This window comes from Dictyoglomus sp. GBS, from assembly GCF_055179815.1.
In genome coordinates, this window is record NZ_CM143687.1 from 1,554,666 (window position 1) to 1,670,008 (window position 115,343).

Genomic DNA, 115,343 nt, shown 5'->3' on the forward strand with positions numbered 1-115,343 from the left:
TATAGGAATTGCTTTGCCTCCAAATCTTTCTTGAATAGCTTTTACATTTTCATAGAAATCAGCACTCTCTCTATCAAGTTTATTCACTACAAAAGCTACTGGTAACTTCTCTTCCTCACCTATCCCCCACACCTTTTCAGTCTGAACCTGAATTCCAGAAATAGCATCAATTACAATAAGCATACTATCTACTGCTCTTAAAGCACTCTTGATTTCTCCTATAAAGTCTGCATATCCTGGTGTATCAATTACATTAATTTTCTTTACCTTCCATTCCAAGGGTAGAACTGAAAGACTTAAAGATATTCCTCTTTTTATTTCTTCAGGTTCAAAATCAGAAACCGTATTACCATTTTCAACTTTACCTATTCTATCTATTACTTTTGCAGTATATAAAATTGCCTCAGCTAAACTTGTTTTTCCGGCACCTCCATGCCCAAAGAGTCCTACATTCCTTAAGTTTTCAGTTTCATATTTCATTTTTCTTTCATAACCCCCTTACTTCTTTTTGTTTTAAAAACTTCCATTTAAATTATATATCACATAAAAGAAAATTACATTTTATAAAATCCCAGTACTTCCCAGCCCCCCTTCTCCTCTTTCCGTTAAAGGAAGGCTTTCCACTTCTTCCCATTCTACCCTCGGATAATGAAGAACAAGAAGTTGAGCTATTCTCATACCTTTTTTACCGTAAAATGGCCTTTGTGAAAAATTGATAAGATTAACTAAAATTTCTCCTCTATAGTCACTATCAATAAGTCCTGGAGTGTTTAAAACTGTTATACTTTCCTTTGCCGAAAGTCCACTCCTAGGCAAGACCAATGCCAAATATCCTTCAGGAAGGGCAATTTTTATTCCTGTAGGAATTATAATTCCTCCACCTATCTCATTAAAGGGGGGAAGTACAAAATCAACGCGAGAATACAGATCTAAAGCAGCAGATCCAGATGTAGCATAAAAAGGAAGTGATAGTTCTTTATCTATTCTTTCTATAAGTACTTTAACCTTCATATCTCTAATATGCCTTTGCAAATAAGGCTTTAATTTTTGTTTCCTTTCCACAAAGAACACATTTTCCTTCTTCCTCTTTCCAATCAAGGGGTAAATTTCTTATTGTTGCTCCAGTTAATTCTTTTATCTTTAACTCACATTCTCCGTCTCCACACCAACTTGCTTTAACAAACCCCCTTTTTGTATCCATAATTTCTTTAAATGTATTAAAGTCTCTTACATTATGGAAATTTTCTTCTCTAAATTTTAAAGCCTTTTGGAAAAGAGTTTTTTGAATATCATCTAAAAGATTACTTAGCTCTTCCACCATATTTTCTTTTTTATACGACATTTTCAATCTTAAATCTCTTCTTGCCACAAATATTTCTTGCTTATCTACTTCCTTTGGACCTATTTCTAATCTTACTGGAACACCTTTAAGTTCATACTCATTAAACTTCCAACCAGGAGTATGTTCCTCATCCTTATCTACCTTTACTCTAAAGTATCTCTTCAAGATATTATATATTTCATCTACATAATTGTAGACTTTTTCCCTTTCAGCATCATTTTTCCATATCGGTATAATCACTATTTGATAAGGAGCAACCCTAGGAGGTAATACAAGGCCATAATCATCACCATGAGTCATTATCAAAGCTCCAATAAGCCTTGTAGACACTCCCCAGCTGGTTTGCCAAACATATTTTCTCTCTCCATCCAAATCTTGGAACATAATATCAAATGCCTTAGCAAAATGCTGACCTAAATTATGAGATGTACCAGCTTGAAGGGCCCTTCCATCTGCTAAAAGAACCTCTATAGAATATGTGTGTAAAGCACCAGCAAATTTTTCATTCTCCGTTTTTTTACCAGCAATTACTGGAATAGCTAAATCATTCTCAACAAAATCTTTATACACAAAAAGCATTTTTAATGCTTCTTCTTCTGCTTCTTCAAGGGTTCTATGAGCGGTATGACCTTCCTGCCATAAAAATTCAGTGGTTCTTAAAAAGGGTCTTGTTTCTTTTTCCCATCTAACAACATTAGCCCATTGATTTATTAGTACTGGTAAATCTCTCCATGATTGAATCCATTTAGCATACATGCTGCAGATTATTGATTCTGAGGTAGGTCTCACAGCAAGAGGTTCAAAAAGATCCTCATCTCCCCCCTTTGTAACCCAAGCAACTTGAGGTGAAAAACCCTCCACATGTTCTGCCTCTTTTTCCAAGAAGCTCTTTGGTATAAAAAGAGGGAAATATGCATTTTCATGACCTGTTGCTTTAATCTTTTCATCTAAAATCTTCTGTATATTTTCCCATATAGCATATCCGTAAGGTTTTATTACCATACAACCTTTAACAGGAGAGTAATCCACAAGTCCTGCCTTTAATACCACTTCGGTATACCATTTTGAAAAATCATCTTTTTGAGATGTTAATGCTTCTACAAATTTTTTTTCCATAAAAATCACTACCTCCTATATCTCAAATCTTATTTTTAAAGGACCACTGTTATAAGTATCCTCTTCAACTATCACTTTTAGGATAACCTTTTTACCCCTCTCTTTAATTTTATAAGCAGTATCATAAAATTCATCAAAAGATATTTCACCAACAGTATTTGATAATGGATCAGGAAGTATTCCTTTTTGTTGAGCTATTTTATTAACCTCTGATAGAACCTCTAATAGTCTTGATTCAATCTTATCTAAACTTTCACTACCATCAATAACTTTTAGTAATATTACCTCTCCTGTCTTATATACTAATTTATAAGGAAAAATTTGGAAATATACAATAACTGGTTCACCCTCAAATATGTTTGCTAGAGAATGTACCCTTACCAATTTTTCCTCTGTAGTTTTCATTTCCTCTAAAAGTTTTTTCCATTCCGCTTCTGGCACCCATACGTATCCTTTTTCTTCATTTCCTGCTCCTCTTTCTCTTGCTATACTTTCAATTAAAGAAAGAAGTGCTTTTGCCTCTTTTTGTATATCATCACCTGTTTTACCTCTAATAATATAATTAAGTATCAATTCTCCTCTTTTAAATATAATTCCTTCTGTACGTAGACTGGCTATAGTAGAATTCAAAAACTGTAATTCATCAAGTAAATATTTTTTATCTTTCTCCAAAGATTCTTTTTCCTTAGATAATGTGGCTATTTTTTTAGAGACTTCGTATATAGACCTTTGAAGCTTCTCATTTTCTTTCTTTAATCTCTCTTTTTCCATAGATAATTTATTAAGTTCTTTAAGTAATTTTTCTCTTTCCATTTCCAAAATATGAATTTTATTTTTATATTCCTCTAAATCTTTTAGAGCCTTATCTCTACCTTTCTTAACTTCTTCATACCTCTTTAAAATCTCTGTATATTCTTTTTCCTTTGACTTAATCGAATTTTCTAAAGAATATATTTGTTTCTTTAATTTTTCCATTCCAAATAAAGCTACTCGAACATTTTCCGAAATAACAGAAAGCACAACAAGAGAGAAAATCATAATTAAAATGCCAGTCAAAATACTGATTATACGAGAAGTATATTTAGGCCTAAGGCCAAAGAGAGAAAGTTTCTTTTTCCCTGCTTTTCTACCTACATAATCTCCTGCATATGCAATCAAACCACTTGCAAGAATCAATATAATTATTAAAAAAAATCCAGACATTAAAGATTAAACCTCTCTCCTAAGAAAAATCTTTTTGCCATATCACTATTAACTATTTCTTCTGGAGTACCGGAGATAAGAACCTCTCCAGAAAATATTATATATGCATAATCTGTTATAGCTAATGTATCTCTAACATTATGATCAGTAATTAATATACCCAACCCCTTTTCTCTTAAATAGGAAATAGTTTCTTGTAAATTTTGAACAGTAATAGGATCAACCCCTGCAAAAGGTTCATCTAAAAGTATATACTTAGGAGAAAGGGCTAAAACCCTAGCTATTTCAACCCTTCTTCTCTCTCCTCCAGAGAGTGTATACCCTAAATTTTTCCTAACTTTCTGTAATCGAAATTCTTCTATTAATTCTTCTAATCTCTCTTTTTGCTCTTTTGGGGTTAACTTTGTTAATTCTAATACCAATTTTATATTGTCTTCTACTGTAAGCTTTCTAAATATTGTAGGATCTTGGGCAAGATAACCAATACCTTTTCTTGCTCTTTGGGGCATAGATAAATGTGTAATATCCTCGCCATCAAGTAAAATCTTACCCTGATTAGCAGTTACTTCCCCCATAATAGTATAAAATGTAGTAGTTTTTCCTGCCCCATTTGGTCCTAAAAGCCCAACTACATTCCCAGGGGTTACACGTATAGAGACATTTTTAACTACACATCTTTTTCCGTAGTATTTATATATACCTATGGTCTCAAGTGCCATAATTTAATGTTAAGAAAATTTTAACAATATGTCAATTTATCTCAAATTTTTTAAAATTCCAAATATGTTTTTATATCCTTTTCTTTGAACAATACTCAAAGTCATAAAGTATTCCTTAAGGGCAGAGAAATATCTATTTTCTCTTAAATATAAGGCACATAAAAGAGCGTGAAAAACCTCATTATCTTTATTTAATTTTAATCCTTTATCTATTAATTCTTTTGTCTTATTTAAATTATCTTTTAAATAGTACAAATATGCAAGAAAAGCTATTACCCAATCATCGTTAGGTTTTAAATCATATAACCTTTCAAAATAAAAGATAGATTTATCATAATCTTCTAAGAAATAATACAAAAATGCTAATTTATATAGATTGAATATACTACTATCTTCTTCCTTTATATCTTTTTTTAGGTTTTTAAGAAAGTTGGGATCAGTAGCAATAAGCAAATTATATGTATTATAAAGATTCTCTAAATCTCCTAAAGCCCCATATACTACCATAAGATTAAAAAGAACTTTAGAATTTTGAGGCTCTTTTTTTAATTGCTGTTCAAATTGAGTTTTTAAATATTTTAGATCATCAGAAGATAATGATAGAATAATAAAAAAGACAAGAAAGATTATAGATAAGTAAAAATTTTTAAGTATCTTTCTTAATATCAAAAATTCTCAGCTCCTTTAAAATTTCAGTAGCAAGGGCTAAAGCTAATTTTCCATCCTCAAGGGTAACTTCAGGATCCGACCCCTCAAGAATACAATTCACAAAATGTTCAAGCTCTAATCTCAAAGGTTCCTCTTTCTCTAAAACTGGAGTCTCTATAGATGTTTCAACTTGTTTTCTATTCCCATGAATTATAGATATGCTTTGTTCCATATAATCTATGCTTATTAAATCCCCATTCTTCTCATAAATATCTAATCTTCTAATCTTTTTAGGAGTTACCCTACTGGCAATCAGATTTACAAGAAGATTTCCCTCAAAAACAAGTTCTACATTTGCAAAATCTTCATAAGAAGTATAAAAAGAATAACCATATCCTTTTATGTCTAATATTTTTCTACCCTTACCTAATACATAAAAAAGTATATCCAAATCATGAATCATAAGATCCATTACAACCCCCACATCAGTTATCCTACCGTCAAAAGGACCAGATCTTTTTATCTCCATGTAAAAAGGATCATTTATATATCTTTTTAATTCTTGAACAGCAGGATTAAATCTTTCTATATGACCTACCTGTAAAATAAGATTTTTCCCACTGGCAATCTCTAAAAGAGTTTCCGCTTCTTTTAAAGTTTGAGTTACAGGTTTCTCTATAAAAGTATGAATACCTCTAAGCAAAAAGTCTTTTGCTATCTGAAAATGAGTATTAGTAGGAGTAACAATACTAACAGCATCAACCCTATCAAGTAAATCTCTATAATCAGAAGTTACAAAAGGTATATTATAAATAGAAGCAATCTCTTTTGCTCTTTGTAAATTTAAATCTGCAATTCCTACAATTTCTACTTTAGGAATCTCGCTGAAAATTCTTACATGATGTTGCCCTAAATATCCTACTCCAACAACTCCTATCTTTACCTTATTCATCTCCTATATTACTCTCCTCAAGTTGCCATTTTATTATTCTTGCATAAATTCCACCCTTCTTCAAGAGATCTTCATGAGTACCCTCTTCTACTATTTCTCCATTTTCTAATACAATTATTCTATCAGCTTTTCTTATAGTAGATAAGCGATGAGCCACAATAAAAGCAGTTTTTCCCTCCATAAGATCTTTTAAAGCTTCCTGTACATAGGCTTCTGATTCTGAATCTAATGCTGAGGTAGCTTCATCAAGAATTATTAATCTTGGCTTTAAAAGAACAACTCTTGCAATAGCAATTCTTTGTGCCTGTCCTCCCGAAATACCTACCCCACCTTCTCCAATTACAGTATCGTATCCATTTGGTAGATTCATAATAAAATCATGAGCCCTTGCAATTTTAGCAGCCTCTATAATTTCATCTAAAGTTACATTTGGGTTTCCATAACTTATATTATCCTTTACTGTACCATAAAAAATAATAGTCTCTTGTGGAACGAAACCTATTTGAGATCTTAAAGATTTTAAACTCACTTCTTTTATATTGTACCCATCAATTCTTACTTCTCCTTGAGTGGGATCTATAAACCTTGGAATAATATTTACCAGAGAACTTTTTCCTGCACCACTACTTCCAACAATAGCAATTTTTTCTCCAGGATTAACTTTAAGATTTATATTCTTTAAAACCCAACTCTTTCCGTCATATGTAAAATATACATTTTTAAATTCTACAAAACCTTTTATTGGAGGTAGAACTATTGGATTTTTAACCTCTTCTACTTCTTTACCTTTATCCAAAATCTCAAAAATTCTTTCTAAAGCTGCATAGGTTTGCCTAAGTCCTGAAAACACTCTAAGAATAGTTTGAGTAGGATCCAAAGCCATACCCACATAAGTAAGAAAGGCTACAAATGATCCCATTGTTATCTCTCCTCTTGCTATCTTTCTTGTACCTAACCAAAGGATAAAAACAAGTGCTAAAGCACTTAAAAAGCTAGCAAGAGGAATTTGAAATGCTGTAAGTCTTGCAATTTTCAAATTTCTAAAAAAGTTTTTCTCGTTTTCTTTCTTAAATCTTTCAATTTCTTTTTCTTCTTGAGAAAAGCCTCTTACTATTCTTGCTCCTTTTATACTCTCCTGTATAAGTTTTGTTAAATCTGCTACCTTTTTTTGTACAGACATGGACCATTTTTGTATTTCCCTACCTATACCAGATATAGAAAAAACAAAAAGAGGAATAACAATAAGAGTTGCAAGAGCAAGTTGCCAATCTGTGATGAATATTATAACAAGTACTCCTGATAAAAGGACTATAGCATAAAAAAGATCTGCTATGCCTGATAAAAAAGAAGTTTGTATCAATTGAGTATCTTGAAGAGTACGAGCTATAAGATCACTACTTCCCCATCTATTTAAATAATCTAAAGAGAGATATTGAATCTTCTCGAATAATTTTTCTCTTAAATCTGCTACTAATCTATGACCAATAAAAGAAAAAATATAAATCTGACCATACAAAAAAATACTTCTTGTAAAAAGAAGAAGAATAATTATAAAGGCTAATCTATTTAAAACATTTAAATCTCTAATATGAGAAAGCTGATCCAAAAGTTCTCCTAAGAATTTTGGTGCATATAATTGAGCACCATTACCAACTATAATACAGAAAAAACCTATTATAAAATAAATTGCATATGGTTTTAAAAATTCAAATAGCCTTTTCAAGTACTTCATGATAAAAATCCTTCCAGATCAACTCGGACGATAGATAATTCTTATTAAACTTTTCTTTTAACTCATTATGTATATTTAAGATTATCTCCCTTTCAACAATTAATCCTCTTAAAAATTCTAACACATCCTTAAACAAAAATTTACCTACTACTTCAGGTAGTATTCCAGGATATAGCTTATTGGGCAAGGCTAAATATGGATTTCTATTTAAGTAGGCTTTTATAATAAAATCTCGTATTCTTCCCTTAAACAAATTACCAATCCCTTCAAGAGGAAGATATTCTGGTCTATGAAGAGGCAATATTACTAACATAGGAATCTTCATATATGCAAGTTGCAAAGTATTGGTACCAGGAAGTGTAATAGCAAGAAAATAACCATTCACATCTCTCATATCCTTTAGATCTCTAAACTCCATAGGTAAATCTTTCCAAATAGGTTGCAGTTTCTCTAATATTTTTCCCCTTTCTGATGGATTTAAAAAGGGAGAGAAAAATAAGGTGAAGTTAAGATCTGGAAAATCTTTTAAAATTTCTCTTGCTAACATGAAATAAAATGGCAAATAAAATCTCAACCCATAGGTCCTACTCCCCGGAAATAAAGCAATTTTATTATTGTTAGAAAACCCATTATTGGGAAGAAAATCAAATCTTAAATCTCCAACTACTACTGCCTTTTTATATTTCAATACTTCAGATGCATAGATCCTATTATAAAATCTTTCCCAATAAAAATCTTTCTCCAAGTATGCTAAAGATTTACTTTTCCACCTTTTGGCAAGAGCCAAATTAAAAAATAAATCTCCTCCTATATGGAAGATTATTGTGTTACTTTCTTTAACTTTAAAAAGCTTCCAATATTCATTTGGTAAGATTATATCTTCAAAAAATTCCCATGTTCTTACAACTCTTTCTTCTTCTCCTGATGCAAATTGACAAGGATTTAATATTAAATAATATGACAAATTTTTACTCCAAAAAGGCTCATACTCCCTTATCCACTGTACCAATGGATAGAGCCAGCCTGCTATCTCTCCAGGCCCATTAGCTATGAAATAAATTTTCATAAAAGATTTAATATAAAATCAGAAATTTTATCTAAAACCCCAGGTTTTCCAATTATTTCAGAGATTCTATCAAGATCTTTTAACATTTTTTCTCTTCTATCGCTATCTTTCAAAAAATCATCTATATCCTTAACAACCTTGTTTATATCTATATACTGCACATACTCAGGAAATATACGTTTTTCTAAAATAATATTGGGCAAAGCAATATAAGGATAATGAACAAGTCTTTTAGCAATAAAATAAGTCAATGGAGAGATCTTATAAAATACAAAAACAGGTGTCTTGAGAATGGCAGCCTCTAAAGTTACTGTACCAGAGGCTACAAGGCTTATGACAGATGCCCTTAAGATCTTTTGGCTTTCATTTCCTGACACAACTTTCACCAAATTCTCCTCCCCTTTAATGATAGAATATAATAAATTAGAAAAATTTTGACTTGCTAAAGGAATAACAAATTTATATCCTGGCAATTTCTCAGCTATCTCTAAAAAAATAGGAGTAAGTTTTTTAATTTCCTGTACTCTACTTCCTGGGAAAAGTCCTATAAGATCATTTTTTTTGTCTATATTTGAATAAACTGAAAGATAATCTATAAGAGGATGTCCAAAAAAAACCACATTATCTCCAAATGATTTATATAAAGAATACTCTTGAGGAAAAGTAGCAATTATCCAATCCAAATTTGAAAGAACTTCTTTAGCTTCTTCTTTCTTTCCCCATAGCCAATATTGTGGAGCAAAATAATATACAGTTATTATACCTAAACTTTTCGCATATTTTGCTAATGGGAGGTTAAAACCTTGAGCATCAATAAATATAGCAAGATCAGGTCTTGCCTCTCTTAATAAATTTTTGGCTTCTTGCTGTATTTTTAATAACTTTGGAATATAAGGTAAAGGCTCAACAAAACCAACAGTACTATATCTTGTTAGATCCCATCTTACATCTAAGCCTTCTTCCTTCATTCTTTCTCCGCCAAGACCAAAAAAATATATATTTTTTTGTTTTTGTTTTAGCGCATTTATAAGCTTTGATCCATGTAAATCAGCAGAAACTTCTAATGCTGAAAAGAATATTTTCATTCTTCATTCCTCCAAGATGCATCAGCAATTCCTCTTTTCGAGCCTTTAACAAAATCAACCAACATTTTAGCCTCTTCATATTCTATCTTAGATATTGCCTCTAATCTTTTCTCAAAAGATAAACCTTTATCATATAATATATGAAAGAGTTTTCTAATTATTCTAATCCTATCACTCGAAAAACCATTTCTTCTTAGACCTACCACATTAATACCATATATTAGAGCCGGATTACCATCACATAAAGAAAAGGGAGGAATATCTTTAACCAACTTAGATAATGCTCCAACCATTGCATAACTACCTATCCTTACGAACTGATGAATCCCTACAAGACCACTTATAAATGCCTTGTCTCCAATTTCCACATATCCAGCAAGTTGTGTGGCATTGGCTATTATAACATCTCTTCCAATTTTAACATTGTGAGCCACATGAACATATGCCATTAAATAACAATTATCACCTATGATTGTAGCATTACCATTACCAGATGCCCTATGAAATACACAATATTCTCTTATTGTTACATTATTTCCTATTATAAGAAAACTTTCTTCTCCTCTGAAACTCAAATCTTGAGGAATATCACCTAAAACACTTCCTGTATGTATATGACAACCACTACCTATAATGGTTCCTCTTTTAATATGAACATTGTTTTCAATTTTTGTATAATCTCCAATTCTTACCCCATCCTCAATTACAGTAAAAGGACCAATCTCTACATTTATACCTATTTCAGCCTTACCACTGATTATAGCAGTAGGATGTATTGATACATCCTTCATTCTTTTCCTCCTAATGCAATAGTAATTTCTCCGTCTGCCACAATATTATCATCTACTTTACAAATTGCATCAAACTTATATATATTCCTTACTGTTTGCTTTAGTTTTACTTCTAAAACTATTTGATCACCCGGAATTACTGGTTTTCTAAATTTAACGTTATTCACCCCTGCTAAATACGCTATATATTCTTTATCACTTTTATCTTTTCCATAGCTTAGAAATAAAAATATACCTGCACACTGTGCCATAGCTTCAATTATTAATACTCCCGGCATAATAGGTCTTTCAGGAAAATGTCCTACAAAAAAATAGTCATTATACGTAACATTTTTTATTGCTTTTAACCATTCCCCTTCTTTAAAATCTAATACTTTATCAACAAGAAGAAAAGGGAAACGATGAGGAAGAATTTTAGTAATATCAATATTATTCACATCATCACCCCCTAAGTAGATATGACATAGCTTTCATATGTAGCGAGTGTCCTGATCCAATAGATATAATTTTTAATTTTAATCTTTTACCTGAAAGGGATATATCACCTATTAAATCAAGAATTTTATGCCTTACTGGCTCATCTTTGAAGCGAGGTTCATTAACATATCTACCTTCTCCCACAAGAAGTGCATTGTTAAGATCAGCACCACTTATGAGTCCTTTTTTAACAAGCTCCTCTACCTCATAATAAAACCCGAAAGTTCTTGCTGGAGCAATTTCAGTTTTATAATCTTTAAGATCTTTTAAATAAAATGTTTGCCATCTTAAAAAGGAATTAGGAAAAGAGATAGCACAAAGTACTTGAAATCTGCTTGAGGGAAAAAAGAGAATTTCAGCATTTTTAACCCTAAAAGAATATGGTTTCTCAATCGTCAATTCATCTATTAAATCATCCTGATCTTTTACTAAATCCTCAAGAATTTCTACCCAATAAAAAGCACTGCCATCTAAAATTGGCACTTCGTCTCCATCAACTTCCACATATAAGTTAGAAATTCCAAGGTAATATAATGAAGACAAAAAATGTTCAACAGTAGAAATCTTTTCGCCATCTTTTTCTAAAACAACTCTACGTGAAGTTTCTACTACAAACTTATAATTGGCTGGAATTTTTACTTTATTCTTAATAAACAAAACACCTGTATTTTCTGGGGCAGAATGTAAATACATTTTAGTATAACAACCAGTATGTAGGCCTTTACCTTCTACCTTGACAGATTCTTTTATTGTTCTTTGTCTAACCAAGTTTATCCCTCAACTTCTTTATTTCTTCCCAAATCTCAGGAAGTCTTCTCATAATAGCTTGTACTCTCATCTCTTCCCTATGAGGTCTGGCGGGAAATCCAGAAACTATCATGTTATCAGGTATGTCTTTAATCACACCACTCTTAGCAAGGATGGTTACGTTATTGCCTACTTTAACATGATCAGAAACACCGCTTTGACCTGCCATGATTACATTATTTCCTAATTTACTACTTCCAGCTATACCACTCTGACTTACTATAACGCAATTCTCTCCTATTCTTACATTATGTCCTATGATTATCAATGATCCTATTTTAGTACCTTTACCTATGCGTGTTTCTCCCAAAGTGGCTCTTTCAATAACCGTGTTTCCTCCTATTTCTACTTCATCCTCTATAACCACCTTACCAATATGAGGGATTTTGTAATGCTCTTCTCCATTCCATACATATCCAAAACCATCTATTCCAATACTACATCCTGAATGAATTATAACTCTATCTCCAATATAGCAATGGTCATAAATAGTTACTCTTGGATATATGATACAATTCTCACCTATTTCCACATTATTTCCTATTACTACTCCTGAAAATATCTTTGATCCTTTGCCAATCTTTACATTATCTCCTATAACAGTATATGGTGCTATTCCCACATCCTCTCCTAATTGAATCCCTTTGCCCATAATAACTGTAGGATGAATATCTTTAGGATATACCCGCCAATCAAAATACTTTAATAATTCTGCCATTGCAAGTTTAGGATTCTCAACCCTTATATGTGGCTTAGAAGAAGACCCACCATATGGAATCACCATTGCTTTTGCCCCTGTTTTTTCAGCTACTTTTATATCATCCAAATCAAATACAAATATAAGATCATTATCTCCTGCTTTGTCCCATTCAGAAATCTTTTCTATATATACATCTTCCCCAACTAACTCTCCATTAATTATCTTTGCTATTTCACTAAGATGCATCTTTATTCACCCTTTATTTATTCAAATTTTTTAAAACCTCATCAGTAATATCAATCCCACCCCATATTCTTATCTTCTTTTCGATAACCACAGAAAGCTTCTTGATCTTTGCTATATTTTCAACTTCTTTTAAAATTTTATTTTTTATATCTTGTCTTGCTTTCTCTACATATTCTCCTAATTTTTTCTCTTCTTTAGCCCTTAATTCATTAATCTCCTTATCAGTTTTTCCACTTTTCTTGGCATCAACTACCAATTTCTCAATTTCAGACTGTCTTTTCTGTATTACAGTTTGAACACTCTTAGTATATCTGAAATCAAGAAATACCTTTGAATAATCTATATATCCTATATTAATACTCTGTTGAGAAGAAATAATAGAGAAAGATGAAACAAATATAATGTATACAGATAAAATTATCTTCAATAGCCTTTTTTTCATGTCTATTTACCAGAAGATAGAATATTTATAACTTTATCTGTAATATCTACTCCGCCCCAAATTACAATCTCCTGACCTTGTACATTCTTTGTAAGTACTGCTATGTATCCCTCTTTTTTAGCAAGATCAGAGAATATTTTATCAAGAGTCTTTTTTAAGCTATCTAACACTTTTTCCACTGCTTGCTTATAAGGTTGAAGTTCCGCATCATATTGGGCCGATAGTTTCTTTATTTCATCCTGAGATTTTCCAGCCTTCTGAGCTTCATTAAGCTTATTAAGCCTATTTTGATATTCTTGTTGATATTTATTATAGGCATTCATAAAAGGAGGATAACTTCTTAAAAGTTTATCTTCATCAATATATGCTATTTTCAGAGAAGTCTGAGTCTGTGCTCCAACAATTTTAATACCAACAAAGATGAATGAGATTGCAATTAGTAAAAATACTATGAACAGACCATATTTTTTCATTTTCCTTACCTCCTAAAATTCTAATTTTGATTTGATATAAAAATTTCTTAAAGATACAAGATCACTCTCTAATCCAAAGGCAGAGAATAAGGATTTTTGAGTAACTGAAAACTCCACACCAAAAAATGGATTAATTCTAATATCACTTGCAGACACTAAATCTCTTGGATTAAAACAGCTATCACCTCCCACAGATAGAGTTAAATATATCCATTTGTTTAAGGGAAATGCATAAGTAATCTTTAAATACAAAGATCCATCCTCTGGTGAATCTCCAAAAGGATATCTTATATCCCCCATTAAACCTAATATACGTTCATTAAGACCCTCTCCGTATCTTATAAAATACTTACCTGATAATGAGGCTAAAGAATAATTATAATTAGAGCCTCCACCATGAAAATCTATGCCAAAATTAAAATAGCTTCCAGATTTATAAACACCATTCTCTTCTAAAGTTGCATCTTGAGTTATATCAAAACTCAACACTTTATCATCAAGATTCGGATTATTTTTAAAACCAATTTCACCTACTATATTATTACTACTGGAAAGAGTTTTATTAATACTCAATCCCCAATAATTATCTCCAAAATAAACTTTTAAAAACTCCCGTTGCCAAGAAATAAGGTAGTCAAAAGATCCTCGCATATTGTTAGAAATGTTTAACTCTAAATTGCCATAATTACTCAAATAGTAGCTAAAACGTAAATTTACTCTCTCATTTTTTTCATAAATCAAAGAAACTATTCTTGGTGATAGATATTCAACATTAAGATATAAAATTGTATAAGCTCCTTCAAAAGCCCATTCTGGTATTATTTTTATCCTTATATTCTTTTTCAAAAGTTTCTGATTAAGTTCATCTATTTTCTTTAGATCAAGAGGATCTCCTATTGAAAGATTCAAATTCTCTTCAATAACCTTCTTTTCCCATTGATTACCGCTTATTATTTCAATACTACCTATAATAGGAGCCTCTTTCCAAATAAATGAAAGAATTCCATCTTTAAAAATATATTGAGGAGAAATTTCTAAAACAAAACCCTTCTTTCTATAAAGATCCTCAATCTTTTTGCAATCCTCTTTAACTTTATCCTCAATAAAAAATTTGCCTTTGCCACTATAAATAACTTTCTGAATAGCATTAATTGTTATAAGCTTTATATCTGGAAATATTATGTCAGCAACAACAGGAAATTCTTCCACCTTTATGATCAGTTCATAACCACCATCTAATTTTTTAAGATCATAAGAGACAGATTTAAAATAACCACTTTCCTTTAACTTATTTAGTTGACCTTCTATATACTTTCCATTATAAGTATTTAAAACTTTAATGTTTAATATATTCTGAACCGTATCGTAAGAAACATTTTTCAAACCTATTATAGATATTCCCTGAATAAAATAATTTTCATCAGCAAAGGTAAGGTTTAAAGTAATTAAAAGAAATAAAGAAAATATTATTATCCTTTTCAAAGAGATCCCTCCATTCATTAAAATATGTCTCCAAAACTAAAATGAATTCTCCACTTAGTATTAGGATCCATTGGATCATTACCAAAATTATATCCAAAATCAAATCTTATTGGAATAATTATAGTTTCATACCTTAAACCAAGTCCTACGCCAGTATAAAGTTTAATATCAGATAAGGAGGAAATATCTTTTGAATACCATGTACTTCCTGTATCTAAAAAGAAAACCCCATAAATTCCATTCCCAAGAGGAATTCTATATTGGACATTAAAAAGAGCAAATGTATCTCCTTTAAATTCATTATCATAAAATCCTCTGATAGAACTTGAGCCACCTAAGGTAAAGAGTTCAGTAGTTGGTATATTACCCTCCCCATATCCTAATCCTAATCTAAATGATAAAACTTGTCTATTTTTCTGCTCTATAATAGTTAAGGTGGACTCTCTATTAGTGAGAGGTATATGCCACTGAAAATCTCCTACATATTTGATAAAGTTAGCATCACTTCCACCACCAGCAAATTCTAAGTTTACATATTGTCTATTTCCTTGTGTAGGATTTAAATAAAAATCTCTAGAATCTCTTATTAATCCTATCTTAAAACTCCCTACACTACTCTTAGGATTAGAGTTATCCAAATAAGTAATCTCTTCATATTTAAAACCAAAAGAAAGGCTCCAAAGTCTACCCAAAGGATAGGAGAATGAAAAAGCACCCCCAGTCTTTTCAACGGTAGATGTTGTTAAATCTGTAATAGTTGTTTTTTTGTCATAAATATCCAATTGAAAAGAATTTCTCCCTCCTAAAAACCAAGGATCACTGAAACTTAACTGATAATTGATCTTTCCTAAACCTGTTAATGATAATTGTAAACTTAAACTTTTAGCTTTCCCAAATAAATTGCCTTCTTTATACTCCACAAAACCATATATACCTACATCCGTCGCATACCCACCACCAAAATTAAAAGATCCGGAAAGTTTTTCTTTTGCAACATAAATAACCTTTACCATTTCCTCTGAACTTCCCTGTTCGAACCTAACAGATACGTCTTCAAATATTCCCACATTATATATATTTTGAAGATCCCTTTTTATCTTTTCCCAATTAACAGGTTCTCCAACCTTTAATGAAATTTCCCTCTTAATCACATTCTTATCTGTCGGTCTTCTTAGTACAGCTAAAAATCCTAATACCGAAGTTTCTGTAGCAGGAACAATTTCTACTCCAATGTCTTCTACTTTATACTCCTTAAAGGTAAATATCAATTCACCATCTTCAGTAAAAGAGAAGGATTGAAGAACTGTGAAAACATACCCTTTTTGTTGGAGGAAATTTTGAATATTAATTATATCCTTTTTTATAAAATTAGTATTAAAAGGGCTATCCTCTTTTGTTAACAATATAGTCTTTAAGTAATCAATTGCTACTCCCGTTAATCCTACAAAACTTATCTTTCTAACTATAGGATTTTCCTTAAAAATAAAAGTAAGAGATATCTTATCTTCATTGGTTATGGATTCTACATCTACATCTTCAAAATAACCTAATTCTTTAAATTTAGAAACTTGTTCATCAATCTTATCTTGCGTAATAAAATCCCCCCTATCTATTATTCTATACTTGTCAACCTCGGATTCTGCAACTTTAGAAAGTCCTTTATAACTAATATTCTCTAAGATAGGATTTTCCCTTACTATAAAAGTCACATAAGCCATATTATTAGGTGACACCACATATTTTATATCTACATATGAAAAATAACCAGAATTTATTAAGAGATTTTTTCTTTCTTCAATATATTTCTCAGATAAGAAATCCTTTGAAGTTTTTTTAATTATATTAAAAAACTTATCCTTGGACACATTTTTTAAACCCTTTACATCGATCAAAACTATCCATGGATTTTCCTTTAAGTTAATATCTAATCCAGCAGCATTGTTTCCAAGATTAATTGTTTTAAAAGCTATTTCTTTAAAATATCCTGTATCCTCTAATCTAGATCTTAGATTGTCTAAAAGCCCTTGAGACAGATAAACCTCTGTATTTAAAAATATAGAATTTCCTTTTATATCTCCCTTAAATCCTATTACTTGCATTAAATCTTTCATCTCTAATTTATTTAGACCAGAAATCGAGATTTTAGATAATAACGGATTCTCTTTTAGATTTATATTAAGTGATAACTTATTATCCTTTTTTTCAATTTTAAAATCTACTTCAGAAAATAAACCACTATACATTAACATTTCTTTCTTCTCTAAAATTGCATCTTCCGATATAAGCATGCCTTCTTTTAACCCTAATAATTCTAACACTCTCTCCTTAGATATTCTATTTAGTCCGTTTATTTGAATGCTATCTAAAACTGGATTTTCTTTAAAATAAAATGTCAAAATTACACCAGAATCTATTTTTTCTTGTGTAATATCAATATCAGAAAAATAACCTTTAGACATGAATTTTCTTCTCTGCTCCCAGATAAGCTGATCAGTAGTCCATCCTATATAAGGAAGAATAACTGAATCTTGAATATCTTTTAAAGCTAGTTTCTGTAAGCCTTGAAATCTTACTCCATTCACAAATATAAGAAAGGGTGATTCTACCACATTTATTTCAAGAATAATTCCATCCTTCTGGGAGATCTTATTCAACACAACAGAAATGAAATAAGAAGAATCCTCCAATTTTTCTTTTATCGCATTCAGTTTATCGTCAGAGATATATATATTCTTTCCTATTCCTGCTATCTTTAATATCTCTTGAGTGCTTATTTTTGTATTGCCCTTTACTATAACATCTATTACTTTATATTCTGTCTGAGCGAATACTAATACAGAGGAAAATATTAAAAAGAAGAATAAGGATAAAAATACTATCTTTTTCAAAGCTAATTCACCTTCCTTTTTAAAACTTTGTAGAATATTCCATATTAAAATTGAATTGTTTTCCCTGAGAGGTATAAAGCTTAAATTTCAAATCATTACTTAATTTATAGCTAAATTCACTACTCCACATCCTATCTCCCCCTAAAGAATAATTTAATGTGAAATATAATCTATCCCAAATTCTCTTTTCAAGAGTTAAGCTTTTCCAAATCGGTAATAAACCTTGTATTTCATAATCTACTTTTAAACTATCAAGACTAAAGATATTAGATATCTCTGAAACAATAGGATTTAAAATAAAATTTCCAAAAGCAGAGCTTATAACTCCTTCTACTCCTATAGGAATGCTTTCTATAATACTCGAAAGAGTCCAGGTTTCTGATTGCGCTATAGGAAGATTTTTTTGTCCCACAAGAAGAAATAAAATTTCTCTAAAGGTAAGAGGGGGATCTGAAGAAAACACAAAAGAATTATTTCCCATAAAACTATAACCTTTCAAATATATGATATATCCCTGTATGATAGTACTAGCAGAAATTTCCCAAATATTCTCTTCAAAACTTAAGCCAGGAAACTTAATATATCCATTATTCACAATAAAAGAATTACCTAAAACATTAATATTTCCACTATTAAAGGATAACTTTCCATCCAAAATTGGCTTTGCACTATTACCTTTTACTGCAAGATCCCCCTTAATTGACAGATATAAAAACTCATTTTCATAAAACATAACATTATCTTTAAAGGATATTTTAAGATCAAAATCTAATGGAAGAGAAATATTAGGAATCTGTGTATTTAACTGCGGATATTTAACATGGGTATTAAAAACTATGCAATTTCCACTAAGAATATATCTATCTTTTTTCTGATAAAACATTAAATCCCCAGATAAATAGCCCTTTGCCATATCAGGTATGCAAAAACAAATTTCTGAAAAATCAGATTTTATCATTATATTTGGATAAACTTTACCTTTTAAAATAAGATTATTATTGTCTCCACCTAAATTTAAATTATTTAATAAAATCTCACCATTTTTTGCAATCATATCAAAACTTACATACTTAAATTTTTTTTCTATATAATTAACCACAATCGGATCTTTCCATTTAATATCACCTTCAATACTTTGAAGATCCTTATTACCCTTTATACTGACCCTTAATTCTCCCTTAGTTATATCTCCGCTTTTTAAAATTCCTTTCGGTAATAATGAATTAATAAAGAAAATATCAGGTAATGATATGTTAAATGTAAAGTCATTCAAAGAAAATTCTCCTTTAATTTCACCATTATCTTTTGACAATCTTGAGATCGTTCCTCTCAATAAATATCTATTCTGGATGTTATAAATATTCATGGATATATCAAATGGCATAAATCCAGAGATAACCACATCCTTGGTATTTAATTTTACATTATTCACTTGAAAACTCTTCATCTCCATATTACCAGATAACATTCCACTTACAAAATCTATATTCATATTTTTCAAAAAACTAAGATTAATATTTTCAAAAGCCCAAAATCCATTTCCAGAAAAATCTATGTTCCCTTCAATTTTTCCAGCCTCTTCTAAATAAACCCTTAAAAATACTTCTCCTTCTTTTAAAGAAATATTAGCGATGAGATCTTTTAGTTGAAAAACGTTATGCTTATCTATTTTGAGATTAATATAATCAAGATCCTTGTTGACTTTTCCAATAAAAGATGAATTTAAGAGAGAAATCTTAGAATTAATATAAAGATTAAAATCATTATTTCCTTTTAAATCAAATACCCCATCAATTTTTAAATTAACTAATGAATAATCAAAAACAATCTGGAACTTCAAAAGATCTTTGTAAGTTCCTTTAAATACAACATTATTTAAGTTTATATTTCGAATGCTAAAAGTCTTAGAAACCCCAGAGAAATTAATCCCCTCATTAGCAAAATCTATTTCTAATTGATCAATTTTTCCTAAATAATCATTAAGAGAAGAAAGATCTAAATTCTCACAGATAATTTTAACCTCTTTTTCTTTCAAGTTCACATTACCAGCTAACTTTCCTCCAAGAATATCCCCATTTAATTTCATATTATCCTTTTCAATCTCTACACTAAGCTTAACAAATTCATTTCTCTCTCTATATATAAAAATCTCTCCTTTTAGATTTACACTATCAAAAGAAAACTTTCCAACTCCTTCTAAAGAATATGGTCCAATAAAGCTGATATCTTTTATCTCTTTAGAATTTGAAAGATCTAATGTTGCTTTTATATCTTCTATATTCATGCCGTAAAAATCTAATTTAGGAATTTTAAAGAGTACCTTATTTCCTTTTATTAATACATTTCCTGAAAGCTCAAAATCCAGCAACTTAATATCATTAAAATCTATGTTCCCATCACCCGAAATATCATAATAACCTTTTATTGATCCCTCAAGAATTTGCCCATCTATATTAAATTTGTTATCCCTAAAGCTCCCATGTATATATCCAAGTTTATTTTTATTAATTAAAAGATTTTCAAGTAGTATATTTCCTTTTTCTAAAGAAAAAACAAAATTACCTTCCAAACTACCTATATTATCAAGTTCTGAATAAAATTCTCCTGAAAACTTATTATCCATGGTTAATTTCAATTTTTTAACCTTACCACCCAAAAAATCAATATTTTCGCCCCAAAATGAAATCTTCCAATTGTTAAAATCTCCTTCTATTTTTGCATTCAAAAAGCAATCTTTATCCACACTCAAAAAATAACCATCAACACTTCCACTACTATCTAAATTCAAATCAAAATTAGAAACCTTAATTTCAAAATCTTTATATTTTAGACTTCCTATTTTTGTATAAAATTTCAACTTCCAAGAAGAAAAATCTCCTTTAAAATAAAATAAACTATTAAAACTAAACTCCTCTCTAAAAGATAATCTTCCTTCCACTTCCCCATTCATATTTAAAATATTTAACTTTCCCTTTCCTAAAAATAAACTATTATTATATTTTCCACTTAAGGACAGGCTTAGATTCTTTAAATCATGACCCTTTAGATTTATGCTGACTATTCTCAATGGAAAGTTTTTGATAATAAGATCTTTTCCATAGAGAGATATATCAAAATAGGGATTCTTTAAAATATTACCTGAGATCTTAATCCTTATCAACAGATCTCCATCAATATCTAAGTTGGATAATTGATGAATTGAGGATTTAATTTTCAATATTTCAATATTTGATGAAAGGAGAGAAATGTATCCCAATAGATTTTTAGGATCATATTTACCGCTTACCCAAACATATCCAAAATCATCAGTAAGTAATTTACCATTAATATTAAAATCTTCCGTAGTAGTTTTGTTTATACCTAATACTCCTTTTTTAACATATATCCCTGCGGATATACTAAAAAACTCTAACCTTAGCTTTTTTAAAAAAAAACTGAATTTCTCAATAAATCAAAATTTAAGCTTCTTTCCTCATTTTCCAAAGAAAAGATAATTTTTTCAGCAGAATAATCTCCCATTTTTCCATTCTCTATTACTCCATCAACAAAAACCTTCCATCCTTTACTAGCCTCTTTATTCCCTTTCACAACTAAAGAACCTTTTCCTTCTATATCTGGTAGGTTAAATAGCTTGGATATCTTTTCTAATCTTATGTTTTCAGCACTTAAGTAAAACTTGCCAGAATTCTTTTCAAGATCATAATTCATATTTCCTGATGCCTTACCAATTTCCAAATCACCAGTAAAAGAGACTAAAAGCCCAGGTATCTTAGCATCCAGATTTAAGGCTATATTATCAAATTTGATATCATAAATAGTTCCATCTTTAATATACACCTCTCCTGAAATCCAGGGTTTATCCCATGAATTTTTAATAATTAAATTTCCTTCTCCCTTTCCCTTAAGTTTGAGGGAACTATTAAGAAACTCTTTATCTATTTTCTCTCCATTAAGGTTCTTAAAAGATACTTGGATATCAGGATCTGGTGCTACTTTCCCACTGAAATTTACAGAAGCTTCAAACCAAACCCCATCTCCTTGTACAACTGATATATTTTCATTATTTATTTTTACCTTCATACATACATTCTCTATTGTTCCTGGAACACCAGATATGCTTCCTTTTACCTCTTTTGTATCCATCTCTCCACTATAACTCCATTTATCTTTGTCCCCTTTTGTATTAAACCATCCAGAAAAAGTTCCCTTTTCAACCTTAAATATATCAGGTAGAAATATAGGAGCCCATATTGTAGCATTAGTATTTTTAAACTCAAAAGTTAAATCTCCCGATAATTTGGAAAAATTATAATATCCATAGGCTTTTATGTTTTGTCCATCAGCCAAGATTGTAGCTACATCATAATTTATGACTTGATTTTTATAAGATAAATCTCCATTTACCTTATTTATCTCTATATCTTTCTTAAGCTTCAAATCCCTGATTACAAAAATTCCATCTTTTATTTTTCCCTTAATTTCAATATTGATATTTTGAGAAGATGTCCCAGATTTTCCAATACCAGGAATTTCAGGAAACTTCCATTCCCCTTTTTCATCATGTATTATTATTATTTTGGGTTTTATAAATTCTAAAGTAATAGGAGAAAGCTTTATAGCATCTCCCACTGAAAGGCTTACATTGGTAAATAACGCAAAATTTCCAAGCTCTAACTTTGCAATCTGTATCTTATTCGGAAAAATATACCTTACATCTTCTACCTTAAAAGATTCTCCAAAACTTCTATTCAATACATAAACTACAACATACTTTACCCATAATGGTGATGTTATGTATATAATTCCTATTAATATAAAAACTATACTAAAGACTAAGATCAGAAACTTTTTTACCTTCTTCATAACTCACTCTCTTAACATTTGCTCCTAATGTAGAAAGTTTTTCTTCTAAAGCCACATATCCTCTATCTATATGTTCATCCACATCTAATACCTCCGTAACTCCTTCTGCCACTAAACCTGCAAGCACTAAGGCAGCACCCGCTCTTAGATCTGTAGCCTCCACAGGTGCTCCTTTCAATTTTTCAACTCCCTGTATCAAAGCTGTTCTTCCATCTATACTTATTTTAGCACCTAATCTCAACAATTCTCCTACATGTAAAAATCTATTTTCAAAAACAGTCTCAACTATCAAACTTGTACCCTGAGCAAGGCTTAAAAATACCATCATTTGAGGTTGAAGATCTGTAGGAAAACCAGGATAAGGCATAGTAGTTACCTCTATCCCTTTCCAAACCTTTTCACCTTTAACCCTTACCTCTCTATCCCTTATTTGCAAAGAATTTACACCAGCCTCTTTAAGCTTAATAAATAAACTTTGGAGATGTTCAGGTTCTATATTCTTTATTACTAAATCTTTTCCTATCATTATTCCTGCTATTATAAAGGTCCCTGCTGCTATCCTATCAGGAATAATTTTATAATAATCAATGGGTTGTAATTCTTTCTTACCTTTTATATATATGGTGGAAGTGCCTAAGCCTTCAATTTCCGCTCCCATGCTTTTTAAAAAATTTCCAAGGTCCACAACTTCAGGTTCACAAGCTGCATTCTCTATTATAGTTTCTCCTTGAGCTAAAACAGCAGCCATCATAATATTTCTTGTAGCTCCTACACTTGGTTTATCAAGATGAATTTTGGCTCCCTTCAACCCCTTTTTTGCTCTTGCACAAACAAAACCTTTATCTACAGTTATCTCTGCTCCTAAACTTTCAAAGCCTTTTATATGAAGATCCACCGGTCTTAAACCAATTCTACATCCACCTGGATAAGGAATCTCTGCTTCTCCAAAGTAAGCAAGTAGAGGTCCCATCAATTCAAAAGAAGCTCTCATTCGAGAAACTAATTCATAAGGAGCTCTATATCCCTTTGGTTCTCCTTTAATAAGTACCTTATCTCCTTCTAAAAACTCTACGCTTAATCCTAAATATCTCAGTATTTCAGCCATTGTTAAGTTATCTTTTACAGGTGGAACATTATCCAAAATAAGATCTCCAGAGTTTAAAAGAGAGGCAGCCATAATAGGCAGAGAAGCATTTTTACTTCCCCATATATCTATTTCACCTTTAAGCTTATGTCTGCCTTCAATAATAAACTTATCTCTCATTCCAACTTTATTTAAAGTAATATTATTTGGTTCCAAAAAGTCTGTCTCCTGCATCTCCAAGCCCCGGCACTATATATCCGTGATCATTTAGATACTCATCTACAGCAGCAGTATAAATTTCCACATCTGGGTGAACCTCTTTAAAAGCCTTAATACCTTCAGGAGCAGCTATTATACAAACAAATTTAATGTTTTTAACTTGCTTTGATTTCAAAATGGATATGGCTGCAATTGCTGATCCACCAGTAGCAAGCATTGGATCAACTACAATTACTTCTCTTTCGCTTATGTCTTCTGGTAGCTTAGTATAATATTGGACTGGTTGAAGTGTATTTGGATCTCTATAAAGTCCTATATGACCAACCTTAGCTGAAGGAAGAATTTGTAACATACCCTCAGCCATTACAAGACCAGCTCTCAATATAGGCACTATCGCTAAGTCTTTATTGTTTAAAACTTTTCCCTTTGCTTTACCAAGAGGAGTTTCCACTTCCACTTCTTTTAATGGTAAATCTCTTGTAACTTCATATAGCATAAGGCTTGATATCTCTGAAAGTAATTCTCTAAATTCTTTGGGCTGTGTATTCTTATCTCTTAATTTTGTAAGTTTATGTTGAACTAAAGGATGATCAACCAATTTAACCATTTAATTAATTCTCCTTTCTATAAATTGGAAATTGCTTGCAAAGCTCTTCTACTTCACTTTTTACCTTTTCCTTTACTTTATCGTCCTTTATGTTTGATAAAACCTCATGAATAAGTCTCGCAATATATCTCATTTCACCTTCTTTCATACCTCTTGTAGTTAAAGCTGGTGTACCAATTCTTATACCACTTGTAACAGTAGGCGGTTGAGGATCAAAGGGTATTGAATTTTTATTCACAGTAATACCAGCTTCTTCTAATGCTTTTTCAGCTTCTTTTCCAGTAATACCCTTATCTCTCAAATCTACTAACATGAGATGATTATCAGTACCACCACTTACCAATCTATATCCAAGTCTCATAAGTTCATCAGCAAGAGCTTTAGCATTAAATATAATTTGCCTTTGATACTCTTTAAACTCAGGAGACATAGCCTCTTTAAATGCTACAGCTTTGGCTGCAATTACATGCATAAGAGGACCACCTTGAATACCTGGAAATATAGCCTTATCAATCTCCTTTGCAAACTCTTTTTTACAAAGGATAAAACCTCCTCTTGGCCCTCTTAAAGTTTTATGAGTAGTACTTGTAACAAATTGAGCATAAGGGACAGGAGATGGATGCAACCCTGCAGCAATCAGCCCTGCAATATGTGCCATATCAACCATAAGATAAGCACCTACATCCTCTGCTATACTTGCAAATTTTTCAAAATCAATAATACGAGGATACGCACTTGCCCCAGCAACAATAAGTTTTGGCTTTACTTCCTTTGCCAAATTCCAAACAGCATCATAATTTATTCTCTCAGTGTCTTTATCTACTCCATAAAAATAAAAATTAAAAAATTTACCAGAAAAATTTACAGGACTTCCATGAGTTAAGTGTCCCCCATGTGCCAAATTCATACCTAAAACCTTGTCTCCAGGATTTAACACTACAAAATAAACAGCCATATTTGCTTGACTTCCAGAATGAGGTTGAACATTTGCATGCTCAGCACCATAAATAGCCTTTACTCTTTCTCTTGCTATATCCTCTACCCTATCCATATAAAGACAACCACCATAATATCTTTTTCCAGGATAACCTTCAGCATACTTGTTAGTAAGAACAGAACCTTGAGCCTCAAGAACAGCTCTACTTACAAAATTTTCAGAGGCTATAAGTTCTAAATGATACTCCTCCCTATATTCTTCACCCCTTATTGCTTCATAAATTTCAGGATCTACATTAGGTAAGTACTTCACAGCTCCTCCTCCTCAATCATAGATATTTTTTGAATTCTTAATTTATGTCTTCCACCAGTAAACTCAGAATTTAGCCATACTTTTACTATCTCCTTTGCCAAATCATAACCAAGGATTCTCCCTCCTAATGCCAAAATGTTTGCATCATTATGTTCTCTACTTAATTTTGCCTCATAAGGATCTCTACATAAAGCAGCTCTTATACCTTTTACTTTGTTAGCTACAATACTCATACCTATACCTGTACCACAAATTAATATACCTTTTTCAAAACCCCCTCTTGCCACAGCCCTTGCTACTAATATCCCATAATCAGGATAATCTGTTCTTTCTGCCGAATAAGTTCCAAAATCATGATAACTAATATTCCATTCTTCTAACCATTTTTTTAATTCTTCTTTTAATAAATATCCTGCATGATCAGCCCCAATTGCAATCTTCATAGATCTACCCTCACCATCATATTTTTGATTAAGTTTTTTAATTCTTTTTCTATCTTATTACGAACTTCTCTATACGTCTCTATATCTTTACCATATGGATCCAAAATATCTTCATCACTTAGAGTAGATATTTTGTAGCTATATTTAGGATAAACACTTTTTAAAATCTCAGCTTGTTCTTTTGTCATAGTAAAAACACAATTAGCTCTTTCCATGAGTTCATTATCTATTTTTTTAGAAGAATGATTTGTAATATCAACACCTATCTCTTTCATTACTTCTTGAGAATATATAGATGCCTTATTTCCTTCCAAAGCAAATATACCTGCCGAGGAAACTTCAATTTCTATATCATACTCTTTAATAAGCTTACGAAAAAGATATTCTGCCATTGGACTTCTACAAGTATTTCCTGTACAAACGAATAATATCATCACTATTTATCACCTGCTGCTCTCTTTAGTCTATCCATAATTGCAAGACCTATTCCCTCTTCTGGATAAGATTCCGCAAGAATAATATCAACTTCCTTCTCCAATCTTCGTAAGGAGGGAAATAAATTTAAAGCAATATTATATAGATCAGATCTACTTCCTATAACATAAATTTTAAGATCTTTTGGATAAACATCTTTGGTTTCTTCTGAAGCAAGAACTCCCACTTTTTTACCTTCCTTTATCCAAGATTTTATTTTATTTTGCCATATTTCATTAAACTCTTCAATAATGTATAAAGGTACCTTAGGAGCATAATGTCTATATTTTAAGCCAGGAGAGGGAATATCTTCTTTTTTTACTTCTTTCCAAAAAACTATTTTTTTCTTTAATACTTTCTCAATTTCTTCTTTTGGACATGCTCCAGGCCTATATAAAACAGGTGGATCAGTAGTTATATCCAAAACTGTAGATTCTACTCCAAAACTTACATCTCCCCCATCAATTATTAAATCAACCTTATCTCCTAAATCCTCAAGAACGTGTTCAGCCTTAGTAGGACTTGGTCTTCCGGAAGCATTTGCAGAAGGAGCAGCTATTGGCCGTCCAAAAAGATTTAGAAGGGTTAAAGCAACCTTATTTTGAGGTTCTCTTATACCCACTTTGGGACTTCCACCTGTAACTATATCACTAACTATAGGTGATTTATAGAAAATTAAAGTTAATGGCCCTGGCCAAAAAGCTTCCATTAATCTCTCAGCATCAGGTGGAACATCATCCACAAGACTATAGACTTGCTCCATATTTCCTACATGAACAATAATGGGATTATCAGGTGGCCTACCTTTAGCTTCAAAAATTCTTCTAACAGCCTCTTCATTCAAAGCATCAGCCCCAAGACCATAGACAGTCTCTGTAGGAAAAGCCACAAGACCACCTCTTCTTAATACTTCAATCGCTATATTTAAAATCTTTTCATCTGGATTGTTTCTATCTACCTTAATTATTTCCACCATATTAATTTGATCACTCTATTCTTTTGGGAAAGATCTTTGTATACATGAAATTCAAACTTAAGAAAGGTTCTTTTAATCAATTTTACTAAATTGTCATAAATAAACGGTGAAATTTCAAAAATAAATACACCTTTATCCATCTTTTTCAAGTCCTTAATAATATTCTCATAAAAAACACAACCATTCCAACCACCATAAAGAGACTCCCAAGGCTCTCTTTTAACTTCCTTTTGAAGAAAAGGCATTTCCCAAGAAGCAATATATGGTGGATTACTTAATATTAAATCAAATTGTAAATTTCTCATGATAATAGGGTGTAGATAAGGTCCTAAGAAGAATTTAATCTTATCTATAACCCCATATTTTTGAGCATTAATTTTTGCAAATTTTAGAGCAAAAGGTGATATATCACACGCATAAACAGTGAGATTGTCAATTTTCTTAGCTAACGTTACTGCTAAATTACCACTACCTACCCCGATGTCAACAATTTTTTTTGAAGAATAACTTTTGATAGTATCAATAGTCACATCTACTAATAATTCCGTTTCATTTCTCGGTATCAAAACCCCTTTATCTGTAAAGAACTCATAATCATAAAAAAATTTTTTCTTAAGGATATAACTTATAGGTATTCCTTTTTTTCTTAAACCTAATAGTTTTTTAATCTCCTTTACCTTTTCTTCTTCAATAAAATCTACCGTATAAATAAAGCTTCTATCTTTATTTAGAACGTAGGATATAAGTAATTCAGCCTCCAAATATGCAGAATCTGGATCTATGTCTTCTAATTCTCTTTTTAACCAAAATAATACTTCTCTAAGAGCCTGCACTTACTTCTTCAAAAAGTTTTTTAATTTGCTCTTCTTTTTCAGCAAGGATGAGCCTATCTATAAACTCATCCAGCTCTCCTGATAACACTTCTTCTAATTGGAAAGATGAATAATTTATTCTGTGATCTGTAACTCTTCTTTGTGGAAAATTATATGTTCTTATCTTTTCACTTCTTTCCCCACTTCCTACTTGAGCTCTTCTTTGAGAAGCGATCTCATTTTCTTTTTCCTTTTGATAGTATTCATACAATCTTGCTCTAAGAACTTTCATGGCCTTTTCTCTATTTTGATGCTGAGATCTCTCGTCTTGACATTGAACCACAATTCCAGATGGTATATGGGTTATTCTTACTCCTGATTCTGTCTTATTTACATGTTGTCCTCCTGCCCCACCAGATCTAAAAGTCTCAATCCTAAGATCCTTAGGATCAATTTCTATTTCCACTTCCTCCATTTCAGGAAGAACCGCAACAGTAGCGGTAGATGTATGAATTCTTCCACTTGACTCAGTCACAGGTACTCTCTGAACTCTATGCACTCCACTCTCAAATTTGAGCCTACTATAAGCACCTTTACCTTCAACAATAAATATAATCTCTTTATAACCCCCAAGTCCTGTTGGGTTAGAACTCACAATATCTACCTTCCATCCCTTCTTCTGGGCATATCCAATATACATTCTAAAAAGATCTGCAGCGAAAAGGGCAGCCTCCTCTCCTCCAGCTCCTGCTCTTATCTCCATAATAATGTTTTTCTCATCATTAGGATCCTTAGGCAAAAGAGCAGATTTTAATTCAAACTCCTTTTGTTCAATCTTTCTTTCTATTTCTTCCAATTCCATCTCAGCTAAATTTCTAATCTCTTCATCATTTTCTTCTCTTAATACTTCTTCTAAATCTTCTTTTTCCTTCAATAATTTTTTATAATCTCTAAAATTCTCTACTATTTCCGTAATTTTTGCTCTTTCTTTAAGAAGATTCTGGTATTTGTTAAAATCATTAATTACCTCCTGTTGAGCTAAGAGATCCTCAATCTCATTAAATCTTTTTTCTATTTCTTCTAATTTTTCAATCACTATATCTTGAAGCATTTTCCTCCAGTGTCACCTCCTTTAAAGCTACAATTGCTGTTTCTAATTGCATATCATCTGGTTCTTTTGTTGTAAAATACTGCATCCATAACCCTGGTTTAAGCAAGATTTTCCAAAAAATAGAATCAATATGCTCAGATCCTAATTTTATTATCTCGTAAGATATACTAAAAATCAATGGGATAAGCAAAACTCTAGTAATAATTCTTAAAAGAAAAGGCTGTTTACCTAAAAAGGCAAAAATAACTATACTTACTATCATTACTACCAATAGAAAAGAGGTTCCACAGCGGGGATGAAAACGAGGATATTTCCTGCAATTCTCAACCGTTAATTCTTCTCCTGCCTCATAACAGAATACCGTCTTATGTTCTGCACCATGATATTGGAAAACTCTATAGATTTCTTTTATCTTACTTATTAAATAAAGATAAATTACAAAAATAGCTAATCTTATAATTCCCTCTAAAAGTCTCAAAATTATTAAAGAATTTATATATACCTCTATAGGTTTTAATATAAGAAGGGGTAAGACAATAAATAATGCAACAAAAAGAAGAAATCCTAAAACTAATGCAATACCTATCTCGGCATTACTGGTTGGTTTTTCATCTTCCTCAAAAGCAATCGATGTGGAATAATTCAATGCTTTTATTCCCCAAAAGAGAGAATCCATTAAAACCATAAGACCTCTTAGTAAAGGTATTCTTGTCCAGTTTTTAAAAAAGGGCTGTAATCTCTCTTTCTTTACAATAATTTCTCCCTTTGGGTCTCTTACAGCAACAGCAATATCTATTCCCTTTCTCATCATTACTCCCTCGTAAACTGCTTGTCCACCAACTAACTCTTTTTTATTCTTCATCTTTATCTCTCCTTAAAACTGTATGGCAATTTCTACATCTTGCTTCATAGCTTTCAAAAGCTCCTACTAAAATAATTGGATCGTCATAGTATGCAGGTTTTCCATTAATTATTCTTTGAGTTCTACTGGCTAAATTTCCACATTTCATACAAATAGCATGAAGTTTATCAACGTATTCTGCTACTGCCATTAAATATGGCATAGGGCCAAAAGGTTCTCCTCTAAAATCCTGATCTAAACCTGCCACGATAACCCTTTTCCCTTTATCTGCTAATCTCTGGCAAACTTTTACAATTCCCATATCAAAGAATTGTCCTTCTTCTATAGCTACAACCTGAGTATCCTCGTCTACATACTTTTCTATGTCTGCACTATTACTCACAGCTATCGCCTCTATCTTCAAACCTGTATGAGATGTTATATAATCTTTATCATATCTTGTATCTAAACTGTGCTTAAAAACTTGCACTTTTTGTTTTGCAATTTGTGCTCTTCTAACTCTTCTAATTAACTCTTCACTTTTTCCACTATACATTCCTCCACAAATAACCTCTATCCACCCTGAAGGCATATTCATAAATTCCATAAATTATCACCTTCTCTCAGGAATACAGCTCTTTCCCTCAGGACATGTACCTCTAAAACAAGACGGTCCTGCATCTTCAAACATATTAGGTGCTACTTTTTTAACCAAATCTAACATTTCCCAAGCCATCTCCCTTATTTCCCATTGGGCAGAATTACATGTTCTTAACGTAAAAAAATGAAGTAGTTCTCTGGCATTCATAGTAACAATTATTTTAGATTCCACAGCTTGGGGTAATAGATATCTTGCATCCTCCTTAGGAACTCCCATTTTTACAAGTTCCTCATAAGCATTAAAGGCTTTATCTAAAGTTTCTTTATATACTTTTTCCCTCTCCTTATCTATCAATATAGACTCAGGAATTACATATTCTTGCCTTATTTTTACATACCTCTGACTTTGTTGTGAATAAGATGCAATCCTATGTCTCACTAACTGATGAGTAGTAACTCTTGATATACCTTCTATATAAAAAGTAAAATTAGCATGCTCAAATATGGAAAAATGTTGTAAGGTTTTTGCCTTTTTTAAAAGACGAGAAATCTCCTCAAGAGTTAGTTTTTCTTCCAACTCTTCAATATTTCCTTGATAATGACATAATCTCATAGCCAGAGCACATACTTTTTCGGGCTCTGGCGTATAAGCTATTAGTTTTACCCTCAATTTTATTTAATTTCCCAATTATATTTTTTAGTAAATCTTTCTACTCTTCCCTCCGTATCCACAAATTTTCTTTGACCTGTAAAGAATGGATGGCATTTAGAGCATATTTCTACTGTCATATATTCCTTTGTTGATAAAGTCTCATAAACAGCCCCACATGCACATACTATCTTTGCTTTTTTCAATTCAGGATGAATACCTTTTTTCATGTTTCCTCTCCTTTCTTTACTATAAAATTTCCAAATTTACATTCTGAAAAATTATACCATAAAAATTATAAGGAGGCAGAAAGAAAATCTTCCTGCCTCCTTTTTACTTACCTTTACTTCAATTTAAATTAACGAGGCTCAACTATAAAACGGATGGCTGTTCTTTCTTCTCCATCAATTTGTACATCAGTAAATGCAGGAATACAAATTAAGTCAATGCCACTTGGAGCTACATAACCCCTGGTAATAGCAATTGCTTTAACTGCTTGGTTGACAGCTCCAGCACCAATTACTTGGATCTCAGCACGTCCCTTTTCACGAATTACACCTGCTAATGCACCAGCTACTGCATTAGGATTAGATTTAGCGGAAACTTTTAATACTTCTACCATAAACCTACCTCCTTTATATGTTCTTCCCATGGCAGACTTTTAAATTTTAAATTTCTCCCCTCCTTTGTAACCTGATAATGTTTTTTGTCTTTCCATTTACTTCTTCTACCTCTATAATCACCCCTTCCACTTTAAAAAGTCCTTTTTCTGGTACATCAAATTTTTGAGGTATTTGGAGAAGAAATTTCTTAAGAACAGCCTCCTTATCTACACCTAATATAGAATCGTAAGCCCCACACATACCTAAATCAGATATATAACCAGTTCCCCCTGGGAGAATTTTCTCATCAGCTGTCTGAACATGTGTATGTGTACCTACTACTGCTGTTACTCTTCCATCTAAAAAATATCCCATAGCTATCTTCTCAGACGTTGCTTCAGCATGCATATCCACTACTATTATTTTAGTATCTTTTTCCATTTCTTCAACTATATTATGCACTACTGTAAACGGATTTTCAATAGGTTCCATAAAAATACGTCCTTGTATATTAATTATACCAATTTTTTTGCCATAATATGAGACTGTAATATAGCCTCTACCAGGAACTCCCGAAGGATAATTAGCAGGTCTTAATACTCTCTCGTAATTCTCTAAAACAGAGATCCCTTCTTTTTTATCCCAAATATGATTACCACTTGTAAAAGCATCTATACCATAATCCATTAATTCTTTCAAAACACTTTCAGTAATACCAAATCCGGTAGCAGCATTTTCAATATTTGCAATTGTAAAATCAATTCCATATTCTTTTTTAATTTGAGGGAGAAGAAGCCCTACACCTCTTCTCCCTATTTTTCCTACTATATCACCAAGTATAAGAATATTCATAACTTATTTTGCGTACTCTACAGCCCTTGTTTCTCTTATTACAGTAACTTTTATTTGACCAGGATATTCCATTTCTTTCTCAATTTTTTTAGCAATCTGATAAGCTAATCTAGTAGCTGTCAAATCATCAACTTCTTCAGGGCTTACTAACACTCTAACTTCTCTTCCTGCCTGAATGGCATAAGCCTTTTCTACACCAGGAAATGACATAGCTATCTCCTCAAGCTTTTCCAGTCTCTTTATGTAAATTTCTATGCTTTCTCTTCTTGATCCAGGCCTTACTGCAGAGATACTATCCGCTACTTGAATTATAACATCTAAAGTCTTAATAAGAGGAATCTCTTCATGATGAGCTGCTACTGCATGGATCACATCTGGATGCTCTCCATATCTCTTTAAAAGATCAGCTCCTAAGGTTGCATGCGATCCCTCAACCTCATAATCTATAGCTTTTCCTATATCATGTAAAAGCCCAGCCCTCTTTGCTAAATTTACATCCGCATGTAATTCTGCAGCAATAATTGCTGCAATTTTTGCAACCTCAATTGAGTGCTGAAGAACATTTTGTCCATAACTGGATCTATAATAAAGTCTTCCTAAAACCCTTACTAAATCAGGATGTAAATTTTGAAGACCTACTTCTATTGAAGCTCTTTCTCCTTCCTCTCTTATCTTACTCTCTACTTCTTTTCTTGCTTTATTTACCATTTCTTCTATTCTTGCAGGATGAATTCTCCCATCTTTTACTAATCTTTCTAAGGCAATTCGAGCAATTTCTCTTCTTACTGGATCAAAGGAAGAAAGAACCACAGCCTCTGGAGTATCATCAATTATAAGATCTACACCTGTCAAAGTCTCAAAAGTTCTTATATTTCTTCCTTCTCTACCTATTATTCTTCCCTTCATTTCTTCACTGGGCAAACTAACAACAGATACTGTAGATTCCACAGTATGATCCACTGCACATCTCTGAATTGCTTCCGTTAAAATCTCTCGAGCCTTTTCATCTGCTATCTCCTTATATTTTGCCTCTGCTTCTTTTATCCTCATAGCTATATCTCTTTGTAATTCTTCTTCCACCTTCTTGAGAATAATATCACGAGCTTCTTCTCTACTCATCTGAGCAACCTTTTGAAGCTCCATAAATGCTTCTTCTTCCAATTTCTTTAGATTTTCGAGTTTTTTATCTATTTCTCTTTCTTTATTGGAGAGAATTTCCTCTTTTCTCTCTAAATTTTCTTCTCTTTGAAGAATTCTCTTCTCCAAATTGAAAAGCTCTTGTCTTCTTTCCTTAATTTCCCTTTCAGTCTCAGACCTTAATTTAAAAATTTCTTCTTTAGCTTCTAATAAAGCAGTTCTTTTCCTTTCTTCTGCTTCCTCTTCAGCCTTTTTAACTATCTCCTCTGCTCTCTTTTCTGCGACTTGTATTGTTTTTTGCTCAATATTTTTCCTTATAAGATACCCGAGACCAACTCCTATAATAAGTGTGATTAAAGCTATTAATATGCTAATTTGAATTCACCTCCTTCCATTTTTCAAGCTCTTTTTCTAATTCCAAAATTGCTTTTTCCCATGTTGTCTCCTTTACTATCTTACCATACTTAAAAATTATAACTCTTTTATTTGAGCCTGCAATTCCTATATCTGCCCATTTCGCTTCACCAGGACCATTTACTTCACATCCCATTACAGCTATCGTTATATCTAATGGAAAATCCTTAAATCTTTTTTCTATTTCTTTAGCTACTTTTTCTACTGGAAAATGAGCTCTTGCACACATGGGACACGAAATAACTTTTATACCTCTTTGCCTTAATTCTAAGCTTTCCAATATATGGTATGCTACTTCTACTTCTTTTTCTGGAGAAGCAGAAAGAGAAACCCTAATTGTATCACCAATACCCTCATAAAGTAAGATACCAATTCCTACTGCGGACCTAACACTTCCTGGAACAAGTGTACCAGCTTCTGTTATTCCTATATGGAGAGGATATTTTACTTGGGAAGAAAGTAGCTTATAAGCCTGTATAGTCAAAGGAACAGATGAAGATTTAACAGACACAACTATATCAGTGAAATCATTCTCCTCTAATAATCTAATCTCATTTAAAACGCTCTCTACCAATGCCTCAGGAGTAACTCCACCATATTTTTCAAGAATCTCCCTGCTCAAAGAACCAGCATTACTACCTACTCTTATTGGTACGCCTCTTGCTTTTGCTTCCTTTGCTATTAAAGATATATATTTAGGATTCTTAATATTACCTGGATTTATTCTCAATTTGTCTGCCCCTTGCTCCAAAGCTATTAAAGCAAGTCTATAATCAAAGTGTATATCAGCAATAATAGGAATAGGGCTCTTTTTCTTTATCTTTCCCAGAGCTAAAGCTGAGTCTTTATCAGGTATTCCTAACCTTACTAACTCACAACCCTTCTTAGCCAATCTTCTAATTTGTCTAAGAGTAGACTTAACATCTACTGTAGGAGTCTTAGTCATAGACTGTACTCTTACAGGATTATCTCCACCAATCTCTACATTTCCTACTTTTACTACCCTTGTTCCTCTTCCCATCACTTTCTAAGTCTTAACACATCAAAGAAAGTAATAATGATCATGAGAAATAAGAGAATTAGTAGACCTATCCAATGTACTATTTCTTCTTTTTTAGTTTCAATAGGCTTTCCCCTTATTTTCTCAAGAATAATAAACAATATCCTACCTCCATCTAAAGCAGGAAATGGAATTAAGTTAAATATCCCCAGTTGTACACTTAACAGTGCTGTAAAATTAAGATAATATACAAGCCCTAAAGAAGCTACTTCTCCCGTCATCTTGGCAATACCAATCGGACCTGAAACTGATATCCCTTGAGCTCCTGTAAAAAGTGCTTTTAATACAAAGAAAATAAGCAAAAAAGCATTGATTAGCATAGCAAATCCATTTTTCAGTGCTAATGTTATAGGATATCTCTTAGGGATTGATCTAAAGACAATACCTATAATACCTCCCTTTCTCTCCTCATCCCATTGAGGTATAACCCTTAAAGTAATTAGTTTACCATCTCTTTCCACATCCACTGTTATTTCTTTTCTATCATTAGGGCTTTTTATAGATTTTGTAATAAGATTTACTGCATCCTCTATTTTTTCTATTTTTATACCTTCTATCGAGATAATTTTATCACCTGGTAGAAAACCTGCCATTTGAGCTGGTTTACCTTCTACTACTCTATCAATTATAGGTATAGGTTGAGGAATTCCAATTAAAAAAATACTTACAAATAAAAGAAAAGCAACCAAAAAATTAAAAAAGGCTCCTGCAAAAAGTATTAAGAAGCGTTGCCATGGAGCCTTTTTATAGAATTTTCTTTCTTCTGGAACCTCCTCTTCTATTGGTAACTCTAAATCATCAACACCAGCCATTTTCACAAAACCACCAATAGGAATCAACCTCAATACAAATTTAGTCTCTTTACCTTTGTATTCATAAAGCTTAGGGCCAAAACCAATAGCATATTCAAAAACCTTAACCCCAAAAAGTTTAGCTAATATAAAATGTCCAAGTTCATGCGGTACAGTAAGTATAGCAAAAAGGACCAAAAACAAAATAATATCCATCTATTTTTTCACTCCTTTTTTATCTCTTCTCCTAAAAATCTAAAATTCTATTCAATAATACAGGTTACTCATAAATTTTTCAACCTCGTCTAAATTAGGGGGGTTAGCACCACGCCTTGTACAAGTTAAAGCAGCTACACTGTTAGCAAAAATAAGAATATTTTTTAACTCTTCTAAAGAAAGATTGGATATTTCTTTTTTAACTGTTTTGCCAAGCTTATATAAATAATATAAAAAGCCCCCCATAAAAGAGTCTCCAGCTCCCACAGTATCTATAACCTTTACCTTCATACCTGGCACTTTAACATAATTAGATTTTTGATAAGCAACAGATCCATCCTTTCCTAAAGTAACCACAAAAATTTTAACTCCCAAATTAATAAATTTCTCAGCAATTTTGTCTAAATCCTCTTCTCCATATAACCACTTCAAATCTGCCAAACTTACTTTTAATATATCCACCCTACTTACCCAATTTTCAAATCTTGATAAATACTGTTCCTTATTCACAATTAGATTTGGTCTTACGTTTGGATCAAAGGAAATTATACAATTTTTGTAATTTTCAAAAATCATTTTTTCAAAGACATAACAACCAGGTTCTCTAATCATTGATATAGATCCAAAATGAAGGATTTTCACTTTTTGTGAATCAATAAAAGGAATCTCTTCTTCTTTAAGCATAGTATCAGCAGTATTATCCCCATAAAATATAAAATAAGGTTCACTGTCCTTTAATATTACAAAAGCTAAAGTAGTAAGGTATTTATCTCTTAACACAAAAGATGTATCCACATTATTTTTTATAAGATTAGAATAAAGAATCTCCCCAAAAGGATCATAAGAAATTTTACCAAAGAAATATACACGTGCTCTAAGCTTTCCAAGGGTAATAGCAACATTATATGGAGATCCTCCAGGATTAGGTACATACGCATATCCATCTCCTAAAGATATAGGCGTAAAATCTATTAAGGATTCTCCAGATACTAATATCATATTTTCTTTAACCTCCACATAAAAAATATTGTATTTAATTATAACCTATGATAGAATAAAACTAACACGAGTTAATATAAAGAGGTAAGGAGAAATGTATATAGATGATAAAATTTTTGGAGATTTAGAAAAAAAAGAATTTTTATCAAATAGAAAAATAGAAGAGCTTGAAAAGTTTCCTTACATAGAAATAATTCCTGAAGATCCAACTCCTAAGGATGAAATTAAAGTTATATTTACTTGTACTCCATCTCAGAATTATAAGACTATTTATTATAAAATAAAATCCCAAACATCAGAAATACAAGAAGTTTCAATTGAAATTAAAGATGTGATTTGGGATAATGATTTTTTTAGTTTTTTACAAATCTTAGAAGCCCAAATTCCTCCTTTGAACAAAGAAGGTATAATTGAAATAACATTAAATCCGGAAGATGATTATGAAAAAGATTATTTTTCCTTTTCCATTGATGAATTTGAACCACCAAAGTGGTCCCAAGAAAGCATAATATATCACATCTTTGTTGATCGATTTGCAAAAGATAATTTTGAAGTGAGTTTATCTAATAATCTAAAAGAGAAACTTGGAGGTAATATCAAAGGAGTTATCAATCACCTTGATTATATAGAATCCTTAGGTATAAACACAATTTGGCTTTCTCCTATATTTAAATCAACTTCTTATCATGGATATGATATAGAGGATTATTTTGAAATTGATCCCGCATGGGGTAATAAAGATGATCTCAAAAAATTAGTTAATGATGCATTTGAAAGAGGAATTAGAATAATTCTGGACTTTGTACCAAATCATTTATCCTATTTAAATCCTATATTTCAAGATGCATTGAATAATAAAGATAGTAAATACAGAAATTGGTTCATTTTTAAGGACGATAATTCTTATGAATCATTCTTTGGAGTAAAATCCATGCCACAGATAAATCTAAAAAATAGAGAGGCAAGAAAATATATTATAGATGCAGCTAAATATTGGATTAAAAATTTCGGAATATCTGGATATCGATTGGATTATGCAATTGGACCAGATATCAATTTTTGGACTGAATACTATTATTCCATAAAAAGAGATTTTCCTGAAACTTTTCATTTTGGGGAGATAGTAGATACTCCCGAATATGTAAGAAGGTTTATAGGGAAAATGGATGGAGTACTTGATTTTTACCTTTTTAAATTAATAAGAGAGTCTTTTATAGGTAAAAAATGGAAATTAAAAGAATTTTTGAAAATTATAGATTTAAGATATAAATTTTACAAGAATCATATAAGGCTAATTTCGTTTTTAGAAAATCACGATTCTAATAGATTCCTTTTTGTAGCTAATGACAAAAGATTATTAAAAATAGCTTCCATATTTCAATTTTCACTTAATGATATACCCATAATATATAATGGACAAGAGATGGGTGCTAATCAATATAGAAACATGTTAGAAGGAAACAGGGCTCTTCATGAGTATGTACGACTACCTATACCCTGGGATGAAACCAAACAAGATTTAGAACTTATTGAGTTTTATAAAAAACTATCAAGAATCAGAAAAAATTATCCAGCCCTATATAAAGGAGATTTTACCTTAGGCCCTATAAAGGATATTATTAGCTTTTACAAGATTTATGATGATCAAAAAATACTGGTAATAATAAATAATACAAAAGATGAAAAAAATATATATCTTAATGGTGTTTTCAAAAATTTATTTAATAACAAGATTTATAAGAATGATTTGATAATTCATCCTTTTGAGGGTTATATACTTCTTGAGCTAAATCACTAATTTTCTCTAATTTTACATTGTTAAAAAATCCTTCCTGATAAAGCTCTTTTAACACCTTTATGGTCTTTGGTCTTAAATGAAATATGAATATACCCCAACCTTTCCTCTCAGCTATCTTAATAGCTTGAGAAAACCTGTATTTTATTCTATCTTCTTGATTCTCATGATCTATAAATAACATATTTTCTAAAACAGGAACTCCCACTTTATTACCGATTTTTTTCCCTACTGAATTTAAAATAGTTTTACTATCCAAAAAGCTTAGGCCATATTTTTTGAAAACCTTTAACACTTTCTCCATAGTTTCATCGTCTTTTGTAACTTTCGATCCCATATGATTATTAACCCAACATATTTTAGCATCTCCAAATCTCTTTAGATGAAGGTTCACAATTTTATCTATTTCCCCTTCACTCATACCACTCATTATTGCTTCTGAAGTTAAATATTTTGCATCTTTCGGATAAGTAATTGATTCCATAGGAATATGCATCATTACTTCCCAACCCTTTTTGACAAACTTATATGCTAAGTCCTTTGTATGTGATGTAGGAATTATAGAAACATTCAATGTATAAGGAAAAGATAATAATTCTTCAACCCAATAATTATCTTCCACTAAATCATCTACCACGAAGGCTATTTTGGGCTGAGATGACTTATGAGATATGTAAATTGGAAAATATAAAAATATATTATCAAGCTCAATTGAATCACCATTAGGAAGATCTATATCTGAACTTAAAATATACTTTTCATATTTAGAAGATATGGTTCTCCTAATGTCATAATTTTTAATTATTTCTTTTCTAATCTGAGTATTATAGACAGTTGATCTAAAATAAACAGAATATAACTTCCAATTTATAATATAATCTCCAGTTTCTCTTCTTTTTCCCTCTATTATGTATCTTTCTATAAAAGGCTTATATTCAGATAAAATTTTATTTATTTCATCTGATTCAACATTTATTTCAATCCTATTTTTCACAAATTTTTTATCATCTTTTAAAACTTCCTCTTTTCTGTTTTCCTTACATCCATAAAAAACCAATAGAAAAAATAAAAATAAAATTCCTATCTTCCATATCTTTCTTTCCATAATTTTTTAATCCTTTCTTTTATTATTTTCTCCTTTCCTTGCTCAGTTGGATTATAAAAAACCTCATTCACATCATATGGTAAATATCTTTGAATTACAAAATGTTCCGGAAAATCATGAGGGTACAAATAATCAGGAGAACTTCCCCATAAATGCTTTGGAATCTCTGACACTCCTTTCTCCTGTATGTAATTCATGGCTTTTTCTATGGAAGATATCACACTATTACTCTTTGGAGCGGTCGCAAGGTATATGGTAGCTTCAGCTAAAGGAATTCTTGCCTCTGGCATACCTACCACATCCACAGCATAATATGCAGACTGAGCAATCAATAAGGCTAAAGGATCTGCCATTCCTATATCTTCAGCAGCATGGATTATAAGTCTTCGAGCAATAAATCGCGGATCTTCTCCTGCAAGAAGCATCTTAGCCAGATAATATAAAGCAGCATCGGGATCAGAACCTCTTATGCTTTTAATAAATGCTGATATAGTGTGATAATGCTCGTCCCCTTTTTGATCATATCTTATCACCCTTTTCCCTATTACCTCTCTTACCACAGATGCATCAATAAGGACTTTTCCATCTTCATCAGCTTTTGCAACAAAGGAAGCAATTTCTAAGGTATTAAGAGCAATCCTTGCATCACCATTGGCAAACCTAACTATTTCATCAACAGCATCTTGAGAGATTACAATGTTTTTTCCTCCTAAACCTCTTTCTCTATCTTTTATTGCTCTGTCAATTAATATCCTTAGTTTATCATCCGTTAAGGGCTTCAGTTCTATAATCCTACAACGAGAAAGAAGGGTTGTATTTAAAGCAAAAAGAGGGTTTTCAGTAGTAGCACCTATAAGAATTATTATACCTTTTTCTACAAAGGGTAGTAGCACATCTTGTTGTAATTTATTGAAATGATGTATTTCATCAAGAAATAAAACAGTTTTCTTTTTATAAAGTTCAATATTTCTTTGAGCTTTTTGAAGGGCTTCTTTAAGATCTTGTACTCCAATTATAGCAGCATTTAATTCTATAAAATCAGCATTTATCTCCTTAGCTAACAGAATAGAAAGGGTAGTCTTTCCAGATCCTGGGGGGCCAAAGATAATAAGGGAAGGTAAATAACCTTTTTGAACTGTCCTTCTTAAAAAAGATCCTTCACCTATAATCTCCTCTGCACCAAGAAATTCATCAAAACTTCTTGGCCTCATTCTGTATGAAAGAGGTTGAAAACTATTATCCTCTTTAAATAGCTTTTCTTGCCTATCCATCTAAGAAGTGCCTAAAAACCACCTGAAAATTTTTTATTATATCTCCCTTACTTTGCATTATATAAATCCCATTATCAAAAGCGTATACACCATCTTTTAAAGAGAAGACATTTATTTTTTTACTTTTCATAAATCTTCTTTCTAATAGAGAATATATATTTTCAATTATATTTCTTTCTATTTTTAATGTTGTATCAATAAAAAATATTGTAATCTTTGGTTTTAATACTTCTCTTCTTCTTAAAAATTCCCAAATTTCTCTTAGTCTTATATTATTAGGAGGACTTGTTTTACACTCCACATACAATAAGTTATTCTCTAATATGGAGAGGATATCAAAGTCTCCTCCACCTTTAATCTCCTTTATTTTTATTCCCCAAATCGTGGGCATATAAAATTCCCTTTTAAATATCTCTGATATGAACCACTCTAAAGTTTCTCCAAAATTATCCAAATAAAAGTAAGAAAACAAATACTGATCTTCTTTTAAACTTTCTATAATATGAGCTTTCAATAAAAAATTCCATTGTTCTTCTACTTCATCCTTTTTCCAGCGAGAAAAAAGAGTTTCACAATCAATATAATCATCTTTTCTAAATAGTAAAAGATCACCTAAAAAGCGTCTAAATCTATAATTAAAAAGTCTTTGATAATATTCGTCTAAAAACTCCCCTCCTTTAGGTACTATCACCCTCTCAATAGGACATTCTTCTATTATCTCATATCCTCTACGCCAAAGTGCTCTTCTTACCTCTTCAGAATTCATTAAATCAATCTTTATCTTCCTCTAACATCTTTAGAATTTTTTCCAGTACTTTATCTTTGTCATTATCCCTTTCCTCTTTTGTATAAACCCTAATCACTTCATCTAAAGATACTAATTCTCTTCTTTCTTCGTCATATTCTACAATAAGCTTACTTAATGGTACATGATGATCTACTACTACTCCCTTCCCCTGCTTAGTTTCTACAATACTACCTTTGGGAGGCATCTCTTCCTTAATTTTTTGATATGTTTCATATTCATAAGCTAAACAGCACATGAGTCTTCCGCATATTCCAGATATTTTTAATGGATTTAAAGCCAAAGATTGCTCCTTTGCCATCTTAACAGAAATAGATTCAAATTCTTGCAAAAAAAGATGACAACACACTTCTCTACCACATATTCCTAAGCCTCCCATATATTTTACTTCATCTCTTACTCCTACCTGATGTAATTCAATTCTTGTTTTATATTGTGAAGCAAGATCTTTTACTAATTCTCTAAAATCTACTCTATCTTCAGAAGCAAAATGTATCGTTATCTTGCTATAATCAAAAGTTATTTCACAAGCAAGCATTTTCATAGGAAGAGACATTTCATTTGCCTTTTTTTGAGCATACTCTAAAATTTGTTTCTCCTTTTCCCTATATCCTCTTATCTTCTCTAAATCTTCTTCTGTTGCTCTTCTTAGTATAGGTTTTAAGGGAGATGGAGGTTGAAAACCATCTGGAGGCTCAAAGGGTGGAATTGCTACTCTACCTGCCTCTGTTCCTTGTACAGTTTTAACAATTACCCAATCTCCTACTTTTAAATTCAAATCATTAGTAGAAAAATAATAAACCTTCAAACTTCTTAATCTAATACCTACCACATATTCTTTAGCCTTAATTTCTTCCATCATCCTTTTATCCCTACTCTCAAAAATAAGGTTTCTATTGTAAGAGTCAAATTTGCATTATTTCTAATATTCCTAATAGCATCCTGCGTCATTCTAAAGAAAATTTTCAAATCCTCTAAGGAATATTCTTGAGATTTTCTCGCAATCTCTATAGAAAAATCTTTCTGAGTTATAAAATCCTCTTTCTGTAATAGTTTCCAGAAAAACATATCTCTCCACCAAAAAAGAACTAATTCTAAATAATTAATTATCTTTTCATTATCCTTTTCTTCTACAAGAAAATCAACTACCTCAAATGGAGAATATAATTTTTCTTTCTTTAGTAAAGTTAAGTATTTAAAAAGTTCAATTCTTTTATTCCAATTTTCTTCTTCATTCCAATACAAAGCCTTTCCAACACTTCCTTGGGATAAAGATATTAATATATCAATTCTATCTTCTGGAACTCTATCTTCTATAATTTTTCGGACTTCTTCCTCGTTAAGATATGAAAAATTAATAATCTGACTCCTTGATATTATAGTAGGAAGAAGAAGCTCAGGACGATAAGCTATCAATATAAATATGGTATATTCCGGAGGCTCCTCAAGTATCTTCAAAAGGGCATTTGCCCCTTCATTTCTCAATTGATGAGCATCGTCTAAAATAAAAAACTTATAATTACTTACATAAGGCTTTAAATAAGCTTCCCTTCTCAAATCTTTAATCTGCTGTATCTTATACCACATTCCATCAGGTTGAAGATAAAATAGATCAGGATGACTCAATTTCTTTATACTTAGACAAGTCTCACACTCCCCACATCCCTCAAAAGGTTCTACTTTACAATTTAAAGCCTGAACCAAAGAAATAGCTGTTAACTTTTTACCTACCCCTTCAGGACCCACAAAAAGATAGGTTTGGGATACTTTGTTCTCCTTAAGGGATTTCCTGAGTATTTTTATAGCTAAATCCTGACCTATAATCTCTTTAAATGCCATCTCTAAATCTTCTCAAAATAAGCCACATCTACAGCAAACACAATGGCTCCGCCAACTTTTACCTTAACAGGCATTGGTACCATCCTTAAAAGTTCTACAGAAGGAAGAGGAGGAATAATTATTTTTTCTCTTTCCTTACAATTTTCTTTTAAAACTGTAATAAAATCCTCAAATTCATCATCTTCTACAACAGTCATTATAGTAACACTACTTTCTTCTAAAAATCCTCCTTTACTTCTGAAGAAGGTCAAGGAAAAGTTCTTCTCTAAGAGAATCTCTCTAACTTTTTTCCAGTCCTCTTCCTGAATAATAGCAAAAACTAATTTCATTTATCCACCTCTAAAGATATTTTCTTTCCAAATAAGCAATGATGTCTTTACTTACTTCTTCCTTTGGTCTATCTCCAGAAATTACTACAAATCTATCTTTTTCAATTTCAGCTATTTCTAAATATCCTTTTCTTACTTTATTATAGAACTCTAAATTTTCCCTTTCTATTCTATCAAAATTCTTTTTTCTACTCAAAGACTTATAAGGATCTATATCAATAAGAAAGGTTATATGGGGTATCAAATTGGAAGTCGCAATCTTATTAAGATCAGATAATATATTTATTGGTAAACCTCTACCATATCCTTGGTAAGCTATAGTAGAATCCATATAACGTTCACATAGAACCCAAAACCCTTCTTGAAGCTTTTCCTTAATCTTTTCTGTATTTTCTACTCTTGATCCTATATAGAGAAAAGCTTCGGTCCATGGTCTTAATGCTAAATCTGGATCTAAAAGGATAGACCTTATTTTTTCTCCTACCTCTGTTCCTCCAGGTTCTCGAGTTACATAGACCTTTACACCTTTATCTTCCAAATAATTTTTAAGTATTGAAATCTGAGTACTTTTTCCAGATCCATCTAAACCTTCAAAAGTTATAAATACAGATCTTTCCATTTTTATAAATCTATGCTGGGAATATTTTTACTTTTCTAAAGGGCTCCACCCCAACACTCTCAGAATGTAAACCATATTGTTGAATAAGTTGATGCTGTAATCTCCTTATATAGGCAGGTTGAGGAGACAATTCATAGGGTTCTTCATGGGTAAGAACATATTCAATTCCTTCTTGAGCTTCTCTTAAGGCCTCTTCTTCTTCGCTACTCTTTCCTCCTACAGTTTTAATACCAAATCTTTCTCCTAAAAACCTTTCAATTTGTGTCACAGTATTACTTCTTAATACTGCTATATCTATCTTTCTTTTTTCTGCCTCTTTAAGTAAATCCTTAGCCCTCTTTTGATGAGCTTTCAATATAAGTAAACAATTTGCTTCTGATAAATTTTTTACTATGAAAGCTGGTACACCAAGATTTCGAATGGCTTTTTCCAATCTATTTCTACTTATACCATAAGGATAAATTTTAAGGACATCTGTCTTTTTATCTATCTTAACGACTGACTCCTCAGTCTCTTGAGAAGAAATTTCCAGTACAGAAGCCTCAACCTTTTTTACTTCACCTTCTGCAGTCCTTACTCTTATCTCTGGTCTTATAATATAACCTCTTAATAATGCATCTACTGTTTTTGCTACATCATGATGAATAGCCAGCTTATCCCTTTCTTGTATCTCTACTACAACTTGAAAGGTTGGAGGAGCTTTTCTCTCTAATACCGTTTTTTGGGTACCTCTTCTTTTTGCCTCTTCATCACTTAAAGTTACAACTTGTATACCACCCACAAGATCCGATAATGTAGGGTTTAATAAAAGGTTTTGTAAGGTTATTCCATGAGCAGTACCAATAAGTTGTACCCCTCTTTCTGCAATAGTTCGAGCTGCTTTTGCTTCAAGCTCTGTACCAATCTCATCAATTACTATAACTTCTGGCATGTGATTTTCTACTGCCTCTATCATCACATCATGTTGTTTTGAGGGATTTGGCACTTGCATTCTCCTTGCTCTACCAATAGCAGGATGCGGAATATCACCGTCCCCACCAATTTCATTAGAAGTATCTATTATTATTACCCTTTTACCTAATTCATCAGCTAAAACCCTTGCGGTCTCTCTAAGAAGGGTGGTCTTACCAACTCCAGGTTTTCCTAATAGTAGAATATTTTTTCCACTTTCTATAACATCTCTTATTATATCTACAGTACCTAAAACTGCCCTACCCACACGACAAGTTAAACCTATAATTCTTCCATGTCTATTTTCAATAGCTGAAATTCTGTGTAATGTTCTTTCTATGCCAGCCCTTTTATCACCACTAAACTCGCCAACTCTGGCAATAATATAATTTAAATCCTCCTCTGTAGTATATCTTCCTTCAAAAATAATAGTTTTTTTATAAAATCTCGCTTCTATTTCCCTACCAAGATCTAATACAACCTCTATAAGATCCTTAACATCAGAATCCTTTTCCAATTTTTCTTTAATATCCGCAGGAAATATAGATAAAAATTTATCTAAATCATCAACTATTTGCTGAACCAAAATTCTATACCTCTCCTTCTTTTTGAATTTCCTTAAAAGCTATTATACCCCATGATCCTGGACCTATATGTGAAAGAATAGTACAACTAAAAGATCCTATATAAAAATCAGTAATTCTAAATATTTTCTTTACTTCTTCTGCGACTTCTAAGACTTCTTCATAATTATCAGAATAAGCTATAGCTATTTTTACAGGAACATCCCCCACTCTTTCCTTAATTATTTCTATAATTCTTGATTTCACTTTTTGTTTTGTCCTAACCCTTTCAACTGGCTCTATTGCTCCATCTCTAAGCTCCAAAATAGGCTTTATCTGTAACAAACTTCCCATCCATGCTTGGGCTGCGCCTATTCTTCCTCCCCTATAAAGGTATTCCAAAGTATCTACTGTGAATTTTACTTCGGAATTTCTGAACATAATCTCCGGAATATTCAAAATCTCATTTATACTTGCTCCCTTTTCTATGGTCTTAGCCAACTCTATAACTACAACACCAAGAGCAAGTTCTGTAAGTTTTGAATCAATCACATATATTTTATCACCGTAAGGTAAAAGCTCTTTTGCAGCATTTGCAGACCCAATAGTTCCACTTAATTTAGAAGAAATATGTATAGATATAATCCCCTCTAAATCTGGATTCTTCTCAAATATATTTTTGTATGCATTATAGAAATCTTCCACAGAAGGCTGAGAAGTTTTCGGGAATATATTGGTTTCTCTTGCCTTTTTAAAGAAAATTTCAGGCGTTATATCTATACCATCTCTATACACTTCTTCCTCAAAAGCAACCTTTAGCGGTACGACTGTTATATCATATCTTTCTACATATTCTTTTGGAAGAGCAGCTGTACTATCAGTTACAATTTTAAACATATTTTCCCCCCTAAATTTATTTTTAAGATCCCTCAGTCTCTTCAGAAACAGTAGTTTCTTCTGTATACCTTTGTGGGGTTACTATGGCAACTATAACATCATCAAGAGGAGTTAATACCTTAATTTTATCAGGGATATTTAAATCCCTCACAGTAATCGCATCTCCAATATCCAAATCCGAAATATCTACTTCTATATTGGTAGGTATATCAAGAGGTAAAGCCCTAACTAAAATTTCTTCCACTCCATGTTGTAACAACCCACCCTGTTTAACTCCTTTTGGCTCTCCTTTAAGAACCACAGGCACATAAACATCTACTACTTCTTCCAATGTTACAGCATGAAAATCTACATGTATTGGTTCATCTGTTAATGGATCAATTTGTATATCTTGAAGTAAAGCAGTCTCAGTAACACTGTTATTACCATCTTCTACTATTATTTTAAGTATATGCTGTTCTTTTGAATGCCCTCTTTTAATTAGATCCCACAATGCCTTTCTTTCTATCAATATATGAACATTTTCCTTCAAGTGTACCCCATACATTACACCTGGTACCAACCCCATTCTTCTATATTTTTTTACAGATTCTTTTCCTAATTTCTCTCTTTTTTTGACTTTTATTTCAACCACATCCATTTTCTTAAACCTCCTTAAATCAATTTTTTTAATCAATTTTTTAGTCAAATAATGAACTTAAGGAATCCTTATTTGAGATCCTTTTAATAGCTTCTCCTAAAAGATTACCTACTGATATTATAGTAAGCCTTGGGACCCTCTTTTCTACAGGAATTGGTATTGTGTTAGTTACTACTAATTCCTTTATCTCAGATTCTTCTAATCTCTTATGGGCATCATTTGTTAAGATACCATGCGTAACAGCTGCATAAATATCTCTTGCACCTCTTTCTCTTAAAAGCTTTGCCGCTGAAAAAAGAGTATTCCCTGTTGTAATTATATCATCACATATAATAACATCTCTTTCTATAACATCTCCAATTATTTCCTCAACCTCTGCCACCTCTGGAGCTGGTCTTCTTTTATAAATTATAGCAAGAGGAGTATGTAATCTTTCTGCTAAAGCTCTTGCTCTTGTAACACCTCCAATATCAGGTGATATAACAACAGGATTTTTAAGATTTTTATCCTGAAAATACCTTGAAAAAAGAGGTAAAGCTGTTAAATTATCAACAGGAATATCAAAAAACCCCTGAATCTGACCAGCATGAAGGTCCATAGTTACAACCCTTGAAGCCCCAGCAACTGTAAGAATATTAGCTATAAGCTTAGCAGAAATAGGCTCTCGAGATTTAGTTTTTCTATCCTGTCTTGCATAAGCATAATATGGAATTACAGCTGTAACCTCATCTGCAGATGCCCTTTTTAAAGCATCAATTATTACTAAAAGTTCCATAAAGTATTCATTCACTCTGCTACCAAGAGACTGAATTACATATACTTCTGCTCCTCTTACACTTTTTGAAATCCTTGCATATATCTCACCATCTGAAAATCTTCTTATTTCAATTTCTCCAAGCTCAATACCTAAATATTTAGCTACTTCTTCAGCAAGTTCCCTATTAGAGGTCCCACTATACAAAGCTAAACATTTATGTGCCATACTTACTCTCCTTTAACTCTTTTATTTATATTTATATATGAGTAAGGCCCAATTATTGCTCCCTTTTTAAGATTAATATCTCCAAATATGAAAGAAAAAGGATATACAATAACATCATGCTCTATATTAGTTTTTTTTCCTATTACAACGTTCTCCGGTTCTATCATAATAACACCATTTTCCATATGTTTTTTATTTATTTTATTCTTTAATATTTTTCTTAAAAATGCAAGCTCTTCCTGAGTGTTAGCTCCTAACACCTCTTCCTTATTTACATGAAAAACACCAACTTTTTTGCCTTTTTTAACAAAATATCTAATCGCATCAGTTAAATAAAATTCTCCTTGAGCATTATTGTTAGATAAAAGTGGTAAAATTTCTTTAAGATACATCCATTTAAAAACATAAATAGATGTATTAATCTCCTTGATATTCTTTTCTTCTTCATCTGCATCTTTTTCTTCTACAATTTTCAAAACATTACCATTAAAATCACGTACAACTCTTCCATATCCTTTAGGATCTTCTAAAAAAGTAGTTACTAAGGTACAATCATTATTTTTTTCTATATGTTCCCTACACAAATCTCTTATCGTATTTTCTTCCACTAAAGGTACATCTCCTGGAAATATTACCAGATTACCACTAAAATTACCAAGTTTTTCTTCAGCCCTTTTTATTGCGTCACCTGTACCTAAAGGAACATCTTGAACCACCATGTGATCATTATCAGAAATTAATACTTTTATTTTGGGGCTCACAACTAATATATAATTTTCACCAAAAACCGACTTTATTGTATCAAGTAAAAAATCTAAAAGATTAGATTCATAGAGGGGATGAAGAACCTTTGGAAGCTCAGTTCTCATCCTTTTACCTTGTCCTGCTGCTAAAATTATAGCCTTAAATCCATTCATGCTTAGGTGAATTTTTATAATAAAAATTGGCTGGGGAGGCTGGATTCGAACCAGCGAATGGCGGATCCAAAGTCCGCTGCCTTACCAGCTTGGCTACTCCCCAGTGCCAAAATAATTATATATTATAGTGAAAAAGAGGTCAATAAATGATAAAATAATTTTCAAAATGAAAGTCAGGATTAATACAAACTTTAAAAATTTAAGAAAAGTCTATAAAAATCTGATTGAAAAATCAAAACACAATATAGTTTATCCTCTATTATTATTTATAATTATCGACCTTTTAATCCTCTTAATTGATTTTATTATTACCCCACCTTTAAAAATAGGAGATATAGCCCCTAAAAATATAGAAGCACCAAGAACTATAATATATAAAGATGAAGAGGAAACAGAAAGAATAAAAAATCTCCTTCTTTCTCAATTCAAACCAGTTTATACTATTGACCAAAATATTATTTTACAGAATATTAGCAAGCTATCAGAATTAATGATAGTTACAGAAGAATCTTCAAATATAACTAAGTATTTTTCTTCTCTTCCCTCATCAAGAATTAACCTAATTAAAAAGAAAATAGAGAAATGGTTAATAGAAAATTATACAAAAGGGATTAAACCAGAAGAGACTGATGAGGTAAAACAAAAATTTATAAATTTCCTAATAGATGAAATTTATATACCAGCCCAAATAGCCCAAGAACTTTCAGAAATACTGATAGTTCCTAACATGTTTATAAATGAAAAAGAGACGGAAACAAAAAAACAAGAACTATTAAAGTCCATTAAACCTATAGAAAGACTAATTACAAAAGGTGAAATTATTGTTAGAAAGAGTGAAAAAATAACAAGAGATAAATTTATAATTTTAGAGGCCTTAGGCTATACCCTTTCTCAAAAAAACATATTAAGACTTATAAGTCTTTTTTTAACTTTATCAGCCCTCCAATTATCCATTACCATTTTTACGAGAAAATATTTAATAATAGAAAAAAACTTAAATATTTTTCTATTGATGAATTTTTTATTTACTCTATCAATACTTTCATCTAAGATTTTCTCTTTCTATTCTCCCTACTTAAATCCTTTAACTTCATATTTATTCATTTCTACAGTTTTATTAGATTTTCCATTATCTTATATTGTTTCTCTAACAATAATAGTAAGCTCTTCTATTTTCTCCTTTTCTTATACTATCCCTATTTTATTGTTCTTTGATTTTCTTATCATAAATAACAAAATTAAAGAATTAGAAAACAGATCAGATTATGTAAAGATTGGTTCTCTTATATCACTAATTAGAATACCCTTTATTGTTTTTGGCAAGCTTGTTTTTAACGAGTCAGATTTGACATATACAAACATGATTTATTCATTTATTAACCCTACCTTATCAGCTATTCTTTCAGTGGGAATAATTCCTCCCATAGAAGAATTATTTAGAGTAGCTACACCATTAAAATTATTAGAAATGACAAATCCAGATCATCCCCTTCTAAGAAAAATCCTTATGGAAGCACCAGGTACTTATTATCACAGTTTAATTGTAGGAAACTTAGCAGAAAGAGCAGCTAAAGAAGCTGGAGCAAATGAGAGAATAACAAGAACTGCAGCCTTATATCACGACATAGGCAAAGTAAAAAGACCTCAATATTTCATAGAAAACCTTCTTCCAGGCCAAAATAATCCTCATGAAAATTTATCTCCCTATATAAGTGCTCTTATTATCAAATCACATCCAAAAAATGGAGCGATAATTTTAAATAATTATAAGTTTCCCAAAAACATTATAGATATTGTTGAGCAACATCATGGTACAAGCCTCATTAACTATTTTTACAATAAGCAATTACAGATTTCTAAGAAATATGTACCTGAGGATGATTTTAGATATCCTGGCCCAAAACCCGAATCTAAAGAAGCAGCTATAGTGATGTTGGCAGATAGCATAGAAGCAGCCACAAGAACCATTACTAATATTACTCCAGAAACTATAGAAAAAGTAATAAGAGAAGTAATTAGAGAAAAACTTATAGATGGACAATTAGAAAACAGTAAACTAACCTTAGAAGAATTAGAAAAAATTGCTCAGAGTTTTATAAAAACAATTATTGAGCTAAGACACCCAAGGATACCATATCCAAGTTTTAAACTTAAGGAAGAATAAAAAAAATCAACAAAAAAAAGAGGCTCTCTGGCGATGACCTACTCTCCCACCCCGTTGCCAGGGCAGTACCATCGGCGCTGGAGGGCTTAGCTTCCGTGTTCGGAATGGGAACGGGCGTTTCCCCTCCGCTCTAATCACCAGTAGCCTCCTCTTCCTTCATAACTCCATCATAAATCCTTCTTGAGAGAGATCACACCGTAACCAGCCAGGCGTCAAAGCCTCGGCATATTAGTACCGGTCGGCTTCACGCATTGCTGCGCTTCCACCTCCGGCCTATCTACCTCCTCTTCTCGGAGGTGCCTTACCAGGTTCTCCCTGTGGGAAACCTTATCTTGGGGTGGGCTTCGCGCTTAGATGCTTTCAGCGCTTATCCCGTACGGACTTGGCTACCCAGCTCCTGCACCTGACGGCACAACTGGTACACCAGAGGTCCGCCTGCTCCGGTCCTCTCGTACTAGGAGCAGTTCCCCTCAAGTTTCCTACGCCCGTGGCGGATAGGGACCGAACTGTCTCACGACGTTCTGAACCCAGCTCACGTACCGCTTTAATGGGCGAACAGCCCAACCCTTGGGACCTTCTCCAGCCCCAGGATGCGGTGAGCCGACATCGAGGTGCCAAACCTCGCCGTCGATGTGGACTCTCGGGCGAGATCAGCCTGTTATCCCCGGAGTAACTTTTATCCGTTGAGCGATGGCCCTTCCACTCGGGACCACCGGATCACTAGGCCCGACTTTCGTCTCTGCTCGGCCCGTCGGCCTCACAGTCAGGCAGGCTTAACGCCCTTACACTTTAGGCACGATTTCTAACCGTGCCAAGCCTACCTTTGGGCGCCTCCGTTACCTTTTAGGAGGCGACCGCCCCAGTCAAACTGCCCACCAAGCACTGTCCCCCAAAAGGCTCTTCTTTTGGGGTTAGAACCCCAACACCACAAGGGTGGTATTCCACCGGCGGCTCCACAGAGGCTGGCGCCCCTGCTTCTCAGCCTCCCACCTATCCTCTACATGCGGTGCCAAAGTTCAATGCCAGGCTGCAGTAAAGCTTCACGGGGTCTTTCCGTCCTGCCACGGGTAGTCCGTATCTTCACGGACACTCTAATTTCACCGGGCCCCTCGTTGAGACAGCGCTCCAGTGGTTATGCCTTTCATGCAGGTCGGAACTTACCCGACAAGGAATTTCGCTACCTTAGGACCGTTATAGTTACGGCCGCCGTTCACTGGGGCTTCGGTTCAGGGCTTCGGGTATTCCCCTAACCCTTCCCCTTAACCTTCCAGCACCGGGCAGGCCTCAGCCCCTATACATCGGCTTCTACGCCTTAGCAGAGACCTGTGTTTTTGGTAAACAGTCCCCAGAGCCACTTCACTGCGGCCCTTTCAGACTATTCACCTTACTCGGGCACCCCTTCTTGCGAACGTACGGGGCCATTTTGCCGAGTTCCTTAACGAGGGTTATCCCGCGCACCTTTGGATCTTCACCTCGCCCACCTGTGTCGGTTTGCGGTACGGGCACCCGCTAACCTCCCTAGAAGCTTTTCTCGGCAGTGTGGGCTCGATGCCTTCGCCCTCTCTCGAGGACTCCCCATCACTCCTCGGTTCATCAGGAGTGCGGATTTGCCTACACTCCCTCCCTTAGAGCTTGGACCTGGTATGTCACCACCAGGCGCACCTACCCTCCTGCGTCCCTCCTTCGGTATTAACGGTTAGCAGGTGGGGCCGGAATATTAACCGGCTGTGCATCACCTACGCCTTTCGGCCTCGGCTTAGCTCCCGCCTAACCCTGGGAAGACGAGCTTTACCCAGGAAACCTCGGGCTTTCGGTGGGAGGGATTCTCACCCTCCTTTTCGCTACTCATGCCGGCATTCTCACTTCCGCCTCGTCCAGCGGTCCTTCCGGTCCGCCTTCTCCCTACAGCGGAACGCTCCCCTACCGCTCTACCTACCCGAAGATAGGTAGAACCCAAAGCTTCGGTGCCGGGCTTTAGCCCCGTGTATTTTCGGCGCAGCTTGGCTCGATCAGTGAGCTATTACGCACTCTTTGAATGATGGCTGCTTCTAAGCCAACATCCTGACTGTCTTCGCCAAGCTACCTCCTTTACCACTTAGCCCGGACTTTGGGACCTTAGCTGTTGATCTGGGCTGTTCCCCTCTCGACTATGGAGCTTATCCCCCACAGTCCGACTCCCAGCCATCCACCTAAGGCATTCGGAGTTTGACTGGACTCGGCAGCGGATCCCCGCCCCTCGCCCAACCAGTGCTCTACCTCCTTAGGCTTCATCGGCTGAGGCTAGCCCTAAAGCTATTTCGGGGAGAACCAGCTATCTCCAGGCTCGATTAGCTTTTCACTCCTACCCACAGCTCATCCCATAGCTTTTCACTGCTAACGGGTTCGGACCTCCACGGGGGGTTAACCCCGCTTCATCCTGGCCATGGGTAGCTCGCCTGGTTTCGGGTCTAATGCGTGTGACTAATCGCCCTCTTCAGGCTCGCTTTCACTTCGGCTCCGGGACTCCTCTCCCTTAACCTCGCCACACGCATTAACTCGCCGGCTCATTCTTCAACAGGCACGCAGTCGAGCCAGCTCAAAAGAGTTACCCCTTTTGAGCATCGCTCTCCTACTCCTTGTGGACGTACGGTTTCAGGTTCTATTTCACTCCCCTCTCCGGGGTTCTTTTCACCTTTCCCTCACGGTACTATGCGCTATCGGTCACCAAGGGTATTTAGCCTTAGGCGGTGGTCCGCCCTGATTCGCGCAGGATTCCACGTGCCCCACGCTACTCGGGATTAAGGCCCATAAGAGATACATACTTTTCGCCTACGGGGCTCTCACCCTCTCTGGCCAGCCTTCCCAGACTGTTCGGCTAAGTATGCATTCCCTTACGAGAGAGTCGCGGCTCCCTCCGGCCTTATCCCTCTACCCCTGAGTGGCAACGCCCGCGAGCTTCTCCACCACTCAGGTTTAGGCTCCTCCCCTTTCGCTCACCACTACTCAGGGAATCGATTGTCTCTTTCTTCTCCTCGGGGTACTAAGATGTTTCAGTTCCCCCGGTTCCCCTCCCTAAGAGTTTCCCCTTAGGGATACTCTGGCATTACCCAGAGTGGGTTTCCCCATTCGGAAATCCCCGGATCATAGCTTGCTCGCAGCTCCCCGGGGCGTTTCGCCGCCTGCCGCGTCCTTCTTCGGCCCTTGGTGCCTAGGCATCCACCGTACGCCCTTTCTACTTTGACGCCCGGCTGATTACTGCATCATCCCTCTCTATCTTCTCTTGTCTAAGGTGCAAAGATACAGGGAGAAAAGAGGGAGAAGAGATAAAGGAAAAAGAGGACACTTTTCCTTCTCCATAAGAAAGGAGGTGATCCAGCCGCACCTTCCGGTACGGCTACCTTGTTACGACTTCACCCCAATCATCCGCCCCACCTTCGGCAGGCTCTTCGCCTGACTTCGGGTGTTGCGGACTCTCGTGGTGTGACGGGCGGTGTGTACAAGGCCCGAGAACGTATTCACCGCAGCGTGGCTGATCTGCGGTTACTAGCGATTCCGCCTTCACGCAGGCGAGTTGCAGCCTGCGATCTGAACTGGGGGTGGCTTTAGGGATTCGCTCCACCTCGCAGCTTCGCTCCCCTCTGTACCACCCATTGTAGCGCGTGTGTAGCCCAGGGCATAAGGGGCATACTGACTTGACGTCATCCCCACCTTCCTCCGGCTCATCGCCGGCAGTCCCCTTAGAGTGCCCGGCTTTACCCGCTGGCAACTAAGGGCAGGGGTTGCGCTCGTTGCGGGACTTAACCCAACATCTCACGACACGAGCTGACGACAGCCATGCACCACCTGTGCAGGCTCCAAATAAGGGGAAACCCCCTCATTCGGCACTTACCCTTTCGGGTAAGCTTTCAGCCTGCATGTCAAGCCCTGGTAAGGTTCTTCGCTTAGCATCGAATTAAACCACGCGCTCCACCGCTTGTGCGGGCCCCCGTCAATTCCTTTGAGTTTTAGCCTTGCGGCCGTACTCCCCAGGCGGGGCACTTATCGCGTTTGCTGCAGCACGGAGAGTCTGACTCCCCACACCTAGTGCCCATCGTTTACGGCTAGGACTACCGGGGTATCTAATCCCGTTCGCTCCCCTAGCTTTCGCGCCTCAGCGTCAGGGCCAGTCCAGAGAGCCGCCTTCGCCACCGGCGTTCCTTCCGATATCTACGCATTTCACCGCTACACCGGAAGTTCCGCTCTCCTCTCCTGCCCTCTAGCTTAGCAGTATCAGATGGCCTCCCCAAGTTGAGCTTGGGGCTTCCACATCTGACTTGCTAAGCCGCCTACACGCCCTTTACGCCCAGTAAATCCGGACAACGCTCGCCCCCTACGTCTTACCGCGGCTGCTGGCACGTAGTTAGCCGGGGCTTTTTCCTCGGGTACCGTCAGCTTTCTTCCCCGAGAAAAGAGGTTTACACCCCGAAGGGCTTCTTCCCTCACGCGGCGTCGCTCCGTCAGGGTTTCCCCCATTGCGGAAGATTCCCGGCTGCTGCCTCCCGTAGGAGTCTGGGCCGTGTCTCAGTCCCAGTGTGGCCGACCACCCTCTCAGGCCGGCTACCCGTCTTCGCCTTGGTGGGCCATTACCCCACCAACTAGCTGATAGGCCGCAGGCCCATCCCAGAGCAGTATACAGAGTTGCCTCTGTATACTCTTTCCTTACCTTAGCTCTCCGCTCGGTAAGTATATGGGGGTTTAGCACCCCTTTCGGGGTGTTATCCCCCTCTCTGGGGTAGGTTACCTACGTGTTACTCACCCGTGCGCCGCTCTCACTCCTATCGGTTATCCCAATAGGAGCTACCGCTCGACTTGCATGCCTTAGGCACGCCGCCAGCGTTCGTCCTGAGCCAGGATCAAACCCTCCATCCAGTATATATCATACCTTCCCTTTCGGGTCTGTATCCTCGCTCTCTATATGCCTTCCTCTCTTCTTCCTTCTCTCTTCTCTCTCCCTTTTCTCCCTTTGTCTAATGTGCATCCGCCCTTTCTCATCGGGCGGATTAAATTCTATCATATATATCTCCCTTTTGCAAGAGGGGGGACAAGAAAAAAATATAAAAAAGCAAAAAAGCCTCTATACCTCTTGATCTTCTTCTACCTTTTCTCTTCTTTGATTTCTAAACATTTCTAAAATTTCAGAGACAGAAGTTGCATCATAAGGACCTTTATCCTCTCTAATAAAGCCAATAACTCTTGGGAATCTTAATGCATAACCTAATCCATCAGTTTCTTTTCCACATGTATGCACGGGGCTTCTTGTTATTTCATCAGCTTGAATTTCTACCACATATTTAGGTTCTACCCATACATCAGGTTCTATTAAAGAATCAACATTACTGGGTTTATGGTCAACTTTTACTTCATCTAAAACTTCCCTAAATTTTACCCATTCCTCTTCCGTTGGGCCTGTTCCTATTTTTGCTATAGTCTTAAATAGATCTCTCTCTTGATCATACACTCCAACAAGAAGGGCACCTATTCCAAATTTTGCTCTATGTCCTCTTCCTTTAAAATATCCAAGAATCACACAATCAACTGTATCTGTGAGATGACTTTGATAAGATCTCTTTAATTTTATCCAGTTAAAATTTCTTACTCCTGCCTGATATGGGGCATCTAATCTCTTAGCTACAATACCTTCCAATCCTTCACTAATACATTCCTCAAAAAACATCTGTATTTCCTTCGGATCACTGGTAACAATATTCTTTGTTATAAAAATTTTATCTCCTTCTTTTATATTCTCTTCTAATTTTTTTCTTCTTCTAAGATAAGGTAAGGATGTAATATCTTCTCCATCTACATATAAAATATCAAAAGTAAATAGCTGGAGAGGAAAAAGCTCTACCATTTCACTAATATTATATTTCCTTTTTCTTTGAACAGTAACCTGAAAAGGATAAAATTCTCCAGTTTCGGGATTATAAGAGATAGCTTCACCCTCAATTATTATCTCCTCCTTAGGTATCTGATCAAGTATCCCTTCTACTAAATCAGGAAACATATGGGTATTATCTTCTAAATTTCTTGAGAAAATTTTGACAATTTTACCTTTTTTATGTATCTGACACCTAAAACCATCAAACTTAGGTTCTACTGAGCATTTACCCATTTTTTTAATGATCTCTTCAGGCTTAGAAACCCTTTCAGCTAATGCCATCCTTATAGGTCTTCCAACTTGTACCTTGATTTTCTTTAGAGCTTCTGTACCTCCTTCCCAAAAAACCTTAGCCACATATCCTAAATCAGAAGTAATATTAAAAGCTCTTTCTATAAAAGACCTTAGAGTCTTATCTTTTGCCTTTGCATAAGAAAGAGCATCCATAATTGTTGGCTCTCCTATTCCAAGCCTTAATTTCCCTAAAACTATTCTTACCAGATATTTTGCTCCTTCTGAAGTTAAGGAGTTTATAAGAAAAGCCAATCTATTTACTTTGGCATCAACACTTCCTTCTCCAGAGATACTAGCTATCTCATATAAAACATTAAACACCTCAGTAATTGATAAATCTTTTTCTCTTTCTCTATGGTACCTTATTACAATTTCTCCCAAGTCTCCTATTTCTTTATAAACCCTTTCAAGTTCTGATATAGGCACTATAAATGCTAAAGCCATAGCTCTTAATACTAATTTTTCTGACATACCAAACTCGACTTTTTCATATTCAGGAGCAACTCTTCCATTTAATAAATAGATTATCTTATCAATTTCTTCTTTATCTGCCTTTTTAAATAAATCAGCTAATATTTCAGTCATCTCATTTCTTTTTGTAGTAATTTCTAATCTTCCAAAATATTCTGCCAATTCACTAAAAAACATACCTCTTCATTCTCCTTTCATTAAAATCTTTTGATATAATTAATTTTATCACTATAAAAAAGTAAGGGAGGAAAATTAGTTATGGAATTTGTAAAAAGTCATGGTCTTGGAAATGATTATATAGTCCTTGAAAAAAATAAAATTGATTTTATATTAAACGAGAAAAACATTAGATTAATCTGTAATAGAAATATGGGTATAGGATCTGATGGTATCCTTGTATTTGAAAAGACTAACGATAACGAATTTGCTGTCAGAATTTTTAATCCTGACGGAAGTGAAGCAGAAAAGAGTGGCAATGGACTCAGAATTTTAGCTAAATATATATATGACTACGGTTTTACCTCTCAAAAAGAATTTTTTATACACACATTAGGAGGAAGGGTTAGAGCCAATATAATTGAGGAAAAAAATAACAAAGCAAAATGTATAGAAATTGAAATGGGAAAAGTTACCTTTAATACTAAAGAAATTCCTGTAAATACAGAAGAAGAAGAACTTGTAGACAAAGAATTAGAAATAGATCACGAAAAAATAAAAATAACCTGCCTTTCCATAGGTAACCCTCACTGTGTGTTTTTTGTTGATAATATTGATGAAGAAAAAATTAAAAAATTAGGTCCAACTTTGGAAAATCATCCTCTCTTTCCAAACAGAACAAATGTTCAAATGGTAAAGGTAATATCTCCTGAAAAAATAGAGATAAGAATATGGGAAAGAGGTGCTGGTTATACACTTGCATCTGGTAGTAGCTCTTGTGCAGCAGTTTCAGCAGCATATAGGAAAGGTCTTGTCAATAATTATGTAGAGGTTCTTATGCCTGGGGGCGAATTAAAAATAAGAATAAATAAAGATTGGACTGTTAACCTCATAGGTCCTGTAGAAGAAGTATTTAAAGGTCAATTCTCTGAAGAATTTTGGGAAAAACTTAAAGAGATTTAAATCATTCCTTTTTTAAATTCTGTTAATTGATATAAATGGTCTTTCTCTTGTTTTATTATCTCAGAGAGGATTTTTCTATCTTTCTCTGGTATAAATGGTTCTACCTCATAATAAAATAAAAGAGAATCCTTCTCAAGTCTGATAGCAAGATCTAATATTTCTTCTTTGTTCCATACAGTTTTCTTGGTAAGTTCATCCCAATCAATAAATACCTGTGAATTCACCCAAGCATGTAAATATTTATTGGCTTCTTCATCAGGATAAGCAGATACAAAACCTTCTTTTTCAATCTCACGATAAATCTCTTTAAAAGTTATTGCATGAGCATGCTCCTGAACAGCAAGATATGAAAATAGTCTTTTTAAGTCTTCCTTCTCCACTTTAGATTCCAATATTTTATAAAATTTTTCACTCTCTTCTTCTAAGTGAATTGCCATTTCTAAAAGATCAGCAGAAGAAAACATCTTTACCATTTTCTATAAAACCTCCTTTTTTTACTTTCCAGATACCATAACGTCTTCTAACTTTATTATTGGAGAAGCTACATTCCCTTTAAAATATAATTCGCTTCCTACTTCAGATATTGAATTTAAAAGATCCTTTAAATTTCCAGCAACAGTCATCTCTGCTAACGGTTTATAAAATTCACCATCTCTTATTTGCAAACCTTCTATACCTAAGGAAAAATCTCCAGAAACTGTATCTGCAAGATGTAATCCCATTAAAGAAATAATATAAATACCATTTTTTACAGAAGATATTATCTCTCTCTCTGTTCTAATACCTGGTTTTATATACATATTGAAGGAGGCTATTTTAGGTAGACTCTTAAAATTAAGACGCACTCCATTTCCAGTAGAATTTCTTCTTTCTTTATTAGCAGTGTATAAATTATGAAGATATTCCTTTAATATTCCATCTTCAATAAGATACTTTTTATATGTTTTAACTCCTTCATCATCAAAAGCCCTTGGAACCAATGACCTTTCATCAGTAGGATCCTCTATAATACTCAATACTGGAGATGCCACTCTTTGATTAATTAATCCCTTCAATAATGATTTGTTTTTCTGAACATTGTCAGCAATGAACATATATGAAAGAAGCTCTAAAAAATCACTTGCCACATCTGAGGGGAGTAAAATTGTAGTACGTCTAGATAGGGTTTGCTCAGCTCCCAATAAGCTTGTAGCCTTCCAAACAACCTTATCTACTAAATTATCAAAATTCAAATCATACCAAGTTCTTCCAGTATCAAACTCAAAACCGCTTCTCTCATTATTCCCATCAGAAGCTGAAATTTCTGTGTAAACATATTGATATTGATAATTGTATTCAAGGAAAGTATTTAATGTATTTATTATCTTATTATTTTCACATATTTTCTCCCAAACTATATTTCTTATACTTTTTATTCTCTTATCCTTAGAATATATTTTTTTCTCAATTTCTTTAAGAGTGTTAATTCTTTCCTCCATCGGAGGATCCTCAATATATCCTTTTATATCTTTGGCTTCCAAATCTTCTACTAAACTCCAATTTTCATCAATAGGCATATAATCAACATATGCCAATGCCTTATTTATAGCTTCCTCCACATTCTTAATATCAGTAGTGTATGAAAAACTTTGCTTGTTTTTTTTAAGTATTCTTATACCTATACCTTGTTCTTTTGATACTTGATATTTCTCTACGTCTCCACCATATATTGTTAAAGAATGTTTTTCCTTTTCTTGATAAAAAATTTCTCCTTCAACTTTATTTTTCTTAAGAAATTTCAAAACAAATTCTATATCTAACATGATTAAAAAATCTAATCCTCCCTCTTTTTAGTTCCACCTACAGTAATCTCAGATATTAATATGGTAGGCATTCCGTCAGTAACAGGTACACCCTGACCATCCTTTCCACATGTCCCTGGAGTAAAACCAATATCATCACCTATTAATTCTATTTTCTCAAGGATTTTAGGCCCATTACCTATCAAAGTAGCTCCCCTCACAGGATTTTTAATTTTTCCAGATTCTATCATATAACCTTCTTCAATCTCAAAAACAAAATCTCCTGAGACTGTATCAACCTGACCACCACCCATTTTTACCACATAAAGACCTTTTTCTACTTTATCTAACATATCCCCTAACTTACTATTCCCAGGAAGGATAAAAGTATTAGTCATTCTTGGGATTGGTGGATATCTAAAACTTTGTCTTCTACCATTGCCAGTAGGAGCTACTCCAAACTTTTTAGCAGTAATTCTTGAATGCATATAACTTTTTAATATTCCCCTATCTATTAACACATTATAATTTGTTTTAACTCCTTCATCATCTACATATGAACTTCCATATTTTTCTTCCAACACACCAGCATCTACTAATGTTACAGAATTAGAAGCTACTTTCTCCCCTATCTTACCTTTATAAACAGAAACACCTTTTTCTGCTAAGTCTGCCTCCAAACCATGACCTACTGCCTCATGAATTAGAACACCCCCAGCCTGAGAAGAAATAATCACAGGCATAATTCCAGCAGGCGCTTCCTCAGCTTCTAACATTAAAATAGCTCTTCGAGAAGCCTCTAAAGCTACATTCTTAACCAAATCCTCAGTAAAAAGTTCCCAGCCTAAAGTAGCTCCTACAATCTCATAACCAGTTTGTATAAGTCCATCTTTTTCACCAACTGCAAACCCATAAACGACACTTCGCACTCTCTTTTCTTCTACAAAATCACCTTCACTATTTGCTATAAGTATTTCCTGAGTATGGTTCCTTATTACTGATGTAAATTGGACAATTCTTGGACTATAATTTCTTGAACTTTCATCCATTATTTTCAAAAGATCAATACCTTCCCCAACCTCTACCGATTTATAATCTTTCAATGCTTTGGTAATAAATTCCTTTTTATCCTCCATAATTATCTTTTTATTGTTTTCTCCTTTAATAACTACCTCTGATAAATTGTTAGCAAGCTTCTTTAAACCCAATTCACTTATATCAGTAGTATAACCATAATATACTTTGTCTCCTTGAATAATCCTTATACCAGCCCCTATATCCTCTCCATAAGTTACCTCTTCCGCCCTTCTATCATCCCAATAAAAATAAAGGGAATGAGAATTTTCTAAAAATATTTCTGAAAATTCTCCCCCATGTCTGATAGCAATACCAAGAATTTCTTCTATTAAGTTTTTATTTAACATATTTGTTAACCTCAATTATTAACCTTAAGAGGGGAGAGTTTTATCTCCCCCTCAAATCTTTAAATAATTCTTAAAGAGTAATTGCACCGACTGGACAAGAATCTGCTGCATCTTGACAGCAACCTGCAGACTCGCAATCAGCCCCTTCTCTTACAACAGCTTTTCCTTCGCTATCAATCTCAAAAACATCAGGGCATAAAGATGCACAAACACCACACCCGATACAAAGTTCTCTGTTTACGTTTGGTACGCTCATTTAATTAACCTCCTTTTATAATATAGTATTATCATCTTAAAAATTCTCTTAAAGAATAGAAAATTTTATCCTAAAAGTCAACAATTATTCTCTTATGTAATCTATTTTAGCTCCTACAGAGAATTTATATTTTTCAAAAAATCCCGCTTTAACTTCCAAAGCATATCTATAGGGTTTTGGACTATAGTACACAGCACAATCTTTTCCCTCTTTACATGGTAACATTCTCTGAATATTAAAGATAATCTTATCAGAAGAAATAAATGCAATATCTAACGGTACGTACGTATTTTTCATCCAAAAACCGTAGGATACATCGGTGGAAAATATAAAGAGCATTCCATACTCCCATGGTATATCCTTTCTATACATGAGTCCTAAAGTATGCAATTCTTCCCTATCAGCTATCTCTATTGGAATCTCCAAACTTCTATGGTTTTGGGTAATAATAAGTCTTCCCTTTGGAAAAACTGTCTTAGAAGTTCCCAAGGTTACTAAAGATATAATTAGGATCCCAAAAATCATTAAAAATATAAACTTTTTCATTACATAATAGCCCCTTTCTTTTTATTTCTTGCTATAATTATAGTATGATAAAAAGAGAATTTGCAGAACTACCTCTTCATACTGGTAAAGCACCTCAATGGCTTTTTCATAGAATGAAAAAGCTATCAAGAGAAATCATTCTTCTATTCTATATGGAGAACAAAATTGATGATCTTATAAAAAAACTTTCGGATCCTTTCTGGTTTCAAGCTTTAGGATGTATATTAGGTTTCGATTGGCATTCCAGTGGACTTACTACAACTACTGGATCCGCACTTAAAGAAGCTCTTAGAGAAATTCCAGATGACATAGGACTTTATATAGTAGGAGGAAAGGGAAAAACAGCTTTAAATACTCCTAAAGAAATCATAAAAATATCAGAGAAGAGTAGCATTGATCCAAATAAATGGATCTTTATAAGTAGAATAGTAGCGAGGGTAGATAATAATGCTATTCAGGATGGATATCAATTGTATACCCATCTTTTAGTATTTACAAAAAATGACAAATGGTGTGTTATCCAACAAGGAATGAATGAAAAAAACCACTATGCAAGAAGATATCATTGGTTAGGAGATGAAATAAAAAGTTTTGTGGAAGATCCCCATAAAGGTATTATTAGTGAAAGATTTGAAAATTACGTATTAAACCTGGTTTCAAAAGAAAGTAAAAAAGCTCAGGAAACAATAACATATTTATTTCATGAAAAACCAGAAGATATAACAAAGTTATGGGAAAAAGTCTCTTTAAGACTACCCCCCTACCATCCAATAACTGCTAGAGAAATAAAGCCTGAAAATCTTAAGACTGTATTATTGAAAAATTATGAAAATCCTCCAAAGGATTTCCAAGATTTAATACTAAGAGAAGGTGTAGGAGCAAAAACTCTTAGAGCTTTAGCATTGATATCCGAGCTTGTATATGGAAATCCAGCAAGCATAAAAGATCCAGCAAGGTTCTCTTTTGCTCACGGCGGAAAAGACGGACATCCCTATCCTGTAGACAAAAGAAATTATGATAAATCCATAGAAATATTAGAAAAGGCAATTAAAAATGCAAAATTAGGTAGAAGAGAAGAGATAGATACTCTTAAAAAATTATCTTTCTTTTTTAAGATCTAATAGAATTTTCTTACTGTATATGTGGGCTAATCTTATAGGTTCAGGCAATCTGTATTTGAAAGTACAATTAAACGAAATTTTTATAGAGGATTCTAATGAAACTTTATGACCAGGAGATATATATACAGGTTTTACATTCTCTTTTGTCCTTAACACTGCACCAATAACCTCTTCCTTATCATATATATAACTAAATGCTCCCTTTTTATTATCAGGTTCTTTAAAATCTCCTATTAATAAATTTTTAGCACAACCTATGGTTGCTATATCTAACACTACACCTACATGAGATGCAATACCCAATCTTCTTGGATGTGCTATACCTTGACCATCAAAGATTAATATATCAGGCTTTATTTTGAGTTTCCCCCAAGCTTTCATTATACTTGGGCCTTCTCTAAAACTTAAAAATCCTGGTATATAAGGAACTGTTACATCCATTGAATGATAAGAAATTTCTATTAACTCTAATGTTTTGTAATTCATAACTACAATAACAGATAATGCCACATCATTAGAAAAAGATGTATCCACACCACCTACTGTGTTTATATTAATAAACCCATCTTTTAAAATAATTTTTCTTTTTAGCTCCTCTTGAATTTTTATTGCTTCATCTCTACTTTTCCAAACAAAAAAACTTTCATAATCCATAAATCTCTATACTTCCTAACTTCTCCATCTCTATATTAAGATTCTTATCCCCACCACATTTACTCATATAAGCATTTATAAATCTTTTCATTGAATTTTTGGGCTTAAGAATATAGACATTATTCAGTTTTACAGAGTAAGCAAAAGGATAAAATATAGTGTAATTTGACAAGAGAAAAATATTTAAATCTCTTAAGGCTTGTAAGAATAAAATAAATTCATCTAAGTAAATAATTTTCCTTACTTTAATAATATCACCAGAAAAAGATAAATCCATATTATTATTGAAAGTTTTATTCTCTATTACAACTTTAGTATAAAGGTTATAAAATTCCCCTTCTTTTCTCTTTAGTATAAAGGACTCTATAACAGCCACTTTTTCCTTATTCAACCTTTGAAAATAAAGCTTTGTTATAAGTTCTTCAAGAAATCCTGGCTTTCTAACCATAAACCCTTTAGAGTCTTTAGGATAACTCTCTAAAACCTTTGTATCTTTAAGAAGCTGAATATCCAAAAGAAGTTTTTCATTATGTAAAAAAACTATATTAAGGGGAATTCTTATTTCAAAAATCTCATCTAATGCCCAAAATATATCCTCACTTAAAGATGTTTTATTGTCCTTTGATATTTCTAAGGATAACATTTCTTTAGTATAATCCCTAAAATTTAATTTTAAGGATATTCCTTTATCAAAGAAATCACTCGCCTTACCATTCTTTATATCAATCCTTATATAAAGATTCTCAAGATCATAGCCATAATATATTCTCTTTATTAATCCATCCTCCTCCAAAAGATTTAAAGAAGAAAGCACCCACTCATCTTGGAAAGAAACTTTCCCGTCTATTTTAGGAGTAAAAATAAAAAATTCTCTTGATTTCCAAATAGGATTTTTAAAGACAATAGGAAAATCCAAAAAAGTAGGATAATCTTTATCTATTGATTTAAAAACATTCTTTAAATGCACTCTAAATATATAATCAAATACCTCATCATGGCCTGAATCTTGATCATCTCCGTACCACCAGAACCAATCACTCCCCTCCGCAGCCCATAAGCTTTTCCAATCTAAACTATTCTTATCAAAATAGGCTTTTTTAATCCTCCTTTCTAAATAGGCTCTAACTAAACTCAAATAATCCCAAGCCAAATTTTCTTCAAGCTCTCCAATCCAAGTAGTAAGATCAGCATTTATCCAGGATCCTGTAAAAATATAGTTTAAAGTATCCTTTGGAGGATTTTTAAGTATAAACTCTCCAACCGTTGTAGTTTCAACTTCATTAGAATCTTCAATCAATGTATAAAGATGCCTTAAAAAATCTCTACCATCATTATCATAATATTCCCAGCAGTTTTCACCATCCAAAGCAATAGTCAATAGATAAGACTGATCCATAGGTAATCTATCCTTTATTTTAATTATTCTCTCATATAGATCCTTAGCTGCATCATAGGGATCCATATTCATATAAACAAAGCCTATCCTATCTGATAAGAACTGATCTCTAAATACCACATTAACTTCCTTACCATTAATATTTACTCTATACGGTTTATACAAAATTTCTGGATTTAAAATATTTCCATTACTATTTCTCACCATCTCTTTTCTAATAGTTTTTCCAAGAATTTTCTCATCTGTAATTATCCACTTTATATTAAGCTCAGAGCATAAAACTATAACCTCTGGAGAAACAGCCTCTTCAGAAGGCCACATTCCTATAGGTTCTCTTGAAAAAATTTTTTTATAATATTCCTTTCCTAAAATTATTTGAGCTTTTGCATCTTCAGGATAAGAAAAGCTAAAAGAAGGTAAAGGTAAATCTGGAGTAGATATCTTAGCATTCTCGGTACTTACAAGAAGTGGTAATATGGGATGAAAAAAGGGAGAAAAAGTTATTTCTATTTGCCCTGAATCTTGCATCTCTTTATAAAGAGAAAATAAATTTTTAATTATATAAAACTGTTTCTCTATCAGTTTTACTTTTTCCTCTTCATTAAAAAATCTTCCTTTTTTACATAATCCTCTCAAAAATTCATCCTTTTCCCTAAATTCAGGATCAAACCAAGCCAGATTATATAAAACCTGCAAATCTAAATAATCCTGATTAGAATAATCTTCATTTTTTAACTTTTTATCATACAATTCTTTAAACCTATCAAAAATAAACCCCATTTTCTCCTTATTAAGCAGAAAAAAGTTGTCTTTAATAAATTTTCTCTCATTTTCATTTAAATCCTCCACTTTTTTAAGTGTATATTCAAGCCAAAGATCCGTAGTTGTCCCATTTAAATATTCTTCAATTTGCATTAGTAAACTTGGAACTAAATTAAAAGTTTGCTTAATTTTGGGAAAATCTCTTAATATGGACACCATATTGTAGTAATTTTTAATTGCATGAAGCCTCACCCATGGAAAAAGGGAAAGATTATTAATAGTATCTTTATAATAAGGTTGATGCATGTGCCATACAAAAGCTATATATAATTTGTTTTCATTCATTATATGAACCTCCATATATTAATACGTGTTAAAAATCAAGTGTATAATATCATTATATCCTTTTATCATCAAGTAATTGACGATTATTAGGTTAAGTGTTATAACAAAGAAAAAAAGAAGGGAGGGAGAGAATAAATTGTATGAGTAGTAAGAATGAAGACGTAATTCCGAGATGTAACTCTTTCATTACTACAATACAAAGGAAAGGAGATAAGATATCATGGAAAAAAGTAGATTCTCTCCCTTACGTAAAGGAGGCCAGAGAAAATGCCCAGGCTAATCTGGTCTCCAATAAAATATCGAAAATTTTCTGTTGGAGACATAATAATATTCCTCTTTATAGGAAGTATTATTTACTCCATTGCAACCTTAAATACTATCTATTCAAAACCCACCCAACAAATATATCTTGATCTATCCCCCCTAAAACTTCCCCTTTATGCTATCTTTTCACTTATAAGAATGATCTTCGCTTATATTATTTCTTTAATTTTTACCATTGTATATGCCTATACTGCGGCCTATAAGAAAAACTTGGAAAAGATATTAATTCCTCTCCTTGACATTCTCCAATCCATACCTGTCTTGTCCTTTTTACCACCTGTATTTATGGCAGTAATATCACTTTTTCCTGGCTCCAAAATAGGACTAGAGCTTACATCTATTATATTAATATTTACAGGACAAGTATGGAACATGGTATTTAGTTTTTATCAATCCCTAATATCCATACCCCGAGATCTCAGAGAAGCAGCTAAGGTTTTAAAGCTAAATCCTTGGCAAAGGTTTTGGAATTTAGAATTACCATGTGCTGCTATAGGCCTCATATGGAACAGTATGATGTCCTGGGCTGGGGGCTGGTTTTTCCTTATGGCCTGTGAGATGTTTACATTAACAAATCAAAATTTCGTATTACCAGGCATTGGCTCTTATCTATCATTTTCAGCCATAGAAGGAGACTTAACAAAACTATTCTATGGCTTATTTACATTAATTATTGTGATCATACTTTTAGATCAATTAGTATGGAGACCTCTTATTGCATGGGGACAAAAATTTAAAATAGAATTTGTTCAAGATGAAGAAACTTATGAATCAAGAGTATTATTATGGTATCGACGTTCAAGAATATTTGAATTTATAAAAAACCATATCGCTGATCCTTTAAAAGAGAAATTAAACCAATGTTTTGTAAGATATTATACGGAGAAAACTCTAAAAGCCCAAAATATATCTATATTTCCAAAGATATTAAATATTATTGTATCTTCCCTCTTAGGATTATTAGTATTAAGAGGAGTCTTCGGATTATTAAATCTATTAATTAAATTACCTTTAACTACCTGGGAAGAAATTCTTACTGCTGCACTCCTAACCCTTTTAAGAGTATCCTTAGCAGTTATTATTACTTTATTATGGACCTTACCTTTAGGTGTAAAAATTGGAATGAATACAAAACTTTCTAAAATATTACAACCAATAGTACAAATAGTTGCATCCATTCCTGCAACAGCCATATTTCCTATTATCATTATGTATCTTATAAAACTACCAGGAGGGCTAAATTTAGCAAGTATTATTTTAATGTTATTAGGTACTCAATGGTATCTACTTTTTAATATTATTGCAGGAGGTATGTCTATTCCAAAAGATCTTATCGAAGTTTCCAAACTTCTTAAACTTGGTAGAAAAGAACAATGGAAAATACTTATATTACCTTCCATATTACCTTACTTGGTAACTGGTGGTATTACAGCAATGGGAGGAGCATTTAACGCGAGTATTGTTTCTGAATATATAGAATTTCAAAATAAGGTGGTAAAAATAAAGGGTCTTGGAGCTTTGATAACTGAAGCCTCAAGTACAGGAAATAATGCTCTCCTTGCTGGAAGTACTATTACTATGGCTATCATGGTGGTGACTATAAACCGTTTATTCTGGAAAAGATTATTTAAGAAATCAGAAGAAATGCTATCATGATAATTAGGAGGTATTTAAATTATGGAACTTCTTAAATTAGAAAATATAACTGTAAGCTTTACCTTTCCAGAGGGCATTGTTACAGTATTAGATAATATTAATTTTACAGTTAATGAAGGAGATTTTTTGGCCCTTTTAGGACCATCGGGATCTGGAAAATCAACCCTACTTAGAATCATAGCAGGACTTATAAAACCTAATAAAGGAAAAGTATATTTTAAGGGTAAAGAAATAAAAGATATAAATCCTGGAGTAGCGATGGTATTCCAAAATTTTGCTCTATTTCCATGGCTTACTGTCTTAGAAAATGTGGAATTAGGACTAAAGGCAAAAGGTTTACCCCCTGAAGAAAGGAGAAAAAAGGCTACAGAAGCAATAGATTTGATAGGACTTGATGGTTTTGAGAATGCATATCCTAAAGAGCTTTCTGGAGGTATGAGACAGAGAGTAGGCTTTGCCAGGGCTTTAGTAATGGAACCTGATATTCTCCTTTTAGACGAGCCTTTTTCTGCCTTAGATGTATTAACAGCAGAAAACTTAAGAAATGACCTTATTGAATTATGGATAGAAAAAAGAATTCCAACTAAAGCTATAATTTTAGTTACTCATAGTATTGAGGAAGCTGTATATATGGCAGACAGAATCATTTTGTTAAGTAAAGATCCTGGAAGGATAATTAAAGAAATAAGAATAAACATACCTCATTGGAGAGATAAAAAATCTCAAGAATTTTTGGAGATTGTAGATGAAATTTATAGCACCTTAACTGGTAAACCATTGGAAAAGATCTTATGGAAAGAAAAAAGACATATTCATATTCCTGAAGCAAGCGTGGGTTCTATAACAGGATTAGTTGAACTTGTCAATGATTTAGAGGGGAAAGCTGATATATACAAATTAGGAGAGGAACTTCTCATGGACGTTGAAGATTTATTACCTATTGTAGAAGCCTGCGAACTTTTAGGTTTTGCTGAGGTTAAAGAAGGTGATTTAATACTTACTGAAGCTGGTAAAAAATTTGCAGAAGCAGATGTGTTAGAGAGGAAAGAAATTTTTAAAACTTTAGCAATTGAAAAAGTTCCATTCCTAAAGCAGATAGTCAAAGTTCTTCAATCAAAATCAAACCATAAAGTTCCAAGGGCTTTCTTTTTAGATTTATTAAGGAAAAACCTCACACCAAAAGAGGCAGAAAGACAATTAGATACACTCATAGATTGGGGCCGATATGCAGAACTCTTTGAATATGATGATGATAAGGATGAGCTCTATTTGCCTGAAACATCAGAATTAATTAATCTTTCTTCGGAAACCTAATTTGTGTTAAAATAAATAATGGGAGGTTAGAATTTTGGAAACTGTTGTTATAAGTAGGATAAGAATATTAACCTTTCTATTGACTTATACTTATGTTATATCCAATATATTTTTCGAAGACTTATTACAATATCTCGTAATATTATCTTCTATTTTTTATAGTTTTATTCTTTATTACTTTTCATCCCACAATAAAATCAATGAAACTCTTATTATCTCAGTTTTAGATGAGATCTTTATTCTTATTCACCTGTTTACCTTTAAAAATTTTATCTCTAAATTTTTATTTCTCATATATCTTCCTGTAATAAAAGAAGTACTTTTTAGAAGGGATAAAGAAGCATATCTATTAGGATTTATATGTAATGTAATAATTATTCTCTATTCTTTACAAAATACTCAATTTTTATCTCCCACCATATCCTTTTCTCTTATCCCTTTTTCCTTTCTTATTCCCTATCTTTCTCTCCATTATACTAAGGAAAAGCCGGGAGGGTAGAAATTTGAAAAAAGGAAAGTTTTTCTTAATTCTCTTTATTCTTCTTCTATGGATCATTTCCATTTCAGTTCCTGCCCAAGAGTCAGTATATATAATACCTATTAAAGGAACTATCGAATTAGGGCTTTCTTCTTTCGTAGAAAGAAGTATTAGAGAACATCCAAATGCAAAAGCTTTTATATTCGAAATTGATACATTTGGTGGAAGGGTAGATGCAGCCACAAAGATTAGAGATGCTATCCTTAATACTCCCATAACAACCATTGCATATATAAAAGATAGAGCCTGGTCTGCAGGTGCATTAATAGCGCTTGCGTGTGAAAAAATCGCCATATCTCCATCTGGAAGCATTGGAGCAGCAGAACCAAGACCCGCAGAAGAAAAAATTATCTCTGCTCTTAAAGCTGAGTTCGAGAGTACCGCAAAGAAAAGAGGAAGAGATCCTAAAATAGCAGCAGGAATGGTAGATGCAAGTATCTACATACCTGGTATAAAAGAAAAAGGTAAAATTCTTACATTATACGCAGAAGAAGCCAAAAAATTTAAATTCGCAGATCTTATTGCTTCTAATATGGATGATGTACTAAATTTCTTCAAATTAAAGGATACAAATCTTGTAAAGCTTAATCCTACTTGGTCTGAAAATATTGTAAGATTTATAACAGATCCAACAGTATCTAGTATCATTTTGACTATAGGAATGTTAAGTCTTTATGTAGCTATCTTTACCCCTGGATTAGGTGTTCCTGAAATATTAGCTATTGTTTGTTTAGGTCTATTCTTTGGAGGGCATTATTTAGCAGGACTTTCGGGACTTGAAACAGTACTATTATTTTTATTAGGGCTTCTTCTAATTTTTATAGAAATACATACCCCAGGATTTGGAATCTCAGGAATATTAGGTAGTGTCTCAGTATTTTTTAGTATATATCTTACTATAGCTCAAAAGGTTGGAACCACCCAAGCAATTCTTACAGGAATTTTTGTAGTATCTTCCCTTATTATATTTCTTATCTTCTACCTTCCAAGAAGCAGATTTTGGAAAATTTTAAACATCCCTCAAGATCAAAAGAAAGATTTAGGATACACTGCAGTTAAAGAAAGAACAGACCTTATTGGAAAAAAAGGGATAACTATAACAATGTTAAGACCTACAGGTTATATTGAAGTAGATGGAGAAAAATTAGAGGCATATACAGAATCAGAATTCATTGAACCAAATACGGAGATTATAGTGGTAAAAGTAGAGGGAAATAAAATTTTTGTAAGGAGGAGTGAAAAATGAGTTTAGTTTTAGGTTTTCTAATCCTAATCTTAGTTTTAATTTTCTTAGTAATATTCTTTAGCTTTGTTCCCTTAGGACTTTGGATCTCCGCCCTTGCAGCTGGTGTACGAATAAAAGTTACTGATCTTATCGGAATGAGACTTAGAAGGGTACCCCCTGGAATAATAATTAATTCTCTAATTAAAGCTCATAAGGCAGGACTATCGGAAGTTACATTAGATAAATTAGAAGCTCATTATTTAGCAGGAGGTAATGTGGATAGAGTAGTAAATGCTCTTATCGCTGCACAAAGGGCTGGAATTCCTTTAACCTTTGAGAAAGCTGCTGCTATAGATCTTGCTGGAAGAGATGTCTTAGAAGCAGTACAAATGAGTGTAAATCCAAAGGTTATCGAAACTCCCACAGTTGCAGCTGTTGCCAAAGATGGTATTGAGCTGAAAGCTAAAGCAAGAGTAACTGTAAGAGCTAACATTGAGAGACTTGTGGGAGGAGCTGGCGAAGCTACCATAATAGCAAGAGTTGGAGAAGGTATTGTAACCACGATAGGTTCTGCAGAGAGCTATAAAGAAGTATTAGAAAATCCTGATAGTATATCAAAAACTGTACTTGCAAAAGGATTGGATGCTGGTACTGCCTTTGAAATAGTCTCTATAGACATTGCAGACGTAGATGTTGGAAATAACGTAGGTGCAAGACTAAAAATGGATCAGGCAGAAGCTGATATGAGAATCGCTCAGGCCCAAGCCGAAAGTAGAAGAGCTCTTGCTATAGCAAGAGAACAAGAAATGAAAGCTTTAACTCAAGAAATGAGAGCCAAATTAATAGAAGCAGAAAAAGAAGTACCATTAGCTGTTGCAGAAGCATTGAGAGCTGGTAAAATAGGTGTTTTAGATTACTATACTCTTAAAAATATTATGGCAGATACAGCCATGAGAGAAGCAATATCTAAACTTGGACAAACAAAAGAAGAAGGCAAAGATTAAAATGGAATGGATAGTATTTCTATATATATTATTCATAATTCTATCTGCCACTTTAAATGCCATTAAAGAAGTTAATAAACAGAAAAAAGTAGTTGTCATTAAACCAATAGAAGAAAAGTTGGAGAAAACGCCTAAGACTGAGTCCCCACCAAAAGAAAAAACTAAAGTTTTATCTACATTATACTCAGAAAAACCAAGAATAGAGAGTAAAACAAAAGAAATTGTTCAAGGAAAAAAAATACAAGAAGAGCCCTCTTATATAGAGAAAAGCTTGAAAAATAATCTTCCAGAAATTATAGCACTAATAGAGATTATGGGCCCACCAAGAGCTCTTCAAGGATGGAGTCCTCCATATAAGAGGAAAAATTAATTATTCTAAATTCTGAAAAATAAAATTCTTTAAAAAGGAAGAGACCCATCTTATTTTTCAAATCTTCAAAGTCTACATTACGGTGGGTCTCTTCTTTTATTGATGTTACTTCTTTATCTTTTAAACCACAAGGAATAATAAAAGAGAAAGGAGTCAAATCATTATTAACATTTAGAGCAAAACCATGATAAGAAACTCTTTTTTTAATTGCTACCCCTATGGCAGCAATTTTCTTATTTCCTACCCATACTCCTGGATTTTTGACATCAATCCCAGATTCTATTCTATACTCTTCTAATAGCTTTATTAAAGCATTTTCAATTTTAAAGATAAAATTTTTAACGCCTTCAACTCTAAAAACAAAATAACCCACTAATTGTCCTGGACCATGATAAGTTATATCTCCACCTCTATCCACATGAAAATATTCAATTCCTAAGCTATTAAGTTCTTCTTTCGTTTTTAAAAGATTTTCTTCCTTACCAAACTTTCCTAAGGTGATAACTGGATAATGTTCTAACAAAATCAAGGTATCTGGAATTAGATTTTCTACTCTTAAGGAATGCAATTTTCTTTGAAGTTCCCATGCATCTAAATATCTTACTTTGGGAAGATTAAGAATTACTAATTGGCCCATATCTTTTATCAAGTTTTATACTCACTCTCTCATAACACTTCTTTATTATAAAAATATAAAAACCACAAATTGTCTTGAAAGATATATCTGTAGCCATCGCAATCCAAGCTCCAACAAGGCCTAAACCAAGTTTAATAGAGAGTATATAAGCCAGTGGTATTCTTATTAACCACATACCTAAACCACTATATATCATAGGAATTTTTGAAAATCCTGCTCCTCTTAAAGATCCAGACATTACATTAGCTGTTGCCAAAAAAGGCTGTATTATAGCAATAATTCTTAAAGCAGAACAACTCATTCTAATTACTTCTCTATCTCTGCTAAAAATCTGTACAAAATATTCTGGGACCAAAAATAAAATTAATCCTACTGTACCCATAAGTATCACTGCTCTCTTCCATGCTTCTAACGAGGCTAAAAGAGCTTTTTTATCCTCTCCTGCCCCTTTAAACTGACCTACCAGAGCAGTTACAGTAACTCCAAAAGCAAAACCAGGTTGAAAAGAAAGAGACTCTACATTAAGAGATATTCTATGAGCAGCATAGACTTTTGTTCCCAACTTTAAAACGATAGTCGCATAAAGAAGAGCACCTACGTTAAAAAGTAGACTTTCTACTGATGTGGGTATACCTATTCTAAGAATTTGAAAAGCTTTCTCTTTTTCAATTTTTAAAGAAATAAATCTAAAAGATTTAAAAAGCCTATTTTTATTATAGATTACAAGAAAAAGTACTATAACCCCCAAAAATCTTGAAATAGTTGTTGCCAAAGCAGCCCCAGCAACTTCCATTTTGGGAAAACCAAATTTCCCAAAAACAAAAACGTAATCAAGAAATATATTAATAGTATTTGAAAAAATTGTTATGTAAGGAGGTATTCTTGTATCACCAGCTCCCCTTAAAGCAGATGAAATTATATTCATATAGACCATAAGAATACCGGGAACAAGAATATATTTCAAATATAGAGATGTTTGTTTCAAAAGCTCCCCCTTAGCTCCTAACATCCTTAGGGTCTCATCTATACCAAATATGGCATAAAACAAAATTAAAATTGATAAATATAAACCAATATTCAAAGAAATTTGTAAATAATCAGATAAATCTTTATATCTCTTTGCCCCTACACTATAAGCCACCATCACCATTGTACCCGTAGTAAGGGTTGAAATTATAGCAAGGATCACATTAATTATCTGCATGCCAAAACCCACAGCAGCTAAAGCAGTTGCGCCTAAAAACCCAACAAAGATCATATCAACAAAACTAAATAGTAGTTGAAAAAGGTTCTCAAAAAGGACAGGTATAGAAAGAGTAATTACTTTTTTACCTATTTCTTTTCTTTCTTCATAGTCAAGCTCCATCGCTTTTTAAAGTCTCCTTTTACTATTTATCCCTCTAACTAAAAGAGAGGCTGGAAGAACTTTTTCTTTCCAGCCTCTCATAAGGAGGGGGGTGTGGGTAATATTATAATAAAAATCTCTATTTTTTGTAAAGAAAAAATAAAGTAAAATAAGAAAAACTAAAAGGGGGTAAAAAAAATGATTAAAAAAAGGTTTTATGGAAAAAATAAAGAACCTCTTTCCATAATAGGCTTTGGTGGAATATTAGTAATGAATGAAGATCAAGAAACAGCAAATAGGAGAGTTTCAGAAGCTATAGAGTTAGGTATAAATTATTTTGATGTCGCACCTTCATATGGAGATGCAGAAGATAAACTTGGTCCAGCTATCAAAGGAAAACGAGACAGAATATTTCTGGCTTGCAAAACCATGCAAAGAGACAAAGAAGGAGCTTTAGAAGAACTAAAAAAATCTCTAAAGAAATTAAATTCCGATCACTTTGATCTATATCAGCTTCATGCTATGACTACTGAGGATGATTTTCAAAAAGTAATAGGTCCTAATGGAGCCTTAGAAGCTTTTTTAAAAGCAAAGGATGAAGGTTTAATTCGTTATATAGGTTTTTCCGCTCATTCTGCAGATATAGCATTAAAATTATTAGATGTATTTAATTTTGATTCTATTTTATTTCCCATAAATTGGGTATGTTATTTCAATGGCAATTTCGGTCCACAAGTAATTGAAAAAGCTAAAGAAAAAGGTATTACTATTTTAGCTTTAAAAGCCATGGCAAAAACTTCTATTCCTGAAGGACAAGAAAGAAAATACCCTAAATGTTGGTATGAACCTGTTGATAATAAGGAACTTGCTCAATTAGCATTAAGATTCACCCTCTCCCTAAATATAACAGCAGCTATACCCCCAGGAGAATATAAGTTTTTTCAATGGGCAATAGAGGTTGGAATGAATTTTAATCCTATTACTCAAGAGGAATTGGAGCATCTGAAGAAACTTGCATTAAATATAGAACCAATTTTTAAAGTTTCTTAATGTACTATATCTTGAATTTTCAGATCTTTCTGATATACTCCATATGGTATATATATAAAGGAGGTGATAGTAAAATATGGATTTTATTTCTATTGCAAAGCCTATGGATAAAATTGAAGAAGAGCAAGAAGTAATAATATTAGGAGGAGGACCAGCAGGACTCACTGCAGGTATTTATGCTGGAAGAAACTTATGGAAGACCTTGATTATTGAAAAAGCAATAATTGGAGGAAATGCAGCCTTAACTGAAAAAATTGACAATTATCCCGGATTTCCTGAGGGAATAACAGGAGAAGAATTAGTTAAAAGAATGGAAATCCAAGCAAAAAAATTTGGTTCTAAAATATTAGAGGCAGATGTTCTCAATTTTCGTATTGATGGCATATGGAAAATTATTGAAACATCTAATGGTATATATAGAGCTCCAACCCTTATTATAGCAACAGGAACAAGACCAAGAAAATTAGAAGTACCAGGAGAAGAAGAATTCACAGGAAAAGGTGTCTCTTACTGTGCTGTATGTGATGGAGCATTCTTTACAGGTAAAAGAGTAGCAGTGGTAGGAGGAGGAGACTCTGCTGTTGAAGAAGCCATCTACCTGACGAAATTTGCAGAAGAAGTTATATTAATTCACAGAAGAGATACTTTAAAAGCTGAAAAGATTACACAACAAAAAGCCTTTTCCAATCCTAAAATTAAGTTTTTATGGAGTCATATAGTCAAGGCTATTGAGGGTGATAAAAAAGTGGAAAGATTAATATTACAAGATTTAAAAACCAATGAGATTAAACAATTGCCGATAGATGGAGTCTTTATCTATGTTGGACTAATACCAAATACAGAAATTTTTAAAGATATTTTGAATTTAGATAAAGATGGTTTTATAATAACAGATGAAAAGATGCATACTTCAGTACCAGGTATATATGCTGCTGGAGATGTACGCGGAAAAATATTAAGACAAATAGTAACTGCTGTTGCAGATGGTGCTATAGCAGGCATGGAAGCAAGTAAATTTTTAGAAGATATTAAATATAATAAGGAGGTATAATAATGGCTCTTTTAAAAGAAGAGGATCGTCAGTATTTAGAAAATCTTTTTAGGGAAAATCTAAAAGATAAAGTAAAAATAATATTATTCAGTGAAAAGGCTGCAGGAAGCAAACTTGTAGTTCCGGGAAGAATAGAATGCCCCTATTGTCAACAAACAAGAGAAATTTTGGAAGAATTAACTGGACTTTCTGATCTATTAGAACTTGAGGTACATGATTTCCTCACAGATGAGATTATTGCTAAAAAATATAATGTGGATAAAATACCTGCCATACTTTTTGAGAAAAATAATAATGTTTTAGGAGTAAGGTATTTCGGAATACCATCAGGTTATGAGTTCTCAAGTTTAATAGAAGACCTCATTGATATTTCAAGAGGAGAAACTCAACTCTCTCCTACAACAAAGTCATTTCTTAAGACAGTAGATAAACCTGTACATATACAAGTTTTTGTCACACCTACCTGTCCATATTGTCCAAGAGCTGTAAGGCTAGCCCATCAATTTGCTATGGAGAATCCATTAATCACAGCAGATATGATTGAAGCAATTGAATTTCCACATTTAGCAGAAAAATATGAAGTAACAGGGGTACCAAAAACCATAATCAATGAAAAGGTTGAGATAGAAGGTGCTGTTCCTGAAAATGTATTTCTTGAATATTTTAAATCTGCCCTAAAAGATTAGTCTAATTTACCAAAGAAATGGTCTAAAGCCTCACCTACTAAATACAAAGATCCAGTAATTAATATTAAGTCAGTAGGTGAGGCTTTCTTTATCACATCTTCATATGCTTCTTTAAAATCTACATAAGAAAAAGCATCTTTTACAGAGAAGCTGTTTACTATTCTTGAAAGTTCATCAGGAGTTCTTGTTCTATTAGTAGGTAATGGAACAAAATGATAGCTATAAACCAATGGATCTAAAGTAGAGACAAAGCCTAAAGCATCCTTATCTTTCATCATACCGCAGATTAGAAATAATTTATCATATTTTATATATTCTGTGATAGTATCTCTTAAAGCTTTAGCAGAAGAGATATTATGAGCACCATCTAAAACTACCATTGGATTTTCCTTTAAAATTTGAACTCTACCTTTCCATTCAATCTTTGAAAAACCATTTTTTATACTCTCATCATCAATATCTATAAAATATTTTGATTTTAAAACTTCTAAAACCCCATAAGCAGTAACAGCATTAATTATCTGATGATTACCTAATAAAGGGATAAAATATATTTTTTCATATGAACCATCACTTATTGAAAATTCCTGACCCAAATTACTAAATGACAATCTTTTCCAACTATATTTTTCATCTATTTTAATTATAGGAGCCTTTCTTTCAGTAGCCATTTTTTTAACCACATTCCATGCCTCTTCCTCTTGTAAAGATGAGATTACTGGTATATTTTCCTTAATAATGCCAGCCTTTTCAAAAGCTATTTGGGATAAAGTGTTTCCTAAAATATGCATATGATCATAACCTATAGGAGTAATTACAGATACTAAAGGCAATATAACATTAGTAGCATCCAACCTTCCTCCTAATCCTACTTCAATAACTGCAAAATCGACTTTTTTGATAGAAAAGTATAGAAAAGACAAAGCTGTTAATATTTCAAAGAAAGTAGGAGAACCATAAATAGGATGCTTTTTGGCTTCTTCAATATAAGGTTTAGCAATGTTTACAAGATCAACCAATTCCTCTTCAGAAATTAATCCACGATCAATCCTAATTCTCTCTCTTAAGGTTTGCAAATGAGGTGAAGTATATAATCCCACTTTATATCCTGCTTCTTTTAGTACTGAAAAAATAAAGGCAGATGTAGATCCCTTACCTTTTGTTCCAGCTATATGAATAGATTTAAAATTATTTTGGGGATTTCCCATAAGATTTAAAAGATATTTCATTCTCTCTAAATAAAACTTTTTCTCCTCATAAGTTAATTTATCTAAGTTTTTCTCATAATTTATAAAACCATATATGTAATCTAAAGCATCCTTATATTTCACTTCCTATTCCTCCCATTTTAATAATCTTTAATTGATTTTAACATCTTTTTGTGATAAATTTATCCTTGAACTAATAAAGGCTCAAAGATGACCAATATTTCCCTCATCAATGAGGATAGAAATATTGGCCTTTGTTTATTTATAAAATGTTAGAAAGGAGAGCGATTAGATTATGCTTAGGGAAGAAGTATCCTATTTTATAGTTCCAAAAGAAGTAGAAGATATCCTTCTTTCATGTAAAAAAGTTATAATACCAGAAAAAAGAGAAGAATTTTTTGAGCTCGCTATAGGAGGAAAAGATAATAAAGAATTTGAAGTAAAATACAATGTACCTGGAAAAGGAGAAGTAGTGGAAGCTATAGTAACAAAATGCAAAAATGGAATTGTAATAAATTATCCTGATGTATATATGAGAAGAAGAGATCCAGATAGCTTAGTAGTTGGCGACGAAGGTGATACAGATAAACCTACATTTAAGGAAAGGTTTGGAGAAGATTTTGATACATTAAGAGAAAAAACCTTTGAATGGCTAAAATCACAAGAACTTATAGTCATGCCATTTATGTCTGGTGGAAAAGAATTAGGATACCCTTCCCTATTAATTTGCCCTTCTAACGCTGCTTTTTTTGCTGGAGCACTTGCTGATATTCAAGGTTTTATACCTAAAAGCCAAATAAGAACCAATTTTGAGCCTATAGCCATAGTATATGTAGCCCCTCCTTTTAGACATACTCATTTTGGAGGAAAACAAGTCGTAGTACATAATAGAATAAATAACCATCATGAGGTTTTTTCATATAATTTATACCCTGGGCCCAGTGCAAAAAAGGGAATATATGGAGTACTGTTAAATATAGGAGAAATGGAAGGCTGGGTTACTGCACATGCCTCAACAGTAAAAATAATAACACCTTATGATAATGTATTAACTATAATGCATGAAGGAGCAAGCGGTGGTGGAAAAAGCGAACTACTACAACAGATGCACAGAGAAAAAGATAACCGAGTACTATTAGGTACAAATATCATTACAGGAGAAAAATTTTATATAGAAATCCAAGAATCTTGTGAAATTTATCCTGTAACTGATGATATGGCAATGTGTCATCCTAAGTTACAAACCGGACGAGGCAAAATGGTAGTAAAAGATGCAGAACAAGGATGGTTTGTAAGACTGGACAATATTAAAAGCTATGGCACTGAGCCTCAGCTAGAAAGACTTACTATACATCCGCCCGAGCCATTAATATTCTTAAATATTGAGGGACACCCTGGTGCTACTGCTTTAATATGGGAACATACTATGGACGAACCTGGTAAACCATGTCCAAATCCAAGGGTTATAATCCCAAGAAGATTCATACCTAATATTATAGATGAATCTGTAGAAATAGATGTAAGGAGTTTTGGTTTTAGAACCCCACCATGTACAAAAGAAAAACCAACATATGGCATAGTAGGTCTCTTTCATGTGCTTCCCCCTGCTATCGCTTGGCTTTGGAGACTTGTAAGCCCAAGAGGATATGATAATCCAAGTGTAACCAATGGAGATTTAATGAGTAGTGAAGGTGTAGGATCTTATTGGCCTTTTGCTACAGGAAAGATGGTAAAACAAGCCAATCTCCTTTTACAGCAAATATTAGATTATCCTAATACTCAATATATACTTGTGCCTAATCAGTATATTGGTGTTTATAGGGTAGGATTTATGCCAGAGTGGATAGTAAGAGAGTACTTAGCTAAAAGAGGAAGTGCTAGATTCAGACCAGAGCAATTAAAACCTGCAAGATGTCCTTTGTTGGGATATGCCCTAGAAATAGTAAAAGTTGAAGGTCACTATATACCAAAGGCATTTCTTCAAGTAGATCAACAACCAGAAGTAGGACCAGAAGCCTATGATGCTGGAGCAGAAATACTTAAAAATTTCTTTAAAAAAGAACTTAAAAAATTTATGACCTTAGATCTTGATCCCTTAGGGAAAAGAATTATTGAATGTTGCTTAGATGATGGGAGCTTAGAGGATTATATAAAACTAATTCCTCCTCGTAGATAATAAAATATTTTTTTCTCTTTTAAAAATTATATATAAGTGGTATAAATATAAATAGAAAAAAGATTTTATATTCGAGGAGGAATATAAAAATGAAAGAAATAAAAGTACCAATAGGCGTGTCTGCACGCCATGTTCACCTCTCTCAGGATGATCTGGAGAGGTTATTTGGAAAAGGTTATGAGTTGCATCCTTATAAACCTTTATCTCAGCCAGGACAATATGCAGCAGAAGAAGAGGTAGAAGTAATTGGGCCTAAAAGGTCTCTAAAGTTAAGAGTACTAGGGCCAACCAGAAAAAATACTCAAGTAGAATTAGCAATAACCGATGCTATTTATTTAGGGATTCAACCCATTCCTCCCATAAGGGATTCTGGTGATGTGGAAGGGACACCTGGAATAAAGATTAGAGGTCCCTTAGGAGAGATTGAGATTCCTAAAGGAGTAATTGTCGCACGGAGACATATACACACTCCAAAAGATATGGCAGATGAATTGGGTCTTGTGGATAAGCAGATTGTAAAGGTAAAAGTAGAAGGAATAAGAGCTGTAGTATTTGAAAATGTCTTAATAAGAGTAAGCGACAAATACGCCTGGGAATTTCATATTGATACAGACGAAGCAAATGCTGCATTTGTTAAAAACGGAGATATAGCTACAGTAGTCTTTGAGCCAATAAAGCTTTTGCAAAAAACATAGCTAAAAAAAGCTAAAATAAAAATTTTCTAGAAAAGAGAGGAAGAAATAAGTTTCTTCCTCTCTTTTTATTTACACAATTTTAGATATAATTAATAGGTAAAACGAATTTCAAGGAGGTGGTCTTATTGTCCAACTTAATTATCGTACTTCTTTTGGGAATAATTATAGCTTTAATTTTTTCATTTCAAAATCAGACTGATGTTGTAATCTACTTCGTATATTGGGCTTTTACGACTAAAATTTCTACAGTACTTTTTACTACCTTTGCGATTGGGGTTCTTTTGGCTTTTATTAGTGTATTACCAGTTTTGTTTAAATATAAACGAGAAATATCAAAATTAAATAGAAAGATAAAAGATTATGAAAAACAATTTAAGATAAATAAAGAGCAAGAAATATCTCCAGGAAACTAAGAGGTGAAAAAAATGATAGAGGAAAAGATAAAAAAATTAAAAAAAGAAAGAGATGCTGTTATATTAGCTCATAATTATCAACTTCCTGAAGTACAAGATATAGCTGATTTTGTGGGAGATTCATTAGAACTTGCAAGGATAGCAAAGGAAGTTAAAGAAAAAGTAATAATTTTTTGTGGAGTACATTTTATGGCAGAAACAGCTTCTATTCTTGCTCCAGATAAGATAGTAATTCTACCTGACCCACATGCAGGGTGCCCTTTGGCTAATTCTATAACCCCAGCAGATATTTTAAAATTAAAAGAAAAATATAAAGATCATGTTGTTGTTAGTTATATAAATACAACCGCAGAAGTAAAAGCATTAAGTGACTATATTTGCACCTCTGCAAATGCGGTCTCTGTAGTAGATAAAATTTCAGAGGATAAAATCATCTTCGTACCAGACCGAAATTTAGGCTATTATGTAAGTAAGCATACTAAGAAAGAAATGATAATTTGGGATGGATTTTGCCCTACCCATCAAAGAATTCTTCCTCAAAATATATTGGAACTTAAAGAAAAACATAAAGATGCCAAAATAGTAGTACATCCAGAATGCAGAAAAGAGGTATTAGACTTAGCTGATAAAGTAGCAAGTACAAGTGGAATTATCAAATACGTAAAAGAAGATAATCATCATAGATACATAATAGGGACCGAAGCAGGATTACTACACAGACTAAGAAAGGAAGTTCCCAATAAAGAATTCTTCCTGGCATCCCCACTTGCAGTATGTGCTAACATGAAAAAAATCACATTAGAAAAAATATTATGGTCTTTGGAAGATTTATCTCCACAAGTAAAGGTACCAGATCATATAAGAGAAAAAGCATTAATACCAATCATGAGAATGCTATCCTTATGATAGATAGATATATTGCTAATTTCAAATCAAAAAGTACAGTAGAAAAATTTGACATAATAATTGTTGGAAGTGGAATAGCAGGCTTAATTTCAGCTTACTACATTCCCCCTCAATTTAAAGTCGGCCTTTTTACAAAAGACAAAATAGAGGAAAGTAATACTTATTATGCCCAAGGAGGAATTGCAGTAGTATTAGCTCCTGATGATTCTCCCGAATTACACTTCAAAGATACTATTTTAGCTGGGGCAGATTTTAATGAGGAAAAAATAGTAAGAATTGTTGTGGAAGAAGGAATTGATAGGGTTAGAGACTTAATAAAATTAGGTGTGAATTTTGATAAAAAAAATGGGCTTTCCTTTACAAAGGAGGCTGCCCATAGTAGAAAGAGAATAATCCATGCCCATGGAGATGCTACAGGATACGAAGTGGCTTGTACTCTAATTAAAAAAATTAAAGATAAGGAGAATATTAGATTATTTGATAATCATATGCTTATTGATATACTTACCCTTGATAATCAAGCTTATGGATGTATCTTTCTTGATTCAAAAACAAACAAAATTTCAATATATCTTAGCAGTTATATTATACTAGCTACTGGTGGAGCAGGCCAGTTATACCTTCATACCACTAATCCTCTCATTGCCACAGGAGATGGTATAGTATCTGCTTTTAGGGCAGGAGCAAGAATTATGGATCTTGAATTTTTTCAGTTTCACCCAACAGCCTTAAAAATAGATGCTCCACAAAGATTCCTTATCTCCGAAGCAGTTAGAGGTGAAGGAGGAAGACTTATAAACTCCTATGGAGAGAGGTTTATGCTTAATTATCATCCTTTGGGAGAATTAGCCCCAAGAGACATAGTCACAAGGGCTATATACTTTGAAATATTAGAAACGCAAAAAGATGTATATCTTGATTTAAGACCAATCGGAGAAAACAAAATAAAGAGAAGATTTCCTAATATATACAAAAAATGCTTGGAATATGGAATAGACATAACAAAAGATCTTGTCCCTATATCACCTGCTGCCCACTATTTTATGGGGGGAATAGAAACTGATGAATATGGAAGAACATCCATAAGAAATTTATATGCTTGTGGAGAAGTAGCTTGTACAGGACTGCATGGAGCTAATAGACTTGCTAGTAATTCTCTACTGGAAGGGCTTGTTTTTGGTAAAAGATGTATTGATGCTATATTAAATGATAATCCATCTTTGATCTCAGAATATGATGAAAACCTAAATTTAAAAGAAATTGAAAATGACAAATTTTTAAAGGAGAGAATACAAAAATTAAAAACTCTTATGTGGGATAAAGTAGGAATTATAAGGGAAGAAAGTAAATTAAAAGAAAGTGAAAGAGAAATAATTGATTTAATGGAAGAGATAAACGGAGTATATTTGAAAAATAGAAACTTTTTTGAATACAAAAATATGTTAACCCTTTCTTTATTGATGATAAGATCAGCTATTCTAAGAAAGGAAAGTCGTGGTGCCCATTTTAGAATAGATTTTCCTACCTCAAAAAAAGAATGGAAAAAACATATAATTTGGGAAAAAGATAAGGAGGTAATATATCGTGATGTCAATTCCCCACCATCTTTTAAAAAAGATCATTGAAGAAGCTTTAATTGAAGATATTGGTACAGGAGATATTACAACCGATAGTATCGTTCCAGAAGATATGAGATCAAAGGCTATTATTTTGTCAAAAGATAACGGTATTATTGCTGGTATACCTGTAGCAAAAGAAGTTTTTAAATATCTTGATGCAGATGTAAAATTCAATGAAAATTGTAAAGATGGTGATTCCATTAGAAGAGGAGACATAATACTTGAAATATATGGAAAAACAAGAGCTATACTTTCAGGAGAAAGAACAGCTCTTAACTTTTTACAAAGACTATCTGGCATTGCAACCTATACAAGAAAATGCATTGATATAGTAAGTCCATACAATGTTAAAATTTTAGACACAAGAAAAACTACTCCACTTTTAAGAATTCTTGAAAAATATGCAGTAAAGGTTGGTGGAGGAGAAAATCACAGATTTGCACTATACGATATGGTATTAATAAAAGATAATCATATAAAATTTGCAGGAAGCATCACTGAAGCAATTAAAAGAATTAGGAAAAACCTATCTCATATATATAAAATAGAAGTAGAAGTAAAAAATATTGAGGAACTAAAAGAAGCACTAGAAAATAATGTAGATATGGTATTGTTGGATAATATGGATTTAAAAACTATAGAGGAATGTGTAAAAATAGCAAAAGGAAAAGCATTAATAGAGGTTTCAGGAGGAATATCCATAGAAAATTTAGAATCTATTGCTAAATTAGGTGTGGACTTTATATCTATGGGAAAACTAACTCATTCAGTGAAAAGCTTAGATCTAAGCTTGGAAATAGAATAATACTTCAATGTTAAAAACCAAAACTCAAAAGGAAAAAGCATATATCTTCCTTTTAATTGGCATATCAGCTATGGCTTCAGCTTCCATTATTATTAAGCTGACAAAAGCTCCTCCCCTTGTTATAGCATCATACCGTTTATTAATATCATCTCTTATTCTTTCCTTAATGAATTACAAGAAAGTAAAAACATGCTCTAAGATATTTAACAATATATTGTTAACTTTTGCAGGATTATCCTTAAGCATTCATTTTTACACATGGATCTCTGCTCTTTTTCTAACTTCTGTGGCTAATGCTGTTGTACTTGTAAATACAAGTCCTATATTTATATCTATATTAGTATCAATTATAGAGAAAAAAATACCATCAAAAAAATTCTACCTTTCAGTATTAGTAGCCCTTATAGGTGTGTTTCTTATAACCTATAACAATGATTTAAAAGTCCAAATAGGAAAAGGTGAAATATTATCCATCATAGGTGCTATAACCTTTGCCATTTATATATACACAGGTAGATATCTCTCAAAAGAAATATCCTTCATCTCATATATTACCTATGTATATTCTATTGCAGGGATATGCTTACTTTTAATTACTATCCTCTTAAAAATACCTTTAGTAGGATACTCTGCCTATACATATCTAAATTTTTTGCTCCTTGCCCTAATACCACAGTTAATAGGTCATTCTTCTACCAATTATGCTATTAGAATTTTATCTCCTACCTTTACCTCTATAGTATTAATAGGTGAAACAGTAATAGCAACAGTTTTCTCAGTCATCTTTTTAAAAGAAACTATAAATCTATATAAACTTATAGGAATAGGTTTAATAATAATAGCAGTATTCTATGCTTCTTTAGAAGAAAAATAATTGTATAATTTCCAAGCTATTTCCTCTTGTTCTCTAAAATTTCCAAAAACTACACCTTTTGGAAGAAGTTTATTTATAACTTTCCTCATATACTTATCAAATTTACCTGGAGGAAAATTCTCAAAAGGAGTTCCGGGAAGAGGCATAAAGGTATGAGCATGAATCTTTGCTCCCATTTTTACTAAATCTTCTATCATTTTGACTGTCTGGTTTATATCATCCTCATTTTCATAAGGTAATCCAAATATGAAATCCACATTCACCTTGAGACCATAGTAAGTAGCAGTTTCTACAGCTCTATAAACATCTTCTACTTTATGCCTTCTATGAGCTAAATCTAAAATCCTCTGACTACCAGATTGAGCTCCTATTACGATATTGTCATTATTAGCATATAACTTTATCAGCTCTACAGTTTCAGGTAAAACATGTTCTGGTCTTACTTCTGAAGGGAAAGATCCAAAAAATATTCTTCCTTCTTTTCCAATAATTTTTCTAATTTCAATAAGTAATTCTTCTAATTTTTTAAGATTTATTGTCATACTATCAGAAGATCCATAAGCAAAAGCATTAGGTGTAATAAATCTTATATCTTTTAAATTTCTTTTTACCATAACTTCCACAATTTCCACTATTTTTTCTATACTCCTATGCCTCATAATTCCACCAAAAATTCTTGGTGTCTGACAAAAGTAGCACCCAAAAGGACAACCTCTGCTTATTTCAATAGGCCCAAACCTACCAAATTTTTTTGAGAAAGGGAAGTAATCATTTAAATCAATTTTCTTTTTATCATGAAATATTCCAAAAATTTTTTTACCACTAACTATCTCTTTTATTAAGTTTGGAAATATTCTTTCTCCCTCTCCCTTTACCACAATATCAAATCCCATATCTAATACTTCCTGGGGATCTCCCGATGGATGAGGTCCACCTGCCATAAAATAAAGATTCTCATTACTCTTTTTAAGTTCCCTGAGCTTTCCTAATATATCTTTTATTTCAAAAAATTGAGTAGTAAAAAAGGAAAAACATAAAATACTATTTCTTAAATCTCTTTCGAAAAATAAATCATCTATTTTTTCAAAAAATAATATTGGAAGTTCTTTTAGCTCTTTATCCCCTTCTACTGCTCCAAGAAGAGCATTTATACTATATTTGTTTTCCTTAGAGTCATAGAAAAATAATTTATATTCCATATATTTCTTATTTTACAAATTTAAATTTGACTTTTAAATCTCCCTTAAATAAAATAATTGAAAACTTTCCAACCGAGAAGGAGGCTAAAAAGGTTATGAATTTTAATGAAAGATTCTTAGGAGAGGCTCTAACTTTTGATGATATACTATTAGTACCAGCATACAGTGAAGTAACCCCAAAAGAAGTAAGTGTCGATACATATATTACTGAAAAGATTCATCTAAATATACCCATATTAAGTGCCGCAATGGACACAGTAACAGAAGCAAGAATGGCTATTGCCATGGCAAGAGAGGGAGGCTTAGGGATTATTCATAGAAATCTTTCCATTGAAAAACAAGCAGAGGAGGTAGACAAGGTAAAAAGATCAGAACATGGTATGATTACAGATCCCATATTCCTATATCCAGATCAAACTGTCGGTGATGCCTTAAATATCATGGCAAAATACCACATTTCAGGATTACCTGTTGTAGAAAAAAATGGTAAGCTTGTAGGGATAGTTACTAATAGAGATCTAAGATTTGAAACTGATATGAACAAAAAAATATACGAAGTAATGACAAAAGAAAATCTTATAGTTGCTCAAGTTGGTGTAACTATTAAGGATGCCCAAGAAATTCTACAAAGATATAAAATTGAAAAACTTCCTATTGTAGATAAAGATTATAAATTAAAGGGTCTTATTACAATAAAGGACATTCAAAAAATGAAACAATATCCTAATGCAGCAAAAGATAGTAAAGGTAGGCTTTTGGCTGGTGCTGCTATAGGGGTAGGCTCAGAGGCTATTGAAAGAGCAAAAGCATTAGTGGAAGCTGAAGTAGATGTTATTGTAGTTGATACGGCCCATGGACATCATAAAAAAGTATTAGAAACTGTTAAAGAATTAAAAAAATTATTTAAAGACAATATAGTAATAATTGCGGGTAACGTGGCAACAGCAGAAGGTACAAAAGCATTAATAGAAGCAGGAACAGATGCAGTTAAAGTGGGTATAGGACCTGGGTCCATTTGTACTACTCGAGTTGTGGCAGGTATAGGAGTACCACAATTCACAGCTATATGGGAATGTGCTGAGGAGGCCAAAAAATATAACGTGCCAATAATTGCAGACGGAGGAATAAAATTTTCTGGAGATATTACAAAAGCAATAGCAGCTGGAGCTCATGCAGTTATGTTAGGAAGCCTACTTGCTGGTACTGAAGAAAGCCCTGGAGAAATTGAGATATATCAAGGTAGAAGCTTTAAAGTATATAGAGGCATGGGCTCACTCTCAGCAATGAAAGAAGGAAGTAAAGATAGATATTTCCAAGAAAATTCAGAAAAACTTGTACCAGAAGGTATTGAGGGACGAGTACCATATAGAGGACCAGTTTCAGAAGTTATTTTCCAACTTGTAGGTGGGCTTAAATCAGGTATGGGGTATTGTGGTGTTAGAAATTTAGAAGAGTTAAGAACAAAAACTAAATTTATAAAAATAACTAATGCTGGACTTAGAGAAAGCCATCCTCATGATGTAATAATAACAAAAGAAGCACCTAATTACAGTATATCAACATGGGAGTCTCGTTAAAAATCTTCATTTATTAATTTAACTACCTCTTCAATAGTTTTACTTGTGGATGAAATAAAATTAAATTTCAATCTTATAGCTCCCATATCTCCCAAAGAGATATGGGAGACTTTTTCTTCAATATCCATAACAGAACGGGTAAAGACATAAAATCTATCAAAACCATGACCTATAAGATCATTGGGTCTTAATTTATCCTTTATTAATGATGCCAGATTAAAAATAGAGGATCTTCTTAAATTCTCCGAAACAAGACCTTCAAATTCATAAGCAATTTTACCAAAGGCAAAAGATGATTTTTCTCTATAAAGTTCTCTCCAAAGGATAGGGAAAAAGTAAGGAAGAGAAAGCGTTCCCGTTAAAGGATCTACTAAAGAATATCTTCGAGGCAATTTTATTGTAAAGGTAGTACCTTCTCCTACCTTACTACTAACAGATATTTTACCATTATGGGCTTCTACTATACTCTTAACTATTGAAAGCCCCAAACCAGTACCACTTGTTGATTTTCTCAATGAACTGTCTACCCGATAAAATCTATCAAATATATGGGGAAGATGCTCTGGAGGTATTCCTACTCCTTGATCTTGCACCTCTATAATTATATCCTCCATTTTATCAGTAACTCTCACCCATACATTTCCTCCATTTGGAGAATACTTTATAGCATTATCTAAAAGATTATGAAATACCTGTGTAAGTCTTGCTGAATCACCTAAAAGAAGAGTGGGATATTCTGGGAATTGCAAAATTATTTTGTGCTTTGAAGTTTGAGTTTGAAAAAAAGAAGCTCTTTCTCTAATTATTCTTCTCAACTCTACCATATCTTTTCTAAGTTCTATTCTTCCTGATTCAATTCTTGATACATCCAGAAGATCATTTATAAGTTGAGTAAGCCTTTCTGCCTCCTTGTATATGATCTGATGATAATTTTTTATTTTCTCTGGAGGGAGATTCATTTTCATTAAAAGCTCACTATAACCCTTTATTGCAGTTAATGGAGTCTTCAACTCATGAGAAACATTAGCTACAAATTCTGACTTCATTCTATCCAATTCTTTTATCAAACTGATATCTCTAAGAGCTAAAATAAAATTAGTTACTTTTCTTCCTTCCCATATACCAGAAAGGTTACATCCAAGAATATATTCTTTCTGCCCATTCCAAGTTTTCATTTCATATTGAAGTAAGGATAATCCCTGAAAAACCATTTTATCAAGGGGACACTCAGAACACATCAACTCTCCATTTGCATTTCTACATTTTAAGACTTCTGTACATCTTTTCTGAATATCTCCCTGTGTAATATTAAAGAAATTATTTGCTACATTATTCCACATACTTAATCTTTTTCGCCCATCCAGAATTATTAGTCCATCACCAACATTTTCAAGAATCTTTTTCATCTTTTCTCTTTCCAAATTCACATTACTGTAAAGAATTGCCTTATGCAAAGCTATAGAAGTTTCATAAGATAAATTAATAAGCATCTCTAATTCATAATTAGAAAATTTCTTATTCCTTGTACTATTAACTACTTCTATTGCTCCCAATACTTCATCTCCAACTTTAAGAGGTACACATAAAATAGAACCTGTTTTGAAACCTGATATATAGTCATAATATTGACTAAACCTTTTATCTTTAGATGGATTATTTACAATAGCAGGATTTCCTGTCTCCACAACCCAACTAACTATTCCTTCTCCCTTTGCAAGCTTTTTACCTTCTAATAAATCTCCCTTTTCTCCTATAGCCTTTTCAAAGATTAAATCCCCTGTCTCTTTATCTTTAAGAAAGATGGTTCCACCATCAGCATCAAGTAATTTAACAGCAGAATCTAAAATAAGTCCTAAAACCTCTTTAGTATCCAAGGATGAATTTACAGCTTTAGTTATATCAGAGAATATCTTCATTTCATTTATTTTCTGTTCGAGTTTTAAACTTTCTCTCCCAATATAATTTAAAAACAGAGCCAAAACGATAGCCATAATTCCAAGTTCTAAAATTCTGATATAGGCAGAACTTAAGACTACATTTATTCCCTGAATTATTCCAAAAAGAATAAAAACAAGAGTAACTAAAAAAGCAGAAAGAATTGCAGTCCTAAAATCATATCTAAAGGCTGCTGCTACCACTGGAAAAACCAAGAATAAGTATAAATCACTGCTTATACCCCCAGTCAAATATACCAGAATTGATACTAATATAACATCTATAGAGGCAAATATTTCATGCTTATAAAAAAAGGGATATTTATGTACAGGGAAAATAGTAGTAAATAATATATAGATGGACGAAATAATGAGAAAAATATTAAATACTCTTACATCTGTAGGAGGCACAATATCAAACTTTACAAGAAGAAGAGCTACAAAAAGAATTAAGCCTCTAAATAAAGATAAAAAGTTTTCTCTCTTTTGATTATAGTAAACTTTCATAAAATTTCTATGCCCCTAAAAGTAGTTCTACCTTAGAAATCAAATCCGCAAGACCAAAAGGTTTAGTCATATACTCATCTGCCCCCATACTATAACCTACTTTTTTATCTAATTCGCTGGACCTTGCTGTAAGCATAAGTACCATGGTATTCATAGAAGGATCACCTTTTATTTGTTCGCATATACTATAACCATCAATATCAGGAAGCATTATATCAAGAATTACTAAATCGGGTTGTACTTCTCTTATTTTCTCTAATGCTTCCCTCCCTGTCCCAGCTTCGTGTATCTCATATTTTTTTAAAAAATCCAAGGTTTCTCTGATAAGGCTTCTAACATTTTCTTCATCTTCCACTATTAGAATCTTCTTCATAATACCTCCTATAAATCTTTAATTTAATTAACTTAATTTTAATTTTACCTTATTATACCAAGTATATTATAATAAAAAAAATATTACGAGGTGAAAGGTATGAATTTAAAAGAGCAAATAGAAAACAGACTTAGAGAAATTATAGATCCCGAGGTAGGTATGGATTTAGTAACACTTAATACCATCGATAAACTGGAAGTAGACAATGATGGAAATGTGAAAGTTGTATTTAGACCCACAACTCCTTTTTGCCCTTTGGGTATTCAACTTGCTCTATCCATCAAAAAAGCCATTAAAGAAATAGAAGGTGTAAAAAATGTAGATGTAGAGGTGGTAGATTTTATATTTGCAGAACAAGCAAATGAAATTTTAAAAAATCGATAAAAGTTAATCATTCTTTCTTAACAACCCACTCTTCGAAGAGCTCCTCTTTAGGGAGCTCTTCGATAAATATGGAAGGCTTATTAAATATATTCATATCCTTTAATCTTTTCATTATGTGAGTAATAACAAAAAGTTCTCTTTTGGCTCTTGTTACTGCCACATAAAAAAGTCTCCTTTCTTCTTCTAAATTATCCATACTTTTATAAGAAGGAAATTCTCCTTGTACTAAACGGAGAATAAAAACCACATCCCATTCTAAACCCTTTGCCTGATGAATAGTAGATAAAACCACATAGTCCTTTTCTTCTCCCTCTTCTTCTATTAATTTTTCTCCTGCATAGGTATATAAGGTAAGTTCGCTTAAAAAATCGCCTAAATTCTTATATTTTTGAGAAAAATTAATAAGTTGAACAATATCCTTTTCTCTATCTTTAAAATCAGGATATTTAGTTTCCAAATAATTTCTGTACTCTTCGTTATAAAAAACAAATAGAATATCTGAAAATCTATCTAAAGGGATATTCTTAATCTTATCCCATAAATCTCTTATCCTTCTTAAACCATCTAAAGTTCTACCACTTACTGAGATCTGAAATATCCTTTCAAAATCTCTTGTTTCTCTCAAAATAGAAGCAAATTTTTTTGCATAAGCTCTACCAATTCCTGGAAACAATTTAAAAAATCTCTGGGCAGAAAGTTCATCTTGGGGATTATATAGAATTTTTAATATGGAAAGCATATCTTTTATATGAGCTTGTTCAAAAAATCTTAAACCTCCTCTTACCTCATATGGGATACCTTGAGTAGTAAGCTCCATTTGTAAAATCATAGAATGATAGTTAGACCTAAAAAGTACTCCCATATTCTTATATTTAATACCTTCCTGATGCATATTTTTAATGATCTCTGCCACAAATTGAGCTTCTTCTTCATCATCTCTTACCCATACTAATTTGGGTTTAGATCCACTTTTTAATACGGGTCTTATAGTCTTAGGATACTGATTTACATTTCTCTTAATAATCTCATTAGCCAAAGCTATTATCTCGGGTGTACTTCTATAGTTATATTCTAAATAAAAAATCTTCGTTCCTAAAAATATATTAGGAAAATTCAATATATTATCAATAGTGGCCCCTCTAAAGGAATATATACTTTGAGCATCATCTCCAACTACCAATACATTTTTATTTTCTTCTCTCATAAGTCTTACAATTTCTCCTTGAAGCCAATTTGTATCCTGATATTCATCTACTAAAAGCCAGATAAATTTATCATTTAAGATTTTTTTTACCTTCTCTTTTTCCATAAGAAGCTTATACCAAAACATAAGTAGATCATCATAATCTACAAGATTTAGCTCTTTTTTCCTCTCTTCATATCTTTTAAAAACCCTCTCAATTAAATCTACCTTTTCTATAATATGAGGAGCCTTTATTTTCAAAACCTCATCCCAATTTTTCCCAGTGTTCACCTTATAACTAAATATTTCCAAAACTAAATTTTTACCTAATTCTTCCTCCCTCCGCTCCTCTAAACATTCATCAATAAGATCTGCTGAATCCTCTCTATCCAATATGTTATAATCTACCCTCATTCCAATTTCCTTTCCAAATATTCTTAAAATTCTATTTCCCACATGATGAAATGTACCTCCCCATATATCTTCAGCCTTTTCTCCTATTAAAGCAGAAGCCCTGTTTATCATGTTTTTAGCGGCATGGTTGGTGAAAGTTAAAAGCATAATATTCTTAGGAGAATAACCTAAAGCAATAAGATATCCTACTCTATAGATAACTGTACGAGTCTTTCCTGATCCAGGTCCAGCAATAACCAAGGAAGGACCATCTGCTTCTAAAACTACCTTTTTCTGTTCATCATTTAGGTCCTTCTCTATACGTTTAAGAAATTCTTGCTTCTTTTTAGAAGGGAGAATATAAATTTTCTTATCACTAAATTGGTTATCCATAAGAATTATTATATAATAAGAGAAAATAAAATCCTTTAAGGAGGAAATAATAAAATGAAAAAAATTATAACTTTGATTCTTATTGTAATTTTAATCATAAATTTAAGCTTTGCCCAAAATACTCAAACCCCCACTCAAAAAAATATTGCGAAAAAACCAGTTACTATATTTACCCTTCATGTATTAACATTTAACAATCTTGTAAAATCCAATTTAGAAAAAGATTTAAAAGGGCTTGATGATTCTTTTAAAATGAGTATTCCCATATATCATCCTGCGATTGGTTTAAACCTATCTTTTTATACAAAACTTTCCCAAAAAGGTAATCCTTATCCTTCCATGATAAATAGAATTCTTAAAAATTTGGTCTTTGCTTTAAATAGTTCAGAGCTTCCTGATAAAACAAATATCAACATAATCCTATATACAGAAGATGAGAAAAATATATATGATTCTAAAACCCTTTTTATCACATTTACTCTATCTTCTCTAAAAGAGTTTGCAAAAGCCAAGGATATAAATAAGTTTGGTAGCCAAATGTTAGTCTTTTTAGAAACCGAGAAACTTGAATATAAAAATGGAGTATTTTCATCTAAAAATTACGATTTTGAATGGATATTAAAAATATAAGATGAGGAGTGATATTGTGTATAAAGAAATAAGAAATACCTTTACCTATCTATTACATCCCCTGCCTGCTCTTCTTATCACAAGTATTAGCAAAAATCAAAAGCCTAATGTTATGACTATTTCTTGGATCATACCAGTAAGTATAAACCCACCTCTTATTGCTGTAAGTCTTAGACCAGAGAGATATACCTATGCCCTTATTAAAGAAACAAAAAACTTTGCAATAAACATTCCTGATTATTCTTTAAGAAAATCAGTTTTTATATGTGGAAGATTTAGTGGTAGAAATACAGATAAATTTAAAAAGGCTAACCTTACTCCCATACCTGCCCATAAAATAACTGCTCCCCTAATCAAGGAATGTACCGCACATATAGAATGTTCTTTAGAAGATATTGTAGAACTTAAGGCTGATCATCACATAGTAATAGGTAAAGTAATTTACTCTGAAGCCTTAGAAGAATATTTTGAAACCATTTATGATCCTTCAAAGTACAAAGCCCTTCTCTATTTTGGAAAAGATGTTTATACTACAACAGGTGAATATGAAACCATCAAATTATCAGAAGAAAATTAAACATCATTTTATATTAGTTTTATTATTTATTTTACTAAGCATATCCTTATCCTTAGGTATATCTATTGAAGAAGTAATAAGAAAAACCCAAGAAGCTAATAATAAAGTATCCACTCTTTATAGTATTCTTGAAGTTTATAATAGACTAGGGAATAACGAAGAATATATTACATATAAATTTTATTACCAGAAACCAGATAAAATAAGGTTGGAAGTACTAGAGGGAAAAGATAAGAGTACAATAATGGTATATCAAACAGGTAAAGTAAGATATAAAAAGGGCGGATTATTAAGCTTTATTCCCTTATCTTTAAACGTAGATGATCCCTTGGTAGTATCCATTAGAAAAGGGCAAATACCTGACCTCACTTTTGATTATATTATAGACTTATTAACTACCAATAACCCAACTGGAATAAAGGAAACTGTTTTTTTAAACTATAATTGTTACATAATAGAAATAGGAAATAGTAGAGATAAATTATATAATTATTCTTTCCAAAGGATATATATAGAAAAAAATTCATTTTTACCTGTTTCCTTAGAACAATATGAAGATATTAAGGGAGAAAGAACATTAGTACATAGGAGAGTATATAAAAACCTTCAGATAAACATAAAAATTGATCCACAAACCTTTGAAATATAAATATGGGAATAAAAATAACTCTTGAAAATATATATAAAACTTATAAAGAGGAAGGCTTATTAAAAGAGAAAAAATTTACAAATGCCTTAGAGAATATTAATTTAGAAATTCCTGAAGGGAAAACCTTAGCTGTAATAGGACCATCTGGATGTGGTAAAACTACTTTATTAAAAGTAATAGCAGGTTTAGAAAACCCAGATAGTGGAGATATTTATTTTAATCAACAAAAAGTCAATGATCTCTCACCCGCTGAAAGAAAAATTGGAATGGTTTTCCAAAACTATGCCCTTTATCCTCACTACGAAGCAAGAGGTAATTTAGCATTTCCATTTTGGATTAAAAAAACCCCCGAAAAAGTAATTGATGAAAAAATTAAAGAAACAGCAGATATATTAGGAGTTGATTTTCAATACTTACTAAATAAAAAACCAAAACAACTTTCAGGAGGAGAAAAACAAAGAGTAGCAATAGGAAGATGTATAATTAGAAATCCTTCAGTTATGTTATTTGACGAACCCTTATCTAATTTAGATGCAAGATTAAGGGCTATAACAAGAGTACAAATAAAAAAGCTCCTTTTAAGATTTCAAGTTACATCAGTATATGTCACCCACGATCAAATAGAAGCAACAAGTATGGGAGATATAATAGCAGTAATGAATGAAGGGAAAATATTACAGGTTGGTACTTATGATAAATTAATAGAAGATCCTAAAAATTCTTTTGTGGCTTCTTTTGTAGGGAAACCTCCAATGAATCTTATAGAAGCAAAGATTATAAATTCTCACATTATCATAGGTTCAAAAAATATTCCTATCAGATATACTATAAGAGACGGAGAATACCTTATAGGTTTTCATGCAAGGGATATAAAAATTACTTCCGTAGGAATTTTTAGAGGAGAAATCTTTTTTATTGATGGAACTCCCTCAGATAATTTAAGAATCCTAAATGTTGAAACCGAAGAAAAGAAGATCATAAAAATAGAAATAAAGGAAAATACAAGATTTCATGTAGGAGAAACTATATCATTTTCCCTTCCAAATAGAATTTATGTGTTTGATAAGATTTCAGGGAAAAGAGTTATCTAAAATAAAAGGAGGATAATCCAATATGTGGAAAAAAGTAACTTTAAGCATTTTCTTAATAATACTTTTTCTCTCCCCAGCTCTTTCTTGGTCTGCCCATAGAGAAATGACAGAAATCATACTGAAAGATTTAGATTGGCTAAAAAAATATAGGAACATAACCGTAACAGCTTATACCTATCATGATACATCCCCATACAATCCATCATATATTATTCCCTATCGTGGAGAAAAAATAGGTGATAAGATAGATGCCATAACAATAATCACAAGATATGTAACTGAACCAGATATGGGAATGGATGAAAACATAAATCTTAACTCTATGCAAAAACTTACGGGAGGAAGCTCAGGTTGGAGACATCAATATTATATACTTTTTGGTGGAACCCTTAAATTAGGCGAAGCCCCCAAAAGAATAATCCATTTTTGGAACTTAGCCAAAGAGGCCTTCCAAAAGAATGATTATTATTGGGGTTTCCGTTTCTTTGCTTATAGCCTCCACTACCTTCAGGACCTTACACAGCCTTTTCACGCCTATCCCATGCCTCTGGGAAATGCTATTGTTAATATTTTTAATCTTGAAAAACTCATTGCCCAGGGAGAAAATCATCATTATACTTTAGAAGATTACCAAGAATGGCAAATAATAAATAAAAATCCTATATATATTCAAACCATTAAAAAGGCACAACCTCACAAGGTAGATAATCCTGAAGAAGCAGGAATTAAAGCAGCATGGGAAGCAAGAAAAGATGCAGGAAAATTATGGGAGATTCAATCTAAATATTTTCCTAGAATAAATGACAATAAAAATTATAAAGCCCCAAAAGAATTATTTAGTAAACCTTCTCAATTAAGAGAAGAGTATGATAAAATTATCCTTCATAATTTAGAAAATTTTGCAGGATGGACAAAAGGTTATTTGGAGTTCTTAAAAATTACTCTTGACAAATTAAACGAGGTATCAGGCAAATGAGAAAAGTATATATAACTATATTACTATTAGGAATCGCTATAGCTCTTTTTGCATATTTTCAAATAACTAATAGACCTGTAGATGTAGAAGTATTAAGGCTCTCAAGAAGAGATTTACCCTTATCTATAAGCGTAAGTGGTATTTTAGTTTTTTCAAGAAAAATAGACATATATCCTAAAATATCCGGAGTAGTAAAAGAAGTTAGAGTAAAACCAGGAAACAAAGTTAAGAAAGGAGATATACTGACTACAATAGATGCTCAAGAATTAAAAAAACAGATGGACCAAATAAAAAATATGATCGATCTTTTGAAAATAAACAACGCATTAAGAGGCATAGGATTTCAACAAAGTAATACTCCTTATTTCTCACAAGATCAATTAAAGACCTTAGAAAACTATTATGATTCTTTAAAAAACCTTTATGAAGAACGAATAGTAAAAGCCCCAATATCTGGTATTATCGCCAAAGTAAATATTACTCCTGGAGAAACCATAAAATCTCAAGAACAAGTCCCTGCCACAAATTTCTTAGGAAATCTCTCCAGTCTATTATCCTTATTCAACCTTAATATTTCAAATAGTAACTCCATAATTACTATAATTGATCCTACTTCTTTGGTTGGTTTACTAAAAGTAGATGAAAACAATATTTTAAAAATAAAAGAAGGTCAAGATGTAGAAATATATGTAGACGCTTTGGAAGAAAACCCATGGAGAGGAAAAATAACATCCATAAACATGATTCCTTCGTTAAATAAAGATGGTTCTTACTCTTATGATGTTTCCGTGAATATTCCCCAACTTGGAAATAAAGTAGTAGAAGGTATGAGTATTTCTGCTACCATAAATATAGGAGTAAAGAAAAATGTTATTGTTATACCTTTAAGTACTATCTCCTTTAAAGAAGGCAAAACCTATGTCTACACTGTAGAAAATGGAAGAGCAAAAAGAAAAGAAGTTGTAATAGGAGATATGAATACTGATTATGTGGAAATAAAAGGAGGACTAAAAGAAGGAGATTTAGTAATCTCATCTCCTCTTGATAAAATCTCTGATAACTCCAAAATAAAAATATATAAAGAAAACTAAAATGAACACAAAATTTTATGAAAACCTAAAGATAGCTATTTTTACTCTTAAAAGTAATAAGTTAAGATCTTTTTTAACCATCTTAGGGATTATTATTGGTGTATTTTCTGTAGTTCTCCTTATTTCTATAGGAGAAGGTGCTAAAAACCAGACTCTTCAAATAATTGAAAATTTAGGTGGAAATACCCTATTAATCTTTCCTACATCGGTAGAAACAGAAGGAACATTTAATTCCATCAGAAATCAGAATTTTAGAAATCAAAGAGGAGTTATTCCTCAGCTCTTTAAGTATAATGACTTACTATCTCTAAGAAGAGTATTTAAAGATGAAATTATATTCTCATCTATGGTGACCTCTTACTTAGAAGTGAAATACAAAATTTTTCCTATTAATGCTACTATTTATGGTACTGATAGCAATGGATTAATCATCAATAAAGATGGAATTACCTATGGAAGATTCTTTTCAGAGTATGAAATATCTTCAAAGGAGAAAGTATGTATCATAGGACCTAAGATTGCCCAAAATATTGCATCTCAACTTCAAGAATCACTGAACAAAATAATTAAAATAGGTAGTTATAATTTTAGAGTTATAGGGGTTCTCAAAGAAAGGGGATACAGTCAAAATTTAGGTGATTTAGATTCCAGAATCATAATACCTATTACTACCGCCTTTATCTTAAAAGGAGATCAAAATCTTAATATTATTATTGCTCAAGTAAAAGATTCAAAAAATATTGATATTTATAAACAAAAGCTCATATTTATACTAAAGCAAATCAGAGGAAAATTAAATTTCATTGTTGCAAAACAAGAAGATCTTTTATCTGCTATGAATGAAATATTAAATATATTGACTTTAACATTAGCAGGAATAGCAAGTATATCACTTATTGTAGGAGGTATTGGAATAATGAATATAATGCTGGTCTCTGTTACAGAAAGGTATAAAGAGATTGGTATAAGAAAAGCCATAGGAGCCAGAAGAAAAGATATTTTAATTCAATTTCTTACTGAATCATCTTTTTTAGGAATAATAGGTGGATTTTTAGGAATCATTTTATCCATAATCACTGGAGAAATATTGAAAAATTTCGAAATACCATATTCTTTTAATATAACCACAGTACTACTTGGTTTCTTTTTCTCTCTTTTTATAGGACTTATATTTGGAGTGTTACCTGCTATGCGTGCTGCCAATTTGGATCCAATACAAGCATTACGCTCAGAGTAAACTTTTTACCATAGTAAAAATCCTTTATTCAAAATGTTGATTTTTATAATTGAAAATTATAAAATTTATTTGTAAATTTTTAAAGGAGGAAAGGATGCCTCACAATTTACCAAAATGTCCTATATGTGGTAAAGAAATGATTATCAGGAAACTTGAATGTCCTGATTGTAAGATAACTATTGAGGGAGAATTTTGGGTTAGCAGATTAGCAAGTCTAAGCAAAGAAGAAATGGAATTCTTAGAGCTCTTTCTAAAAACAAGAGGAAATGTAAGAGAAATGGAAAGAATTCTTAAAATTTCTTACCCTACGGTGAGAAGTAAATTGGATAATATTTTAAAAAATTTAGGACTTTTATCTGAGGAGGAGCCAAAAGATAAAATAAGATGGATCATTGATAAATTAGAAAAAGGAGAAATTACAGTTCAAGAGGCTTTAAAGGCTTTAGAGGAGGATAAAGATGTTTAATAAATATTTTTTGGGGATAGCTTTTCTAATTATTGGTATCTCTCTTATTACCCAAAATTTTCAAATACCTTTGCTTAAGGATCTATGGAAATTTTGGCCTCTTATTTTCATGTACTTTGGAATAAAGATTATCTACAATTCTAAAAGATATGATCATAAAAGGAGGATAAAAATGAGAGAAGAAAGATATAAAATTTTGAAATTAGTTCAAGAAGGCAGAATTACAGCAGAAGAAGCAGAAGAACTCTTAAAAAAATTAGAAGAGAATCAAAATAGAGGCAAAAGGTTACTTCTATTAAAGGTAATAGAAAATGGAAATAATATAGTAAACATAAGTATCCCACTATCCTTAGCAAAATGGGGCCTAAAATTTGCTAATTCATATGCAGAAAAATACGGAGAAAAAATAGATTTCTCTCCAGAAGAATGGGAAGAACTAATAAGCAATCCAGATTTAAAAGGGAAAATTGTGGATATAAATGTACCAGAAAAAAACACACAAGTAACTGTGGAAATAGTTTAGATATTAAACATCTATCAATTCATATTTGCCCCAAACTCCTAAATGCTCTCCTATAATAATTATTACTTGATGAACTTCTGGAAATTTTTTAGCAAATTCTAATCCTATATTTATATCTTCAGGCTTTTGAATAAGATTTCCCACTGCTGTAGCCATAGCATCTGCAAAAATAACAGAATGTGATATTATAACAACAGCATCAGCTTTGCCAAAACTAAGAGAAGGTCCCACTGTTCCAGAAGATGTACAAATACCCAATACCGAATTTTTAGGAATAAGTATCCCTATTTTATTACTCCAGGGAGATTCTCCTGCAAAGATTAACACTTTTCTTTCTTTTTTTGTAGAAATGAAAATATCTCCACCATTTTCAATGATTATTTGAGAAGAATAATTTAAAAGATCTTTTCCAACAAACTCGGATATAGCTCCTGCTACAGAAGCCATTGGCCCAACTCCTGCCTTTCCTGTCCAGTATGACATCTGTTTAACTATTAAAGGTGCATCCTCTTCCACAGTGTAAGGAGTTAAGGATACCCTAAATAAAGGATCTCTTGATATATAATCTTCTAATTGTTGTCTATAGAAAGATAAAATTTTTAATGTTTCTTCTTCAAGGTTTTTCTCAGCTAAAACAAATAGGTCACTTTCCCGAATTTTTACAGGAAAACCAACAAGATCCTCTGTTTTCACTAACCTTCTATATTTTCTTTCTATATATTCTTTTGTCATAAAAATCCATAAAATATGGGGAGAGAAATATATCCTCTCCCCATTTAAATATATCTAAACAAAGAGTTTCATCTCCATAGCATTATATGGACATAGTTCTACACAAATTCCACAAGCTGTACATTTTTGAGAATCAAACTTGACAAAATAACCTTCTCTATAAAGAGCTTTTGTTGGACAATAACTTACACAATATCCACAATGTACACATTTATCCTCTAACCATACTACATCTTGAGAAAGAGGCTGAATCTCAACACCTAAATCTTTCAAATATTCAATTCCTTTTATAAAATTATCATCTTCTCCCGAAAGCTCTAAAACCATTAATCCCTCTTCGTCTGGAGTGATCGTAGCCTTAAGTATATTAAAATCCAAATTAAATTTTTTCACCAAATTTACCACTACAGGCTTATCAGCAAGTTCCTTTGGAAAATGTAATACTATCCTCTCTGTTCTCACTTCTGCTCCACCTCCCCTAAAATCTCTTTTCCACTAAATTGTTTAAATTTTATACCTGACTCTACTCCAGGAAGTGGGGCAGAAGGAGAAGTTAAAAAGAATTTTCCTTCTTTTATCCATGATTTAAGTATTTCAGCTATCTCTTTAGCTTTAGGATAACTTGATAACGGGCTTGTAGGTATCTTCTTTCCAAAAAGCTCTATATAACCACTTTTAAGTTCCTTATAACTTACATAAGTGATAACATCAGATTCTCTATTAGGATAAGCTGTAGCATAATCTACTACTGGCGCCAGTATATCCTCATCACTAACAGAGGTATAAAAAGCCATCTCTTCATCTAAAATAGGAATTGGTACACCTATGCCTACTGCCAGTGAGACCCCATATCCTTTCATGCTTACCCCACGAAGCCATTTTGCGTTCATCTGTTTAAGATCACCAATAACTGCTAATGTACCTGCTCCACCTTTTGGTATACCCCTTTCTGTCCTCTCTACAGAAGGATTATGTTGAGTTCCATGCCAAATCACATATCCTATACCACCACCCAAAAATATACGAGTTCCGATTCCTATAGTCTTATAATAAGGATCATTTAAAAGAGGTGATAATTGCCCTGCACTGGAATAATTTGCATTACCAAACTTAGGTTTTAACATACCTAAGTATGTATACAACACTCTGTTTGAAGAGTTTACAGCCACATTATAATTTTGATACGCATTTCTTATATTAAAAAGTACAGCTTCATTAAGGTCATTTATTGTAATATAAGCATCCAAAAATCTTCTTGGGTAACAATCTGTACCATATGCTTGAGCAGTTATTCTAATTTCTTTACCTGAAACTAAATCCTCTATTACGTGTCCTCCACCATATGGGAAATCTCCGGGATAATACTTATTTCTTGGATCATCATCAGGCAAGGCATTTGCACCTAAGAATAAGTCTACTGCTGCGTAAGCAGCATAAGCAGGAACACCGTTAAGATATACTTTTCCTCCCCCGAGCTTAATTCTTGGTTTTGTATGGCCAATGTTAAAATATATACCAGAAGAACACATAATTCCAAAAGTCCCAGTTGTTACAACATCTACTTCTTTAGCTGCTCTCTCTACACCCTTTTCTTTCGCGATACCAATCATTTCCTCAGCAGTAACAACCACTGCCTTACCCTGGCGGATCTTCTCATTAATTTCTTCAATTGTCTTCATCCTTTTACCTCCTTTTTCTCAATATCTATTATAACTTCTCCTATATTAACCGCCCTTTTCGGGCAAGGCATGATCCATAACAATTTCACCACCTCCTTAAATAAGGGGTAAAATTTTCCATATATAATACCAAAAACGTCGGAGTTTTGCAAGATTATAAATTGATTTTATCTATATTTCTTAGCAGTCTCCATAAAAACCTTTATATTTTCCAAAGGTGTACCTACAGGTATATCACAACCAGAACTTAAAATAAAATTTTTAACATCTCTCATTTTATTTAGAAGCTCAATAGTCTTCTTCTCTATATCTTCTTTTTTCCCTTGTAAAAAAACTTTGACAGGATCCAGATTACCTATAATATACATATGAGATGGGATTTTTTCAGCAACCCATTTTAAATCTACCAAACTATCAAGACTTAACCCATAAGCATCGCTTTTCCCCATATCTTCTATAAGATGAGATGTATTACCACAAATATGATATATGAGAGGTCTTTTAAGTTCAGATACAAGATACTTGAAATAGGGTAAAGAAAATTCCCTAAAATAAGCTGGAGAAAGTATAACTGCAGTTGGTTCCAATACCGCTACCACATCAACTCCTGCATCGAAAAAAGCTTTTGCATACTCTTTGATAACATTCACAGAAAACTCTAGCAATTCCTTTACAAAATCAGGATCATCTATTACATTAATACCTAAATCATTTACACCCATAAGTTCACCTGTTAAAGTAAAAGGACCTATAACATAACCTCCTTTTATTACCTTGAAATTCTGAGCCATTTTTTCAGCCACTCTAATAAATGTTATCATACGTCCAGAAATACCCTTCCATCTTCTTTTTATATCTTGAAGAACTTCTCTATCCTTAACCGGATGATCTAAAACAGAAGGATTTTCATTCTCAGGGAAATTAATCTTTAGACCTAAAGCTTCTACTTCTACAGTCAAATCCATAAAAGTAAATATACCATCAGGTTGAAACTCTGAAAGAATCATATCCAAAGTTTTAAACTGTATTTCTGGATTTATTAAATTTTCTTTTAAAGTAGTATTAGTCAATTTTATTCCTGGAGCACCAAGTAAAGGAATTATTAGTCTTTCTCCTCTCTTATCAAGCATTGATCTTCCTCCTCAAAATACATAAACTTTATAAAATACTCTTGAAATTTTTTATCAGAAGAAAGCTCTACATAATTGACTTTTTCTTTTATCTTTTCTACATCTTCCATAAGAAATCTATTTAGAAGTACAATCTTAGCTCCTCCAATAGCCGAATTCCCAACCAATATAATTTTTTCCAAAGGTATATGAGGTAAAAGTCCTGTTTTAATAGCATTTTTTCTATTCAAATAACTACCAAAAGAACCAGCAATATAAATTTTATCTATTTCTTTATAGATTATACCTGCTTTATTAAGTAAAACCTCTATACCAGCTCTTAAGGCAGATTTTACCAGTTGAAACTCCCTAACATCTTTCTGAGTTATCTTAACTTTACCTATATAAAATTCCCCGCCCTTCATAAATTTCCCAGTATGATCTATTATCTTTAGATCCAACATTACTGATATAGCATCTAAAAGGCCAGAACCACATATTCCTTTCTCTTCCATATCTCCAATAACCTCAAACTTAACTGTTTCTTCTAACCATACATGAGAAATAGCACCTTTCTTTGCAATCATGCCATGTGAAATATTACTTCCTTCAAAGGCAGGTCCTGCAGCCGTAGCACACGCAAAAAGAGTATCCTCTGACTTTAACACTATCTCACCATTGGTTCCTATATCAATAAGCATAACATTTCCTTTTTCATTCAATAAATTAGTAGCTATAATTCCTGCTACTACATCTCCCCCCACATAACCTGAGATTAAAGGAAAGACATAAAGTTTTGCATTAAATATATTTCCAAAAATATCTTTTGAATTAAAAATCATTCCATTTCTAAAAGCAGGAACAAAAGGAGAAAAAGCTATATTTTCCGGAGTTACACCAAGAAAAATGTGAGTCATAACGGAATTACCAGCTATGGAGATAGCATAAATATCATTTAAACTTATATTATTCTTTATACACAAATCTTGAATTATCTCTGTAATAGCTTTTATTAACTTATCTCTTAGAATCTGCAAACCCTCAGGATTATGAATAATAAAATTAATTCTTGAAATTATATCAGCCCCATAAGTTAACTGAGGATTTTCAGTAGAATAGCTATCTATATCGCTTCCATTTGTAAGATCCAATATATGTCCTACTAAAGTTGTTGTCCCTATATCCAAAGCAATACCATATACACTTTTTAGTTCTTCTTCCCTTATATCAATTATTTCTTCCTTAAAAAGTACAAGATTCCCTTTATAATTATTTCTTCTTAAAAAAGTTGGTAATCTTCTTAAAACAGAAATATCTTGTAAATATATATTTTCTTTTACAGATAAAATTCTTTCTAAATCGGATCTCAAATCGCTAAGAGAAGGAATTTGCAGAGAAAAAGCTTGTAATGTAATGACGGGAGAAAGGATAAAATTGTTATCTTCTAAAAATTCCTTTTGTATGTTTATGTCAGTACTTTCTTCTTTTAACAATTCAACCGTTAAATCCTCTTCCGCATATGTCTGACAAGCAAGGCTTATACCCTTATCTAATATTTTTACCTTACACTTTTTACACCATCCAGCCCCACCACAATAAGAAGGAATTTTTATATTATTTTCTATCAATATATCTAATAATCTATCCCCTTGAGTTACCTTAATTATTTTGTTTTCAGGTAAAACTCTTATATATGGCATTTATGATACTTTGAGTAATCTATTGACCAACTCCACAGAGGAATAAGCATCCTCTGCATAACCATCTGCGCCAATCTCCTTCGCAAATTCTTCTGTAACAGGAGCACCTCCAACAATAATCTTAACCTTATCTCTTAATCCTTCCTTTTCAATAACATCTATAGTAACCTTCATTTGAGACATTGTAGTGGTAAGAAGAGCTGACATCCCCACCACATCAGGTTTATTTTCTTTTATTGCTTGCACAAACTTCTCAGGTGGCACATCTATACCAAGATCAATTATTTGATAACCAGCTCCCTCTAACATCATAGCGACTAAATTTTTCCCAATATCATGCAAATCTCCCTTAACAGTACCTATTACAATCTTTCCTTTAATAACATTTGAGGATTTTGCAATAAGAGGTTTTAAAATTTCCATACCTTTTTGCATTGCTCTTGCAGAAACAAGAACCTCGGGAACAAAGATTTCATTTTTCTTAAATCTTTCTCCTATAACACTCATACCTGAAAGAAGTCCTTTGTCTATTATATCTTCTGGGGTAATCCCTTCTTTTAATGCCTTCTCCACTAATTCTTGAACCTTTTTTCTATCACCTGAAATTACAGCATTTGCAATTTCTTTTAATATTTCCATATTATAAACCTCCCGAAAACGTTTTTCTTTTATGAATTATATCATATTTACCTAAATTTTTACCCAAATTTTCTATTTTCTTGGAGCAGTACTCTCCCTTATCACCAACTTTGTAGGAAGTTTAATATGTTGAATAGGAAGATCTGGATTTTTTAATCTTTCTATTAAAACTTCCGCTGCTTTAACTCCCATCTCATAGAATGGCTGAGAAACAGTGGTTAGTTCGGGTATAGTAAGATTGGCAAGAGTGTCATCAAACCCCACTATAGACATATCCTGAGGTATACGAATTCCTCTTTTGACAAGTATCTTCATAATCTGAATAGCCATAAAATCACTAAAAGCAAAAACGGCAGTAGGCGGAATAGGAAGAGAAAGTAACTCATTAATTGCTATTTCTTCATTAACCTGATCATAAAATATCTTCAGGAGATTTTCATCAAAAGGAATTTTAGCATCCTCCAACGCTTTTTTATAACCTTCAATTCTTTCCCTTACAATAATACTTTCTGGATTTATAGTAATATGAGCTATTCTTGTATGACCTAACTCAATTAAATACTTAACTGCCTCATAACTTCCCTGAATATTATCAGCATATACCACATCATGTTCGGAAAATCTTGGATGCTCCAATATAACCAAAGGCATATTTTTCTTACGAGCAAGCCTACTTACTTCTTCATTTGACAGTGCTCCAACGATCACACCATCAACCCTTCTTTCCAACATAAGATTCATATATCTTAGTTCTCTCAATGATTTTCCATCTGTATTACAAAGAAGAACGGTATATCCATTATGTCTTGCCACATCCTCTATTCCCCTTGCCATATTAGGAAAGACAGGATTAGCTATATCTAATACAAAAAATGCAATAGCTTCAGTTTTTTGCTTTGCTAAACTTCTTGCAATTGCATTTGGTTTATAATCCAGTATTTTCACAGCCTCAAGTACTCTTCTTCTAGTTTCTTCACTTATTTTTATTCCAGGAGTATTATTAAGAACAAAAGAAACAGTTGAACGAGAAACTCCAGCAAGTCTTGCTACATCCCAACTCGTAGGCGCTTTCTTTTTCTTTGTCATTTTTCCACCCCTTTTATTAACACGTTTTTCTTAGTATATTAGCACAAAATTTATATTCTTTGATATAATAATTCTCAAAACATTATGAAAAGAAAAAATATATTTCTTTTATTTCTCCTTATTATACTTATATTTCAAGTCTCTGCTCAACAAAAAGCAGATCCTAAAATATTATGGAGCGCCATCTTAGATGAAAATTTTAACTATGTAAAAAACTTAGAGACTGATGATTTTAATACAAACATAGCAAAAGCTTTAATTTTTTTATTAGAAGATAACTTTACAGAATCCTGGAATTACTGGAAAAAAGCACTTCAAATAAATTCTTCCTCTTATTGGCATGACATCATAGGACTTCTTGGAGAAGGTGCTTGGGAGAATTTAGGGATATTTAAAGAAATTCCCATTATCTTAAAAGATAAAAAAAACCTTTCTCCTTTCATGGAAAATTTATATTGGAAATCTTTGCTTTCTCAACAAAAGATAAAAGAAATCTATAATTATGCAAGAAGTAAAGGCTTTATTACTGATTTTCTTTTCATCGGCCCTTTTGAAAATGTAGGAAATTCTGGATTATATAAAGAATTTCCACCTGAAAAAGAGATTTTGCTAAATCAAAAGTATAAAGGAAAAAATGGCATAGAAATTAATTGGTTTAAGCCTATGGAAAAAAGTATAAATGGTTATATCAACCTTTATAATTTGTTCTATCCTAATAAATGGAGTACTGCTTATGCTCTTTGTTATATTTTTATGCCCAAAAGCCAAGAAGTATTAATTAAAATAGGTTCGCCAAATTCCTATAAATTATTTATAGATGACTCTTTTATCTATAGCATAGAAACAGAAAGACGAAACTTGTTTGACCAAGAGATTATAAAAATTTACTTACCTTTAGGTTGGCATAAATTATTAATTAAAATTTCTAATACTATGGGTCCTTTTGGATTTTATTTAGGGATCACCAATGAAAAGAATGAACCTATATCTGGAATAAAGATATCTGAGAATATTCAGAATTATATAAAAAGGAATTTGTCCTGGGTAAAAATAATCCCACAAAAAGACTTTATCAGAGAATCATCATTATCTGAGATATTTTATTCTTTTTACGGATTTCTTTTAGGTACCTATTATGGATATAGTGATGCTGGAGAAGAATTTTTAGAAAGAGCAGAAAAAATAAAACCTAAATCCTCATTAATAAAGTTTTTAAAAGGCAAGCTTGAATATGAACTTGGAAACTTAGAAACTGCTAAAAAATATATGGACATTGCCTATAAGGGTAACAGAGACATAAAACTCTCTGCATATTACTTATCTCTCTACAACTTAAATTATGGAAGATATGAGGATGCCATAAAGATAATTAAAGAAAATATACACGATAATTCATTCCTTTTAAGATCTCTACTCTCAAGAATCTTCATATCACTATCGTGGGAAAAAGAAGTAAATTCAAACGTTAATACATTATCATCTAAATATCCAAACTCTATAGAAACATTATTTTTAATTGGAAAATATTATGAGATAAAGGAAATTAAAGATAAGGCTATAGATTATTATCAAAAAGCATTATCTATAGACACTGAAAATTGGGAGATGTTTTTAACATTATATAACTTAGCCGATGAACTAAATCGAATTGATATCTTAGAAAATTTATTAGATATAGCCTTAGAAAAAGATCCAACAAGCACTTGGGCGTACTTAGAAAAGATAAGATTATACATGATTAGGGGAGACAAAGAGAAAGCATTTTCCATATTAGAAAGAGTTGAAAAAATCTCCTATCAATATCCTGAAACCTATCTATACAAAGGAAAACTTTATTTAGAAGATAATGACGAAAAAGCCATAGAACTTTTCGAAAGAACCCTTCAATTAAATCCATATTTTACAAATTTAAGAATCTATATAAACCATCTGAAAAGAGAAGAATATAATCTCCCTGATGTTTCTTCTTATTTAGAATCAAAAATTCCAGAAGAATATTTAGAATATCCAGCTGTAATCTTATTAGATCAAAAAGAAAGAACTTTTTTTAATGATGGAACTTCAAGGATGATTTATCATAAATTAATTAAAATTCTTAAAAACTCAGCAAAAGACAAATATGGCGAAATTCAAATAGACTACGATTCAAGCTTTGAGAGAGTAAGAATATTAAGGGCAAGAACAATAAAACCAAACGGTGATGAAATTGAAGTCTCAACAATACAGGATTTTCCAATACTTAGTGATTACCCTCTTTATACTGATGAAAGAAAAATTGTTCTCTCATATCCAGGAATTGAAAAAGGAGCTATCTTAGAGTGTCTATACATGGTAGAAGAATACACTGGTGGGATATATGGTAAAAACTTTCAAGATATCTTTTTCTTTCAAAACGAGATACCTTCATTATACAGTAGATTCATATTAAAGATTCCAAAGGATTTAGAGATAAAATATACCTTTTATAATGGTAACAAAGAACCTAACATAGAAGAAGATAAGAAATGGAAAACATACAAATGGGAAATGGAAAAACTTCCTGCTATAATAGAAGAACCACTTATGCCTAAAGTAATAGATCTAATACCTCAAGTATGGATAACCACATTCAAAGATTGGGAACAATTAGCAGATCTTTATTATTCCTTAGCTTACCCTCAAATTAGAGCTGATAAGGCAATTAAAGAAAAGGTTAAAGAATTAATATTAGGTTTGAAAAAAGAAGAAGACAAAATAAAAGCTATATACTATTATGTAACGTCAGAAATAAGATATGTTGGATTAGAATTTGGTATTGGAGGAATTATGCCTCATAGTGCTCCCAGCATATTTAGAGAAAAATATGGTGATTGTAAAGATAAGGCAATACTGCTCATTACTATGCTTCAAGAAGCAGGAATAGAAGCGTATTATACTCTCGTAAACACCAGATATTCCATATCTTTTAAGAAAGAAATACCTGCTTTTCAGTTTGATCATGCTATAGTAGCTGTACCTCTAAATAATAATTTTATTTTCCTTGATGGAACAGCTGAAAATACACCTTTTGGAGAAGTACCATACATGGATCAAGGAGCAGATGTTATGATTATAAAAGACGAAAAACCAGTATTTACAAAAATTCCCATGAGCAAACCTGAAGAAAACGCAAAAGATTTTAAGACAGAAATTATTTTTGAAAATGGCAAGGCTTTAATGAAAACTACATTATCTTTTAAAGGCTATTTTGCAACTTATTTTCGTTGGTTATTAGATAGTCTATCTTATGAGGAAAAGGAAAATCTTATATCCTACTTAATAAACAATACTTATCCCGGCTCTTATCTTACTTCTTGGAATATTGAAAATCTATATAATTTAGAAGCCCCTCTAAGGATAAATGTCCAATATTATAATAGCCAGCTTCTAAAAAATAATAAATATACATATATATATTCCCCATTCATTACAAAAATAGAGAAGGCTGAAGAAATATTTAAAGAAGAAAGAATATACCCCATCCAATACTACCTTCCATACGAGGAAAAAGAATTAATAACCATTAATTTGTCCTCTATTAATAAAATCCCTGAAAATATATTGGAAAATGTAAATATAGAGAATCCTTGGATAACCTACACGAGAAAATGTTACTGGGAAGGAAAGAATATTCTAATTGAAAGAAACTTCAAACTAAAAGAGATATTTATCCCCACTGAGAATTATAAAGAATACAAGAAAACAATCGAGGAAATTATAGACAGAGATAACGAAATACTAATATTAAGATAAAAATTTCATTTTACAAATCTAACCTCTATGTTTCTTACCTCTGGTATCTTTCTTAGATTTTCCTCTATTTCTTGTTTTATATGACTCTTGAAAGAATCATCATCAGACAATAATAGTTCTATTATTATATCTCCTTCCTCAGTAATTTTTAAATAATTGAGCAACTTTAGACTAATAATATCCATGGAAATACTCGGATAAACAATCTTAGAAAGAACCTCTATAATCTCTTTTTCATTTAAAACTGAAGAAGTATTTTTTTCTCCCAAATAATTTTTTATTGCCGACTTTAATCCATCGACAGCTAAAACAGAACAATGCATTTTTACCGGAGGCAATCCTCCAAGAGCCTCTGCCACATCTTTCCAGGTAATTTTTAAGGCTTCTTCTATAGTCTTTCCTTTTACCATCTCTGTCATCATAGAGCCTGTTGCAATA

Annotated in this window: 106 protein-coding genes, 1 tRNA gene and 3 rRNA genes (2 of these 110 cut by a window edge); 32 read left to right on the forward strand and 78 right to left on the reverse strand. The window is 32.5% G+C overall.

The window, feature by feature from the left end:
- From fusA to ACY3IT_RS08005, 38 genes are all read right to left on the reverse strand, one after another.
- Positions 1-480 carry the beginning of an elongation factor G gene (gene fusA / locus ACY3IT_RS07820; protein WP_463082390.1) on the reverse strand. The gene continues 1,608 nt to the left of window position 1, outside the view, so the window shows 480 of its 2,088 coding nt (coding positions 1-480); it begins with the start codon at positions 478-480; its stop codon lies beyond the left edge, outside the window.
- Positions 481-561: 81 nt separating this feature from the next.
- Entirely contained in the window at positions 562-1,011 is a 450-nt protein-coding gene (dut, locus tag ACY3IT_RS07825; RefSeq protein ID WP_463083638.1) for a dUTP diphosphatase, read from the reverse strand.
- 4 nt (positions 1,012-1,015) lie between these two features.
- Positions 1,016-2,458, reverse strand: a complete 1,443-nt coding sequence (gene proS, locus ACY3IT_RS07830; RefSeq protein WP_463082391.1) for a proline--tRNA ligase — start codon at positions 2,456-2,458, stop codon at positions 1,016-1,018.
- Positions 2,459-2,473: 15 nt separating this feature from the next.
- Positions 2,474-3,661, reverse strand: coding sequence for a DUF3084 domain-containing protein (locus tag ACY3IT_RS07835; protein WP_463082392.1), 1,188 nt, complete (start codon positions 3,659-3,661; stop codon positions 2,474-2,476).
- Positions 3,661-4,380 carry an LPS export ABC transporter ATP-binding protein gene (lptB, locus tag ACY3IT_RS07840; RefSeq protein WP_463082393.1) on the reverse strand — a complete coding sequence of 240 codons (720 nt, stop codon included), beginning with the start codon at positions 4,378-4,380 and terminating at the stop codon, positions 3,661-3,663. Before lptB ends, ACY3IT_RS07835 begins: the two co-directional genes overlap by 1 nt.
- 36 nt (positions 4,381-4,416) lie before the next feature.
- The gene (locus tag ACY3IT_RS07845; RefSeq protein WP_463082394.1) at positions 4,417-5,049 is read right to left on the reverse strand and encodes a tetratricopeptide repeat protein; all 633 of its coding nucleotides are present in this window, start codon (positions 5,047-5,049) and stop codon (positions 4,417-4,419) included.
- Entirely contained in the window at positions 5,027-5,980 is a 954-nt protein-coding gene (locus ACY3IT_RS07850) for a Gfo/Idh/MocA family oxidoreductase (protein ID WP_463082395.1), read from the reverse strand. Before ACY3IT_RS07850 ends, ACY3IT_RS07845 begins: the two co-directional genes overlap by 23 nt.
- Entirely contained in the window at positions 5,973-7,712 is a 1,740-nt protein-coding gene (locus tag ACY3IT_RS07855) for an ABC transporter ATP-binding protein (RefSeq protein ID WP_463082396.1), read from the reverse strand. Before ACY3IT_RS07855 ends, ACY3IT_RS07850 begins: the two co-directional genes overlap by 8 nt.
- On the reverse strand, positions 7,687-8,778 hold the full coding sequence (locus ACY3IT_RS07860) for a glycosyltransferase family protein (protein ID WP_463082397.1): 1,092 nt from the start codon (positions 8,776-8,778) through the stop codon (positions 7,687-7,689). The genes ACY3IT_RS07855 and ACY3IT_RS07860 overlap by 26 nt, the downstream gene beginning before the upstream one ends.
- Positions 8,775-9,863 carry a lipid-A-disaccharide synthase gene (gene lpxB, locus ACY3IT_RS07865; protein ID WP_463082398.1) on the reverse strand — a complete coding sequence of 363 codons (1,089 nt, stop codon included), beginning with the start codon at positions 9,861-9,863 and terminating at the stop codon, positions 8,775-8,777. The genes ACY3IT_RS07860 and lpxB overlap by 4 nt, the downstream gene beginning before the upstream one ends.
- Positions 9,860-10,654, reverse strand: coding sequence for an acyl-ACP--UDP-N-acetylglucosamine O-acyltransferase (gene lpxA / locus ACY3IT_RS07870; protein WP_463082399.1), 795 nt, complete (start codon positions 10,652-10,654; stop codon positions 9,860-9,862). Before lpxA ends, lpxB begins: the two co-directional genes overlap by 4 nt.
- On the reverse strand, positions 10,651-11,091 hold the full coding sequence (gene fabZ / locus ACY3IT_RS07875; RefSeq protein ID WP_463082400.1) for a 3-hydroxyacyl-ACP dehydratase FabZ: 441 nt from the start codon (positions 11,089-11,091) through the stop codon (positions 10,651-10,653). The genes lpxA and fabZ overlap by 4 nt, the downstream gene beginning before the upstream one ends.
- Positions 11,092-11,095: 4 nt before the next feature.
- Positions 11,096-11,899, reverse strand: coding sequence for a UDP-3-O-acyl-N-acetylglucosamine deacetylase (gene lpxC, locus ACY3IT_RS07880; protein WP_463082401.1), 804 nt, complete (start codon positions 11,897-11,899; stop codon positions 11,096-11,098).
- Positions 11,892-12,884: a UDP-3-O-(3-hydroxymyristoyl)glucosamine N-acyltransferase gene (gene lpxD / locus ACY3IT_RS07885; RefSeq protein WP_463082402.1), complete on the reverse strand. Its 993-nt coding sequence runs from the start codon at positions 12,882-12,884 to the stop codon at positions 11,892-11,894. The genes lpxC and lpxD overlap by 8 nt, the downstream gene beginning before the upstream one ends.
- A 13-nt stretch (positions 12,885-12,897) precedes the next feature.
- Complete coding sequence (locus ACY3IT_RS07890; protein WP_463082403.1) at positions 12,898-13,326, reverse strand: OmpH/Skp family outer membrane protein; 429 nt, start codon at positions 13,324-13,326, stop codon at positions 12,898-12,900.
- A 2-nt stretch (positions 13,327-13,328) separates the two neighbouring features.
- Positions 13,329-13,799, reverse strand: a complete 471-nt coding sequence (locus ACY3IT_RS07895; protein ID WP_463082404.1) for an OmpH/Skp family outer membrane protein — start codon at positions 13,797-13,799, stop codon at positions 13,329-13,331.
- 12 nt (positions 13,800-13,811) lie between these two features.
- Entirely contained in the window at positions 13,812-15,281 is a 1,470-nt protein-coding gene (locus ACY3IT_RS07900) for a POTRA domain-containing protein (RefSeq protein WP_463082405.1), read from the reverse strand.
- Positions 15,282-15,298: 17 nt separating this feature from the next.
- A complete protein-coding gene (locus tag ACY3IT_RS07905; RefSeq protein WP_463082406.1) occupies positions 15,299-18,169 on the reverse strand; it encodes a BamA/TamA family outer membrane protein in 2,871 nt (956 codons plus the stop codon).
- Positions 18,170-18,188: 19 nt separating this feature from the next.
- Entirely contained in the window at positions 18,189-21,386 is a 3,198-nt protein-coding gene (locus ACY3IT_RS07910) for a translocation/assembly module TamB domain-containing protein (RefSeq protein ID WP_463082407.1), read from the reverse strand.
- 206 nt (positions 21,387-21,592) lie between these two features.
- Positions 21,593-23,032: a translocation/assembly module TamB domain-containing protein gene (locus tag ACY3IT_RS07915; RefSeq protein WP_463082408.1), complete on the reverse strand. Its 1,440-nt coding sequence runs from the start codon at positions 23,030-23,032 to the stop codon at positions 21,593-21,595.
- Positions 22,995-24,296: a UDP-N-acetylglucosamine 1-carboxyvinyltransferase gene (murA, locus tag ACY3IT_RS07920; protein ID WP_463083639.1), complete on the reverse strand. Its 1,302-nt coding sequence runs from the start codon at positions 24,294-24,296 to the stop codon at positions 22,995-22,997. The genes ACY3IT_RS07915 and murA overlap by 38 nt, the downstream gene beginning before the upstream one ends.
- Positions 24,297-24,318: 22 nt before the next feature.
- Positions 24,319-24,942 carry a uracil phosphoribosyltransferase gene (upp, locus tag ACY3IT_RS07925; protein ID WP_463082409.1) on the reverse strand — a complete coding sequence of 208 codons (624 nt, stop codon included), beginning with the start codon at positions 24,940-24,942 and terminating at the stop codon, positions 24,319-24,321.
- Positions 24,943-24,946: 4 nt separating this feature from the next.
- Entirely contained in the window at positions 24,947-26,191 is a 1,245-nt protein-coding gene (locus tag ACY3IT_RS07930) for a serine hydroxymethyltransferase (protein WP_463082410.1), read from the reverse strand.
- Positions 26,188-26,634, reverse strand: a complete 447-nt coding sequence (gene rpiB, locus ACY3IT_RS07935) for a ribose 5-phosphate isomerase B (RefSeq protein ID WP_463082411.1) — start codon at positions 26,632-26,634, stop codon at positions 26,188-26,190. The genes ACY3IT_RS07930 and rpiB overlap by 4 nt, the downstream gene beginning before the upstream one ends.
- Positions 26,631-27,068: a low molecular weight protein arginine phosphatase gene (locus tag ACY3IT_RS07940; RefSeq protein ID WP_463082412.1), complete on the reverse strand. Its 438-nt coding sequence runs from the start codon at positions 27,066-27,068 to the stop codon at positions 26,631-26,633. Before ACY3IT_RS07940 ends, rpiB begins: the two co-directional genes overlap by 4 nt.
- A gap of 2 nt (positions 27,069-27,070) precedes the next feature.
- Complete coding sequence (locus ACY3IT_RS07945; protein ID WP_463082413.1) at positions 27,071-28,084, reverse strand: L-threonylcarbamoyladenylate synthase; 1,014 nt, start codon at positions 28,082-28,084, stop codon at positions 27,071-27,073.
- Entirely contained in the window at positions 28,072-28,917 is an 846-nt protein-coding gene (gene prmC, locus ACY3IT_RS07950; protein WP_463082414.1) for a peptide chain release factor N(5)-glutamine methyltransferase, read from the reverse strand. Before prmC ends, ACY3IT_RS07945 begins: the two co-directional genes overlap by 13 nt.
- Positions 28,904-30,007: a peptide chain release factor 1 gene (gene prfA / locus ACY3IT_RS07955; protein WP_463082415.1), complete on the reverse strand. Its 1,104-nt coding sequence runs from the start codon at positions 30,005-30,007 to the stop codon at positions 28,904-28,906. The genes prmC and prfA overlap by 14 nt, the downstream gene beginning before the upstream one ends.
- Positions 29,985-30,869 carry a DUF1385 domain-containing protein gene (locus ACY3IT_RS07960; RefSeq protein WP_463082416.1) on the reverse strand — a complete coding sequence of 295 codons (885 nt, stop codon included), beginning with the start codon at positions 30,867-30,869 and terminating at the stop codon, positions 29,985-29,987. The genes prfA and ACY3IT_RS07960 overlap by 23 nt, the downstream gene beginning before the upstream one ends.
- Complete coding sequence (locus ACY3IT_RS07965; protein WP_463082417.1) at positions 30,859-31,455, reverse strand: thymidine kinase; 597 nt, start codon at positions 31,453-31,455, stop codon at positions 30,859-30,861. Before ACY3IT_RS07965 ends, ACY3IT_RS07960 begins: the two co-directional genes overlap by 11 nt.
- A gap of 6 nt (positions 31,456-31,461) precedes the next feature.
- Positions 31,462-32,118 (reverse strand): FAD-dependent thymidylate synthase, encoded by a 657-nt coding sequence (gene thyX / locus ACY3IT_RS07970; RefSeq protein WP_463082418.1) that lies wholly within the window; start codon positions 32,116-32,118, stop codon positions 31,462-31,464.
- A 2-nt stretch (positions 32,119-32,120) separates the two neighbouring features.
- Positions 32,121-32,327 (reverse strand): 50S ribosomal protein L31, encoded by a 207-nt coding sequence (gene rpmE, locus ACY3IT_RS07975; RefSeq protein ID WP_012583166.1) that lies wholly within the window; start codon positions 32,325-32,327, stop codon positions 32,121-32,123.
- Positions 32,328-32,455: 128 nt separating this feature from the next.
- Positions 32,456-32,719: a stage V sporulation protein S gene (locus tag ACY3IT_RS07980; RefSeq protein WP_012548757.1), complete on the reverse strand. Its 264-nt coding sequence runs from the start codon at positions 32,717-32,719 to the stop codon at positions 32,456-32,458.
- Positions 32,720-32,765: 46 nt separating this feature from the next.
- A complete protein-coding gene (locus ACY3IT_RS07985) occupies positions 32,766-33,551 on the reverse strand; it encodes a TIGR00282 family metallophosphoesterase (RefSeq protein WP_463082419.1) in 786 nt (261 codons plus the stop codon).
- 3 nt (positions 33,552-33,554) lie between these two features.
- Positions 33,555-35,069 carry a ribonuclease Y gene (rny, locus tag ACY3IT_RS07990; RefSeq protein ID WP_463083640.1) on the reverse strand — a complete coding sequence of 505 codons (1,515 nt, stop codon included), beginning with the start codon at positions 35,067-35,069 and terminating at the stop codon, positions 33,555-33,557.
- Positions 35,059-36,123, reverse strand: a complete 1,065-nt coding sequence (ispG, locus tag ACY3IT_RS07995) for a flavodoxin-dependent (E)-4-hydroxy-3-methylbut-2-enyl-diphosphate synthase (protein WP_463083641.1) — start codon at positions 36,121-36,123, stop codon at positions 35,059-35,061. Before ispG ends, rny begins: the two co-directional genes overlap by 11 nt.
- The gene (rseP, locus tag ACY3IT_RS08000) at positions 36,123-37,169 is read right to left on the reverse strand and encodes an RIP metalloprotease RseP (protein ID WP_463082420.1); all 1,047 of its coding nucleotides are present in this window, start codon (positions 37,167-37,169) and stop codon (positions 36,123-36,125) included. The genes ispG and rseP overlap by 1 nt, the downstream gene beginning before the upstream one ends.
- Positions 37,170-37,220: 51 nt before the next feature.
- A complete protein-coding gene (locus ACY3IT_RS08005) occupies positions 37,221-38,168 on the reverse strand; it encodes a carbohydrate kinase family protein (protein ID WP_463082421.1) in 948 nt (315 codons plus the stop codon).
- A gap of 94 nt (positions 38,169-38,262) precedes the next feature.
- On the opposite strand from ACY3IT_RS08005, the gene ACY3IT_RS08010 reads away from it, so the two are divergent.
- Positions 38,263-39,966, forward strand: coding sequence for an alpha-amylase family glycosyl hydrolase (locus ACY3IT_RS08010; RefSeq protein WP_463082422.1), 1,704 nt, complete (start codon positions 38,263-38,265; stop codon positions 39,964-39,966).
- Here the strand turns inward: ACY3IT_RS08010 and ACY3IT_RS08015 are convergent.
- From ACY3IT_RS08015 to ACY3IT_RS08075, 13 genes are all read right to left on the reverse strand, one after another.
- Positions 39,890-41,068 carry a divergent polysaccharide deacetylase family protein gene (locus tag ACY3IT_RS08015; protein WP_463082423.1) on the reverse strand — a complete coding sequence of 393 codons (1,179 nt, stop codon included), beginning with the start codon at positions 41,066-41,068 and terminating at the stop codon, positions 39,890-39,892. The genes ACY3IT_RS08010 and ACY3IT_RS08015 overlap by 77 nt on opposite strands.
- Entirely contained in the window at positions 41,044-42,339 is a 1,296-nt protein-coding gene (locus ACY3IT_RS08020; RefSeq protein WP_463082424.1) for a replication-associated recombination protein A, read from the reverse strand. Before ACY3IT_RS08020 ends, ACY3IT_RS08015 begins: the two co-directional genes overlap by 25 nt.
- Positions 42,332-43,105, reverse strand: a complete 774-nt coding sequence (locus ACY3IT_RS08025) for a hypothetical protein (RefSeq protein ID WP_463082425.1) — start codon at positions 43,103-43,105, stop codon at positions 42,332-42,334. The genes ACY3IT_RS08020 and ACY3IT_RS08025 overlap by 8 nt, the downstream gene beginning before the upstream one ends.
- 4 nt (positions 43,106-43,109) lie before the next feature.
- Complete coding sequence (locus ACY3IT_RS08030; protein ID WP_463082426.1) at positions 43,110-44,006, reverse strand: PSP1 domain-containing protein; 897 nt, start codon at positions 44,004-44,006, stop codon at positions 43,110-43,112.
- A complete protein-coding gene (gene holB / locus ACY3IT_RS08035) occupies positions 44,003-44,983 on the reverse strand; it encodes a DNA polymerase III subunit delta' (protein ID WP_463082427.1) in 981 nt (326 codons plus the stop codon). The genes ACY3IT_RS08030 and holB overlap by 4 nt, the downstream gene beginning before the upstream one ends.
- A 2-nt stretch (positions 44,984-44,985) precedes the next feature.
- Positions 44,986-45,312: a cyclic-di-AMP receptor gene (locus ACY3IT_RS08040; protein WP_463082428.1), complete on the reverse strand. Its 327-nt coding sequence runs from the start codon at positions 45,310-45,312 to the stop codon at positions 44,986-44,988.
- A 10-nt stretch (positions 45,313-45,322) separates the two neighbouring features.
- Entirely contained in the window at positions 45,323-45,931 is a 609-nt protein-coding gene (tmk, locus tag ACY3IT_RS08045; protein WP_463082429.1) for a dTMP kinase, read from the reverse strand.
- 10 nt (positions 45,932-45,941) lie between these two features.
- Positions 45,942-47,471 carry a R3H domain-containing nucleic acid-binding protein gene (locus tag ACY3IT_RS08050; RefSeq protein WP_463083642.1) on the reverse strand — a complete coding sequence of 510 codons (1,530 nt, stop codon included), beginning with the start codon at positions 47,469-47,471 and terminating at the stop codon, positions 45,942-45,944.
- 1 nt (position 47,472) lies between these two features.
- Positions 47,473-48,342 carry a DegV family protein gene (locus ACY3IT_RS08055; protein ID WP_463082430.1) on the reverse strand — a complete coding sequence of 290 codons (870 nt, stop codon included), beginning with the start codon at positions 48,340-48,342 and terminating at the stop codon, positions 47,473-47,475.
- Between the two features lie 22 nt (positions 48,343-48,364).
- Complete coding sequence (locus ACY3IT_RS08060) at positions 48,365-48,982, reverse strand: 50S ribosomal protein L25/general stress protein Ctc (protein WP_463082431.1); 618 nt, start codon at positions 48,980-48,982, stop codon at positions 48,365-48,367.
- Between the two features lie 40 nt (positions 48,983-49,022).
- On the reverse strand, positions 49,023-49,964 hold the full coding sequence (locus ACY3IT_RS08065) for a ribose-phosphate diphosphokinase (RefSeq protein ID WP_463082432.1): 942 nt from the start codon (positions 49,962-49,964) through the stop codon (positions 49,023-49,025).
- Between the two features lie 2 nt (positions 49,965-49,966).
- On the reverse strand, positions 49,967-50,881 hold the full coding sequence (locus ACY3IT_RS08070; RefSeq protein WP_463082433.1) for a sugar phosphate nucleotidyltransferase: 915 nt from the start codon (positions 50,879-50,881) through the stop codon (positions 49,967-49,969).
- Between the two features lie 27 nt (positions 50,882-50,908).
- Positions 50,909-50,984: transfer RNA gene (locus ACY3IT_RS08075), tRNA-Gln, on the reverse strand.
- Positions 50,985-51,047: 63 nt separating this feature from the next.
- Here ACY3IT_RS08075 and ACY3IT_RS08080 point away from each other — a divergent pair.
- Positions 51,048-53,045, forward strand: coding sequence for an HD family phosphohydrolase (locus ACY3IT_RS08080; protein ID WP_463082434.1), 1,998 nt, complete (start codon positions 51,048-51,050; stop codon positions 53,043-53,045).
- A gap of 25 nt (positions 53,046-53,070) precedes the next feature.
- Here ACY3IT_RS08080 and rrf read toward each other — a convergent pair.
- The 5 genes from rrf to ACY3IT_RS08105 form a co-directional block, all read right to left on the reverse strand.
- Positions 53,071-53,187 (reverse strand): 5S ribosomal RNA (rrf, locus tag ACY3IT_RS08085).
- 66 nt (positions 53,188-53,253) lie between these two features.
- Positions 53,254-56,267: ribosomal RNA gene (locus tag ACY3IT_RS08090) — 23S ribosomal RNA — on the reverse strand.
- A 117-nt stretch (positions 56,268-56,384) separates the two neighbouring features.
- Positions 56,385-57,932, reverse strand: a 16S ribosomal RNA gene (locus ACY3IT_RS08095).
- The 16S, 23S and 5S rRNA genes sit together here, the layout of an rRNA operon.
- A gap of 7 nt (positions 57,933-57,939) precedes the next feature.
- On the reverse strand, positions 57,940-58,077 hold the full coding sequence (locus ACY3IT_RS08100; RefSeq protein WP_463082013.1) for a hypothetical protein: 138 nt from the start codon (positions 58,075-58,077) through the stop codon (positions 57,940-57,942).
- 60 nt (positions 58,078-58,137) lie between these two features.
- On the reverse strand, positions 58,138-59,883 hold the full coding sequence (locus tag ACY3IT_RS08105; RefSeq protein WP_463082435.1) for an ATP-dependent DNA ligase: 1,746 nt from the start codon (positions 59,881-59,883) through the stop codon (positions 58,138-58,140).
- A gap of 81 nt (positions 59,884-59,964) precedes the next feature.
- On the opposite strand from ACY3IT_RS08105, the gene dapF reads away from it, so the two are divergent.
- Positions 59,965-60,825, forward strand: coding sequence for a diaminopimelate epimerase (gene dapF / locus ACY3IT_RS08110; RefSeq protein ID WP_463082436.1), 861 nt, complete (start codon positions 59,965-59,967; stop codon positions 60,823-60,825).
- Here dapF and ACY3IT_RS08115 read toward each other — a convergent pair.
- The 5 genes from ACY3IT_RS08115 to ACY3IT_RS08135 form a co-directional block, all read right to left on the reverse strand.
- On the reverse strand, positions 60,822-61,298 hold the full coding sequence (locus ACY3IT_RS08115) for a ferritin-like domain-containing protein (protein WP_463082437.1): 477 nt from the start codon (positions 61,296-61,298) through the stop codon (positions 60,822-60,824). The genes dapF and ACY3IT_RS08115 overlap by 4 nt on opposite strands.
- Before the next feature lie 21 nt (positions 61,299-61,319).
- Positions 61,320-62,627, reverse strand: a complete 1,308-nt coding sequence (locus ACY3IT_RS08120; protein ID WP_463082438.1) for a TldD/PmbA family protein — start codon at positions 62,625-62,627, stop codon at positions 61,320-61,322.
- An 11-nt stretch (positions 62,628-62,638) separates the two neighbouring features.
- Positions 62,639-64,030, reverse strand: coding sequence for a TldD/PmbA family protein (locus ACY3IT_RS08125; RefSeq protein WP_463082439.1), 1,392 nt, complete (start codon positions 64,028-64,030; stop codon positions 62,639-62,641).
- Positions 64,031-64,100: 70 nt separating this feature from the next.
- Positions 64,101-64,286 carry a ferredoxin gene (locus ACY3IT_RS08130; RefSeq protein ID WP_463082440.1) on the reverse strand — a complete coding sequence of 62 codons (186 nt, stop codon included), beginning with the start codon at positions 64,284-64,286 and terminating at the stop codon, positions 64,101-64,103.
- Between the two features lie 84 nt (positions 64,287-64,370).
- Positions 64,371-64,832: a DUF192 domain-containing protein gene (locus tag ACY3IT_RS08135; RefSeq protein WP_463082441.1), complete on the reverse strand. Its 462-nt coding sequence runs from the start codon at positions 64,830-64,832 to the stop codon at positions 64,371-64,373.
- 44 nt (positions 64,833-64,876) lie between these two features.
- On the opposite strand from ACY3IT_RS08135, the gene ACY3IT_RS08140 reads away from it, so the two are divergent.
- A complete protein-coding gene (locus tag ACY3IT_RS08140; protein WP_463082442.1) occupies positions 64,877-65,953 on the forward strand; it encodes a DUF763 domain-containing protein in 1,077 nt (358 codons plus the stop codon).
- On the opposite strand, the gene nfi is transcribed toward ACY3IT_RS08140, so the two are convergent.
- On the reverse strand, positions 65,930-66,607 hold the full coding sequence (gene nfi, locus ACY3IT_RS08145; protein WP_463082443.1) for a deoxyribonuclease V: 678 nt from the start codon (positions 66,605-66,607) through the stop codon (positions 65,930-65,932). The two genes, ACY3IT_RS08140 and nfi, sit on opposite strands and share 24 nt — an antisense overlap.
- Entirely contained in the window at positions 66,597-69,110 is a 2,514-nt protein-coding gene (locus ACY3IT_RS08150; RefSeq protein ID WP_463082444.1) for a glycoside hydrolase family 57 protein, read from the reverse strand. The genes nfi and ACY3IT_RS08150 overlap by 11 nt, the downstream gene beginning before the upstream one ends.
- Before the next feature lie 267 nt (positions 69,111-69,377).
- On the opposite strand from ACY3IT_RS08150, the gene ACY3IT_RS08155 reads away from it, so the two are divergent.
- The 6 genes from ACY3IT_RS08155 to ACY3IT_RS08180 are packed head-to-tail and all read left to right on the forward strand — an operon-like array spanning position 69,378 to position 75,541.
- The gene (locus tag ACY3IT_RS08155; protein ID WP_463082445.1) at positions 69,378-71,090 is read left to right on the forward strand and encodes an ABC transporter permease; all 1,713 of its coding nucleotides are present in this window, start codon (positions 69,378-69,380) and stop codon (positions 71,088-71,090) included.
- 21 nt (positions 71,091-71,111) lie between these two features.
- Complete coding sequence (locus ACY3IT_RS08160) at positions 71,112-72,404, forward strand: ABC transporter ATP-binding protein (protein ID WP_463082446.1); 1,293 nt, start codon at positions 71,112-71,114, stop codon at positions 72,402-72,404.
- A gap of 34 nt (positions 72,405-72,438) precedes the next feature.
- On the forward strand, positions 72,439-72,903 hold the full coding sequence (locus tag ACY3IT_RS08165; protein ID WP_463082447.1) for a hypothetical protein: 465 nt from the start codon (positions 72,439-72,441) through the stop codon (positions 72,901-72,903).
- A gap of 4 nt (positions 72,904-72,907) precedes the next feature.
- Positions 72,908-74,188, forward strand: coding sequence for an NfeD family protein (locus ACY3IT_RS08170; RefSeq protein ID WP_463082448.1), 1,281 nt, complete (start codon positions 72,908-72,910; stop codon positions 74,186-74,188).
- Positions 74,185-75,171, forward strand: coding sequence for a flotillin-like protein FloA (gene floA / locus ACY3IT_RS08175; RefSeq protein ID WP_463082449.1), 987 nt, complete (start codon positions 74,185-74,187; stop codon positions 75,169-75,171). The genes ACY3IT_RS08170 and floA overlap by 4 nt, the downstream gene beginning before the upstream one ends.
- A 1-nt stretch (position 75,172) precedes the next feature.
- Positions 75,173-75,541, forward strand: a complete 369-nt coding sequence (locus tag ACY3IT_RS08180; RefSeq protein WP_463082450.1) for a hypothetical protein — start codon at positions 75,173-75,175, stop codon at positions 75,539-75,541.
- Here the strand turns inward: ACY3IT_RS08180 and lipB are convergent.
- On the reverse strand, positions 75,483-76,178 hold the full coding sequence (lipB, locus tag ACY3IT_RS08185; RefSeq protein ID WP_463082451.1) for a lipoyl(octanoyl) transferase LipB: 696 nt from the start codon (positions 76,176-76,178) through the stop codon (positions 75,483-75,485). The two genes, ACY3IT_RS08180 and lipB, sit on opposite strands and share 59 nt — an antisense overlap.
- Entirely contained in the window at positions 76,156-77,544 is a 1,389-nt protein-coding gene (locus ACY3IT_RS08190) for an MATE family efflux transporter (protein ID WP_463082452.1), read from the reverse strand. Before ACY3IT_RS08190 ends, lipB begins: the two co-directional genes overlap by 23 nt.
- Positions 77,545-77,721: 177 nt before the next feature.
- Between ACY3IT_RS08190 and ACY3IT_RS08195 the strand changes: the two genes are divergently transcribed.
- The 3 genes from ACY3IT_RS08195 to pdo all read left to right on the forward strand — a co-directional run bounded on the left by ACY3IT_RS08195 (position 77,722) and on the right by pdo (position 80,310).
- Complete coding sequence (locus tag ACY3IT_RS08195) at positions 77,722-78,573, forward strand: aldo/keto reductase (protein ID WP_463082453.1); 852 nt, start codon at positions 77,722-77,724, stop codon at positions 78,571-78,573.
- A 76-nt stretch (positions 78,574-78,649) separates the two neighbouring features.
- Positions 78,650-79,624 (forward strand): thioredoxin-disulfide reductase, encoded by a 975-nt coding sequence (gene trxB / locus ACY3IT_RS08200; protein ID WP_463082454.1) that lies wholly within the window; start codon positions 78,650-78,652, stop codon positions 79,622-79,624.
- A 2-nt stretch (positions 79,625-79,626) separates the two neighbouring features.
- On the forward strand, positions 79,627-80,310 hold the full coding sequence (pdo, locus tag ACY3IT_RS08205; protein ID WP_463082455.1) for a protein disulfide oxidoreductase: 684 nt from the start codon (positions 79,627-79,629) through the stop codon (positions 80,308-80,310).
- On the opposite strand, the gene ACY3IT_RS08210 is transcribed toward pdo, so the two are convergent.
- Positions 80,307-81,641: a bifunctional folylpolyglutamate synthase/dihydrofolate synthase gene (locus tag ACY3IT_RS08210; protein ID WP_463082456.1), complete on the reverse strand. Its 1,335-nt coding sequence runs from the start codon at positions 81,639-81,641 to the stop codon at positions 80,307-80,309. The two genes, pdo and ACY3IT_RS08210, sit on opposite strands and share 4 nt — an antisense overlap.
- Positions 81,642-81,813: 172 nt before the next feature.
- Here ACY3IT_RS08210 and ACY3IT_RS08215 point away from each other — a divergent pair, with 172 nt between their 5' ends.
- The 7 genes from ACY3IT_RS08215 (at position 81,814) to ACY3IT_RS08245 (ending at position 89,006) form a co-directional block, all read left to right on the forward strand.
- A complete protein-coding gene (locus tag ACY3IT_RS08215; protein WP_463082457.1) occupies positions 81,814-83,694 on the forward strand; it encodes a DUF4914 family protein in 1,881 nt (626 codons plus the stop codon).
- An 89-nt stretch (positions 83,695-83,783) separates the two neighbouring features.
- Positions 83,784-84,389 carry a phosphate propanoyltransferase gene (gene pduL, locus ACY3IT_RS08220; RefSeq protein WP_463082458.1) on the forward strand — a complete coding sequence of 202 codons (606 nt, stop codon included), beginning with the start codon at positions 83,784-83,786 and terminating at the stop codon, positions 84,387-84,389.
- 125 nt (positions 84,390-84,514) lie between these two features.
- On the forward strand, positions 84,515-84,802 hold the full coding sequence (locus tag ACY3IT_RS08225; protein WP_463082459.1) for a LapA family protein: 288 nt from the start codon (positions 84,515-84,517) through the stop codon (positions 84,800-84,802).
- Positions 84,803-84,814: 12 nt separating this feature from the next.
- Positions 84,815-85,708 (forward strand): quinolinate synthase NadA, encoded by an 894-nt coding sequence (gene nadA, locus ACY3IT_RS08230; protein ID WP_463082460.1) that lies wholly within the window; start codon positions 84,815-84,817, stop codon positions 85,706-85,708.
- A complete protein-coding gene (gene nadB / locus ACY3IT_RS08235; RefSeq protein WP_463082461.1) occupies positions 85,705-87,333 on the forward strand; it encodes an L-aspartate oxidase in 1,629 nt (542 codons plus the stop codon). Before nadA ends, nadB begins: the two co-directional genes overlap by 4 nt.
- The gene (gene nadC, locus ACY3IT_RS08240) at positions 87,296-88,132 is read left to right on the forward strand and encodes a carboxylating nicotinate-nucleotide diphosphorylase (protein WP_463083643.1); all 837 of its coding nucleotides are present in this window, start codon (positions 87,296-87,298) and stop codon (positions 88,130-88,132) included. The genes nadB and nadC overlap by 38 nt, the downstream gene beginning before the upstream one ends.
- 7 nt (positions 88,133-88,139) lie before the next feature.
- Positions 88,140-89,006, forward strand: coding sequence for a DMT family transporter (locus ACY3IT_RS08245; RefSeq protein WP_463082462.1), 867 nt, complete (start codon positions 88,140-88,142; stop codon positions 89,004-89,006).
- Here ACY3IT_RS08245 and ACY3IT_RS08250 read toward each other — a convergent pair.
- Positions 88,982-90,205 carry a TIGR04013 family B12-binding domain/radical SAM domain-containing protein gene (locus ACY3IT_RS08250; RefSeq protein WP_463082463.1) on the reverse strand — a complete coding sequence of 408 codons (1,224 nt, stop codon included), beginning with the start codon at positions 90,203-90,205 and terminating at the stop codon, positions 88,982-88,984. The two genes, ACY3IT_RS08245 and ACY3IT_RS08250, sit on opposite strands and share 25 nt — an antisense overlap.
- Before the next feature lie 95 nt (positions 90,206-90,300).
- Between ACY3IT_RS08250 and guaB the strand changes: the two genes are divergently transcribed.
- Entirely contained in the window at positions 90,301-91,782 is a 1,482-nt protein-coding gene (gene guaB / locus ACY3IT_RS08255) for an IMP dehydrogenase (protein WP_463082464.1), read from the forward strand.
- On the opposite strand, the gene ACY3IT_RS08260 is transcribed toward guaB, so the two are convergent.
- Positions 91,779-94,223, reverse strand: a complete 2,445-nt coding sequence (locus ACY3IT_RS08260) for an ATP-binding protein (protein WP_463082465.1) — start codon at positions 94,221-94,223, stop codon at positions 91,779-91,781. The two genes, guaB and ACY3IT_RS08260, sit on opposite strands and share 4 nt — an antisense overlap.
- Positions 94,224-94,230: 7 nt before the next feature.
- Complete coding sequence (locus ACY3IT_RS08265) at positions 94,231-94,596, reverse strand: response regulator transcription factor (protein ID WP_463082466.1); 366 nt, start codon at positions 94,594-94,596, stop codon at positions 94,231-94,233.
- A gap of 99 nt (positions 94,597-94,695) precedes the next feature.
- Here ACY3IT_RS08265 and ACY3IT_RS08270 point away from each other — a divergent pair, with 99 nt between their 5' ends.
- On the forward strand, positions 94,696-94,980 hold the full coding sequence (locus ACY3IT_RS08270; RefSeq protein ID WP_463082467.1) for a metal-sulfur cluster assembly factor: 285 nt from the start codon (positions 94,696-94,698) through the stop codon (positions 94,978-94,980).
- Positions 94,981-94,987: 7 nt separating this feature from the next.
- Here the strand turns inward: ACY3IT_RS08270 and ACY3IT_RS08275 are convergent, their stop codons facing one another.
- Complete coding sequence (locus ACY3IT_RS08275; protein WP_463082468.1) at positions 94,988-96,949, reverse strand: ATP-dependent helicase; 1,962 nt, start codon at positions 96,947-96,949, stop codon at positions 94,988-94,990.
- A 54-nt stretch (positions 96,950-97,003) separates the two neighbouring features.
- Between ACY3IT_RS08275 and ACY3IT_RS08280 the strand changes: the two genes are divergently transcribed.
- The 9 genes from ACY3IT_RS08280 to ACY3IT_RS08320 all read left to right on the forward strand — a co-directional run bounded on the left by ACY3IT_RS08280 (position 97,004) and on the right by ACY3IT_RS08320 (position 104,189).
- The gene (locus ACY3IT_RS08280; protein WP_463082469.1) at positions 97,004-97,579 is read left to right on the forward strand and encodes a hypothetical protein; all 576 of its coding nucleotides are present in this window, start codon (positions 97,004-97,006) and stop codon (positions 97,577-97,579) included.
- A 16-nt stretch (positions 97,580-97,595) separates the two neighbouring features.
- The gene (locus tag ACY3IT_RS08285) at positions 97,596-98,156 is read left to right on the forward strand and encodes a flavin reductase family protein (protein WP_463082470.1); all 561 of its coding nucleotides are present in this window, start codon (positions 97,596-97,598) and stop codon (positions 98,154-98,156) included.
- On the forward strand, positions 98,125-98,805 hold the full coding sequence (locus tag ACY3IT_RS08290) for a LolA family protein (protein ID WP_463082471.1): 681 nt from the start codon (positions 98,125-98,127) through the stop codon (positions 98,803-98,805). Before ACY3IT_RS08285 ends, ACY3IT_RS08290 begins: the two co-directional genes overlap by 32 nt.
- Positions 98,806-98,807: 2 nt before the next feature.
- Positions 98,808-99,896, forward strand: a complete 1,089-nt coding sequence (locus ACY3IT_RS08295; RefSeq protein WP_463082472.1) for an ABC transporter ATP-binding protein — start codon at positions 98,808-98,810, stop codon at positions 99,894-99,896.
- A gap of 22 nt (positions 99,897-99,918) precedes the next feature.
- Positions 99,919-100,872 (forward strand): hypothetical protein, encoded by a 954-nt coding sequence (locus tag ACY3IT_RS08300; RefSeq protein WP_463082473.1) that lies wholly within the window; start codon positions 99,919-99,921, stop codon positions 100,870-100,872.
- On the forward strand, positions 100,869-101,963 hold the full coding sequence (locus ACY3IT_RS08305) for an efflux RND transporter periplasmic adaptor subunit (RefSeq protein ID WP_463082474.1): 1,095 nt from the start codon (positions 100,869-100,871) through the stop codon (positions 101,961-101,963). The genes ACY3IT_RS08300 and ACY3IT_RS08305 overlap by 4 nt, the downstream gene beginning before the upstream one ends.
- Position 101,964: 1 nt before the next feature.
- On the forward strand, positions 101,965-103,200 hold the full coding sequence (locus ACY3IT_RS08310) for an ABC transporter permease (protein WP_463082475.1): 1,236 nt from the start codon (positions 101,965-101,967) through the stop codon (positions 103,198-103,200).
- A gap of 94 nt (positions 103,201-103,294) precedes the next feature.
- Positions 103,295-103,666, forward strand: coding sequence for a DUF2089 family protein (locus ACY3IT_RS08315; RefSeq protein ID WP_463082476.1), 372 nt, complete (start codon positions 103,295-103,297; stop codon positions 103,664-103,666).
- A complete protein-coding gene (locus tag ACY3IT_RS08320) occupies positions 103,659-104,189 on the forward strand; it encodes an SHOCT-like domain-containing protein (RefSeq protein ID WP_463082477.1) in 531 nt (176 codons plus the stop codon). Before ACY3IT_RS08315 ends, ACY3IT_RS08320 begins: the two co-directional genes overlap by 8 nt.
- A gap of 3 nt (positions 104,190-104,192) precedes the next feature.
- Here the strand turns inward: ACY3IT_RS08320 and ACY3IT_RS08325 are convergent, their stop codons facing one another.
- The 7 genes from ACY3IT_RS08325 to ACY3IT_RS08355 all read right to left on the reverse strand — a co-directional run bounded on the left by ACY3IT_RS08325 (position 104,193) and on the right by ACY3IT_RS08355 (position 111,134).
- Complete coding sequence (locus ACY3IT_RS08325; protein ID WP_463082478.1) at positions 104,193-104,921, reverse strand: UPF0280 family protein; 729 nt, start codon at positions 104,919-104,921, stop codon at positions 104,193-104,195.
- Positions 104,922-104,975: 54 nt separating this feature from the next.
- Positions 104,976-105,383, reverse strand: a complete 408-nt coding sequence (locus ACY3IT_RS08330) for an NIL domain-containing protein (RefSeq protein WP_463082479.1) — start codon at positions 105,381-105,383, stop codon at positions 104,976-104,978.
- The gene (locus ACY3IT_RS08335) at positions 105,380-106,600 is read right to left on the reverse strand and encodes a homocysteine biosynthesis protein (protein WP_463082480.1); all 1,221 of its coding nucleotides are present in this window, start codon (positions 106,598-106,600) and stop codon (positions 105,380-105,382) included. Before ACY3IT_RS08335 ends, ACY3IT_RS08330 begins: the two co-directional genes overlap by 4 nt.
- Before the next feature lie 167 nt (positions 106,601-106,767).
- The gene (locus tag ACY3IT_RS08340; protein ID WP_463082481.1) at positions 106,768-107,730 is read right to left on the reverse strand and encodes a uroporphyrinogen decarboxylase family protein; all 963 of its coding nucleotides are present in this window, start codon (positions 107,728-107,730) and stop codon (positions 106,768-106,770) included.
- A complete protein-coding gene (locus ACY3IT_RS08345) occupies positions 107,703-109,409 on the reverse strand; it encodes an ASKHA domain-containing protein (protein ID WP_463082482.1) in 1,707 nt (568 codons plus the stop codon). The genes ACY3IT_RS08340 and ACY3IT_RS08345 overlap by 28 nt, the downstream gene beginning before the upstream one ends.
- Entirely contained in the window at positions 109,410-110,048 is a 639-nt protein-coding gene (locus tag ACY3IT_RS08350; protein ID WP_463082483.1) for a cobalamin B12-binding domain-containing protein, read from the reverse strand.
- Positions 110,049-110,120: 72 nt separating this feature from the next.
- Complete coding sequence (locus ACY3IT_RS08355; protein WP_463082484.1) at positions 110,121-111,134, reverse strand: LacI family DNA-binding transcriptional regulator; 1,014 nt, start codon at positions 111,132-111,134, stop codon at positions 110,121-110,123.
- 84 nt (positions 111,135-111,218) lie between these two features.
- Here ACY3IT_RS08355 and ACY3IT_RS08360 point away from each other — a divergent pair, with 84 nt between their 5' ends.
- Entirely contained in the window at positions 111,219-114,905 is a 3,687-nt protein-coding gene (locus tag ACY3IT_RS08360) for a DUF3857 domain-containing protein (RefSeq protein WP_463082485.1), read from the forward strand.
- 5 nt (positions 114,906-114,910) lie between these two features.
- On the opposite strand, the gene ACY3IT_RS08365 is transcribed toward ACY3IT_RS08360, so the two are convergent.
- Positions 114,911-115,343 carry the 3' portion of an iron-sulfur cluster assembly scaffold protein gene (locus tag ACY3IT_RS08365; RefSeq protein WP_463082486.1) on the reverse strand. The gene runs 197 nt beyond the window's last position, so only the last 433 of its 630 coding nucleotides appear in the window; its start codon lies off the right edge, out of view; the stop codon is at positions 114,911-114,913.

Bases quoted from the DNA above. Each gene is read 5' to 3' on its own strand.
- ACY3IT_RS08325 (WP_463082478.1), bottom strand. From the start codon at position 104,921: ATGACAAAAGAATATATAGAAAGAAAATATAGAAGGTTAGTGAAAACA.
- pduL (WP_463082458.1), top strand. From the start codon at position 83,784: ATGAAAGAAATAAAAGTACCAATAGGCGTGTCTGCACGCCATGTTCAC.
- ACY3IT_RS08060 (WP_463082431.1), bottom strand. From the start codon at position 48,982: ATGGATGTGGTTGAAATAAAAGTCAAAAAAAGAGAGAAATTAGGAAAA.
- ACY3IT_RS08295 (WP_463082472.1), top strand. From the start codon at position 98,808: ATGGGAATAAAAATAACTCTTGAAAATATATATAAAACTTATAAAGAG.
- trxB (WP_463082454.1), top strand. From the start codon at position 78,650: ATGGATTTTATTTCTATTGCAAAGCCTATGGATAAAATTGAAGAAGAG.
- ACY3IT_RS08190 (WP_463082452.1), bottom strand. From the start codon at position 77,544: ATGGAGCTTGACTATGAAGAAAGAAAAGAAATAGGTAAAAAAGTAATT.
- guaB (WP_463082464.1), top strand. From the start codon at position 90,301: ATGAATTTTAATGAAAGATTCTTAGGAGAGGCTCTAACTTTTGATGAT.
- ACY3IT_RS07940 (WP_463082412.1), bottom strand. From the start codon at position 27,068: ATGATATTATTCGTTTGTACAGGAAATACTTGTAGAAGTCCAATGGCA.
- ACY3IT_RS08115 (WP_463082437.1), bottom strand. From the start codon at position 61,298: ATGGTAAAGATGTTTTCTTCTGCTGATCTTTTAGAAATGGCAATTCAC.
- ACY3IT_RS08065 (WP_463082432.1), bottom strand. From the start codon at position 49,964: ATGGCACATAAATGTTTAGCTTTGTATAGTGGGACCTCTAATAGGGAA.
- ACY3IT_RS07890 (WP_463082403.1), bottom strand. From the start codon at position 13,326: ATGAAAAAAAGGCTATTGAAGATAATTTTATCTGTATACATTATATTT.
- ACY3IT_RS08180 (WP_463082450.1), top strand. From the start codon at position 75,173: ATGGAATGGATAGTATTTCTATATATATTATTCATAATTCTATCTGCC.
- ACY3IT_RS08315 (WP_463082476.1), top strand. From the start codon at position 103,295: ATGCCTCACAATTTACCAAAATGTCCTATATGTGGTAAAGAAATGATT.
- murA (WP_463083639.1), bottom strand. From the start codon at position 24,296: ATGAGAGATAAGTTTATTATTGAAGGCAGACATAAGCTTAAAGGTGAA.
- ACY3IT_RS08340 (WP_463082481.1), bottom strand. From the start codon at position 107,730: ATGCTTGATAAGAGAGGAGAAAGACTAATAATTCCTTTACTTGGTGCT.
- ACY3IT_RS07965 (WP_463082417.1), bottom strand. From the start codon at position 31,455: ATGGAATTTATGAATATGCCTTCAGGGTGGATAGAGGTTATTTGTGGA.
- nadB (WP_463082461.1), top strand. From the start codon at position 85,705: ATGATAGATAGATATATTGCTAATTTCAAATCAAAAAGTACAGTAGAA.
- ACY3IT_RS07835 (WP_463082392.1), bottom strand. From the start codon at position 3,661: ATGTCTGGATTTTTTTTAATAATTATATTGATTCTTGCAAGTGGTTTG.
- lipB (WP_463082451.1), bottom strand. From the start codon at position 76,178: ATGGGCCAATTAGTAATTCTTAATCTTCCCAAAGTAAGATATTTAGAT.
- ACY3IT_RS07895 (WP_463082404.1), bottom strand. From the start codon at position 13,799: ATGAAAAAATATGGTCTGTTCATAGTATTTTTACTAATTGCAATCTCA.
- upp (WP_463082409.1), bottom strand. From the start codon at position 24,942: ATGGTTAAATTGGTTGATCATCCTTTAGTTCAACATAAACTTACAAAA.
- ACY3IT_RS08275 (WP_463082468.1), bottom strand. From the start codon at position 96,949: ATGGATAACCAATTTAGTGATAAGAAAATTTATATTCTCCCTTCTAAA.
- ACY3IT_RS08020 (WP_463082424.1), bottom strand. From the start codon at position 42,339: ATGGATAGGCAAGAAAAGCTATTTAAAGAGGATAATAGTTTTCAACCT.
- pdo (WP_463082455.1), top strand. From the start codon at position 79,627: ATGGCTCTTTTAAAAGAAGAGGATCGTCAGTATTTAGAAAATCTTTTT.
- ACY3IT_RS08265 (WP_463082466.1), bottom strand. From the start codon at position 94,596: ATGAAGAAGATTCTAATAGTGGAAGATGAAGAAAATGTTAGAAGCCTT.
- ACY3IT_RS08345 (WP_463082482.1), bottom strand. From the start codon at position 109,409: ATGCCATATATAAGAGTTTTACCTGAAAACAAAATAATTAAGGTAACT.
- ACY3IT_RS07960 (WP_463082416.1), bottom strand. From the start codon at position 30,869: ATGAAGAATAAAAAAGAGTTAGTTGGTGGACAAGCAGTTTACGAGGGA.
- ACY3IT_RS08055 (WP_463082430.1), bottom strand. From the start codon at position 48,342: ATGTTTAAAATTGTAACTGATAGTACAGCTGCTCTTCCAAAAGAATAT.
- ACY3IT_RS08360 (WP_463082485.1), top strand. From the start codon at position 111,219: ATGAAAAGAAAAAATATATTTCTTTTATTTCTCCTTATTATACTTATA.
- ACY3IT_RS08030 (WP_463082426.1), bottom strand. From the start codon at position 44,006: ATGATGGAAGAAATTAAGGCTAAAGAATATGTGGTAGGTATTAGATTA.
- ACY3IT_RS08070 (WP_463082433.1), bottom strand. From the start codon at position 50,881: ATGAATGGATTTAAGGCTATAATTTTAGCAGCAGGACAAGGTAAAAGG.
- ACY3IT_RS08025 (WP_463082425.1), bottom strand. From the start codon at position 43,105: ATGAATTCTGAAGAGGTAAGAAGAGCACTTTGGCGTAGAGGATATGAG.
- ACY3IT_RS07945 (WP_463082413.1), bottom strand. From the start codon at position 28,084: ATGGTGGAAATAATTAAGGTAGATAGAAACAATCCAGATGAAAAGATT.
- lpxB (WP_463082398.1), bottom strand. From the start codon at position 9,863: ATGAAAATATTCTTTTCAGCATTAGAAGTTTCTGCTGATTTACATGGA.
- ACY3IT_RS08280 (WP_463082469.1), top strand. From the start codon at position 97,004: ATGAAAAAAATTATAACTTTGATTCTTATTGTAATTTTAATCATAAAT.
- ACY3IT_RS08250 (WP_463082463.1), bottom strand. From the start codon at position 90,205: ATGGAATATAAATTATTTTTCTATGACTCTAAGGAAAACAAATATAGT.
- ACY3IT_RS08160 (WP_463082446.1), top strand. From the start codon at position 71,112: ATGGAACTTCTTAAATTAGAAAATATAACTGTAAGCTTTACCTTTCCA.
- ACY3IT_RS08150 (WP_463082444.1), bottom strand. From the start codon at position 69,110: ATGAATGAAAACAAATTATATATAGCTTTTGTATGGCACATGCATCAA.
- ACY3IT_RS07985 (WP_463082419.1), bottom strand. From the start codon at position 33,551: ATGAATATTCTTATACTTGGTGATATAGTAGGAAAAATAGGGAGAAGA.
- ACY3IT_RS08105 (WP_463082435.1), bottom strand. From the start codon at position 59,883: ATGTTTTTTAGTGAATTGGCAGAATATTTTGGAAGATTAGAAATTACT.
- ACY3IT_RS08310 (WP_463082475.1), top strand. From the start codon at position 101,965: ATGAACACAAAATTTTATGAAAACCTAAAGATAGCTATTTTTACTCTT.
- ACY3IT_RS08245 (WP_463082462.1), top strand. From the start codon at position 88,140: ATGTTAAAAACCAAAACTCAAAAGGAAAAAGCATATATCTTCCTTTTA.
- ACY3IT_RS08290 (WP_463082471.1), top strand. From the start codon at position 98,125: ATGAAACCATCAAATTATCAGAAGAAAATTAAACATCATTTTATATTA.
- ACY3IT_RS08320 (WP_463082477.1), top strand. From the start codon at position 103,659: ATGTTTAATAAATATTTTTTGGGGATAGCTTTTCTAATTATTGGTATC.
- rpiB (WP_463082411.1), bottom strand. From the start codon at position 26,634: ATGAAGATTGCAATTGGGGCTGATCATGCAGGATATTTATTAAAAGAA.
- nfi (WP_463082443.1), bottom strand. From the start codon at position 66,607: ATGGATTATGAAAGTTTTTTTGTTTGGAAAAGTAGAGATGAAGCAATA.
- ACY3IT_RS08300 (WP_463082473.1), top strand. From the start codon at position 99,919: ATGTGGAAAAAAGTAACTTTAAGCATTTTCTTAATAATACTTTTTCTC.
- ACY3IT_RS07850 (WP_463082395.1), bottom strand. From the start codon at position 5,980: ATGAATAAGGTAAAGATAGGAGTTGTTGGAGTAGGATATTTAGGGCAA.
- rpmE (WP_012583166.1), bottom strand. From the start codon at position 32,327: ATGAAAAAAGGTATTCATCCTGAATTGAAAAAAGCAAAGATAGTATGT.
- ACY3IT_RS07855 (WP_463082396.1), bottom strand. From the start codon at position 7,712: ATGAAGTACTTGAAAAGGCTATTTGAATTTTTAAAACCATATGCAATT.
- ACY3IT_RS08305 (WP_463082474.1), top strand. From the start codon at position 100,869: ATGAGAAAAGTATATATAACTATATTACTATTAGGAATCGCTATAGCT.
- ACY3IT_RS08135 (WP_463082441.1), bottom strand. From the start codon at position 64,832: ATGAAAAAGTTTATATTTTTAATGATTTTTGGGATCCTAATTATATCT.
- dut (WP_463083638.1), bottom strand. From the start codon at position 1,011: ATGAAGGTTAAAGTACTTATAGAAAGAATAGATAAAGAACTATCACTT.
- ACY3IT_RS07980 (WP_012548757.1), bottom strand. From the start codon at position 32,719: ATGGTAGAAGTATTAAAAGTTTCCGCTAAATCTAATCCTAATGCAGTA.
- ACY3IT_RS08140 (WP_463082442.1), top strand. From the start codon at position 64,877: ATGATAAAAAGAGAATTTGCAGAACTACCTCTTCATACTGGTAAAGCA.
- ACY3IT_RS08195 (WP_463082453.1), top strand. From the start codon at position 77,722: ATGATTAAAAAAAGGTTTTATGGAAAAAATAAAGAACCTCTTTCCATA.
- nadA (WP_463082460.1), top strand. From the start codon at position 84,815: ATGATAGAGGAAAAGATAAAAAAATTAAAAAAAGAAAGAGATGCTGTT.
- ACY3IT_RS08120 (WP_463082438.1), bottom strand. From the start codon at position 62,627: ATGTTAGATATAGAATTTGTTTTGAAATTTCTTAAGAAAAATAAAGTT.
- ACY3IT_RS08125 (WP_463082439.1), bottom strand. From the start codon at position 64,030: ATGTTAAATAAAAACTTAATAGAAGAAATTCTTGGTATTGCTATCAGA.
- tmk (WP_463082429.1), bottom strand. From the start codon at position 45,931: ATGGAAAGATCTGTATTTATAACTTTTGAAGGTTTAGATGGATCTGGA.
- ACY3IT_RS07860 (WP_463082397.1), bottom strand. From the start codon at position 8,778: ATGAAAATTTATTTCATAGCTAATGGGCCTGGAGAGATAGCAGGCTGG.
- nadC (WP_463083643.1), top strand. From the start codon at position 87,296: ATGTCAATTCCCCACCATCTTTTAAAAAAGATCATTGAAGAAGCTTTA.
- ACY3IT_RS08015 (WP_463082423.1), bottom strand. From the start codon at position 41,068: ATGGAAAGAAAGATATGGAAGATAGGAATTTTATTTTTATTTTTTCTA.
- ACY3IT_RS08270 (WP_463082467.1), top strand. From the start codon at position 94,696: ATGAATTTAAAAGAGCAAATAGAAAACAGACTTAGAGAAATTATAGAT.
- ACY3IT_RS07915 (WP_463082408.1), bottom strand. From the start codon at position 23,032: ATGAAGAAGGTAAAAAAGTTTCTGATCTTAGTCTTTAGTATAGTTTTT.
- proS (WP_463082391.1), bottom strand. From the start codon at position 2,458: ATGGAAAAAAAATTTGTAGAAGCATTAACATCTCAAAAAGATGATTTT.
- ACY3IT_RS08355 (WP_463082484.1), bottom strand. From the start codon at position 111,134: ATGACAAAGAAAAAGAAAGCGCCTACGAGTTGGGATGTAGCAAGACTT.
- dapF (WP_463082436.1), top strand. From the start codon at position 59,965: ATGGAATTTGTAAAAAGTCATGGTCTTGGAAATGATTATATAGTCCTT.
- holB (WP_463082427.1), bottom strand. From the start codon at position 44,983: ATGGCATTTAAAGAGATTATAGGTCAGGATTTAGCTATAAAAATACTC.
- ACY3IT_RS08010 (WP_463082422.1), top strand. From the start codon at position 38,263: ATGTATATAGATGATAAAATTTTTGGAGATTTAGAAAAAAAAGAATTT.
- ACY3IT_RS08130 (WP_463082440.1), bottom strand. From the start codon at position 64,286: ATGAGCGTACCAAACGTAAACAGAGAACTTTGTATCGGGTGTGGTGTT.
- ACY3IT_RS08100 (WP_463082013.1), bottom strand. From the start codon at position 58,077: ATGATAGAATTTAATCCGCCCGATGAGAAAGGGCGGATGCACATTAGA.
- ACY3IT_RS08005 (WP_463082421.1), bottom strand. From the start codon at position 38,168: ATGATATTAGTATCTGGAGAATCCTTAATAGATTTTACGCCTATATCT.
- ACY3IT_RS08040 (WP_463082428.1), bottom strand. From the start codon at position 45,312: ATGAAATTAGTTTTTGCTATTATTCAGGAAGAGGACTGGAAAAAAGTT.
- lpxA (WP_463082399.1), bottom strand. From the start codon at position 10,654: ATGAAGGATGTATCAATACATCCTACTGCTATAATCAGTGGTAAGGCT.
- ispG (WP_463083641.1), bottom strand. From the start codon at position 36,123: ATGGGAAGAGGAACAAGGGTAGTAAAAGTAGGAAATGTAGAGATTGGT.
- ACY3IT_RS08335 (WP_463082480.1), bottom strand. From the start codon at position 106,600: ATGAAGACAATTGAAGAAATTAATGAGAAGATCCGCCAGGGTAAGGCA.
- lptB (WP_463082393.1), bottom strand. From the start codon at position 4,380: ATGGCACTTGAGACCATAGGTATATATAAATACTACGGAAAAAGATGT.
- ACY3IT_RS08260 (WP_463082465.1), bottom strand. From the start codon at position 94,223: ATGAAAGTTTACTATAATCAAAAGAGAGAAAACTTTTTATCTTTATTT.
- ACY3IT_RS08080 (WP_463082434.1), top strand. From the start codon at position 51,048: ATGAAAGTCAGGATTAATACAAACTTTAAAAATTTAAGAAAAGTCTAT.
- rseP (WP_463082420.1), bottom strand. From the start codon at position 37,169: ATGGATATTATTTTGTTTTTGGTCCTTTTTGCTATACTTACTGTACCG.
- lpxD (WP_463082402.1), bottom strand. From the start codon at position 12,884: ATGCATCTTAGTGAAATAGCAAAGATAATTAATGGAGAGTTAGTTGGG.
- ACY3IT_RS08350 (WP_463082483.1), bottom strand. From the start codon at position 110,048: ATGGAAATATTAAAAGAAATTGCAAATGCTGTAATTTCAGGTGATAGA.
- ACY3IT_RS08155 (WP_463082445.1), top strand. From the start codon at position 69,378: ATGCCCAGGCTAATCTGGTCTCCAATAAAATATCGAAAATTTTCTGTT.
- ACY3IT_RS08215 (WP_463082457.1), top strand. From the start codon at position 81,814: ATGCTTAGGGAAGAAGTATCCTATTTTATAGTTCCAAAAGAAGTAGAA.
- prfA (WP_463082415.1), bottom strand. From the start codon at position 30,007: ATGCTTCAAGATATAGTGATTGAAAAATTAGAAGAAATAGAAAAAAGA.
- floA (WP_463082449.1), top strand. From the start codon at position 74,185: ATGAGTTTAGTTTTAGGTTTTCTAATCCTAATCTTAGTTTTAATTTTC.